Origin of the sequence: Pseudarthrobacter sp. W1I19 (genome assembly GCF_030817835.1) — a bacterium.
Lineage (GTDB): Bacteria > Actinomycetota > Actinomycetes > Actinomycetales > Micrococcaceae > Arthrobacter.
On record NZ_JAUSZR010000001.1, the window covers coordinates 4696237 to 4811579 of the forward strand.

Consider the following 115343-nt stretch of genomic DNA (forward strand, 5'->3'; position numbering starts at 1 on the left):
GTTGAAGCGCGCGACGTCGGCGTAGAGTTCCGCCTGCCAGTCATGGCTCTCGATTTGAGTGGTGAGCGGGTTCCAGGTCAGTCCCAGGGCCTCCACGAAGGACTTGGACACCTGCTGCCAGTCCGCGCCGGGAACGGACGCAACATGGGCTGCGTAGGTGCCGGTGGCTCCGTTGATCTTGCCCAGGTATTCAGTTTTGGCGATGCGGTCCAGCTGGCGGGTCAGGCGGTGCGCGATGACCGCCAGTTCCTTGCCGAGCGTGGTGGGGGTGGCGGGCTGGCCGTGGGTGCGCGACAGCATGGGGACGGCCCGGTTGTCCTGCGCCATCTTGCTGATCTGGGCCACCAGTGCCCGTGCCGCGGGGAGCCACACGTCCTCCACAGCACCCTTGACGCCCAGTGCGTAGGAGAGGTTGTTGATGTCCTCGGAGGTGCAGCCAAAGTGCACCATAGCGGTCAGGTTTTCGACGCCGATGGCGGGCAGTCGGCGGCCGATGTAGTACTCCACAGCCTTCACGTCATGGACAGTGACTGCCTCGATTTCGGCGAGTTCTGCCACGGAGGCGGCGTCGAATTCGGTGACGATCGCGCGAAGCTGCTCCTGCTGCTGCTCGGTCAGGGGACCGGCGCCCGGGAGGACGTTGTTGCTGGTCAGGTGGATGAGCCATTCAACTTCCACGGCCACGCGGTCGCGGTTGAGGGCTGCCTCGGACAAGTAGTCAACGAGGGGCGCGACGGCAGACTGGTAGCGGCCGTCCAGCGGGCCAAGCGCGATTTTTTCCGGGGACGCGGCGAGGGCCAGGCGTCCTGAGGGCGTACGGGTATCAGCTGTGGCGGCGGTTTCAGGCATGTGCTGATTCTTTCATGAACTGCCGCGGCGGCTTTAGCAGGTTACTTGTCCACATAGCCGCCGCCGGCGGTTGGGGACCCGCGTTGTCCTCCGTAGCGTTCATGCCAGGCGGATCAGCGTGGCCGCTTTGCGTAGAAAGGTGGTCGGTTGATGGGCAGCCAACCGGCGGAGGCAGACCTGCAACAGGAAATGCTGCGCGTCTCGCAGGTGAGGGCGTTGGCCGAACGGGTGGCCGTCTGCGTTGTCCGCGGTGAGGACGTTGTGGACAGCTTCAGGGATATCCAGCTGCTGCAGTGGGAGTCGCCGGCGGGCCGCGCATACCGGGATGCGGTCTTGCTTCAGTCGGCAGCCCTGCGCCGCGCGCTTGAAGCCTTGATTGAGGCCAGGGCTGCGGTGGAGCGGCACAGCCAGGAGACCTTCACTGCCGGCTGCACGTATCCGGGTGCGCGCTGATGTCTGAGGTGATGCCCTCAGGCACCGGCTCCATCCACCTGGCCGGACCTCCCGACGACGGATTCCTCACCATTCGAGGGGGTATCGGCGGCATCAGGTTCCAGCTGGAAGAGCTGACGGGCGGCGCGGAGAAGCTCGACGACCTCGCGGGCGAGCTCTCTGGACTGGAGGTTGAGATCCGCCGGGTCTGGGAGGACCTTGTCCCTTTCCAGGACTTGCCCCGGTGGTCGGGCAGCCTGGCCATGAACGCCGTCGGAGAGTCCGAGCGGAGCGTCCAAAAAGTACGGACTGAGCTGCAGCGCATCAGCAGCCACGTTCGGGCCTGCAAACAGGAGTACGAAGTGGCGGAAGCGGTGGCGGGGTCATACAGCAGCCCCGACCAGCCACTCATCGGCGCTGAGCTGGAGATGCAGGCAGACTTCTGGCGGACGGGTTTCCTGAATAGAAGGGCTGCTGAGAACCTGACTGCGCTGGCGGTACACGCTACTCCGCTCGCCAAGATGCTGGTGGAGGCTGCGTATCCAGGAATGAGGCCGCGGCCCATTGAAGTCCAGCCCCTGGAAAACATTCCCATTGATTTGGATCCTTCTCCCGCGGGTCTGCTGGAACGTATCCGGCTGATTGATGCGCGTGGAGCCGGCTATATAGAGGTGGTCGAGGTCGAGAACGCAGGACAAAAGGCATATGTGGTGGTAATTCCCGGTACGCAGTTGAACACACCGGACGAGAATCCATTCGGCTTGAACGGAATAGTTGAGGGCGTCGGAAACAGTTCTGAGAATGTCAGCGCGGCCGTTCTGGAGGCCTTGAAAGCGGCCGGGGCCCAGAGGGGCGCGACGGTGGTGGGAGTGGGCTACAGCCAGGGTGGAATCCATGCGATGAACCTCGCTGCGAACGAGGATTTCCTGAGCGAGTATGACCTCAAGTACGTATTGACAGCAGGATCACCTGTGGCCGGAATCCGGCCGGATCCCAGCGTCAACACCCTCCATCTTGAACATCGGACCGACTGGGTTCCTGGAACCGACGGCGCACCCAACAGGGACGCCAGGAACCAGGTAACAGCGACTATGAACAGTGATTTGTACGCTCAGACAGGGGAGCGGGTGGGTATTGGTCCGGGTCACCAGCTCAGCAGCTACCAGGACGGCGCACGGCTGGTGTCCGCCAGCAGTGATCCCTCGTTGGTGGCATCCACCGCGGCGCTCGGCGCTGCATTGGGATCGGGTGGAACGGCGACGGCCACACGGTTCGCCCTGTCCCGGACTAAGCCTCCCGCGGCAAATCTTCACGCGGCGGACAACCGAAGGCAGGAGCGCGGGTACGGCGGGCGGTAGCAGGGTGGCGCTGGCGCCCGGTTCAGCTATCGCCGGGTTCCGGTAATCCTGCCGGCCACGAGTGAGACCAGGGTAATGATGATCGCCGCTAAAACGGCGGTCCAGAAGAAGGAATCGATGGTGAAGTGCACGGGGGTATAACTGCTGATCCAGGAGGTCAGGTAGAGCATCGCAGCATTGATCACGATGGTGAACAGGCCGAGAGTCAGGATGGTGAGGGGCAGAGCGAGGAGGCTCACCAGGGGGCGGACCAAAGCATTCACCAGGCCGAAGATGAGGCCGATGAACAGGTAGGCGAGGACAATCCCGATGATGTCCGTCCCCTGTGTCACGCCGGTCTTGGCCACCGCATCGGCTGTGGCGTAGCTGGAGATCTCCAGCCCTGGCAGTATCCAGCCCGCCACCCAGAGGGCGAGGCCGTTGATCAGGACCCGGGCAATCAGTCTCATAGGCCCATCGTTTCACATAGCCCTGAAGGGTTGGCTCAAAGAGCGGCGGCAGGACACCCTGGCATCCAGCCGGCCCCGGCCTTGCGGCTCCCCCCGTTCGGCGGGGGCTATGACCACCAGCAGGAAAGCGGTGTCAAAAACCAACTCAGCCCTTGACAAGAAGAAAACGCTTTCCCATAGTTGAGAAATCGCTTTCTCAGACGCCTCCTCTTTCGGTGGCGTTGAAGCGTGGTTCATTCCAATGGAGGAAAAGAGATCATGCGCAAAAAGATGCCCAAAGCGCCAGTGTCCGTCGCGGCAGCCATCGCAATATCGCTGCTCGCATCGCCCGCCCAGTCATTCGCGTCGCCTGCGCCACCAGCAGATCCGACCGCCCAGACCGCCCGCCAGCCACTCGAACGCCAGGTACTCGCCGCGAACGACGGCTGGGCCTCCCTGGAGGCAGGCACCACCGGCGGATCAGCCGCAATGGAGGAGCGGATCTACGACGTCTCCAGCCGCACGGAGCTCCTCGTTGCCCTCGCTTCAGGGGCTGAGCCGAAAATCATCAGGGTCCATGGCGACATCGCTGCCAACACCACTCCCGACGGCCTGCCCATCAGCTGCGAGGACTACGCCGCCGGAACCGGCTTCTCCCTTTCCCAGTACCTCTACGACTTCGACCCCGCCCGGTACGGAACAGCCAAAGCACCGGCAGGCCCCCAGGAAAGCGCCCGGCGGCTCGCCGCAACCAGGCAGGCAGCCACCATCCGGTGGGATATCCCCAGCAACACCACCATTGTGGGAGCCGGCCCGGACAGCAGCATCACCGGCGCCGCGCTGAGGATCAACGCAGCCCGGAACGTCATTTTCCGGAACCTCACGGTCCGTGACGCGGCCGACTGCTTCCCCTCCTGGGATCCCACCGACGGAGCCACCGGCAACTGGAACAGCGAGTACGATCTGCTGCAGATCATCAATGGCTCCCAACACGTCTGGGTGGACCACTCCCATTTCACTGACGCTCCCAATCTGGACACCGCGCAGCCCAGCTACTTTGGCCGGCCCTACCAGGTCCACGACGGAGCGGTGGATGTCACAAACGGTTCGGACCTCGTGACCATGTCTTACAACCGGTTCTCCGATCACGACAAGCTCCTGCTGATCGGCTCCACGGACTCCACGAGCCGGGGTGACGCAGGCAAGCTCCGCGTCACCATTCATCACAATGTCTTCGAGAACGTGGGCCAGAGGGCACCGCGGGTCCGCTTCGGCCAGGTGGACGTCTACAACAACCACTTCATCACGAGTTCAACGTCCGCCGTCCCCTATGGCTACACGCTGGGAGCGGGCGTAGAGTCCCATCTCCACGCGGAGGCAAATGCGTTCACACTCCCCGCTGGCATTCCCCTCGGATCCCTGATCGGCTATTTCAAGGGGAAAGTCATCACCACCAGCGGTAACACCGTCAATGGGAAGATCGTCGATCTTCGCGCAGCCTACAACGCCGCCGCCCCGGTGGAGAAGCAATTGGAAGCCGACGATACCTGGGCGCCCGTGCTGCGGACCCAAGTGAACGCTGCCCAGGCCGTTCCGGCCCTCCTGGCCAATGCCACCGGACCGGTGTTCACGGCAGGGGACGCGCACTGATGCGCCGCTTCCAGCCCAGCCGCCGCTCCCTGCTGGCGGCCGTGGCGGCAGGAGCGGTCACCGCTGCCGCGGGACTCACCGGACCGGGCGCCGGGCACTCCCTGGCCGCCGTCGGGACAGCCAGCCCAACCGCAGGCCGCACGCGGCCGGTCATATTCGTCGTCGGCGATTCCACCTCCTCCGCGTACCAGCATTCGGAGCGTCCACGTGCCGGGTGGGGCCAGGCGCTCCCCTTGCTGCTGGGGCCGCAGGCCGGCGTTTTCGACTATGCCTGGTCCGGCGCCTCGTCCAAGAGCTTTGCCGACGCCGGCCTCCTGGACGAGGTGCTGGACATGATGCAGCCCGGCGATTACCTCCTCATCTCCTTCGGCCATAACGACGAAAAGGTAGGGGACCCCGCGAGGGGCACCGATCCCCAAACCACGTTCAAGGAGTACCTGCAGAAATACCTTGACGGTGCTGCCGGGCGCGGAGCACGGGCCGTCCTCGTAACACCGGTTGAACGCCGCAGGTTCAGTCCCCTTGGCATTGCACAGGACTCCCACGGCGCCTACCCGCAGGCCGTGCGGGAACTTGCTGCCGCCACCGGCACGCCATTAGTGGACCTCACCGCCTCCTCGAAGGCCCTGTGGCAAGAGCTCGGCGCCGAGGGAACCAAAACCCACTTCCTGCACACGGCACCGGGCCAATATCCGCAGTACCCGGACGGAGTCGCCGACAACACACACTTCCAGGCAGCGGGCGCCCTGGCCGTCGCCCGGCTGGTTGCCACCGAACTACAGGCACAACAGACGATCCCGCCGGGTTACTTTCAGCACGTGGACGCCGCATTGGATCCTCTTGCCGGCATCTACTGGCCCAGTGAACGCCCAGTGGACAAGCCCCTCGTGCTGGAGGTGGGCCAGGGCCAGGCCTTCCGCACAGTCCAGGCCGCCGTCGACTCCGTGGCCCCGGGAAGCACCAGACGTACCCTTATCCGGATCCAGCCCGGCATTTACCGGGAGGCGATCAGGGTGCCGGCGGATAAACCCAGAATCTCGTTCATCGGGCTGGGGGAGAAAGCCGAGGACGTTGTGCTGGTGTTCAACAATGCCTCCGGAACTCCCAAACCGGATGGCAGCGGACCTTTCGGCACGGGCGGAAGCGCCAGCATGAGGATCGACGGCCCGGATTTTGCGGCTGCCAACCTCACCTTCAGCAACGACTTCGACGAAGCCGCCAACCAGCACATCGCCAACCGCCAGGCGGTGGCACTCTTCCTGACAGGGGACCGCGCCGTCCTGGATAATGTCCGGTGCGTGGGCAACCAGGACACCCTTCTGGTTGACTCACCCGCCCGCGGGCAACAGGCGCGCTTCTTCTTCAACGACTGTTATGTCGAGGGTGATGTGGACTTTATCTTTGGCCGGGGAACCGCCGTCTTTTCCGGTTGTGGGATCCGTTCGCTGGACCGGGGCTCCGAAAGCAATAATGGCTACGTTTCCGCCGGCAGCCAAAACGCCAACATCAAGCACGGATACCTCTTTACCGGGTGCCGGTTCGTGTCCGATGCTGCGGCGGGATCGGTCCACCTGGGCCGGCCCTGGCACCCCGGCGGCGACGTGGACGCAATTGCCCAGGTCCTCATTCGGGATTCGTGGCTCGGCGCCCATGTCTCCGGCACACCCTGGACGGATATGAGCGGCTTCTCCTGGCGCGGCGCACGCTTCCATGAGTTCAACAACTACGGCCCGGGATCGCGCACAACTGCGGACCGGCCGCAGCTCGAGCCGGAACTTGCCGAAGACTTCACCCTGGAGACGTATCTTCGGGGAACGGACGGCTGGGCTCCGCAGCTGGCAGGCACCTGGGCGGACAGCACCCTGCCGGACGCTAACAGCTTGGCAGGATAGCGGGCATCGAAGACGGAACGGGTGGCCGGAGGGCTTTGTCAACAACCGGCGTCTCCGGCCACCCATCCCCGGCCAATCCAGCCTTCCCTCCGGCATCGGGAGAAGTAGGCTGGTCTCCATGACGTCATCAGACACCCTTGCCGGAGGTATCCAGCCGCGTCCTGTGGTGGCAAGGCTGCCACGCTACGCCGCCGGCAAACCTCCCGTCGCCGTGGAAGGACTGGCCAGCTATAAGCTGTCGTCGAACGAAAACCCGCTGCCTCCCCTTCCGGCAGTTGTCGAGGCCATCGCGAAGCAAACGGACTTCAACCGCTACCCCGACCCGCTGAGCAGCCGCCTGCGCACCGCGCTGGCCGGGTTCCTCGATGTTCCCGCGGAGGATATTGTCACCGGCGCCGGCAGCCTCGGCGCCCTGAACCAGCTGTTGGCCGCGTTCGCCGGGCGGAACGAAGACGGCAAGCCGGACGAAGTAGTCTACGCCTGGCGTTCCTTCGAGGCCTACCCCATCAGCGTAGGCCTCTCGGGGGCAGACGGTATTCCCGTCCCGCTGACCAACGAGGGCCGCCATGATCTCAAGGCAATGGCGGCGGCAGTCACAGCCCGAACCAAGGTGATCCTCCTCTGCACCCCGAACAATCCCACCGGTCCTGCCCTCCGTGCGGCCGAGACCGAAGCTTTCATCCGCTCTGTCCCGGCTGACGTGGTGGTGGTCATTGACGAGGCATACCAGGAGTTCGTACGCGAAGCGGATGCGGTGGACGGGATCAGCCTCTACCGCAAGTACCCAAACGTAGTGGTGCTGCGTACCTTCTCCAAGGCACACGGGCTGGCCGGCCTGCGCGTTGGCTACAGCATCTCCAATCCGGAGCTGACACAGCACCTGCGGGTCGCAGCCACACCCTTTGCCGTGTCGCAGATTGCGGAAACGGCAGCAATTGTTTCCCTCCAGAATTACCCCCAGGTTGTAGAAAGGGTACAAAGACTGGTGGATGAGCGGGAGCGCGTCACCGCAGGGCTGCGCAGCCTGGGCTGGACTGTTCCCGACGCCCAGGGCAACTTCGTCTGGCTGGATCTCCGTCCCGACAGCGTAGAGTTCGCCGAACTGGCAGGCGCGCAAGCACTGTCGGTGCGGGCATTCCCCGGTGAGGGCGTAAGGGTGAGCATCGGCGAGGAAGAGGCCAACAGCCGGTTTCTCGCGTTGTGTGCGAACTATACAAAGGCCCCGCGTGGTTCCTAGCACTTAACAAGTAGCTTTGCGCTTAGTTACTGAGGATAAAGTTAGGATCAGTAAGCCAACATATATGCCGTAAGGGGTATCTATTCCTTCTGAGGCATATATCCCAGCGACATTGCATTGCATCCGGATGCGGCAAGCAAGGAGACGGTATGGGCACACATCTGCCTTCCACCGAGTTCGACGGAACAGCTGTAGACGATCAGCGCGAGGCTGATGCTGAAGCAGTCATGGGTGAACCCCCGGCACAGATGGTCCAGCTCCTCGGCCCGGACGGGAAGCCGGGCTTCGACCCTGTGTTTACCGACTACGCCCGGAAGCTGACCCCGGAAGTGCTCCGCGGACTCTACGCTGACATGGCAGCCATCCGCCGGTTCGACGTCGAAGCGACTGCCCTGCAGCGCCAGGGCCAGTTGGCCCTCTGGGTTCCGCTGACAGGCCAGGAAGCCGCGCAGATAGGTTCCGGCCGCGCGAGCCAGCCGCAGGACTACATCTTCCCGACGTACCGCGAGCACGGTGTTGCGCTTACGCGCAACGTGGACTTGGCCGAGCTCCTGCGCCAGTTCCGGGGTGTTTCCAATGGCGGATGGAATCCCAAGGACACCAACTTCCATCTGTACACGCTTGTCCTGGCAGCACAGACACTTCATGCAGTGGGATATGCCATGGGTATCCAGCGGGACCAGAAACTGGCCGCCGCCAACGCCGCCGGATCCGGTAATCCGGCCGCTGAACCTGCCGCGGCGGTGATCGCCTACTTCGGTGACGGCGCCAGCTCCGAGGGCGACGTCCACGAGTCCATGGTGTTCGCCTCCTCTTACAACGCCCCCGTGGTGTTCTTCTGCCAGAACAACCACTGGGCAATCTCCGTCCCCACCGAAGTGCAGACCAAGGTACCGCTGTCCAACAGGGCCAAGGGGTACGGCTTCCCCGGCATCCGGGTTGACGGCAACGACGTCATCGCGGTCCACGCCGTCACGGAATGGGCCTTGGAGCACGCACGCCAGGGCAAGGGCCCCGTCCTGATTGAGGCCTTCACCTACCGCGTGGGTGCGCACACCACCGCGGACGATCCCACAAAATACCGGCAGGCAGCGGAAGAGGACGCCTGGAAGGCCAAGGATCCCCTGGCCCGCCTGGAGAAGTACCTGCGCTCCGAAGGCATGGCGGACCAAGAATTCTTCGCCAGGGTCAAAGCCGATGGGGATGAGCTCGCCGCCTACGTCCGCCGCACAACGCACGACCTCGAGACCCCGGACATCCGCACCGCCTTTGCCAACACCTACGCTGAAGCCCATCCACTGGTAGCCGAAGAACTCGCGTGGTTCGAGGAATACTCGGCCGGGTTCGCAGGTGAGGAGCCGGCAGAAGAGCCGGCCCGGCAGGCAGTAACAGCCCAGGCGTCCCCAAAGGCAGGCCACTGATGACCACCATGACCATCGCCAAGGCCATTAACGAAGGCCTCCGCACCGCCCTGACGGACCATCCCAAGTCCCTGCTGATGGGCGAAGACATCGGTGCCCTGGGCGGTGTCTACCGCGTGACGGACGGCCTGATCGGCGAGTTCGGTCCCGACCGCGTCGTGGACACCCCGCTGGCCGAATCCGGCATCATTGGAACGGCCATCGGCCTGGCTTTACGCGGCTACACCCCAGTATGCGAGATCCAGTTCGACGGCTTCGTATTCCCGGGCTTCAACCAGATCACCACACAGCTGGCAAAGATCCACTCCCGCAGCAACGGCAACCTCAGCGTCCCCGTGGTCATCCGCATCCCCTACGGCGGGGGCATCGGATCGATTGAGCACCACTCCGAATCGCCCGAGGCGCTCTTCGCCCATACCGCAGGGCTCCGGATCATCACCCCGTCCAACCCCCATGACGCCTACTGGATGATCCAGCAGGCAGTCCAGTGCCAGGACCCGGTGATCGTTTTCGAGCCGAAGCGCCGCTATTGGCTCAAGGGCGAGGTTGACGTTGAGGCGCCGGGCAGGGCCGGCGATCCCTTCGAGGCCCATGTTCTGCGCACCGGCACAGACGCCACCATTGTGGCCTACGGGCCGCTGGTTCCAGTGGCCCTCGCGGCAGCCAATGCCGCAGAGGAAGACGGGCACAGCCTGGAGGTCATCGACCTTCGCTCCATCTCGCCCATCGACTTCGATACCGTCACCGCCTCGGTCCAAAAGACCGGCAGGCTCATTGTTGCCCATGAAGCTCCAACCTTCGGCGGAATTGGCGGCGAGATAGCGGCCCGGATCAGTGAGCGCGCATTCCACTCCCTGGAGGCGCCCGTGATCCGCGTCGGCGGCTTCCACATGCCCTACCCCGTTGCCAAGGTGGAGGAAGACTACCTTCCGGACATCGACCGCATCCTCGAGGCGCTGGACCGCGCCCTCTCCTACTGAGGACACCATGACCCTGAACAAGTTCAACCTCCCTGACGTGGGCGAGGGCCTCACTGAGGCGGAAATCGTCTCCTGGAAAGTGAAGCCCGGTGACGCCGTAGCCATCAACGACGTCCTCTGCGAGATCGAGACCGCCAAGTCGATCGTGGAACTGCCCTCACCGTTTGCCGGCACCGTGAGCGAACTTCTGGTCCCCGAAGGCATCACCATCGACGTTGGTACCGCCATCATCAGCGTCAGCGACGAGGTTGCCGGCGACCCCACCCCGGCTCACGTGCGGGCCCCCGAAACCCCGGTGCAGCCGATGTACGGCAAGCTCCCCGCGGAGGGGCCGGAAGAAGCAACGGCCGACGGCGGCGGGCAGGGCAGTCCCCTGGCCGGCGGTCCGCTGGTGGGTTCCGGACCCAAGGCAGACGCCGTCAAGCGCCGTCCGCGGAAGACCGCGCCCGCCGACGCCCACACTCTGAACGCCCCGGAGGTGGAGCCCGTCCAGCCCCGCTCCTCCAACAGCGACGCGGCGAAACCGGAGACTGCGGCAGTCGCCGCAGCAGGCCCAACCAGCGAAGCCCTGGACCAGCGGCCCACGTTCGGCGGTGCCATCACCGGACTCGTCAACAAGGTCCTGGCCAAACCTCCGGTCCGCAAGATCGCCCGCGACCTGGGCATCGACCTGGCAGACGTCGTGGCAACAGGCTTGCGCGGCGAAGTGACCCGCGAGGACCTGGTCAGCTACCAGGCACAGCGGGATGCGGAACTGGACAAGGCGGACGGATTCTGGGGCAAGGCCGGAAAGCCCCAGGACCAGCGCATCGAGCAGATCCCTGTCAAGGGGGTCCGCAAGGCGACGGCCAAGGCGATGGTGGACTCGGCCTTCTCGGCACCGCATGTGAGCATCTTTGTGGACGTGGACGCCAGCCGCACCATGGAATTCGTCAAGCGGCTTAAGGCCTCCAGGGACTTCGAAGGCATCCGTGTCTCCCCCCTGCTCATCCTCGCCAAGGCCGTGATCTGGGCGGCTGCCCGGAACCCCAGCGTCAACGCCACGTGGGTGGACACCGCTGAAGGTGCCGCCGAAATCCATGTGAAGCACTACATGAACCTGGGTATCGCCGCGGCAACACCACGCGGCCTGATGGTGCCGAACATCAAGAATGCGCAGGACCTGTCGCTGAAGGAGCTGGCGCTGGCCCTGAACAACCTGGCCACCACGGCAAGGGCCGGGAAGACACAGCCCGCCGAAATGCAGGGCGGAACGCTGACCATCACCAACATCGGCGCGCTGGGCATCGATACCGGCACACCAATCATCAACCCCGGCGAAGTGGCCATCGTGGCTTTCGGAACCATCAAGCAGAAGCCCTGGGTGCTGGACGGGGAAGTGATCCCCCGCTGGATCACCACCCTGGGCGGCTCGTTCGACCACCGTGTGGTGGACGGTGACCTGTCCGCCCGCTTTATGGCCGACGTCGCCGCCATCCTGGAGGAGCCGGCGCTCCTGCTGGATTAGGAACATGGTCACCAACGCCGGCGGCATCCGTGCCAAGAACCGGGCTGCCCGCTGGATCACCGAGGTGTTCCAGCCGCCCGTGGTGGTGACTGTCCAGTTGTTGGTCAGCCCGCTCACCCAGCCCGGTTTTCCGGGCACCATGGCATACGGGGCGTTGGCGGCCTTGTTTGTCTGCGTGGTCCCGCTGATGCTGCTGCTGGTCCTGGTGCGGCTGGGAAAAGTCACCGATCATCACGTCAGTGACCGAAAGCAGCGCGCTCCCGTGCTGCTGATGGCATTGGGATCGATCGTGGCAGGGCTGCTGGTGCTGGAGGCTGCAGGGTCGCCGGAGAGCGTCGTTGCCATGGTTCTTGCAGTGGTGGCCGGGGTAGTGGTGCTGGCCGGCGTCAGCCCGTTCTGGAAAATCAGCGGGCATGCCGCCGCGATGTCCTCGTCCGCCGTGACCGCCGTCATGATGCTCAGCCCGGCCTGGCTTCCGTTGCTCCTGCTCATCCCCGCCGTGGGCTGGTCCCGTGTGGTGCTCCGGGCCCACACGGTGGCTCAGGTGATTGCCGGGTCACTGTTCGGGGGCGTGGTGATGGCCGGTATCTGGCGGCTGCTGCAAGGCTGGATGGTGCCTTAGTCCCGGAAACGAACCCGGGAAGCCTCAGAAAGTCGAGTAGGCGGTAAGCATTTCGATGGTGGTGGGATCGGCCATGGTTCCAAGGGAAACGGCTGCCGCGATCATCAGCCCGCCAAGCACGGCTCCTGCACTGCCCAGTGCGGTCAGGAGCTTCCAGTCTTCCCTCAGAACGCTGGCGACAGTGGCCGGCATGTCCAGGCCGGGAGCAATCAGGTTGGGCGCACTGTCCACGCTTCCGTCGTCCAGGAGTGCAACCACCGTGCCGTTGCCGCGGTCAACCCGCATAGAGCAGATGTGGTTACCGTGCCGGGCCAGGAGGATGTCGTGGCCGACGAGCTGGCGGCGCTGGAGAGTGAGCAATGGGGCCCCTTGATAATGGAGGAAGGTGGGTGTCCGCGCCGTTGGGGGCTTATCCAATTTTATCGTTGCGCTCACAGCATGAAGGGCGTAACGGGCGTGAGAACGGACACCCACCGGGGCGACTTCCGCCACCCCGGAGCGTGTCCGCGGTAACTGTCAGTCGGCGTCGTAGGTGTTCGCGATGTAAACGTCGCAGGGAGCGTTGTGGGCCACGCTGTTGGCAACGCTGCCCAGAACCCGGCCAATACCCTGCATCCGCCGGTTGCCTACCACGATGACCCGCGCTTCCATCCGCAGGGCCTCCTTGATGAGGGCGTCCGCCGGGCGCCCCCGGGCTGCGGAGTAGGTCACCTTGATGTCCCGGCCCAGGGATTCGGCAACGGTTCGGGCCACGTGTTCAGCGGCGTCGGCGTCGGAGACGATCCACTGGTCGCTGCCGCTGCCGAAGACTTCGGTGCGGTCGCTGTCGAAGGCCGAGACCACGTGAAGCGACGCGCCCAGCGCTGCGGCCAGGTCCCGGGCCGACTCCGCTGCCTTCTTTGCCGTACCGCTGCCGTCCACCCCTACAACGATGATTCCGCTCATGTAACGCTCCTTTGCTTGGTATGCGGGCTTAAGTCCGGTGAGCCCTACGCTACAGCCCGGCGATGGCTTCCCGCAGTACCGGCGCCAGCCGGCGCACACCCTCGGTGATCGCCTCCGGAGGCACGGCGCTGAAGGCGAGGCGCAGCTTGTTGGATGGCTCGTCCGACGGCGTGAAGGCGGCGCCGGGGATGAACACCACTCCGGCGTCGATCGCCTTGTGCAGCAGCGGGTAGGTGTCCACACCCTCGGGCAGTGTCACCCAGACGAAAAAGCCGCCTTCGGGAGTGGTCCAGCTGGTCCCCGCGGGCATGTGCTCCTCAAGGGCATCGAGCATCGCGCGGCAGCGCTCGGCGTACAGTCCGCGATAGGTCTCGACCTGGCCCTTCCAGTCGTACTCCCGCAGGTACGCGGAAACCATCATCTGGTTCAGCGCGGGCGGGCAGAGCGTGACCGATTCTGCAGCGAGGTAGTACCGGCGCTGGAGATGCTCCGGAACCAGGGCCCACCCTATGCGCAGGCCCGGGGCGAAGATCTTGGAGAAGGACCCCAGGTAGATAACGTCCCCCGGATTCTCCGCGCGGAGCGGTGGAAGCAGTTCGCCTTCGAAGCGCAGGAGCCCGTACGGGTTGTCTTCCAGGACCAGAATATTCGCCCTGCTGCATATATCTACGATCTGTTGCCGCCGGCTCCGGGCGAGGGTAATGCCGGAGGGGTTGTTGAAGTTGGGGATCGTGTACAGGAATTTGATGTTTTTGCCGGCCAGCTGCAGGGCGGCGATCCTGGCCTCCAGCAGGTCCGGGACCAGGCCGTCCTGGTCCATCTCCACCGTTTCCACCTGGACCTGGTACGCCTCGAAGGTGTTCAGGGCGCCAACGTAGGTGGGGTCTTCCACCAGCACCACATCTCCGGGGTTGCAGAAGACTTTGGTGGCCACATCCTGCGCGGACTGCGATCCTGCGGTGATGACCACGTTTTCCGGCCGGGCGTCGAGGATGCCTTCTGCCGCCATCACCTCGCAGATCTGCTCACGCAGTTCCTGGGTGCCTTGGCCGCTGCCGTACTGGAGGGCAGTCAGGCCGTCCGTGGCGATGATGGCGGCAGCGGTGGCGGCCAGCCGGTCGAGGGGAAGGGACTGCAGGTAGGGGCTTCCGCCGGCAAGCGAAACAAGTCCGGGGCGCAGGGAAATATCAAAGACATCCCGGACGGCGGACTGGCGTATGTTGGCGGCGCGCTCTGAGAACAGCTCCTCATGGCGGTGGGCGGACGTGGCCGCCCGCTCGATGGCATCAATGGCTTCGGCAGGCAGCGTCCGTGCTGCGGCGTCGAGTGTCTCGTGGCTCACAACCACAGGATACAGCCGCGAGTTGTCGACTAGGCAACATTCGTTTATTCCGGGGCGGATGGGCGGGATGGCTGTGGAGGAACAGCAGCGCTTGGCCCGGTCAGTCCAGCCGCAAGGCTTCGGCCAGGCCGCTGCCATTGACATAGATTTCGGCGCGGATGGCTCCCACGGCTGCCACCGCCGTTTGAGTCAGTTGCGCTTCCACCCGGGGAATGTCGCAAACCCCTCCCAGCCGGAGTGTTCCGGCCAGATACACCGTGACGGTGGTGCCATCGAAGCTGCCTGACAGGAACTTCAGGTCCGAGTTGGTCAGGGCGTTGTAGGTCTCACGTGCCGGCTTGGACAGCCCTGCTTCGGTTGGTGCTTCGAGCAGCGCCCCTACTGCGGCAGGCAGAGGCTCCTCTGCGGCGGGACTGGCGAGGGCCACCCCCACCAGGCTGTCATTGCAGCCGAAGCGCACGCCGTTGGTCCCGCCGTCGTCCAGCAACACGTAATAGGCCGTCACTGCCTGCACGGCCGCGGCCCTGCCTGAGGGGGGCGGCGCGGATGGCGCAGGACTTTGCGACGCCGTTACTTCCGGTGTGCCAGGGCCGGGCACGGATGTGCCGCCAGGCTCGGTCCCGGTTGACGTGGCAGGTGCCTGGGCCTGGGTTTCCAATGCCTCGGGGATGGCCGCACTTTGGGGCGGCGGGGGGTCCTGTGGCTGGGGCCGGGGAGCGGGGTCAGCAGGCACTGGCACGCCCACGGGGCCGGGGCCAGCTTCCACCAGTGGGGCTGGGGAGGACGGGGCAGGAGCGGGAGGCGTGGGGGCGCAGGAGCCGAGCCACAGCGGAAGAGCGAGGGCAGTTGCCGCCACCACAGCGCGGACCACCGCCACTCGTTGTCCATCACTGCGCCTGCCTGCCATGCCCGCACCGCAATCCCGTCCCGGTACTTTCCGTGGATTAACGTTACGGCGGGTGCACCTGGCAAAGAATGTCCGGGAGGTACCGGTTGGGACAAGAGTTGGTCACGGCAGTGCCGTTCCCGCCATCAGGAATCCGGTCGCCCCGGCCATACCTTGCCAGCCCACGGATCGTAGTCGGCGATGAGCTCCTCCTGCCTCGGCCGGTCTGCCTCGGGGATGTGCTGCAGGTTCACGCGGACGCGGTACCAGAGGGAGCTGGAACCGCGCATTCCATCAACCAGTACATCCGCCGGATGCAGGGCAGGAAGGAGGCCGGCATGCCGTGACTTCCACTCCTCGAGCGCGGCCAGTGCCTCGGGTTTGGTTTTGGTGCGCGCAACCTCGATCAGCGGCATTACCGACTTCCGGCGTCCAGAGCCGTCCCCGCTGCGCGGCGCCTTCTCCGCCGGGCCCAGTTCGGCCGCCAGCGCAAGAAGCCCCTCAAGCGAACCCGCAACGTCGTCTATCCCGGCGTGGGGGTCGCCCACATCCTCGAAACGTCCGGGAACGGTGACCACCGTGAACTGTTCGGGCCGCGCCGAACGCACTTCATCCCAGGCCAGCGGCGTGGAAACACGGGCATCCGGCAGGGGCCGGACCGAGTAGGCCGAGGCCACGGTACGGTCCTTCGCGTTCTGGTTGAAGTCAACGAAGACGCTCTCGCCGCGCTCCTCCTTCCACCAGCGGGCGGTTGCGAGGCCCGGGGCACGGTTCTCCACCTCGCGGGCGAGCGTTTCGGCGGCAAGCCGCACGTCGCGGTAGGACCACTGCGGCGCAATGCGCACCAGGATGTGCAGCCCGCGGGACCCGCTGGTCTTCGGCCATCCGGCCAGCCCGACGTCGTCGAGCACTTCCTGCGCCACGTAGGCGACGTCAACAATCTGCGACCAGTCCACCCCCGGCATGGGATCCAGGTCCACCCGCAGCTCGTCAGGGTGCTCAAGGTCCTCCGAGCGGACGGGGTGCGGGTTAAGGTCCAGGCAGCCAAGGTTCACCACCCAGGCCAGTCCTGCGGCATCGCGGATCACGGCTTCTTCGGCTGACGTTCCTGACGCGTAGTGCAGCGTTGCGGTGTCGATGAAGTCGGGGTGGTTTTCGGGTACGCGCTTTTGGAAGAACGGCTCGGCGTCGATGCCCTTGGGGAACCGCTTGAGCACCATGGGCCGGCCGCCGGCACCGCGCAGGGCTCCGTCCGCCACGGACAGGTAGTAGTTCACCAGGTCCAGCTTGGTCAGCCCGGGCCCGGGGAACACCACCTTGTCGGGGCTCGAGACGCGAACCTCGGCGCCGGCGATGTCAAGGATCCTGGCCGGGGCTTTCGAGGGGTTCATGGCGTCACGCTAGCAACGATCCCGTGCGTCAGCCAGAGTTGAGGGCCTGCCGGCTGAAACACGCTGCCGGCTTAAACACAGAGGTGCCCGGCGCGAAGTATCGCGCCGGGCACCCGCCAAGGCTGCTTAGGCAGCAGGCTGGACGGCTGCAAGGGCATCAAAGACGCCCTTGATCTGCTCCACAACCTCTGCGTCGTCCTTCGGGTGCAGTTCAGCGAAGCGCACCATGGAGCCCGGAACGGCGAGCTTGACGTCCTCGAGGACCTGGGCGCCGGCGATTCCTGCCGCCTTGCGTGCCTCGTCCTGGGCCCAGACCCCACCGTACTGGCCGAAGGCGGTGCCGACGACGGCGGTGGGCTTGCCGGCAAGGGCGCCCGCGCCGAAGGGGCGGGACAGCCAGTCGATGGCGTTCTTCAGCGCAGCAGGAACGGTGCCGTTGTGCTCGGGAGTGACCAGCAGGAGGGTGTCCGCCTCATTGGCCGCGGCGCGCAGCGCGGCAGCAGCAGCCGGGACCTGGCCTTCGACGTCGATGTCCTCGTTGTAGAAGGGGATGTTGCCCAGGCTTTCGTGGATGACAACCTCCACCTGCTCCGGTGCGTTCAGCTGGATGGCTTCAGCCAGCTTCTGGTTGGTGGACTCAGCGCGCAGGCTGCCGACGAGGGTAAGGACGGTGCTCTTGGTCATATGGACTCCTGGGGTTGGGGCGGCGGGAGGGGGACCGCCGGCCGGGTAAACAAGAGAGGCTTTATGCCTTCACCCGTCTAAACGGACTACGGTCCGGTTCTTATTCCCCAGGTCTAGAATGTGGGATGTGAGCTCCATCTCAATGCGCCCCGATCTTCCCTCGAAGGGTGCCGCGGAACGCAGCGACGCTGCCCGGAACCGGGAGCGGCTGCTCACGGCAGCCCGCGAATTGATCAGCGAATGCGGCGCGGCAGGGCTGACGATGGACCGGCTCGCCGAGCAGGCGGGGGTAGGCAAGGGCACCGTCTTCCGCCGTTTCGGCAGCCGGGCCGGACTTATGCTGACCCTGCTGAGCGAATCCGAGGCAGCTTTCCAGGAGCGCTTTATGTTCGGGCCGCCGCCGCTTGGCCCTGGAGCGCCGGGCCTGCAGCGGCTCATCGCGTTCGGGGTGGAACGCATCGCCTATACGGTGGAGTTCGGTGAGTTGGCGCTCGCAGCCCAAAACACTTCGCGCGGGGAGTTCGAGCCTCCGGCCGCGGCCCTGTGGCACTGGCACATCGAACTGCTGCTGCGTGGGGAGGGGCTCGACGCGGACCCTTGGCTCATGGCCCGCTCACTGGCCGCCACCCTCGCCCCGGACCGCCTCCTCAACCTCCTCAAGGTGCACGGCGTGAGTATGGAGCGACTGGCTGCTTCCTGGCAGGATCTTGTCACAAGGGTTGTCAGCGGCGCGTAGATTACGCCTTTTCACGGCCCCTCGTCCAGTCACACCAACTTCACAAACTTATTCATAACAATCTGATACGTGCAGTTATGTTTGCGCGCACGGGCCCGTATTTTGCGGCGTCGCTTGTGATAGTTTCCTCTTCGGATGTGACCCGCAACATAGTCCACAGGACTGGCCCATCAGCCAGCGGGTTGCCAGCCACCCGCTGGCAAAGGACCCGGCGAGGCAGCACAACCCCCGCTACCGCCGGGAAAACGGAAGGATCCAGCACGTGATTGTTGATTTGCCCGATACCCTGACCCACCTGCCGTCTCCCTGGTGCTCCGACGTCCGGCTGGCGGCGGCGAAACAGAACTAGGCCCATGCTCAGGTACCTCGCAAAGCGCGGCATCACGTACGTTTTTATGATCTTCCTGACCACCTCGGCGGGATACTTTCTGGCGGTCAGTTCCCTGAAGCCGGCCCTGCTGGAACAGGAACGCATTCCCCGCCCCACTCCCGAGCAGGTGGCCAACTCCATGCGCCTCAAAGGCCTGGACCCGGACCTCAGCCCGTGGGAGCGGTACGTGGAATGGCTCACGGCCATCGTCACCCGCTGGGACTGGGGCCGCAGCCCCAACGGAGCCTACATCAACGCCGAGTTTGGCGACCGCGTCTGGATCTCCACAAGGCTCTTCCTGGCCTCCATCATCCTGACGCTCGTCATCGGCGTGGCGCTTGGGGTCTATTCCGCGGCGCGGCAGTACAAGTTCCAGGACCGCGTCATCACCTCCTACAGCTACCTCGCCTACATCGTTCCCGCACCCATCGCCTACTTCCTGGTGCAGCTGGGTGCCATCAATATCAATGAAACTGTGGGGGAGCGGATCTTCTTCGTCACCGGCATCTCCACCCCCGGAACAGCGCCGGGGTGGGCGCAGTTCGTGGACATGCTGGCGCACTACGCCGTCCCCACCATCGCCATCACCCTGGTGGGCTGGGGCTCCTACCAGATAGCCCAGCGGCAGTACCTCCTGGACAACGTCAACGCCGACTTTGTCCGGACCGCCCGCGCGAAGGGCCTCACCCGCAACCAGGCAATCTCACGGCATGCGCTGCGGGTTTCGTTCATCCCCGTGGCCCAGAGCATCGCCTTCACCATCCCGGCCATCTTCGCCGGCGGGTTCTTCGCGGAGAAGATCTTCGCCTGGCCCGGTGTGGGCTCCTGGAGCATTGACGCCATCTCGCTGCAGGACGTCAACGCCGCCACCGCCACACTGGCCTACGGCTCCGTCATCTTTGCCCTCGGGGCCATCCTGGCGGACTTCGCCACTACCCTTGTTGACCCGAGAGTGCGGGTGCAGTAACCATGACCAACCTCAACGCCGTCGACCCGGCAGCCGTCGCCCAGGACGCGCACCTGGAAAACGCCGACGTCATTATCGGCAAAAACACCATTATCTTCCGCCGCTTCCTGCGCAACAGGACTGCTGTGGCCGGTCTGGTCATCTTCCTCGCCCTGACCCTTTTTTCGTTCGTCGGCGGGTACCTCACCCAGTGGGACAAGGAGACGATCGATCCCTTCAGCATCGGCATGCCGCCCTCAGCCGAGCACTACCTCGGTACATCCCAGGCAGGCATCGACCTCTACGCCATGACTGTCGAAGGCACCAGGATCTCCATCCTGATCGGCCTGGTGGTGGGGCTGGTGTCCGTCCTGATCGCCGCCGTGTACGGCTGCACCATGGCCTACTTCGGCGGCAAGGTGGACAAGGTGATGCTCTTCGTCCTTGAGGCGCTCATCATGATGCCCGCCCTGCTGGTGGTGGCTGTAGCCACCAGCGGCGGAGGTGCAGGGCTGAAAAGTGACCTGCCCTCCTGGCTGCTGCTGATCATCGTGCTGCTGGTTTTCAGCTGGATGGGCACCGCCCGCCTGATCCGGTCCCTGTCGATGTCGCTGATGCAGCGGGATTACGTCAAGGCTGCCCAGTACATGGGCGTCCCGCCGCGGCGCATCGTCTGGCGCCACCTGGTTCCCAACATCGGCTCGCTGCTGGTCCTGGACGTGACCCGCGGCGTCACCGGTGCCATCCTCGCCGAGGTGGCATTCTCCTTCATCGGTATCGGCATCAAGGTCCCGGATGTGAGCCTGGGTGTCCTCATCGGCGGAGCCACCTCACAGGTGCAGACCTTCCCGTGGATGTTCTGGGTCCCGCTCACAGTGATGTTCCTCCTCACCGGCTCACTGGCCATGATGAACGACGGGCTGCGCGATGCCTTTGATCCCAGCTCCAGCTCCAGCGGCAGCGCACGGAAGCGCAAGGCCTTGAATACCCGTGTGAAGGGGAATGCCTCATGAGCAGCGAAATCGCCGCCGGGCCCGCGGAACAGCCCCAGTCAGCAGTGGAACGGCTGCACGTTGCCGGACTGCACGGTCCCACCGACGCCGTCCTGTCCGTCCGGGACCTCAACGTCAGCTTCAACACCGAAAACGGCGTGGTGCACGCCGTCCGCGGTGTCGATTTTGACCTCCTGCCCGGAAAGACGCTCGGCATCGTGGGGGAATCCGGGTCCGGAAAATCCGTGACCTCGCTGGCGATCATGGGACTGTTGCCCGCCACGGCGGAAATCACCGGTTCAGTCCGCCTCCATGGCAAGGAGCTGCTGGGCCTCAGCGACAAGGCGATGTGCGCCTACCGTGGCAACGAGCTCGCCATGGTGTTCCAGGACCCGCTGTCCTCCCTGACGCCGGTCTACACCGTGGGCACCCAGATCATCGAAGCGCTCACCATCCACCATCCCGGCATGAGCAAACAGGCCAAAGAAGCCCGCGCCGTCGAACTTTTGGCCATGGTGGGCATTCCCAGCCCGAAGGACAGGCTGAAAGCCTTCCCTCACGAGTTCTCGGGCGGCATGCGCCAGCGGGTAATGATCGCCATCGCCATCGCGAACAACCCCCGCGTCCTGATCGCGGATGAGCCGACGACGGCCCTGGACGTCACCATCCAGGCGCAGGTGCTGGAGGTACTCCATAACGCACAGGAGGAGACGGGCGCCGCAGTGGTGATGATCACGCACGATCTCGGCGTGGTCGCAGGCATGGCGGACGACATCATGGTGATGTACGCCGGCAAGCCGGTGGAAACAGGGGCGGTGGAGGACATCTACTACAACCCCCGGATGCCGTACACGATGGGTCTGCTGGGCGCCGTGCCACGGGTGGACGTCGCGGAGAAGTCCTCACTGGTCCCCATCGAAGGCATCCCGCCCAACCTGATCCACACGCCCACCGGCTGCTCGTTCGCCCCCCGCTGCCCGCTTGCCTCCGAAGCGTGCCTGGACGGCGAACCCGCCCTCTTGCCGGTGGCAGGAAGCAGCCTGCACCGGGCCGCCTGCATCAAGTCCGGGTCACTCGGCGGCGAGGTTGACGTCCACGACATCTTCTCGGCCCCGCCTGTCCCGGTGTCCGAATTCGATTCCATCCCCCGCGGGGAGCGCACCACAGTCCTGCAACTCAAGGACGTACGCAAACACTTCCCGCTGACCAAGGGCGCCCTGCTCAAGCGGAAGATCGGCACGGTGAAAGCCGTGGACGGGCTCAGCTTCGACATCCGTGAGGGGGAATGCTTCTCCATCGTGGGCGAGTCAGGTTCAGGCAAGACCACCACGCTCCTGGAGATCATGGAGTTCCACAAAGACCAGGACGGCGAAGTGGTGATCGGCGGCCTAAGCAACAAACAGGCTGCCGATGCCCGGACCAAGAGTGCCATGCGGCGGGAACTCCAGATGGTGTTCCAGGACCCCACCGGCGCCCTGGACCCGCGCTTCACCGTCTACGAAGTCCTCGCCGAACCGCTCCAGAATGCGGGCATGGACCGGCAGTCCATCAAGAAGCGCATCATGGAACTGATGAAGCTGGTGGGCCTCCAGCCTGACCACGTCAACCGCTTCCCCAACCAGTTCTCGGGCGGACAGCGCCAGCGCATCGGCATAGCCCGGGCCCTGGCCGTGAATCCCAAACTGGTGGTCCTCGACGAGCCGGTTTCTGCCCTGGACGTTTCGGTCCAGGCCGGGGTGATCAACCTCCTGGACAAGCTCCGCGCCGAGCTGGGCCTCAGCTACCTCCTGGTGGCGCATGACCTTTCAGTGGTACGGCACATCTCCAACCGCGTTGCCGTGATGTACCTGGGCAAGATCGTGGAGATCGGTGAAGTGGACCGGGTGTTCGACAACCCGCGCCACCCCTACACCCGTGCCCTGCTCTCGGCCATCCCGGTGCCAGATCCCAGGGTGGAACGGACCAGGGAGCGGATTATCCTGCAGGGTGACCTGCCCTCGCCGCTGGATGCGCCCAAGGGCTGCAACTTCGCCACCCGCTGCCCCGTGTTCGCCGCCCTGCCGGCTGCGAAGAAGGAAAAGTGCCTTACCCTCGAACCCCCGCTGGAACCAGTGGCACCGTCCGCGGCAGCCCAGGCACTGGCGGCCAACCTGCTGCCCGTCGTCGACCAGCGCTTCGCCTGCTTCTTCCCGGACGGGGAATTGGACGAGGACATGCTTGTAGTCCATGACCCGGCGGACCACCATGCACCGTAGATTTGTTCCATCCAGCACCAGCGTCACCAGCATCACCACCGGCAACAACGAAGGGAACACCATGAGGAATCTGACCAAGATCGGCGGAGCGGCGGCTATCGCTGCGGCTCTGACCCTGACTGCCTGCGGCGGTGGCGGCGCCACCGGGCCGGAAACGGCCAAGGGCCAGGAGGCAGGAAGCGACCTGTCCAAGCTCATCAGCATCAACGAGAAGCCGGCAGCCGATCTTGAAAAGGGCGGGAAAGTCACCCTTCCGCTGGGCAGCATCGGACCGGATTTCAACGGCTTCTCCAACAACGGCAACACTTCTGACAACTCCGCGCTGATGGCGGCAATCAACCCCGTGGCGGTCACCGGTGGCGGCATCGGCGGATGCTGGAAACTGGACTTCGAGGGCAAGGCTTCACCCAACAAGGATTTCTGCGAATCCGTGGAGAGCGAGGTGAAGGACGGCAAACAGATCGTCACCATCAAGGTGAACGACAAAGCCGCCTTCAACGACGGCACTCCCATTGACATCAAGACTTTCCAGAACACCTGGAACATCCTGAAGAGCCCGGATGCCGGATACGACATCGTCTCCTCCGGGTCCTACGCCTTCGTCGAATCGGTGGAGGCGGGCAGCAGCGACAAGGAAATCATCACCACGCTGTCCCAGCCCACCTACCCCCTGGAAGACCTTTACTTTGGCCTCATCCACCCGGCCGTGAACACCCCGGAAATCTTTAACGAGGGATTCGCCGGCGAGATGCACCCGGAGTGGATGGCAGGACCGTTCAAGGTGGACCAGTATGACGCGGCCGGCAAGACCGTGAGCCTGGTGCCGAACGAGAAGTGGTGGGGCAACAAGCCTGTGCTGGAGAACGTGGTGTTCCGCCAGCTTGAAACCAGCGCCCAGATCGCCGCCTTCAAAAACGGCGAAATCGACGCCATGTCCGCCAACACCATTGCCCTCTACAAGCAGCTTGAGGGCACCAAGAACTCCGAGGTCCGGCGCGGCCAGCGGCTCTTCGCCGGCGGCATGAACATCAATGCCCAGAAGATCACCGACGTGGCAGTCCGTAAGGCAATCTTCGCCGCCGTGGACCGTGAAGCCATCCGCAAGGTGCGCTTCAACGGGTTGAACTGGGAGGAGCCCAGCTCCGGTTCCATGATGCTCCTGCCGTTCTCTGAGTACTACCAGGACAATTACCCGGTCAAGGAAACCGGCCCCGATGCCGCCAAGAAGGTCCTCACCGACGCCGGCTACAGCGCGAATGCCAACGGCATCATGGAAAAGGACGGCAAGCCCGCCGCCTTCAAGATCAGCAACTTCGGCGACGACCAGACCACATTGGCAGTTGCGCAGACCCTGCAGAAGCAGCTTCAGGCCGGCGGCATGGACGTGGGCATCGACCAGCGTGCTTCCGCCGACTTCGGCAAGGTGATCGGCGGCCGCGACTTTGACTTGAGCATCTCCGGCTACACCGTCGGCGCCGACGCCACGTCCGCCGTCAAGCAGTACTACGACTCCCAGACCAACGAAAACGGCCTGGGCGACGCCGAACTGGACAAAAAGATTGCAGATCTGACCTCCATCGCGGACAACGCCGAGCGGAACAAGGCTGCCATGGATGTGGAGAAGGAGCACATGGCCAAGTACTACTCCATGGGCGTGGTGTTTAACGGCCCGCAGATCTCCTTCGTCCGCACCGGCCTGGCCAACTACGGACCGTCCCTGTTCCAGAGCCTGTCCCAGGTTCCGGACTGGACCACCCTCGGCTGGGAAAAGAAGTAGCCCCGCCCCCGGGACGCTCTCTCACTTAACGTGGCTTTTCCCGCAACGCTCTCTCACTTTCTCTAAGGAAGTGAGAGAGCGTTGGCGGTTAAGGGGCATTAAGTGAGAGAGCGTGCGGGAGTAGCGTAGTCCCCATGACCGGAACTGAAGCTGAACGAACCATCCGCACCGCCGTCGTCGGCTATGGACTTTCGGGCAGCATCTTCCATGCCCCTTTGATCGGGGCGGATCCGCGCTATTCGCTGGATGTCATCGCCACCTCCAATGCAGAGCGGCAAAAGTCAGCCACTGCCCGCTACCCCGGCGTGCGGACAGTGCACGACGGCGATGCGGTCCTCACGCACGCCGCCCACCTTGACCTTGTGGTGCTGGGCACGCCGCCCGCCACGCACTATCCGCTCGCCAAGGCTGCCCTGGAAGCCGGGCTGGACGTGGTGGTGGACAAGCCCTTCGCAGTGACCAGCGAAGAAGGGCAGGAGTTGGTGGAGCTGGCCCGGGAGCTCGGCCGCGTGCTGACGGTGTTCCAGAACCGGCGCTGGGACGGCGATTTCCTGACGCTTCGCAAGCTTGTGGCAGCGGAGGCCGTCGGAAAGGTGGCGCGCTTCGAATCGCGGTTCGAGCGGTGGTCGCCCACCATTGCCAAGGCCTGGAAGGCACGTGCCACGGCGGCCGACGGCGGCGGTGTTTTGTACGACCTCGGGAGCCACCTGATCGACCAGGCCCTCCTGCTGTTTGGCCCGGCCACCGTGGTCCACGCCGAGCTGAAAGCCCGCCGGGCGGACGAGCGGGCGGACGACGACGTTTTCCTGGTGCTGCGGCACGAGTCCGGGGTGCTCAGCCACCTCACCATGAACATGCTGTGCGCACAGCAGGGCGCCCGCTTCCGCGTCCTGGGTTCCGTGGGGGCCTTCACCAAGAATGGGGTTGACCCTCAGGAGCCCTACATCGTGGCCGGCGGCAGCCCCCTGGATGCAGAGTACGGCGAGGAGGCTCCGGAGTGGGCAGGGCTCCTTGGCCGGGACGGCCACCTGGACGCCCTGCCCACCGAACGCGGCGCCTACCCGGAGTTCTACCGGATCCTGGCAGAGAAGATCCTCGACGGCGGCCCAAAATCAGGCCTGCCCCTCCCAGTAAACCCGGAAGACGCCGTCGAGGCCTTAAAACTTATAGAACAAGCACGCGAACTGGCTTAAAAGAAGAACGGTGGTTGAGCTTGTCGAAACCAGGTCCGACGAGCTCAACCACCGATTGCTTAGGCCGAGACCAGTTCGTGCCAATCCTTTACGAGCGGCAGGTTGTGCGCCTCGGAGACGGAGTGGTGTGCCACGTGGCCGGCGGCGATGTTGAGGCCGGCGGCGAGGGCGGGGTCGCGGTCGAAGGCGGCCTTGACGCCCAGGTTGGCCAGGGACACGGCGTAGCGCAGGGTCACGTTGGTCAGCGCGTAGGTGGAGGTGTTCGGTACGGCGCCGGGCATGTTGGCCACGCAGTAGAAGATGGTGTTGTGGACCTTGTACGTGGGTTCCTGGTGTGTGGTGGGGTGGGTGTCTTCGAAGCAGCCGCCCTGGTCCACGGCGATGTCCACCAGCACTGAGCCGGGCTTCATGCGTGCCACGAGTTCGTTGGTGACCAGTTTGGGGGCCTTGGCGCCCGGGATCAGGACTGAGCCGATCACCAGGTCGGCGTCCACCACGGACTTTTCGATCTCGTACTTGTTCGACGCCACCGTCTTGAGCCGGCCCTGGTACTGGGCGTCCAGTTCGCGCAGGCGGTTGATGTTGATGTCCAGGATGGTCACGTCGGCGCCCAGGCCCAGTGCCATCGCTGCGGCGTTGGTACCCGCAACACCTGCACCCAGAACCACAACCTTGGCAGGCCGGACGCCCGGTACGCCGCCGAGCAGCACGCCCTTGCCGCCGGCGGGAGCCATGAGGGATGCGGCACCTACCTGGACCGAGAGCCGGCCGGCCACCTCGGACATGGGGGCCAGCAGCGGCAGGGTGCGGCCTTCCTGGACGGTTTCGTAGGCAATGGCGGTGACGCCGGAGTTGATGAGTTCGCGGGTGAGCTCGGGCTCGGCCGCGAGGTGGAGGTAGGTGAAGAGGATCAGGCCCTTGCGGAAACGGTGGTATTCGGCCTTGATGGGTTCCTTGACCTTCATGACCATGTCCGCGCGGGCCCAGACGTCGTCAGCCTCGTTGACGATTTCGGCGCCGGCGATGGCGTATTCCTCGTCCGTAATGCCTGAGCCCAGCCCTGCGCCGCGTTCCACCAGCACGGTGTGGCCGTGGGTGCCGAACTCGTGGACGCCGGCGGCGGTGATGGCCACCCGGAATTCGTTGTTCTTGATTTCTTTGGGGACGCCGATGATCATCGCGGGCTCCATGTTCTGGGGCTGGTAAGCCGGAAAAGTGGGAAAGGATTTCGTGTTTCCACGATAAATCCCGTTGTGAGCCAGCCGACATCACGTGGAGGAGGCCGCGACCGACGAACGCCGGAAATACAAGGATTTTGCCGAAGCAGACTCGACGTTTGTTCAGCTGCCAAGCGTCAAGTGTCGCCTCATGTCCGTTCGTGCCGACTGCTTTGCAAGCAGTAGTGTTGCCCCATGCAGCAACAGGGTGTGGAGCAACTGGTGGAGCTGGTGGCACAGAAGCTGGGCCGCGGCCTTTCCCTGGAGGATCTGGACGGTGTGCTCCTCGCGTACAGCTCCAACCAATCCCATGCAGACCGCGTCCGTGTGAACTTCCTGCTCAGCAAAAAAGTGCCGGCGGATGTCAGCGCCTGGCAGCTTTCGCACGGTATCGCCACCGCCGTCCGGCCGGTGGCGGTTCCTGCCAATCCGCACCTGGGCATGCTGGGCCGGGTCTGCGTCCCGCTGATGGTCCGCGGCTTCCGCGTGGGTTACCTGTGGGTGCAGCAGGACTCGGTGGAGGAAAATCCGACGGCGATTCTCACCCAGCTGCCGGCTGTCACCAGCGAACTCGAAACGCTCTCAGCACTGTTGCTGGATTCCAACACTGCTGAATCCGAATTCCGGCGCGGGCGTGAACGGGAATTCCTGGCCGCCTGTGCGGGGGAAACCAACGCCGTGGCGGCGGTGGCAGGCTGGAAGGAAGTCCAAGGCCGCGGGCCGTGGCAAATGGTGACGGTGCTGGACGCCGATGGCTGGGCCGAAGGGCCGGATCCCATTGCCGCCACCCTGATCCACCGCTCCGCCGCGCTGCAGGCGACGGTGGGTGTGGACGCCGCCCTCTTCAGTGCCGGAGCTGAAACGCACTCCGTGGTGCTGTTCCGCGAGTCGTCAGGCAGGGCGAACCATGCGCAGGTCCTGGTGCATTATCAGCTGGAGCTGGCCAAGCGCTCAGGCCGCCCCGTGCAACGGATCATCCTGGGCATCAGCGAAGGATTTACCAGGCCGCGGGAACTGGCCGAGGCCTACCGGCAATCCAAGCTGGCTGCTCAGGCCGCCGCAGTGGATCCGCAGCTCGGGGAGCTCGTGGACTGCCGGTCCACCGGCGTCTACCAGCTCCTGGCTTCCGCCGGGGGAGGGGCAGGCGCCTGGGTTGACCCTGGATCGGTCTACTTCCGGATGCTCGAGGACCACGACCGCAACGGCGAACTTATCCCCGTCCTGGAACTCCTCTACGACAACGACGGTTCCGTCCAGGACGTGGCCGCAAAACTCCATCTGCACCGGAGCAGCATCTACAACCGGCTGGGCCGGATCCGGCAACTGCTGGGCGTGGATCCGCTCAAGGGGATGCCTCGGCTGGAACTCCACGCTGCGCTCAAGATGCGTCGCTGGGCGGCGCGTCCCCGGATCTAAAGCTGGGTTCCGGCGTCGGCTTCAGTCCCTTGCTCTCCAGCAGCCTTGTGCCGGTCCTTCTTCTGCTCCTCGAGCCACGCCATGATGGCGGTCCGCGGAATGCGCCGGTGGCTGCCGCGGTACTCTACGGGGATCTCGCCGCGGTCGGTCATGTTGCGAAGGTAGGTGTGGGAGATGCCGGCCAGCTCCGCTGCCTTGGAGGTGGTCAGCATGTCCTCCACACTGCTCACCGTCACGGCCTCGCCGCGGCTGAACCGCTGCAGGAGGTCGACGACGGCGTCCCTCGCCAAGGGCGGAAGGCGGTGGACAGTGCCGTCCACAAAAACGGTGATGTCCTCGCTGCCGGCGAGGGCCCGTTCCAACTTCCGGGCCTCCTCGGGCGGGAGCGCGGCGGCCATCCTGGGAGCAATCAGTGCCATGGCCACAGCCTATCGGGCCAGTCGGCGGCCGGGGGCGCGCCGGGCGCAAACCGGCTATATTGCTCCGGCGGTATGCTCGGTTGATGGCATTGAATGGCGGCAGGAATGTGAAATCCGGTGGTTTGCAGGGAATGCTGTATTCCTCAGTCCAGCCCCCAAGGGCCGGTGCAAAGGGAATGCAGGATGCCGGTGCCCGCCCCACCTACGTCCTGCTGCACGGCATTGGCGTTTCCCACCGCTACCTGGCGCGGCTGCATCAGGAGCTGGCCAAGGCAGCGGACGTCTACTCCTTCGACCTCCCCGGCTTTGGAAAGTCGTCACGGCCCGGACGGCAGCTGCAGGTTGAAGATTTTGCGGCGTTTGTCAGCGATGTGCTGACCGACGCGGGCGTCTCCAGCTACGTGCCCGTGGGACATTCCATGGGCACCCAGTTTGCGGTGGAACTGGCCCTGCGTGAGCCCTGGCGGGTGGCCGGAGCCGTGCTGATGGGCCCCGTGGTCGAACCCAGCCGGAAATCGGTGGCACAACAGGCCCTGGCGCTCGCCCGGGACGCCATGTTCAACGAGTCCCCGACCTCCAACGCGGTTGTGTTCAGCGACTACTTCCGCGCAGGTCCGCGCTGGTATCTCACAGAATTGCCGGTGATGATGAGGTACCCGCTGGAGGAGCGGCTGGCCGGCGTCAGCCAGCCGGTGCTGGTGCTCCGCGGCACCAGGGACCCCATTGCTCGGCGTCCCTGGTGCGTCAAGCTCTCCGCTGCCGCCCCGCAGGGCAGCATGGGCGAGATTTTGGGGCAGGGCCACGTCTTCCAGCACACCGCTCCGGCTCCCGCCGCCCAGGCCATCAACGGCTGGGTGCGCGCCCTTAACGGATTCGACGTCACGGCCTGACGTTCCCAGGCCTTGCGGCCCCCGCGGCTAGAGCCCCAGCTCCTCCAGTACAGGCAGCTTCTCCCGGACCCACGCCCGCGCCTCGGTGGCACTCGGGGCTGACAGCGCCAGCTTGGCCAGCTGCTGCGCCTCCTCCAGGGTCACTGTTTTGAGCACCGCAGCCACGGCGGCCAGGGAACGCGCCGTCATGGACAGGGTGCTCACGCCCAGTCCGGTCAGTACGACGGCGAGGGCCGGGTCAGCGGCCGCCTCACCGCAGACGCCAACGGGTTTGTTGTTGCCCTCGGCGCGTGAGCCTTCCACTGTCAGCCCCACCAGGCGCAGGACGGCCGGCTGCCAGGGCGTGTTGAGGTTGGCCAGCGGGCCCAGCTGCCGGTCGGCGGCCATGGCGTACTGGGTGAGGTCGTTGGTGCCAAGGCTTGCGAAGCCCACTTCCCTCAGGATGGCTTCGGCCGTCAGTGCCGCGGAGGGAACCTCCACCATCACGCCGGGCGTATTGATGCCGGCGTCTGCGCACATGGAGGCAAAGCGGGCAGCCTCTTCCGCCGTGGAGATCATCGGGGCCATAACCCACACGTCGGCGTCGGACTGGTTTGCTGCGAGCGCGATGGCTTCGAGCTGCCGGTCCAGCACGCCGGGAGTAGTGAAGTCGGTGCGGTAGCCGCGGACACCGAGGGCGGGGTTGGGCTCAGTGGAATCGGTCAGGAAGGGCAGCGGCTTGTCGGCGCCCGCGTCCAAGGTGCGCAGGACAACCTTCTTGCCGGGGAAGGCATCAAAAACGCTCTTGTAGGCTGCAGCCTGCTCTTCGACGGAAGGTTCGGTATCACGTTCCAGGAAGCAGAACTCGGTACGGAACAATCCCACTCCCTGGGCGCCCAGCTTGGCTGCCGCCACAGCATCCTTGCCGCCGCCCACGTTGGCGAGCAACGGCACCTGGTGCCCGTCCGCCGTCGTACCCGTCCCGGTGAACTCGGACAGCAGGGAAGCCGTTGCTGCCCAGGCCTCCGCAGCGGCACGCAGGGATTCGTCGGGCTCGGCGACGACGGTTCCGGCAGCGCCGTCCACAAACACTTCCGTGCCGTCTGGAACCTCGTCCACCCCTACCGCGGCAACCACCGCGGGCAGGCCCAGGGACCTGGCGATGATGGCGGTGTGCGACTGGGGGCCGCCGCCCGCCGTCACAAGTGCCAGGACCTGGTTCGGATCCAGGGTGGCGGTGTCTGCAGGGGCGAGGTCGTCGGCCACCAGGATGAAGGGTGTGGCGGAGGCGGGGATACCCGGCGCGGGAACACCGCGGAGCTCGGCGACGATCCGGGCGCGTACGTCAAGGACGTCCGTGGCGCGTTCGGCCATGTAGCCGCCCAGGTTGTGCAGCATTTCTGAGACGGACGAGCCGGACTCCCAGATTGCGCGCTCGCCGGAGGTGCCGCGGGCAATGAGCTTCGAAGCGCCCTTGATCAACATGGTGTCCTTGGCCATCAGTGCCGTGGCTTCAAGGACAGCCTTGCCGTCACCGGTGGCATGGGCTGCGCGGGACTTAAGTTCGTCATGCACGGCCTGGGCGGCTGCCTTCAGGGCTGCGGTGGCTTCCTCTGCGGTGGTGTCCGGTGCCAGCTGCTCGCCGGCCGGAGGCTCACTGATGGGTTTGGGCATCTGCCTGACGGTGCCGATAACGCGGCCTGGACTGACGCCTACTCCTGGGAAGTTCTGCACTGAAGGTCCTCATTCTCTGCCGGTTTGCCAGGCCCGCCAATATGTCCGGCGCCATGCCGGTCCACCCGTGGACTGCTACGTCCGTCAGCGGGAAACGTGCCTGAAAAAATTGTATGTGATTCAGTTCATATAGCATTGCTATAGGTGCTAGGGTAGCGGTTATGAGTTTGGATGGCCAGCTTCCCCCCAAAATGCGACTGCTTCGTGCGGCGGCGGAGTTGTTGGCGAAATCCGCGGGAGCTCCTGTCTCCACCCGCCAGATCACGCAGCTGGCGGGGGTCTCGGCTCCCACGCTTTACCACCACTTCGGTGACAAGGAAGGCCTTTTCGACGCCGTCGTCGCCGCAGGGTTTGAAGAGTATGTAGCGGGCGAAAGGGATTTTGCCCCCTCCGGACACCCGCTCGAGGATATCCGGAGAATGTGGGACAACCACGTGCAGTTCGGGCTTAACCAGCCGGAGCTGTACCTGGTGATGTTCGGCAATATCCGCCCGGAGAACCGCCCGGCCATCGTTGCAGATGCTGAGGCGCTGATGGAGGAGATGCTGAACAAGGCAGCGGCGGCGGGCCAGCTGAACGTCCAGCCCAGGGAAGCAGCCAGGTCCATCCTGGCCGCCAACGTGGGCGTGACGCTGATGCTGATTGCGGAGCCCGCCTCCGAACGGAACCTCGAACTGTCCACCATGACCCGGGATGCCATGATTTTCGCGGTGTCAGCCGAGCCCGCCAGCGGGGCGGCGCCGGAGGACACCGGAAAATCCTCGGTGGTGGTGGCCGCGATCGCCCTGAACGCCGCACTTCAGGCCTCGCACTCGGACCAGCTCTCCAGCTCGGAACTCAAACTCTTCCTCGAATGGCTTCACCGCATCTCGGCCAGCCCGGCAGGCTGAAAAACGCCAGAACGTCCAGCAGTACGTCGTCGTAAATATCGGACCATCCTGCGCAGCCGCAGGAATGACGGTTAGGAAATCACATGGCAACAGAGACAGTTGCAAAACCCCGCACCAGCGCGCGCGTGCACGTCCAAAAGTTCGGGACTTTCCTGTCCGGAATGATCATGCCCAACATCGGCGCCTTTATTGCCTGGGGCCTGATTACCGCCCTCTTCATCGAAAAGGGCTGGATCCCCGTCCCCGAACTGGGCGGCTTCGGCACCAACGCCGCGGGTGTAAAGAACCTTGGCCTTGTTGACCCCATGATCAAATACCTGCTGCCACTCCTGATCGCCTACACCGGCGGCCGGATGGTCTATGACGTCCGTGGCGGCGTGGTGGGCGCGATCGGCACCATGGGTGTGATCGTGGGTGCCGGCATCCCCATGTTCATCGGTGCCATGATCATGGGCCCGCTGGGCGGCTGGACCATGAAGAAGCTCGACTCCCTCTGGGACGGCAAAATCCGCCCCGGCTTCGAAATGCTCGTTAACAACTTCTCCGCGGGCATCTGGGGTGCTTTATTGGCCATGCTGGGCTTCTACGGCATCTCGCCGCTGGTTACCGCCTTCAGTACCGGCGCCGGCAACGTGGTGCAGTTCCTGGTCAACAACGGCCTGCTGCCACTGACGAGCATTTTCATTGAGCCTGCCAAGGTGTTGTTCCTGAACAACGCCATCAACCACGGCGTGCTCACTCCGCTGGGCATCCAGCAGTCGCTGGACCAGGGCAAGTCCATCCTGTTCCTGCTCGAAGCCAACCCCGGCCCGGGACTTGGACTTCTGCTCGCCTACATGTTCTTCGGAAAAGGGGCGGCCAAGGCCTCCGCACCCGGTGCGGCCATCATCCATTTCCTGGGCGGCATCCACGAGATCTACTTCCCGTATGTCCTCATGCGCCCGCTGCTGATCCTGGCCACCATTGCCGGCGGCATGACGGGCATCGCCACCCTGGCCATCACCAATTCCGGCCTGGTGGCGCCGTCCGCTCCGGGATCCATTATCGCCGTCCTCGCCCAGACCTCACGTGACAGCTACGTCGGGGTGGTCCTGGCGGTGCTCCTGGCCACGGCGGTCTCCTTCCTGGTTGCCTCGGTCATCCTGAAGACCACCAAGCACAGCGATGAGGTCGACTTGAACGACGCCACCTCCCGCATGGAGCAGATGAAGGGCAAGAAGAGCTCTGTGGCTTCCACCCTCACCGGTACCGGCGCAGCTGCCGGGGCAGGCGGAGTGGGCGTCCTCGCCGGCCCGGTGCGCAACATCGTGTTCGCGTGCGACGCCGGTATGGGCTCCAGTGCCATGGGCGCCTCCGTGCTGCGGAACAAGATCAAGGCTGCCGGGTTCCCGGAGGTCAAGGTCACCAATGCCTCCATCGCCAACCTCAGCGACACCTACGACGTTGTGGTCACCCACCAGGACCTCACCGAACGGGCAAAGCCGGCAACGTCCAGTGCAGTCCACTATTCCGTGGACAACTTCATGAACAGCCCCCGGTATGACGAAATCGTTGAGCTGGTCCGGGATAGCAACACCGAGGGCAGCACGGCAACCGAGGGCCCCGACGCCGGTGCGGGGACCCCCGGCGGAGCGTCAGCCTCAGGATCTGCAAGGGGTCCTGCGGCCGGAGCAGCAGCCGCGGGTACCGCCGTCGGAAGTTCCGAAACCGAAGCCTCAGGGGCGGGCACGGGCGAGATCCTGGCCCGGGAGAGCGTGGTGCTCAACGGTTCGGCCACTACCCGTGACGCCGCCATCGACGAAGCCGGCCGGCTCCTGCTGGCCCGCGGCGCCGTGGATGAGGACTACGTCCGGGCCATGCACGAGCGCGAACAGTCCGTATCCACCTACATGGGCAGCTTCCTGGCCATCCCGCACGGAACCAACGCCGCCAAGGACCACATCCGCAAGTCCGCGGTGTCCGTGATCCGCTACCCGCAAGGCATCGACTGGAACGGCAAGCAGGTCAAGTTCGTGGTGGGCGTTGCCGGCATCAACAACGAGCACCTGCACATCCTGTCCTCCATCGCGAAGGTCTTCACCAACAAGGAGCAGGTGGCCCGGCTGGAGGCGGCAACGTCCGAGGACGAGATCCTGGAACTCTTCGGAAAGGTCAACGCATAGTGAAGGCAGTACATTTCGGGGCCGGAAACATCGGGCGCGGCTTTGTGGGCCTGCTCCTGCACGACGCCGGCTATGAGCTGGTGTTCGCCGACGTCGCCGAGGAGCTGATCAACCAGCTCTCGGCGGCGGACAGCTACGCCGTGCACGAGGTGGGCGAAAACCCGGCCGTGCGGACCGTGGACAACTTCCGGGCGTTGAACTCCACCACCCAGGAAGCTGAGCTCGTCGAGGAAATCGCGACGGCGGATATCGTCACCACCGCCGTGGGGCCGCACATCCTCAAGTTTGTGGCTCCGGTGATCGCCAAGGGCATCGTTTCCAGGGCTCCCGGCCTGGCACCGCTGCAGGTGATGGCCTGCGAGAACGCGATCAACGCTACGGACATCCTGGCCAAGGATGTGGCCTCCCAGCCGGGGGCCGCAGCAGGCACGCTGGACGGGAAGGCAGTTTTCGCGAACACGGCGGTGGACCGGATCGTGCCCAACCAGGAAGCCGGCCAGGGCCTCGACGTCACTGTTGAAACCTTCTATGAATGGGTCATTGACCGCACAGCCTTCGGTGATTCCGCGCCGGTAATTCCGGGGGCCACGTTTGTGGATGAGCTCTCGCCATACATTGAGCGGAAGCTGTTTACGGTGAACACGGGCCACGCCTCTGCCGCCTACCTTGGGTTCGAAGCGGGCCTGGAGAAAATTTCTGATGCCATGGCGGACCAGGACGTTGCCGAGGACGTGCGGGCCGTGCTGGAGGAGACCAAGCAGCTCCTGGTCAGCAAGCACGGCTTCAGCAACGACGAGCAGGAGGCCTACGTCCAGAAGATCCTGGTCCGGTTCTCCAACCCGTACCTGCCGGACACGGTGAACCGGGTGGGCCGCGCACCACTGCGGAAGCTGAGCCGGCACGAGCGGTTCATCGGCCCGGCCGCCGAACTCGCCGAACGGGGTGTGGTTCCGGAGGCGCTGCTTGGCGCCATCGCGGCAGCCCTGCGCTTCAACGACCCCGCCGACACCGAGGCAACCGAACTGGCTGACATCCTGGCAGCCGGCAACCCCGCCGACGCCACGGCCAAAATTACGGGCCTGGAGCCGGAGCACCCGCTGTTCAACGCCGTGGCCACGCTGGTGGAGGAACGCCAGGCGGAGATGACCCGCACACCTGCCTGACCACAGTCCCCAATCACGACGCCGGCACTCTCCTGGGTGCCGGCGTCGTTCTGTGTGCTCTCTCCCACTTAGCCCCGAATGCGGCCCCTTCCTCCCCGACCCCCGCTCACTTGTGGCCGCCTTTTTCACCGACGCCCGCTCACTCCTGTGCAAGGCTGGGCTGGTGACCAATAGCCAAGCTGCCTTGCCCTTTCTCCTGACGGTCGACGTCGACGGCCGGACCTTCCGCCTGCGCCACGCCTCGCCCTCCGACCTGCCGGCCATCGTGAGCCTGCTCGCGGACGATTCCTTGGGCTCCGGGCGCGAACGTACCGAGGACCTGGCACCCTACGAACACGCCTTCGAGGCGATCGACGCCGACCCCTCCCACTTGCTCATCGTGGGGGAGCTGCTCCCAGGCGGAGGAGGGGAAACGGCTGTTGTTGCGACTTTCCAGCTCAGCTTCCTGCCCGGCATTTCGCGGCGGGGAGCCTGGCGCTCGCAGATTGAGGCGGTGCGGGTGGCGGACAGCCTCCGCGGCAATGGCATCGGCAACGTGATGGTGCAGTGGGCCATCGATGAGTCCCGCCGCCGCGGCTGTGCGCTGATGCAGCTGACCACGCACAAAACGCGCCTTGCCGCACACCGGTTCTACGAGCGGCTCGGTTTCGAAGCCAGCCACGAAGGCATGAAGCTGACACTCTGAGCCTTGCCCCTTAGGCAGCCTAACTGTTAGGCTGCCTAACGATGAATAAAAAAACCGATGATGAGGAGCTGCACGCGCTTGCCGGAGACTTCCGCGAGGCCCTCCGCCACAGCGTGTACCTGGTGCGCAGGCTCGATGCCGAAGGTCAACTCAGCGCAGCCCAGCTCAGCACCCTGAAGATGCTGCTGGACGACGCCGTGCGGGTGGGGGAGATCGCACGGAACCTTGGCGTCCGCGTGCCCAGCGCCACCGAGCAGATCATCAAGCTGGAGCGGGCAGGACTTGCCCGGCGCGAACCCGACCCGGACGACTCGCGTGCCGTCCGGGTGGTGCTCACCGCGGAGGGCCGCGCCGCCGTCGACTCCGCCAATGCCCGCCGCAATGCCGTCATGGCCGGCATCCTCAGCTCCCTGACCGAGCAGGACCGGCAGGCCCTGGCGGCCGCCCTACCCGTCATCGGAAAAATCAACGCGTCACTGCAGCAATGACGCACGCATCCCTTTAGGAGCAAACCTTCATGAACGCCCCAGCAGACACACTGCCGGCAGCAGAAGCAACCCTGAAGGCCGAAAAGGCCTCATTCCTCAGGAAACCAAAGGCGGTATGGGCCACAGCCCTGGCCGCCGTTTTTGCGTTTATGGGCATCGGACTGGTGGACCCCATCCTGCCCGCCATCGCCACCAACCTTGATGCCAGCCCCAGCGAGGTGTCCTTGCTCTTCACCAGCTACTTCCTGGTGACAGCCGTGGCAATGCTGATTACGGGCTTCGTTTCCTCCCGCATCGGCGGCAAGAAGACCCTGCTGATCGGGCTCGCCGTCATCGTGGTGTTTTCCTCACTCTCCGGCCTGTCCGGCAGTGTGGGGGAGCTGGTGGGCTTCCGGGCCGGCTGGGGGCTGGGCAACGCCCTGTTTGTTGCCACGGCACTGGCCGTGATCGTCGGCGTGGCCAGCGGCGGGGCCGGTACGGCGATCATCCTCTACGAGGCCGCGCTGGGACTTGGCATTTCGCTGGGCCCGCTCCTGGGGGCCCTGCTGGGCGGCTGGCAGTGGCGCGCGCCGTTCTTCGGCACTGCGGCCCTGATGGCTGCCGCCTTTGTGGCCCTGATGGTGCTGCTCCCCAGGACTCCGCTGCCCGAGCGGAAAGTCCGCCTGCGCGATCCCCTGCTGGCACTGGGTCATAAGGGACTGCGCGCCACCGCCTTCAGCGGTCTGTTCTACAACTACGGCTTCTTCACCATCCTCGCGTTCACACCGTTCATCCTGGGCATGGACGCCTACGGGATCGGCGGGGTGTTTTTCGGCTGGGGTGTGGCCGTGGCCGTCTTTTCCGTGTTCGTGGCGCCCGTGCTGCAGAACCGCTTCGGGGCCACCAAGGTCCTGGCCGGAACCCTCCTGGCCCTGATGCTCACCCTTGTTGGGCTGGGACTGGCCGCCGGGCACTCGGTGCCTGCCGTCGTCGTCCTGGTAGTGCTCTCCGGGGCCCTGCTGGGCATCAACAACACGATTTACACCGAGCTGGCCATGGGTGTTTCCGATTCGCCCCGCCCGGTGGCGTCCTCCGGCTACAACTTCGTGCGCTGGATGGGCGGTGCCCTGGCTCCCTTCGCCGCAGCCCAGCTGGGTGAGCACTTCGGTCCGCAGGTCCCGTTCTTAGCCGGCGCAGTGGCCATGGTGGTGGCCATTGGTGTTGCCCTCACCGGCCGGAAGTACCTGGCAGCGCACGAGCCGCACGTCGTCTAACCGCTACCCGCCCCGTAAAACAGCGAAACCCTCCGTCACGCCATGTGATGGAGGGTTTGCTGTTTAGCGGCGGAAGGTGATGGGGCGTTGCTAGGCCTTTTTGGAGCCCTTTGCCACGAACAGCGTCTCCGCCTGCTCCAGTGACATCCCGTTGGTCTCCGGCACCTTGAACATCACAAAGAAGAACGACGCCGCCGCGAACAGTGCATACATGGCGTACGTGAGCGGCAGCGAACCGGCAGCCATCACCGGGAAGCTCAGGGTGATGGCAAAGTTTGCCACCCACTGCGCGGCCGCGGCCAGGCCCAGTGCCCGGGCGCGGATCCGTGACGGGAAGATCTCGCCCAGCAGCACCCACACCAGCGGGCCCCAGGACGCGCCAAAGCTGACCACAAAAACGTTGGCGGCAACCAGGGCCACCGGGCCCCAGGCGCCCGGCAGGGAGATGTTCTCGCCGGAACCCACTGCCGAGGAAAACGCCAGCGCCATGGCGCCCAAGGACACGGCCATGCCTACTGAGCCTGCCAGCAGGATGGGCCGACGGCCGATCCGGTCCACCAGGGCGATCGCCACTAGGGTGACCAGGATGTTCGTGATGGAGGTGGCCACCGAGATGGCGAGCGAGTCCTTTTCCTGGAAGCCCACCGCCTTCCACAGGGTGGTGGAGTAGTAGAAGATCACGTTGATGCCCACGAACTGCTGCAGGACGGACAGGATGATGCCCACCCAGACCACTGCCTGCAGGCCGAACGCCTTGCCGCGCAGTGAGCCCTTCTGGCCGGCGAGCTTGTCCTCCTCAATGGCTTCTCGGATCTCCCGGATGTGCCGGTCGGTGTCCTCCGCCGGGGCGATCGAATCAAACACCGTCCGCGCCTCGTCCTCCTTGCCCAGGAACACCAGGAACCGCGGGGATTCGGGCAGGGTGTAGGCAACCCAGCCGTACACCACGGCGGGCACTGCGGCGGCCAGGAACATCCAGCGCCAGGCCTCGATCCCCAGCCAGAAGGACTGGTCGGCGCCGCCGGCGGTGGTGGCGAACAGCGCGTCGGAGAGCAGCGCGGCGAAGATGCCTGTGGTGATGGCGAGCTGCTGCAGAGAGGCCAGGCGGCCGCGGACCTTGCGGGGCGAGATCTCCGAGATGTAGGCGGGCGCGATCACCGAGGCCAGGCCAATGCCCAGCCCGCCCACCAGGCGCCAGAAGATCAGGTCCCAGACGCTGAAGGCAAAGCCGGTGCCGATGGCGCTGACCAGGAACAGCAGCGCTCCCAGCTTCATGGCGGGGATGCGGCCATACCGGTCGGCTACCTTTCCAGCCAGGTAGGCGCCGGCTGCGCAACCCAGCAGGGCTATGGCCACGGCAAAGCCCGTCACGGCCTCGGACAGCGCGAACTCATCCTTCATGGCATCCACGGCGCCGTTGACCACGGACGAGTCGAAGCCGAACAGGAATCCGCCCACCGCGCCTGCAAGCGCCAGCCAGATCACCCGCCGCGGTATCTGGGCGGTTGTCTGCTCCTGGGCAGTGGGCATGGTTCTCCCTTGGTCTGGGGTTGGGTGGATGCGGTGCGGACGTCGTCGGCTGCCGAACCGGCCACCTGGCCGGCGCACTCGCGCTGTACAGTGTTCCACGCCACCGCGAACTCTTCCAGTCAGCAGGGTTCCAGTTGAGTGTCCCGCAACCACCCAAGGAGCGAGGACGACGGCGGGCCGGGCCGCCGTCGTCCTCGCTCCATAGGCAGGGCGCACCTGGGGCAGGAACGCAGAAACCCTCCTGCGCAAAGGCAGTAGGGTTTCTGCGGAAGCGGCCCCAAGTGAGCGGGCATATGGATGAGAAGCTAGTGCACTGCGGCCGGCTCCTGCGGGGCAACCTTCGGGTCCGAGAGCTTCTTGTTCGGCAGCGCGAAGCTGATGAGGAAGGCGATTCCAGTCAGCACGGCTGCCGTGAGCATCACGGCGTCGATCGCGTAGGCGAAGCCCTCCGTGATGGGGCGGGTCAAGGTGCTGTTGGCGGTGTGGAGCCAGCTGGTGTCGTTGAGGGAGTCGTTGGACGCTCCGTTCTGGAAGAACTCGTAGAGCTTGGCATTGGCGGGATCGGCTGCCACGGCGGGGTCCCGCAAGACGGCCTGGTAGTCCGCGCTGGCCATGGCCGACTTCATGCTGTCCGCGATCCGGCTGGCCGCCAAACTGAAGAGCATGGAGATGAACACGGCGGTGCCCACGGCGCCGCCCATGGAGCGGAAGAACGCCGCCGAGGACGTGCCCACACCCATGTCGCGGCGCGGCACGGATACCTGCATGGCCAGGGTGAGCGGCTGCATGCAGAAGCCCAGTCCCATGCCGAAGAACACTGCGATCACGCCGGGAACCCACAGGCCCGTGTCCACGCCCAGGGACAGTCCCATCACGGCGGCGGCGGCGGTGAGGATGGCCGTGCCCATGACGGGGAAGATCCGGTAGGTGCCGGAGGATGAAATGGTGCGCCCGGCGGTGATGGAGCCGGTGAGGATGCCCACCGTGAACGTGATCATCATCAGGCCGGCCTCGGTGGGAGTGAGGCCCTTGACCAGCTGCAGGTACATCGGGACCATGGCGATGGCACCGAACATGCCGATACCGATGATGAAGTTCAGCAGCGACGACAGGCCGAAGGTGGCGTTCCGGAAGAGCCGCAGCGGGATCAGGGCGTAGTCGCCGGCGCGCTTCTCGGCGAGCAGGAACCAGGCGATGCCCACCACGCCCAGGCCGTAGCACAGGAACGAGTTCAGGGAAGCCCAGCCCCAGGTACGGCCCTGCTCGGCCACCAGCAGGAGCGGCACGATGGCCAGGGTGATGGCGGCCGCGCCCCAGTAGTCGATTTTCTGCTTCACGTGCTTGGCCGGCAGGTGCAGGAACAGGAACACCACCGCCAGTGCTGCCAAGCCGATGGGCAGGTTGATAAAGAACACCCAGCGCCAGCCGTCAAAGCCCAGGATGTTGGCCGAACCGGCGAACGCGCCGCCCACTACCGGGCCAAGCACCGAGGAGATGCCGAAGACGGACATGAAGTAGCCCTGGTACTTGGCCCGGTCCTTCAGGGACACAATGTCACCGATGATGGTCAGTGCGAGTGCAAGCAGGCCGCCGGCGCCCAGGCCTTGGACGCCGCGGGCAATGGCGAGTTCGGTCATGGAGTGGACCGAGCCGGCATACAGGGAGCCTGCCAGGAAGATGATGATGGCTGCCAGGTACAGCGGGCGGCGGCCGAAGATGTCGCTCAGCTTGCCGTACAGCGGGGTGCTTACAGTGGACGTGATGAGGTACGCCGTGGTGGCCCAGGCCTGGAGCGAGAGCCCGTCCAGGTCGTTGGCGATGGTGTAGATGGACGTGGACACAATGGTCTGGTCCAGCGAGGCCAGGAACATGCCCAGCATCAGGCCCACCATTACGGTGACGATTTGGCGCTGCGTGAGGGTTTCTCCGGCGGCGCGCGCGGCAGGGGGTTGGGACATAGGTGCTCCAGGGAAGAATTTCGCTTTGATAGTTGCTTTCAGTAACTATCTTACGCCGGGACCTATTCCCTGGAACCGGAAGTTGTTTTCGTGGGCCTTAGCGCTCCACGAGGATCCCGTCCGGATCGCACCAGATGGCGGCACCCGAACGGATGGTCACGCCGTCAATCTCCACGTCGACATCAACCTCGCCCGCCCCGGCTTTCGCGCTCTTGCGGGGGTTGCTGCCCAGGGCTTTGACGCCCAGATCCAGGGCCGCAATCGCCTCGCGGTCCCGGATGGCTCCATTAATCACGACGCCGGCCCAGCCGTTGGCCACGGCACTCTCAGCGATCATGTCCCCCATCAGCGCCGTGCCCAGCGAGCCGCCGCCGTCCACCACCAGCACATTGCCGTTGCCCGGGGTGGCCAAGGTGGACTTCACCAGGGCGTTGTCCTGGAAGCAGCGGATGGTCCTTACCGTACCGCTGAAGTGCGAGCGGCCGCCCAGTGACTGGAACTGCAAGGACACCGAGGCCAGCTCGTCCCCGCGTTCGTCGTACAGGTCTGCGGTGTTGACCGCGGTACCGGCCGTTCCGGGGGTGGACGCTGTGCTCATGTGGTTCTCCTTGATGCTCCGGCCGTAGTTAATGTCTTCCGCCCGCTATCAAAACCCCGGCGGCAGGGTTACGCCCACGATAGTCTGATTCCCTAGCCAACCAGCCGTATGGGGGAAAACGCCATGAGCCTGTCCAATACTCCAGCTCCCCCTGACCACGGCACCGGACCGGACGGTCCGCCTGCGGCATTCGCCGAGCCCACACGCATGGTCAAGCCCCGCTGGGTCACCGGACTCGTCCTGGTCAACGTGGGGATCAACTGCGCCTTTTTCGGCCCCATCAACATCTTTATTGGCCAGCAGGCCATCAGTATCGACGAGCCCAGCAAGGAAGCGGTTCTTTCCCTTGCCACCGCCTGCGGCGCGGCAGTCTCACTGGTGGCGAATCCGCTGTTCGGAGCGCTTTCGGACCGCACCACGTCCGGTTTCGGCCGCCGGGCGCCCTGGGTGCTGGCCGGTGCGGTGCTGGCTGCCATCGCGCTTCTGGCAATGTCAGGCGCCACTACGGTGGCTCTCATGGTGGCCTTCTGGTGCGTGGTCCAGCTCGGGGCGAACGCGGCCTACGCAGCCATCACTGCCGCGGTTCCGGACCGGGTGCCGGTGCTCCAGCGCGGCAAGGTAGGCGGGCTCGCCGCCATGGGCCAGACGCTGGGTATCCTCACGGGCGCCGTGTTTGGAGCCGTGGTGTCCGGCAACTTCATGGTGGGCTACTGGCTGTGCGCCGCCGCCCTGCTGCTTTCCGTCATCCCATATCTGATACACCGCGATGATCCTGTGCTGCGCAAGGGTGCCCTGCCCCGGTTCCCGCTGGTTGCTTTCCTCCGGGGGTTTTGGATCAGCCCCCGGCTGTACCCGGATTTTGCCTGGGCCGGGCTGACCCGTTTCCTGGTCAATGTGGGCAACCAGCTCACCATCGTCTACCTGCTCTTTTTCCTGCGCGACGTCCTGAAGCATGAGGACCCCGCGGCCGGAGTGCTGGTCCTCACCGGCATTTACGCGCTGATGGTGATGATTACTGCCGTGGTGGCGGGCCCCTGGAGCGACCGGGTGGGCCGCCGAAAGCCGTTTGTGATCGGGTCTTCCGCCATCATTGCCTTGGCCGGCCTGATCCTGGCCTTCTTTCCTGTCTGGCCCGGGGCCTTGGCCGGCGCTGCCGTATTGGGCGTCGGCTTCGGGGCCTACGTCGCGGTGGACTACGCGCTGCTGACGCAGGTCCTGCCCGTGGCGCTGGACCGGGGAAAGGATATGGGCATCATCAATGTGGCCAACTCCCTGCCCCAAGTGGTGGCGCCCGCACTGGCTTTGGCTGCTGTTACCTCCTGGGGCGGCTACCGCTCACTGTTCCTCGCTGCGGCGGTCATCGGCCTGCTCGGGGCTGTTTTCGTGGTGATGATCAAGGGTGTCCGCTGACCTGCCGGGCCACCGGAAGTAAGCCGCCTGACTAAATACGCCACATGGCTGTGCCGTATAGTTGAGCCGGATCGCAGGCGGTCCGGGATGGGGGACGCTCCTGGCTGCTGCCCGTCAAAACACAACCCGGAATACAGATGCCTGAGACTCTTCCAGACCATCCGCCCATGGCCGCCATGCCCTCTGCCCCGCGCCAGCGGCTGCGCTATTCACGCATGCTTGAAGCGGCCGGCAGTTTTGCCCGCAAGGGCCTGGACTCTGTGGACCTGGCTGAGGTGGCGGCCAAGGCCGACGTTCCCCTGGGTACGGTCTACCGCTACTTCCCCACCCCAACGCACCTGATGCTCGCGCTCTACCGGCACCAGCTCGGCGAGCTGCAGGCTGCAGGGCGTGCCACTGCAGCCAGGTTCCGTGGGCGCGCGCTGGGCGGCCTGGTGATGGAGATCTTCCACATGCGGGTGATGCAGCCGGCCGTGGAGCAGTGCCTGAGCCGCGGCGTGTATCTTCCGGACCGGGACACCACCACCCTGCTGCGCGAGATCGACGCGCTGGGCGAAAAAGTGGTGGCCACAGCCTGCGGCGACGCCATTGTGGCCCGGGTGCTCCTGCTGACAGTCACTGGTCTGGTCCAGTCCGTCCGGAACCGCCGGCTGTCCCTCTTTGAAGCCGAAGAAGACCTCAAAAAGGCCTGTGCACGGCTCGCTCCGGCCGCCGAGGGCAGCTACACACTCCACCAAAGCGCGTAACAGGTCTAGACCAATTGCCCATTAAATCGGGCTTATTGCCGTGGCGTGGGTCACAAAGGGCCGTGAAGAAACGTTTTAGCATAACCAGCTTCCGTCAAATCGCCCCCGGGTGACCTTTTCCGCTGTCTACCATGGGGAACGGAGCAGCAGGGAGCATCCCCGACGCTCCCACGGACCCGCCACCCCTGGGTAATCCGCCGCACCTCTTCCAATGCCTCAGGTCCATTCGGGCCTGAGCCCCATGTGCCGTGTGACCACGGCGAGCACCAGGAGACAACGACGTGTCCATTGACGCAATTGCAGCCATTGACAACTCCGCAGCCACCGCGCTGACCGAAGCCGAGATCTTCGACGCACACCAGGGCGGCAAGCTCTCCATCGCCAGCACGGTCCCGCTGTCCAACAAGCGCGACCTGTCCATCGCCTACACTCCCGGGGTGGCCGAGGTCAGCCGTGCCATCCACGCCAAGCCGGAACTGGCCCGCACCCTCACCTGGGCCGAGCGCCTGGTGGTAGTGGTCAGCGACGGCACCGCCGTCCTGGGCCTGGGCAACATCGGCGCCAGCGCCTCGCTGCCCGTGATGGAGGGCAAGTCCGCCCTGTTCAAGACCTTCGGTGACCTCGATTCCATTCCGCTGGTCCTCAACACCACCGACGTGGACGAAATCGTGGAGACCCTGGTCCGCCTGCGCCCCAGCTTCGGCGCCGTCAACCTCGAGGACATCTCCGCACCCCGCTGCTTCGAGCTGGAGGAAAAGCTCATCGAGGCCCTGGACTGCCCGGTGATGCACGATGACCAGCACGGTACCGCCGTGGTTGCCCTCGCCGCGCTGACCAACGCCGCCAAGGTGACCGGCCGCGAACTGGACAGCCTGCGCGTGGTGGTCTCCGGCGCAGGCGCGGCTGGAATTGCCGTCGCGGAAATCCTGCTGGCCGCCGGCATCACCGATGTGGTCCTGCTGGACTCCCGCGGGATCATCAACTCCGGCCGCAAGGACCTCGCCGCGGACCCGGCCAGCAAGAAGGCTGACATCGCCGGCCGCAGCAACCCCCGCGGAGTGGAAGGCGGACCGGCCGAGGCCCTCGCCGGAGCCGACGTCTTCATCGGAGTCTCCTCCTCCAAGCTGGCCGAAGAGCACCTCGCCCTGATGAACCAGGACGCCATCGTCTTCGCGCTCTCCAACCCGGACCCCGAGGTCCTGCCCGAGGTCGCCGTGAAGTACGCCGCCGTGGTGGCCACCGGCCGCAGCGACTTCCCCAACCAGATCAACAACGTGCTGGCCTTCCCGGGCATCTTCCGCGGCGCCCTGGACGCCGGTGCCCGCCGCATCACCCCGGCCATGAAGCTCGCCGCGGCTTACGCCATCGCCGACCTTGCCGCGGAAGACCTTTCCGCGGACTACATCGTGCCCAGCCCGCTCGATCCGAGGGTCGCCCCCGCTGTCACGGCAGCCGTTGCCGCCGCGGTGGAAGCAAAGTAGCGCACATTCCCCTAACGGAATGTACGACGGCGGTGCCTCCCCTGCGCGGGAGGCGCCGCCGTCGGGGTTAAAGGGGTGCGAACCATAGACTGGGATCCATGAACTCCGAAACCACGGTGACCATCCTGTGCGGCCTTGCAATTCTGGTCGGCGTGGCCGGCACTGTCATCCCCGTGCTCCCGGGCAGCATCCTGATCGGCGCCAGCCTCCTCGCCTGGGCCATCTGGGGCGGTGCCGGCACGGCAGGCTGGGTGGTGTTCGCCGTTGCCATGGTGTTTGTGGTGGCAGGAATGGCTGCCAGTGCCGTGCTCACGGGCCGGAAGCTGAAGGAACACGCCATTCCCAGCCGGAGCATCGCTGCCGCGCTGGTAGCCGGTGTGGTGGGAATGTTCATCATCCCCGTGGTGGGATTGTTCGTTGGCTTCGCCGCCGGCCTCCTGCTCGGCGAACTCCTCCGGACCCGGAATCTGGGACGCGCGGCGACCTCCAGTTGGGCCGCCCTGAAGGCCACGGGTTTGGGCATGCTCGCCGAGTTCGGCCTGGCCTGCCTGGCGGCCAGCACCTGGGTGATAGGCGTATGGGTTGCGGCCGCCAACGGCTGAAATGCTTGCGGCGCGGATGTGCAGGGCGTAGAACGGCTGCATGACAGAGCCTACTTCAGCACGCGAACACGTACAGGCCTGGATGGACAAGTACCAGGCGGCGTGGACCACCAACCGGCCAGAGGACATCCGCGCCCTCTTCACGGAAGACGCTGTGTACGAAACACGGCCTAATGATCCGCACGCCTGGAAGGGGCAGGACGGCATCGTTGAGGCCTGGCTCGCCGCCCGGGATGAACCGGACGACTGGGAGTTCAGCTGGGAGCTGCTGGGCACCGACGGTGATACCGCCTTTGTCCAGGGTGTCACTACCTATTCGGGTGGCCGGCCCACGTACGACAACCTCTGGGTCATCAGGCTGGACCCGGGTGGCCGCGCCTCAGCCTTCACGGAATGGTTCATGGAGCGGGGCTGAGTCAGAGGCCCAGGCCTCCGAGCTTGTCCCCGAGACCGCCAGGAAGTTTTGCCAGCAGCTCGGCCGGGCTGATTCCCAGCTTGGACAGCAGGTCTGCGTGCTGGTCGGTGTCCACCCGGTCCGGCAGTTCCGACTCCGCTTGTGTGGCCTTGTCGTTGTTTCCCTGTTTCCGGAGGAGCTCGAGGATCTGGGACTTGTCGATCTGCATGACGTTCTCCTTTGCTGATGGCGGAACTACTAAGGGTGCTTACCACCCTTCCGGAAAACGGCCGCCGGGACAAGGGGCCTGTGCCAGTGAGCCTGTTTCCGCGGGAGTTGGCGGAGCTGCCCGTCCAGGCGGACGTCGCGGTTAGCATGGAAAGATGACTGCCGGGGACCCTGCACCGATCTACTGGGACAGCCGCGACCTCACGCCGTTCGGCGAGCCCCAGTTGCGCACACCAGTCCACGACCTTGCCGGGGGAGTAGGCGGCCTGCTCACCGGCGTCCTCGGCGGACGCCACCCGGCGCTGCTCACCGTGGATGGGGAGATTCCGCGGCTCAAGCGGATGCTGCCCAAGCCTGCCAAGGCCGTGCACGAGGCCGTCTTCACCAGCCGCGAGCCTGAGCGCCTCATCACCCTGGCCCGCTCCTACCCCGGCTGGGCCGGACTCTGCTACCTCATGTCCGGGCTGCTCGTGTACAAGCACGGCGGCTACCTGCGTGCCTCGGAACTGCTGCAGCGCGGGCTCACCACCAGGAACGACGACGAAGCGAACCGCTACTCGTCCACGTACCTCACCAGGATCGTCACCCGGATCGAACTCGCAGAGCGCGTGGAGATCCCCGTCCTGTTCAGTGAGGAGTCAGTGTTCCTGGCGCTCGCACACTCGTTCCGCGAGACGGGACGTACGGAGGCCGCGGTGGACGCCCTGGCCGGGCTGCCGCCGTCGCTCCCCATGGCTTTGGCGCGCTGCTCGCTGGCGCTGACCCTGGGCCGTAGCCGGACCGTCATTGACTGGACCGAAGGCCTGCTCAACGCCGACGATCTGTCCGCCGCGCTGCTGCTGGTGCGGGCGCGGGCCCTGCGGCGGGAGGGCCGGTTCGAGGCTGCGCACCAGGCGCTTGCCGAGGTTCTGCGCCGGCGCAAGACACACCTGACCCTGCGCAATGACGCCCTCACGGACCGGGCACTGCTGGTGCTGGACTCCAGCAGGCGCTCGCTCAACCCCCGCGACTGGGGACGGCGCCGCGAGGACCCAGTCCCGCAGAAGGAGATCGCCGCGCCCGTGCCCATCCGCAAGGACGAGGAGATGCGGCGGATCTGGGAACAGGACTGGAAGAAGCTCAGCGACGAGTAAGGCCCCTACGCCGCGGCGAAGGCCGGCAGCAGCTGCTCGCCGAGCAGTACCGCGCCCAGCAGCACCATGATCACGCCGCTGGCGAGGGTCACCAGGCGGGCCGCTCCCGGGCGGCTTTGCAGCAGCGTGCGGGACAGCAGGGCAACGGCCGTGTAAACAAGCCCCGCCAGCAGCACAAACGTCATCCCCAGCAGGCCCGACTGCACCGGCACGGGAAGTGAGGCATCGGCGCTCACGAACTGGGGGACCAGCGCCACGTAGAAGAGCAGGCCCTTGGGGTTGATCCCGCTGGTTCCCATACCTTGGAGGAACGTCCGGAGCGGGCTGGTGCCGTCGCTGCCTCCGCGCCCGGCGCCCGCCGTAAAGCTGGCCCCGCGCCAGGAACGAAGCGTGGTGATACCGAGCCACACCAGGTAGGCCGCGCCAGCCAGGGTGATCCAGCCCAGGACCCCGGGCAGCCCCGTGAGCAGGGCAGCCAGGCCCGCCACCAGCAGCACCGTGTGCAGGATATAGCCGCCGCAGAGCCCTGCCACCGCCGGCACAAAACTCCGCTGCCTGAGCCCGGCCGCAATAGAGTACGCCCAGTCCACGCCGGGTGTGCACGCCAGGGCGGCGGCCACCAGCACAAAGGCCAAAAACAGCTCGGGATTCATTCTTTCTCCTGCCACGTGGTGCGTCAGGACAAACCCTAGATAGTTTCAGCGCAGAAGTGCTCTCCTTTTTCGCTGCACAGTAGGGCCCCGCGGTAAGGTTCTTGCGTGATTGACCATATTGACAGAAATATCTTGCGTCACCTGAAGGACGATGGCCGGATGACCGCCACCGCGCTCGCGGCGAAGGTGGGTTTGACGGTGGCACCGTGCCACCGGCGGCTGCGCGACCTGGAGCAATCGGGTGTGATCCGCGGCTACCGGGCGGACATAGATCCCTCCGCCGTGGGGCTGGGCTTCGAGGCAATCGTGTTTGTCACCCTGCGCCAGGTGGACCGGGCCACCATGGAGGTCTTCGAAAACCGGGTGGCGGAGAATCCGAACGTGGTGGAGGCTCAGCGGCTCTTTGGCTCACCGGACTACCTGCTGAAGGTCATCGCGGAAGACCTGCCCGCCTACCAGCGCTTCTACGACGCCCAGCTCACGTCGCTGCCCGGCGTGGAACGGTTGACGTCCACCCTGGTGATGAAGAACCTGAAGTCCAACGCCGGCCCGCCGGTGTAGGGCGTTGCCTAGCTGACCGGCCGGACGTGGACGATGATCACCTGGGTGTCCTTGCCGCCGTCGTACCGCAGGTCGTAGTTGACATCAAGCCCTGTTGACCTGCCGGAGGTGATGGAGAAGTCGCTTTTGGAGGCCGGGTCCGCCTGGGTGCTGCTGATCCAGTCCTCGGCCGAGTCCGCTGAGATGCCGTACCGGTTAACGCCGTCCCGAATGAGCTCGAAGTACTCTTCGGGCGTGTCCGCCGTGAGGAAGTATGTGACTTCGGTGAAATCGCTGCGTTTGTCCGTGGTGTTGAAGCGGATGCGGTCCGTCTCGCCGCTGATCTCTCCCGTTGGGGCGGTGATGGTCAGGCTGATTTTGCCCGAGTCCCGGGTGTTGATTTCGGGCCCGTAGCTGTCCTGCGTCACCCGGACCGCTTCCTTGCTGAGCCGTCCCGACGTCATGTCCAGCTTGGCGGTTTTTGAGTCGCGGATCGCCGCCACGCCGGCCGCGTCCAGAGTGGAGTATTCGGAGGTGTTCACGGTGCTCCCTTGAGTGGTTGGTTCGGTGGCCGGCGTACTGTTCTGGCATCCAGCCAAGGCGCAGCCTGCGGCGAGGGTAAGGAGGACGACGGCGGCCTGCCGCCTGACGCGGCCGGTTGCACTGTCCAGGGATGGGGTCACTGGTGGACCTCCGCGTCGAAGCCGTCCAGGAAGCGGTCCATGATGCCGGGGATGTTGTTGGTGGGCCGGTACTGTTCCACCCTGTCATCAAAATCCGAGGCAATAATTTGCTGCGCGCGGTCAGGATCGGTGGCCAGCAGGTCTTGGTAAGCCGGCAGGGTGTCCTGCTGGATGAGTGCCCAGCGCTGGTCCGCATCGGAGATGTTGCCGGCGGGAAAGCCCGTGGTGAAATCGGTGCGGAACTGCGTGGGGTTGTCCCAGTTGGTGAAGGGCACGTTTTCCGGCCCCGGACTTTCCACGCTGAAGGTGAAGGGGAACACTTCCGCATAGCTCTTCGCACCGGGTATGGAGGGCTCGCCGGCCAGTGTCACCATGTAGGTCACGGCCTCGCCGCCCGGGTGGTTGCGCATGGTGTCGTAGTCGTCGGCGATGATCTCGTTCTGCTCCCGGTGAAGCAGGGCTATGTTGCCCTCCCGGACAAGTTCCGGGTCGCCCGTATCGATCTTTGCCCACTCTTCCGCGGTACCGGGATCTATGGCGCCGGAGTCACGCAACCTGTTGATCTCGTCCAGGCCCCCGTCCATATACGCCTGGTGCTGGCGGGCCTGGTCCAGGAAAATCTCCTTGTTCATGTCCAGCATGCTGGTTTCGTAGAAGCGGATTTCCTGGTCCGTCATCCCTGCAAGCTGCTCGATCTGGTCCAGGACGGGGAGTGGAATGTTCGACGCGGGGTTGTCCGCGATCTGCTGGGCGAGGTCCCGGAGCATGGCCATATCCCTGAAGCCGCCGGCGAAGGACGGCCCAATCATGTTCGCCATGCCGGCCCACTGCAGATCCGGGTTGGCAAGGTAGGCCTGGCCGTAGAAGTCGTAAACCTTCTTGATGGTTTCCCAGTTGTATTCGGTGCCCTTTGACGTGTCCCAGTCCTGCAGGTCAATGCCCATGTCCAGCATGGCCAGCTGGTTCCAGTAGGAACTGAGGAAGTCCCTGTATGCCTTGGAGTTCGTGGTGATCAGGCCCGAATCTGCCGCAGCGTCCATGGCAGCCTTGGCAGCGTCCGGGTTCGCCAGGGCCCACTGTTTGAATTCGTCGCTCTGGAGGTATTCGCGGCGTTCCTCCGGCGTCATGGCATTCAGCGTGTCTGTCAGGTCCTGGGCTGTACCGGTGCCGCCGCCGGAACTGCCGCCCAGCCCCCCGCTGGAACTGCCGCCCGGCCCCCCGCCGGAACTGCCGGAGCCGCCGCTGGTGCTGGCCTTTTCCTGCTCGTCGGCGTTGGCCAGCAGCGCTTTCGATGCCGATTCCAGCCCTGCCGTTGCGGACCGGAGCAGCTTCTGGTGGGCGGAGGTCCACTCGCTGCGGAAGCGGTCGCCGTCGTGCCCTCTCCACGCCGTAGAGGTGATGCTGCTGCCGAGCTGCTGGCTTAGGGCGTTCAGCCGGTTGGCGCCGCCGGCAAGGTCCTTGGCCAGCTGCCGGAGCTGCGCCACGTCAGCGCCGTAAAAATTCCCCGCCATGTTTCCCCCCGTTTGGACTCCCGTGCCAGCCTAACCGCCGCCCGCTCAAGTGGCGATGGGGAGGGCTCCCCGCCCGTGGCTAGTCCGCCAGCAAGCCGGTGGTCCGGTAGGGGATGACTTCGCGGAGGAACATGCTGGTGGAGGTCCGGACGATGCCGGGGCACAGCCTGATTTCCTCGGAAACCCGGTAAAGGTCATCCGGGCTGGTGGCCACCACGCGGATCAGCAGGTCGGTGTCGCCTGCCGGCGCATGGCATTCGAGGACTTCGGGAATCTTCCGGAGCGCCGCGATGGCCTCGTTGAGGTGGCTCTGGTCCAGCTCCGCGCTGACCGCGGCTGCCACGCCCCTTCCGAGGGCAGCCGGAAGCACCCTGCTGCTGTTGGGCCGCAGGGCTCCCGAGGCCGTCATCCGCTCCAGCCTGCTCTGGACCGTGCCCCGCGCCAGGCCCAGTCGCTGTGCCAGCACCATGATGGGAACGCGGGGATCTTCGTCCAGGGCATTCAGGATCCGCTTGTCCGTAGCATCCAGTTCCTGCAATCTGATCATTTCCTGTCGGTGGGAACCTCGAAGGTTAGTCAGACTGATCAATCGAAGTTCGGGTGGTTGCCCCAACCGTAGGGTGTCTGCTCAAATTGTGGCAACAAGGGCAAAAGCTACCGCTGATTCCCCGTAGGCTACAGGTTCTCCGGTACACCACCCGGCAACTGCACACCGCTTCCCGCAAGGAGGCCGCCGCTGATTGACGCTTGTTCACACCATGGTCATTGAAGCAACCACGGCAAGAGCCCCTGAGTTACCGACGTTCGGATCCTGCGAAGTCATCGGTAGCTGAGGGGCTCTTGTGTTTGTTGGCGCACGCCGGGAGCCAGCCCCGCCTGCCTCCCGCATAGGGTGGATCCATGACCTCTGCCGGCCGTTTTGCCCCCAGTCCCTCCGGTGAACTCCACGTAGGAAATCTTCGGACGGCCATCCTCGCATGGCTGTTTGCGCGCTCATCCTGCCGGAACTTCCTGCTCCGCGTGGAGGACCTGGACCGGGCACGGTCCGGTGCGGAAGCGGAGCAGTTGCGGGACCTGGCGGCCATTGGCGTGACGTGGGACGGCGATGTGGTGCGCCAGACTGCGCGGGGGCCCCTTTACTCCGCCGCAATTTCCCGGCTCCAGGCCGCGGGCCTCACCTACGAATGCTTTTGCACCCGGCGCGAAATCCAGGAGGCACCTTCTGCGCCGCATGCCCCCCAGGGTGCCTACCCGGGGACCTGCCGGAACCTGGACCCGGCCGAGCTGGAGTTCAAGCGCTCCACCCGGCCCGCTGCCGTGCGGCTCAGGGCCGGTGTTGCGGAGTACAGCGTTCACGATGTGCTCCATGGAGCCTATACGGGGGTGGTGGATGACTTTGTGCTCCGCCGGAACGACGGCGTCACCGCGTACAACCTGGCGGTGGTGGTGGACGACGCCGAGCAGGGCATCGACCAGGTGGTCCGCGGCGATGACCTGCTCCCGTCCACCCCCAGGCAGGCATATCTCGCCTCACTCCTCAATATTCCTGAACCGGAATATGCGCATGTTCCGCTGGTGGTGAATTCCGGCGGCGCCCGGTTGGCAAAGCGGGACGGTGCGGTCACGCTGCGTGACCTTGCCTTGGCGGAGATTCCCTCCGATGCGGTGCGGGATCGGCTCCTGGAGTCGCTGGGGCTTCCGGCCGGGAGGCTGGAGCGTGCGCTGGACGCCTTCAGCCCGGCTGCCCTTCCTCGGGAGCCCTGGGTGTGGGCAGGCATCGGTGCTGCGGGTGTTAGCTGATGGGAGCCTCAGCCCGCCACGTCAACTTTTGTTGACGCTGACAGTCACGTCAACTAATGTTGACGGCATGGAGGTGGAGCGGATGAAAACGCTGGTGGGATCAATGGACGGCATGGGGCCCGCGGAGGCACTGCACGCTGTGGCGGAATTGCAGAAGGAAGTCAGCCGCACTGAGTCGGCGCTCGTCCGCGGCGCACGGCAGGCGGGACTGTCCTGGGAGGCCATTGCGCTGTGCCTGGGTGTCAGCAAACAGGCAGTCCACCGCAAGTACGGCAAACAGTAGGCACCGGGCCAGCCTAGGCTTGGGACATGTCAGAAGAGCAAATGCCGGACCAGAGTCCTGCGCCCAGATTCACCGTTGAGACTGCCAAGGTCCTGGCCGAAGTGGCCCACAACCGGCAGAAGGACAAGCTGAAGCGGCCCTACAAGGATCACGTCCTCGCCGTTGGCGACGCCCTGGCGGACTTCGACGACGACATCAGGATCGCGGGGTACCTGCACGATATCGCCGAGGACACGCCGATAACACGGCAGGCACTGCTGGACATGGGTGTGTCCGAGCGGGCAGTGGAAATTATCGAACGCGTCACCAACCGGCTGCACGAGAACCCGGACGACTACCAGTCCGGGATCCGCGAGATTGCCGAGAATCATGACGCAGCCTTGGTCAAGATCGCGGACAACGCCCACAACTCACTGCCGGAACGGGTCCAGGCGCTGGCGGAGAAATGGCCGGACAAGCCGCCGGTCACCAAGTACCGTGACGCCCGGCCGGTGTTGTATGCCGCCGTCGAGGTGGAAGAAGTCCGGAAGATCCTGGCCCGGGTGAATCCGTGGCTGCTGGAAGAGCTGGACGACCGGCTGGATGAGGAAGACACCACCGACTACGAGAACCTGTCCTACGAGGGAACGGACGCCGCTGGTGCGGCCGGACCTGACGCTAGGACTGCTGAGGAGCTGTAGTTTCCGCTTCCAGCTTCTCAAGGGCGTGGTGGAGCCGTTCAGAACCCCGGCGCTCATCGATGACGATGGACGCGCCAAGCGCCAGCACAATCACCAGCAGGCACACCGGGACGGAGACGCCCATCCCGGCCAGGCCCACTGAAGCGGCCAGCGCAAGCAGCACCCCCACCGCTACGGTAATAACGGTCCGGTCCGGACCAAGCATGACGCTGTACAGCCATGTCAGTGAGGCCTTGAACAGTGCCACCGGAACCGCAATGGCGGCCACCGCCGCTGCTGCGCTGATGTGCGCCTCGTGGTCGATGTAATAGGCGGCCACATGCAGCCCGGCGCCGGTGGCAGCGATCGCGGCGAAGATCGGAATATGGCCGTAGCCGAAGAGGAAGGACCGGTGCCGGCGCAGGTGGAGTGCGCGGCCGGCAGGCAGCAGGAAGTAGATCCACCACATGCCGAAGGCCAGGGCCGTTCCGCCGAAGCCCACCAGCGCTGCGTCCACGCTCCAGCCATGGCTGGCCACGATGGCCCGCAGCGTTTCGATGGCACCGATGAGGCACTCACCCAGCGCGATGATCGCCAGGAGTCCGTACCGCTCGGCAATGTGGTGGGCGTGCCACGGGGTCCGCGTCTTGCGCTCTGCCGCATAAGGGGTGGCCATCTCCAGCACGATCAGGGGGATGATCATGAAGAGAGTGGTGGCAACGTCGGCCTCGATGAACAGCACCGCGATCCAGCCGAGCTGGACCACCACGAGGTACTTGGCGTAGCGGAGGCAGGTGTCGCGGCCGGCCGGGTCCTGCCGTGCTGCCCGCAGCCACTGGGCCACGAGCGCCAGCCGCATGATCACGTAGCCGCCCACAATGACCGCATTGTTTACGTGCTTGCCCTCCACCAATGAGTGGAACATCGGCTCAATGCCCATGGCGAGGATCAGGACACCCACGATCTGGATCATGGTGACCACCCGGAAGATCCAGTCGTCGGTGTCGTAGGCGCTGGCGAACCAGGTGAAGTTGATCCATGCCCAGATCACGGCGAACATCGCGAAGGAAAACCCCAGCAGGCCCGGGATGAAGTGCGCTTCCGCAATTTCGTGGGCAAACTGGCTGCCGGCCACACCAAACGCGATCACAAAGGTCAGGTCGAAAAAGAGCTCAAGCGGTGTGGCAGCCCGGTGTTTCTCGTGCGGGTCGCGTCCGCCCATGCGCGCCATGGCGTGCTGGAGGGGATTGGAGGACATAAGTAAAAGCTACACGCGGCCCAGGGCGTCGATGTCCTCGAGGAAGTCCTGGTGGACTTCCGCGCTGACGGTGGTCCGGGTTTCGGCGATGGCATCGAGGTAATCCTGCGTGGAGGGCCCTTTCCGCACCGCCTCCCGGACGGACACCGTCCCGCCGGAAGCCAGCCCGCCGTCGCTGTTTTTGCCGTAAACAACGTTTTCCAGCGCGCGCTGGGAAGCACTCCTCGCCGCATACTCAATGTCCGCAGGGGAGAATCCCTCGGTGCGTTCCACGAGCAGCTCCACATCCACCGCGTCCACCACGGGGGCGGGGATGAAGCGCTGCCACATGGCTTCGCGCGCCTGCCGGTCGGGCAAGCCGATGGGGATGACGTAGTCGAAGCGGCCGTGGCGCAGGAAGGCGGTGTCCAGGGCGCGGATGAAGTTGGTGGCGCAGACCAGCAGGCGGCCGGGTTGTTCGCGGAAGGCCGGGATGATCTTGAGGAGTTCGTTGGTGACGCCCTGCAGCGGCGACGGTGGTTCGCCGGAGCGCTGTGAGGCGATCTCTTCCACCTCGTCGATGAACACCACGGCGTGCTCCAGGTCGGCGATTTCCAGGAACGTTTCGCGCAGCGCTCCCGCCAGGCCCTGCGGATCTGCGGCGAGCCGGGAGGGGAAGACTTCGACGAAGGGCCATTCCAGGCGGGAGGCGATTGCTTTGGCAAACGTGGTTTTGCCGGTGCCGGGCGGGCCGAAGAGGACCACGGCGCGTGGCGGAACCACGCCGAATTCGTCGGCGAGGTCGGCCTCGGCGAGGGGCAGGACCAGGCGGCGTTCGAGCAGTTCCTTTTCCTTGCGCATGCCGGCCACGTTTTCCCAGAGGTCGCGGGCCAGGACCCGGCCGCCGAGCTGGCCGAGCGCGCCGAGTTCCTGGCGCTGGACGGGGATGGTGCGTTCGAAGTAGCGCAGGTTCTTCTTGAGTGCGAAGCCGCGGCCCAGGAATGCCTCCACCCTGGTTTCGGATTCGGGCATCAGTGCCGAGAGTTTATTCAGCCCGTGCGGAGCCATGCGGTTTTCGACGGCGGCCAGCAGCGAGGTGCCGATGCCGCGGCCACGGTATTCAGGCAGGGTGGCGAGGAAGACGATCCAACCCTGGTCGTGGGCGGCGCGTCCGACGGCGGCACCCACCACCTGGTCGCCCTGCACGGCCACCACGGCGTGGTCCTTTTCGCAGGATGCCAGGACCTCGGAGAGGGCGTAGACCGGCTCCACGTTGTGGGACTTGAGGGTTTCCCAAAGATGCAGGATCCCGTCCAGGTCTGATGAGTGGAAGTCCCTGATCCGCCAGTTGGTCATGCCGTCTCCCGGTCTGTTCGTCGTTGAACGCACGTGCCGCGCGCCGCGGTGATTGAGCTGCACAGGAAGCATATGCGATTCGCCCCCGCAGGGACGTTGCCGGGCGGTTGCATGACGCTTTTGGGGTACCCGGTTGGGTAGCTCATTCCGTTGAGGGTCCCCTGCCCGAGGAGTAGCGTGACTGACATCACTCAAAACCCGTTCAGGAGCCATCATGCCAATTCTGGGACGCCGGTTAGCCGCAATAACGGCTGCGCTGGCAATGAGCGTAACCACCGGAGCGTTAGTAAGTCCTGCTTCTGCCCACTCCGGGTCCAGCGATGAGACCAAAAAAATGCCGACCGCCACCGGCTACGGGGGCGCCGTCAGCACTGTTGACGAGGACGCCTCTGCGGCGGCCATCGAAGTCCTCCGCAAAGGCGGCAACGCCATCGACGCCGCAGTCGCTGCGGCTGCCACCCTGGGAGTAACCGAGCCGTACTCTGCCGGTATCGGCGGGGGCGGCTACTTCGTCTATTACGACGCAAAGAGCAAGAAAGTCCACACCATCGACGGGCGCGAGACTGCACCGGCGGCGATGCCAACGGATGCTTTCATCGATCCTGTCACCGGCAAACCGTACAACTTCACCCCCGAACTGGTCACCAGCGGGGTCTCCGTAGGCGTTCCGGGCACCCCCGCTACCTGGGAACGGGCGCTGAAACGGTGGGGGAGCATGAGCCTTGCGGAAACTTTGGAGCCGGCCATCGATGTGGCGGAGGATGGGTTTAAGGTTGATGCCACGTTCAAGCTTCAAACCGACGAAAACAAAGTGCGGTTTGAAGCCTTTCCCTCAACCAGCGAGCTTTACCTCCCCGGGGGTAAGGCGCCCGAGGTCGGGTCAGTGCTGAAGAACCGCGACCTGGCGGACACCTACCGACTCCTGGCCAATAAGGGCACAGATGCCTTCTACACAGGGCCGCTTGCGGAGGACATCGTGGAGGCAGTGCAGAACCCGCCAAAATCCGCCAAAACGGAGTTGCCCGTGCCCGCCGGGTCCATGACCACCAAGGATCTTGCGAAGTACCGCGCGCTGGAGCAGAAGCCGACCCATGTGAACTACCGCGGCTACGACGTTTATGGAATGGCTCCCTCCAGCAGCGGCGGCACAACCGTGGGCGAGGCACTGAATATCCTTGAGACGTTCGACCTGCCCGCACTGAAAGATGACAAGGCCAAGGTACTCCACCACTACCTTGAAGCGTCGGCCCTCGCCTTCGCCGACCGGGCAAAGTACCTGGGTGATCCCGCCTTTGTGGACGTTCCAGTCAAAGAACTGCTGGACCCGGTGTTCGGCAAGGAACGGGCCTGTGAAATCGACCCGCTCAAGGCGGCAGTGAAGCCGGTGCCGGCAGGTGACGTGGCCGACTACAACGGCGCCTGCGACGTTGAGCCTGCTGCGCTTTCGGACGAAAAGGACACCGAGAACATCAACACCACCAACCTCACCGTGTCCGACAAGTGGGGCAACGTGGTGGAGTACACGCTCACCATCGAGCAGACCGGCGGGTCCGGGATTGTGGTCCCCGGCCGTGGATTCATCCTAAACAATGAGCTCACCGACTTCTCGACCGTCTTCAGCGAAACCGACCCCAACCGGATCCAGCCCGGTAAGCGTCCCCGATCCTCGATGTCGCCCACCATCGTGCTTAAGGATGACGAGCCATTCCTGGCGCTTGGGTCTCCAGGCGGTTCGACGATCATCACCACGGTGCTGCAGACACTCGTCAACCGGATCGACTTCGACATGAGTATTGAGAAGGCTCTGGCAGCCCCGCGTGCTACACAGCGCAACACCGCCAACGTAACGGCTGAGCAGGCGTTTATCGATTCGCCGTATGGTCAGGAACTTGGCTCTCGATACGGGCACACCTTTGCTGCCGCAGGAGCAGCCGGCACCTCTGCGGCCGAAATTGGCGCAGCCACTGCCATCGAGTTCCTCGATGACAACAAGGTCAGGGCGGTAGCCGAACCCGTCCGGCGCGGCGGAGGGTCGGCGATGGTGGTGAAGCCATCGCACTAAACCGGGGGCTGAACGACAACTAACGACGGCGGCACCCCAGGTCCTCGAATCCGAGAACCTGGGGTGCCGCCGTCGTGCGCTGGAGGTACTACTTCTTGAAGGTCTCCGCGGGTGGGTTGGCGATGACGGGGGAGAGGCCGGTGTGGCCTTCGCGGGTTTCGGCGATTTCGTGGATGCGTTGGCGGCAGGCGTACCAGCCGATGACCATGAGGATGGAGGCGATGGCGGTGACGAGCATGGTCAGGGGTGAGTCGATGAAGACCATGATGAGGACGCCGACCAGGAAGAGCAGGGAGAGGTAGCCGGTGTAGGGGGCGCCGAACATGCGGAAGGTGGGGCGTTCGAGCCAGCCTTTGTCGGCCCAGCGTTTGAGTTGGATCTGGCACAGGACGATGGTGGCCCAGGTCATGATGATGCCGACGGAGGCGACGTTGAGGACGATTTCGAAGGCCTGGGCGGGGACGAGGTAATTCAGCGGGACGCCCAGGAGGGAGACGGCGGCGGTGATGGCGATGCCGCCGTAGGGGACGCCTGCTTTGTTCATCCGGGAGGCGAATTTGGGGGCGGAGCCGTTGACGGACATGGAGCGCAGGATCCGGCCGGTGGAGTAGAGCCCGGCGTTCAGGGAGGACAGGGCGGCGGTGAGGACTACGAGGTTCATGATGACGTCCACGCCTTGGATGCCGATGGAGCCGAAGAACGTTACGAAGGGGCTGACGCCTTTTTCGTAGGAGGTGTAGGGCAGGAGCAGGGCCAGGAGGATCACGGAGCCGACGTAGAACACGGCGATGCGGAAGACCACGGAGTTGATGGCCTTGGGCATGATTTTTTCGGGGTTTTCGGTTTCGCCGGCGGCGGTGCCGACGAGTTCGATGGAGGCGTAGGCGAACAGGACGCCCTGCATGAGGATGATCATGGGCAGCAGGCCGTTGGGGAAGATCCCGCCGTTGTCACTCAGGAGGCTGAGGCCGACCTGCTGGCCGTCCACGGGGGTGCCGAAGATGACGAAGTAGGTGCCGACGATGAGGAAGATGACCAGGGCGGCGACTTTGATCAGGGCGAACCAGAATTCCATTTCGCCGAAGACCTTGACCGAGACCAGGTTCAGGGCCAGGACGACGATGAGGGCGGTCAGGGCCCAGGCCCACTGCGGGACGTCGGCCATCCACGGGATGTAGTTGCCGAAGAAGTGCATGTACAGGGCGGCGGCGGTGATGTCCACGATGGTGGTGGTGGCCCAGTTGATCCAGTAGAACCAGCCGGAGACGAACGCGGCTTTTTCGCCGAAGAATTCCCGGGCGTAGGACACGAACGAGCCCGATGAGGGCCGGTGCAGGACCAGTTCGCCCAGCGCGCGCAGGATCAGGAACGCGAAGAACCCGCACACGGCGTAGGCGATCACCAGGGACGGGCCCGCCGCGTTCAGCCGGCCGCCGGCGCCCAGGAACAGGCCGGTACCGATCGCACCGCCGATCGCGATCATCTGGATCTGCCGCGGCTTCAAATTCTTGTGATAGCCCTTATCCTCCGCGTGCAGGGCGCTCTCGGAGGCATGCGCATGCCCACCGTCTATCAGGTGGTCGGGTATGGGGGTATTAGTCATGGGAGTGTCCTTCTGCAGACCGGTGGTTGAGCTTGTCGAAACCGGGTTTCGGGTTTGCTCAACTGCCGGTGGTTATTTGCTGAGGTTGGCGAGGCGTTCGGGGCTGAGGAGTTCCTGGAGCTGGGTGTGGGTGAGGAGCCCGTGTTCGAGGACGAGCTCGGCCACGCCCTTGCCGGTGGCGAGTGCTTCCTGGGCGATGGCGGTGGCGGTGGTGTAGCCGAGGTGGGGGTTGAGGGCGGTGACCAGGCCGATGGACTGTTCGACTGTTTGGCGGAGGTGTTCGGTGTTTGCGGTGATGCCCTGGATGCAGCGTGCGGTGAGGGTGTGGCAGGCTGCTTCGAGGTGGGAGATGCTCTTGTGGAGGCTGTGGACGATGATGGGTTCGAAGGCGTTGAGTTGGAGTTGCCCGGCTTCGGCGGCCATGGTGATGGTCACGTCGTTGCCGATCACTTCGTAAGCGACCTGGGAGACGACTTCGGGGATGACCGGGTTGATCTTGCCGGGCATGATGGAGGAGCCGGACTGCACGGCGGGGAGGTTGATCTCGCCGAACCCGGCGCGGGGGCCGGAGGAGAGCAGGCGCAGGTCGTTGCAGATTTTGGAGAGTTTCACGGCGACGCGTTTGAGCACGCCGGAGAGGTGGACGAACGCGCCGACGTCCTGGGTGGCTTCGATCAGGTCCGGGGCGGTGACCAGCGGCAGGCCGGTGATGGTGGCGAGGTGCCGGCAGGCGGTTTTGGCGTAGCCGGCGGGGGCGTTCAGGCCGGTGCCGATGGCGGTGGCGCCGAGGTTGATTTCGTGGATGAGCAGTTCGGCTTCGGCGAGGCGGAGCCGGTCTTCGCCGATGGTGATGGCGTAGGTGCCGAATTCCTGGCCCAGGGTCATGGGCACGGCGTCCTGGAGCTGGGTGCGGCCCATTTTCACCACGGTGCGGAATTCCAGGGCTTTGGCGGCGCAGGCTTCTTCGAGTTCGGCCAGCGCGTCGAGCAGCTCCCGGGCGGCGAAGATGGTGCCCAGTTTCACGGCGGTGGGGTAGACGTCGTTGGTGGACTGGGAGAGGTTGACGTGGTCGTTGGGGTGCAGCCGGGCGTAGTCGCCCTTGGGGTGGCCCAGGATTTCCAGGGCGCGGTTGGCGATGACTTCGTTGGCGTTCATGTTCGAGGACGTTCCGGCGCCGCCCTGGATGACGTCCACCACGAACTGGTCGGCGAGGCGGCCGTTCATCACCTCGGTGCAGGCCTGCTCGATGGCGTCGGCGCGTTCGGCATCCAGGAGCCCGAGCTCGCGGTTGGTGCGGGCCGCGGCGAGTTTCACCGCGGCCAGGCCCCGGACCAAGTGCATGTTCGAGGACAGCTTCTGCCCGGTAATGGGAAAGTTCTCCACGGCCCGGAGCGTATGCACACCCCAGTACGCCCCGGCCGGGACGTCCCGGTCCCCCAACAAATCATGCTCAGACCGGACACCGGTTGCTGCGGTGTCTACGGCGGTTTCGATGGTAGTCATGTGTCCTTACAGGGCTTCGTTGACGGGTACGGACGGTTGGTTCAGGAAGTCGGTCGCCTGCAGCAGGCCCACTTGACGGCCACCGCCGACAACCGGGATGGATGCGATTCTTGAGAGCGGTTCAACGTCCACACCGCTGGCCTCAAGCAGCTTTACGGTGGCTGGCATGCGGGCACGGTCGCCGCCGTCGGAAATCTTCACGGCAACGGCGCTGCCATCGGCCAGGCCCACCAGCTGCACGCCTTCAAAGCCGTCCTTGGCCACGGAGCCCGGGAGCAGGCGCATCAGTTCGGTGACGTCGCGGCCTTCCCCAGCCACCATGTCAGGGTGGCGCTGCATGGCGAGTCCGACGGCGGCTTCCGCACTTTGGAGGGCTGGCCCGCCGTCGTCGTTCGTCCTCGCAGAACCAGCAGCGGCGTGGGCGATGCGGCCGAAGGCGCGGGCCATACCGTGCAGCGTCAGGGCAAAGAGCGGCGTGCCGCAGCCGTCGGTGCTGAGCGCGAAGGGCTCCTCGCCCGTGAGCTCCCTGACCGTTCCGGCTACCAGCTGCTGCAGCGGGTGGGACGGGTCCAGGTAGCCCTGGACCGGCCAGCCGTTGATCACGCAGGTGGCGGCCATGGCGGCGTGCTTGCCCGAGCAGTTCTGGGTGAGTTGGGTGGCGCCGCCGCCGTTACGCAACCATTCTTCGCGTTCGGTCACGCCGTACGGCAGGTCCGAGCTGTTCTCAAAGTCATTGACGCTCAGGCCATGCAGCTCGAGGATGCGCAGCGCTCCATCGCGGTGCTCTGCCGCGCCGGAATGGCTGGCCGCGGCCAGGGCCAGGAGGTCGGCCGGCAGGTCGAGCCTGGCGCGTACCATGGCGACGGCCTGAAGTGGCTTGAGCGAGGACCGGGGATAGAACGGCACGTGGGGATCGCCCGCGGAGGCCACTGTTGAACCGTCCGCCGCAACAGCGATCGCCGAGCCGTAGTGCACGCTTTCCACGAGGCCGTCACGGACGGCTGCGACCAGGGGCTCGTGCGTGGGAAGCAAAACGGCAGTGTGGGCAGCGGAAAACACGGGGGAGGGCATGGGGTCCTTGGATGTTTGTTGCGGTAGTTAGTTGCTGAGGATGGATTCGAGGGCAAGGCCCACGGCCTGGAGGTGGCGGGCCATGGCGGCACGCGCTTTTTCGGCGGAACCGGCTTCGATGGCGGCCAGGATCTCCTGGTGTTCCACATCTGAGGCGTGCTGCCGGTCTGCCACCATGTTCAGTGTCTCGGACTGGTGGGCCAGGGCGTCGCGGATGTCAGCCACCACGCTGGCGAATACCTTGTTGCCGCTGGCGCGGGCAATCGCGGCGTGGAAGCTCGAGTCCAGGGCCACCCAGGACTCGGGATCGGTTTCGGTGGCCATTGCCGCAACGATGTGGCGTAGCGTTTCCAGTTCATCATCGCTGCGGCGCTCGGCGGCCAGCCCGGCTGCGGGAACTTCGATATGCGGGCGTGCCTCGGTCAAGTCCCGGGCCGAATACTGGCCCAGCGTGAGATCGTTGGCCACCTTGTTGGACACCACGAATGTTCCCTTGCCCGTTTTGGTCACCGTGAGGCCCAGCGCGGTACAGGAGCGGAGCGCTTCCCGGATCACCGAGCGGCTTACGGCGTACTGCTGGGAAAGCGTGGCTTCGGAACTGAGCTTGCTGCCCACTGCCAGCCGTCCGGACTCGACGTCCTGACGGATAGCGTTGAACACTGCTTCGGCAGCACTAAGCCGTGCGAGCGGAAGAGATGCAGGCTGTCCTGCTGTCCGGCTGTCTGACAGGTTCACGCCTTAAATATGGCAGGGGTCACAGCTACTGTCAAGACTGGTCCCTGATAGCGGGTTCGGGCTACTGCGACCTGTCGGCACGTTCGTGCCGGAAGGCTCTGTCCATCCGGCCCTCGGCGGCGGTAAAGTTTTGAAAGAGGATAAATCGGAACGGTCGTACCTATAGGAGGCTGCCATCAAAGCGTCCTTTGCCGATCGCCTCGCCGCTGAGGTACGGGCCCGTCGTGCCGTCCTCAGGTTGACGCAGCACGATCTCGCCCAGCTGGCCGGGGTATCGGAGCGCTTCGTGCGGTTCGTGGAGCAAGGCAAACAAAGCGTCCAGCTGGACTCACTCCTGGCGCTCCTCGATACGCTCGGTTTGGAACTCCAGCTCGGTACACGCCGTACTGCCCCTTCGGCCGCGGTGGTGCCAGGTTCTGAAGAGGCCAGGCCGTGAGGCACCGCATCGCGGACATCTATAAAGCGGGAGTCCTTGCCGCACGGCTCGAGCGGCACGACGGCGGAACCAAGTTCAGCTATCTGCCCGGCTACCTGCAAAACGGTGGTCTCGCCGTCGCCACCTCCCTGCCGCTCACCACCGATCCTGTCCTCTCAGGCGCCGGGGCCGCCCCACCGTATTTCACCGGCCTGCTGCCGGAGGGCCGCCGCCTCAACGCGCTGCGGCGTTCCATCAAAACCAGTGCGGACGATGACCTGTCCCTGCTGATTGCAGCCGGCGGCAATCCAGTGGGAGATGTCCAGATCGTAGGGCATGGGGAATCCTTGAACCGGGACGAACATGCGGTCCAGCTGGATCCGCAGCGCGTTTTGGACTTCGATCAACTGCTCGGCGATCCGGACCTCATAGATCCCGTGGCCCTGGCGGGGGTGCAGGACAAGTTGTCCGCCGGGATGATTTCGGTTCCTGTGGCGAGTACGGGACGCCAATACATCCTCAAACTCAACGCGCCCGAGTTCCCGCATGTGGTGGAGAACGAGTTCGTGATGTTCCGCTACGCCGCGAAGCTTCGGATCCCGCTCAGCCCCGTCCAACTGATCCGCGATGTTGCCGGCCGGCCAGGACTGCTGGTGGAGCGCTTTGACCGCGTCCCCGGACCTGCGATACCTCCGGATAACGGGCCCGGCGACGTGCGGCGTCTCGCGGTGGAGGACGGGGCCCAGGTGCTGAAGCTCTACCCGGCGGATAAGTACAACGTGGGGTACGGCCAGGTTTGCCACGCCCTCGCGGACCACTGCTCGGCGCCGCTTCCTGCGCTCCGGAACCTGGCAATCCAAGGGGCCTACGCCTGGCTGACCGGCAACGGTGACCTGCACGCAAAGAACGTATCGATGGTCCAGCAGCCACACGGCGAGTGGACCATCGCGCCGGTCTACGACATTCCCTCCACCGTGGTTTACGGCGATAAAACCCTTGCCTTGACCGTCGGCGGAAAGCGGACCGGGATTTCACGCCGCCAGTTCCTGGGCTGGGGTACCGAGCTGGGACTGACCGACCGCGCAGCGGCCCAGGTTGTGGAGATCGCGCTCAAGGCGTCGGCCCCTCTGATCGCAGATCTGGAATCAGGGACGGCTTTCCGTTTCTTGAGGGGAGCCGGGACAAAATCCAACGACGACGGCGGCTCGCCCTTTCCTGACCTGGTCACCAGGGCATGGGTCAAGGAGTTGAAGCACCGCCGCAGGCTGATGGAAGGCTGAGCGGCCTCAGCCGGATTCGGACCACCGAAGCACGCGCAAGGCGCGGAGGGTGTTCCACCGGCTTGGTTGTCCATCTCCGTCTTCCAGCTCGAAGTGGACCTTTCCGGGGTGGGTGTTCTCCAGCAGCCACCGGCCGTCCGGCTGCTCCTTGGATCTCACGGCTTCGACGGCCTCGTCAACCCGTTTGTCGGGGGTGCCACCGGCGGCCCGGAAGTAGTCAAGCCCGCGGAGCACGTCGTAGAACCAGCGGGTGGGGTAGGAAAACTGCAGCCAGTCACTGCTGATAAGTTCACGGCTGGATCTGCGCCGCAGCAACCCACGCTCCAGCAGGTATTCTTCCCCGCCGCGCCGGGCCTTGCGGGATTCAGGTGTTCCCCCAGTGGCCCGCTCATATTCAAGAAGCCCCTCAAGGACGCAGATGGTGGTGTGGAAGGACGAACGGGTGGACCCTCGTTCGGCTTCGCAGTTCCAGCCGCCGTCGGGCAGCTGTTCGCGGGTCAGCCGCTCCACCACCGTGTCCACGTTCTGTCCGAAGTAGGCGCCCAGTGCCACCGTCATGCCGTTGATGCAGGGTTCAACTTCGCCGGCGAAGAAGAGCTGGTTGCCTTCCTCCCAGCGGCTGTTCTCGCGGACCAGTTTGATGGCGTGCCGGGCTTCCCGGCTCGCGGGATCCAGGCCCAAATCCCTCAGCAGCAACAGGCTGTAAGTGGTCGCCGTCCAGGGCTGGCTGTCGGGATCGTCGTCGGTGGCCGGCCAGTACGTGCCGCCCGCCCATTGACCGTCCATGTCCTGAAGGGCCAAAAGTCTGGCTCCCCAGCCTTCGGTGGCAATGCGCTCCCGCTCAGCTTGAACGTCATTAACCGAAGCATCCGTCAGGTCGCGCAGGGCCTGCCACCTGATGGCGGGATCACCGTCGAGCAGCCAATCGAGCACGTCCATTGGCATCACCGCTCAGAGGTGCTGGATGCCTGCCCGCTGCATGGCGTCCTTATAGATCTCCACGTTCTTGGCCAGCAGCTCTTCCTGTTTGGCTTCGGAGACAGCAAAGGCCCGGCCCCCGAGGGCCGTGGCCTTGTACACCTTGATGCCGCTGTTCTTCAGCGATGAGTGGTAGGTCTTTTCGAACAGGGTCAGGAAGGTGGCGGCGTCCGTGCCGTGGGCGATGATGGCCGACACCCGGGAGTTGATCTTAAGGAACTGGCGGAAGGGCCGCAGGCCGTCTGTCTTTTCCTGCACGCTCAGTGCCGATGGCATCCCTGGGTCACGGACCCACGGGTAGGCGTTCCAAGGCATAACGTAGCGGGAGTCCAGCTCGGCAAGCTCGTAGATCTGGGTGGCGCGGCGCGCCGCTTCGTCGTCGTTGTAGTGCGAGACGAAGCCGGACTCGGTGCCCTTTCCCGGGCTTACCTGCAGGCTGACTATCCGGCATTCATCCTCGTCGTGAACCGGGTCGATGTAGGGGACGGTTGAGCCCGGCTTCTTTTCCATTAGTTCGTCGCAAAGCTGGGTTACCTTCGCGATGTTCGGTTCCTGTAGCAGGGCTTTCTTTTCGTCCCAATCAATCGTCACGATTTCTCCCTCAGCAGCAAGGCGTCCAGAAACAGGCGTCTTATGCCACTCTACGCTTCTGGGCTTGAGGGTGGGCAGGGGAAGTTCTGTCTCCCTTCTGCCGCGGATGGTGTGCTCACATCAGGAGCTTGGCTTTGCGGGCCCGTTTGAGCGCCTTCATTCGGTGCCTCAACGTCCGGCGACGGCGGGACGGCGGCGGTTTAGGAGGTACAGCCACAGCCAGGGCTGTGCCGGGCAGGGGTGGTGCAGTCGAGAGGCATGTGTAACCGGTTGGTGTTCGAGTTTCCACCGAGTGCCGCCGCTCAGGCCCAGTGACAGTTCGGGCTGTCCACCCGTGCGCTTCTTTCGCGTGGTTGCAGGCTTCGCAGAGGCCGTGGCCGTTGGTGCTGGCAGTTGGTCCGCCATTGTGCCAGGGGATGATGTGGTCGTGATGGCGGATGGGCGCGTCGCAGTAGGGGGTGCGGCAGGTGTCGTCGCGTACTTGGATGAACCGGCGGAGCCCGGACGGAAACAGCCGGGCTTTGGAGTCCATCGCGACCAGCTCCCCATTCATCGGGGCCGTGTAAGCCGGCGAAGCCAGACGTTGAGTCGGGGGCTCTCCGTGAGTCCCAGGCCTGCTGGTGCTGGGCCAGCCGGTCTGGGTCCCGCAGATCCTGAGTCGACTGCTTCAACGACAGTGGATTTCGCATCTGCCATCAGCTCACCCCGGATGGCTTTCCTGGCCCATTCGCCGGGGACGATGCCGTAGCCGGTGAGGCGGGCGGGTTCGCTGTCCCCTTGGAAGAGGGTGCGGTCGGTCATGACGAGCTGGAGATCGATGCCGGTGTAGCCGCCCGGGGTGCCGGTGACGCATTCGACGAGCTGGTCGGCCATGGTGTTTCCCTTGGAACGCTCATCCCCGGAGGACTTCAGAGTTTCGGCGTGGCGGGTCAGCGCCGCGTAGGCAGCCACGCCTTGGGCGGCCGGGAGGAGGGCGGTCAGGCGGGTCATGGTGTCCGGCGCCGGACGCAGCGTCACGGTCCGCTCATTAACAGCGTGGCTGGCCCGTTTGGCGACCGAGTGTGGGTCCCGCCGGTACGCCGCAGCCCGGACGGCGGCGATGACGGTCCGGTCCCCGCAGCCGGCCAGGGACCCGGTGTCCGCGGCGATCTCTTCATCCACAGCGGCCCGGTCCTCAACCGACAGGCAGGCTGTTTCCTTCACCACCAGGGTGGCCCGCCACTCATTCAACTGCCCGGACTCAAGGGCTGCGAACGTGTGGGGCATCTCGATCACCAAGGCTTTTCCCAAACCCAGCAACCGGGCGCCACGGGACGGTGACTCCCGACGCGCCAGAGCGATTTCCGCTCCCACCCCGGCACCGAGTTCATCCGCCGGAACACCCGCGGCGGCCTGTTCCTGCCGGGCGGCAAGATCGTAGGCCGCGGCGATCCGTGCCTGCTTAGCCGCGGCAGCGGACTTCACATCCTCCAGCTCCCGCATCTGGTCAATCATTCTTTGCCTGTCAGCAGCGGGACGCACCGATGACAAGACGCGCAGGACATCCGCAACAACAGGCCCAGGAAGGCCAACCACCTCCCGCTGCCCCGCCGTCGTGACCGCTTCCATAAACAAAGTCTGCCAGCAGGGTGAGACATAACCCGGTTACCGACCTTACTATGTGGATAAACCACCAACTGCCTCGACGCCATGCTGTTCAATGTAGGGATGCAGTTCACCAGGAAGGGCCTGAAAGACGACGGTTTTACAGGCTTCAGGCCGTTCAAGGACCTCGACGCCATGCGGGTGCCGCAGGGGACGGGCGTCTTCGCCGTCCTCCGGCCGGAGGGGTTTCAACCGGATTTTCTCAAGAACAGCACAGCCGGGGTCTTCAAGAAGAAGGACCCGTCGCTGCCGGAGCCGGAGCTGAAAGCCGCATGGGTGGAGGGCGCCGTCGTTCTATACGTGGGCAAGGCCGGCCCGGGCAGCAAGGGCAACCGCGGGCTGAGACGGCAGGTCCAGGAGTTCCTGGACTTCGGGCAGGGCAAACCGCCGGGCCATTGGGACGGCCGCCTGGTCTGGCAACTCAAGAACGCAGCGCAACTGCTGATGGCCTGGAAGGAACTGCCCGCCGAAGCGCTCAACATGGCAGAAGCGGAGTATCACACAGCCTTCGTCGAGGAGTACGGGAAACTGCCCTTCGCAAACCTCGTGAGGGCCCGCATCAAAAACTGAACCGGACCAAAAGCCAAAAAGGGGGTTACGCCGACCCGCGCAGGCGTTCCATTTCGCGCCGGTCCTTCTTGGTGGGCCGGCCGGCGCCGCGGTCGCGCTGCGGCAGGCCCAGGGCAGGGGCAACAGGCCGCGGCGGTGTGTGGTCCGTGAAACAGTGGGATGCGGCCTCCGCGCCGACGCGTTTGTTAATCAGCCGGCGCACCTCAAGGATCCGCTCGTAGCCGGACATCCGCACAGTCACGGTGTCGCCGTTGACCAGCGTCGCGGACGCCTTTGCCGGGCTGCCGTTCAAGCGGACGTGTCCTGCACGGCAGGCAGCAGTCGCTGCTGAGCGGGTCTTGTAGGCGCGGATGGCCCACAGCCACGCATCAATGCGGACGCTGGCGGGGGAGGAAGGAAGGCTGGTCATGGCTGGCACCGAGTATAGCCCCGCCCGCTGAGCTCAGGGGACCAGCGGCCCCGGCCCGTACCGGGCAGGGCACTACTCCACCTTTACGCTGACCCGCTGCACCATATTGTTTCCCAGCCCCTGGTAGTTCCAGTTCTGCTCCAGGGGCTGGCTGGCACCGCTGGCGTCCGTTGCCCGGCATGCGAGCTCATGTTCGCCGGGATCCGCCACCCAGGGCAGCGTCCACTTCCGCCACGCGAAACCACCGGCGGGTTCCTCCAGATGCGCCGGCAGCCATGTGCCGTCGATCCCTACCTCAACAGCAGTAACAGCCGCGTGCCCGGACCATGCCCTGCCCTGCAGCATCACGGGACCCGGCGGCAGCACCCGCTTGCGCGTGAAAAAGTCCGGGATGCCCGGCGGAACCATCAGTGAACGGACCCTGATCCGCGAAACGGGTGTGCCGTCGTCGTCCGCTGATTGCTGGTAGCGGTACGCGACCTGCTGCTGGTACCCGGCAAAGGGCGCGGTAACCACCTCGATCGATTCCAGCCACTTTACGCTTGCCATGCCGTACCAGCCCGGGACCACCAGGCGGAGCGGGTAGCCGTGCTGGGGCGGCAGCTCGCTGCCGTTCATTTTGTAAGCCAGGACGACGTCGGCACGCATCGCCTCACGGATCGGCAGGCTCCGCGCGTACCGCTGGGTGACGCCACCCTGGATCCCGGCATCGGCGCCCGTGAATACCACCTCCACTGCGTGCGGCAGGATGCCAGCCTTCCCGAGGAGATAGGCGAGCGGAACGCCGGTCCATGCCGCCGTGCCCACGCCCTCCATGATCCAGGGCTGGCTGAGCGGCCGTGGCTTGAGGAGCGAGCGACCGTTGCCCGCACACTCCAGGGTGACCGGCACTGTGATGGCGGGGTCCTTGCGCAGGGCTGGCATGCTCAGCTCGAGCGCACGTTCCACCGCGCCGCTGACCCGCAGGTGCCACGAGGCGGAATCGATGTCCGGGATGTCGAAATGCGTGAGCACATAGTGCAGCCCCGGGGGAGTGATATCCCGGCGGAGGGCCTCCAAGGGCATCGAGTGGTTGCGGGCGCCCAACTGGAGTTCCTCGGGCGTGAGGGGTCCGGTGGTTGGTCCTGCGGCGGCGCCGGCAGGGACCTGCGGCTGTTGTTCCGGGCTCGAGGCGGGGCGGGTGGATTGTGGGTTTGGCTGGATCTGGGTCATGGCGCTGCGATTCTGCTGGGCTGCGGTTCCGGCGGCTTGGGGCTCACTTAAGGCAGAGCACCCATTGCCTCAGGTTTACGCCGGCCCCGCGAGCCAGTCAACGAAGTTTCCGCCGAGTGTGGAAAATGCGGGGGGAAGTCTCCTGTGCAGCTAAAAGAGGGCTACAGTACGGGCTGCTTCAGGAAGTCAGCCACGGTCAGCGGATCCTGCCCTGTCAGCCCGTGGATGTCCGGGGAAACTCCGGCCATCTCCCCGGCAGCCATTGCCGTGTAGGTGCTTACCCAGGCGTCCACCTGCCAGGGCGGCGCCCCGTATGACGCACGGGATGCGTAGGCTTCCTCCACGGTTTCGTTGTGGAAGGTGATGGTCCGTCCGGTTCCTTCCGTAAGGATCCGGGCGGCCTGGGCCATGGTGACCTCCTCAGGCCCCGTCAGGTTGTAGGTCCTGCCCTTGTGGATGGCGGGATCCCGCAGCACCGCTACAGCACAGCGGGCAATGTCCTCCCGGGCAACGGCGGAAAACAGGCCGTCCCCTGCGGGCCCGCGGATGACGCCGTCCTCGGCGGCCAGGAGCGGCAGGAAGTCCATAAAGAAGTTGTTCCGCAGGAAGGTGTAGTCCATCCCGGAACCCTGGATGCGCTGCTCGGTGGCGTAATGGTCCCGGGCCAGTGTGAAGGTGGCGTCCGGGGCTGCGCCGTAGAACGAGGTGTACACCACATGCTGCACGCCCGCTTCGGCGGCGGCATCCACAAAGGCGTAGTGCTGGTGCACCCGGTCCTCGGTTTCCGCGGCGGAGACCATAAACAGGACCTTCACACCTTCCAGGGCCTGCCGCGCAGCGGCGGAATCCCCATAGCTGCACACCACGGGCGGTGCGTTCTCCAGCTCCGGCGCGCGGCCGGCGTCGCGGACCAGCAGCCGCTGGGCGGAACCGGCCGCGGCAAGCTGGCGTGCCACCATTCCGCCCAGGCCGCCGGTGGAACCGGTGACAGCAAGGTCCGGCAGGTCCAGGGCGTCAGCCACCAGGAGTCCTAGGCTTCGCGCGCGGCAGGGGACTTGGTCTGCGCAGGGTCGCGCTCGGCCAGGGACCCGATGGCGTCATCGATCTTCTTCAGGACGTCAGGTTCCAACCTCACCCCTGCTGCCTCAACAGTGTCGGCGATCTGCTCGGGCCGGGACGCGCCGATGATGGCGGAGGCCACGTTGGGGTTCTGCAGCACCCAGGCGACGGCGAGCTGCGGCATGGACAGCCCGGCTTCGTCGGCGATGGGCTTCAGCTCCTGCACGGCGGCCAGGACGTCGTCGCGCATCCAGCGCTGGATCATCTTGGCTCCGCCCTTCTCATCGGTGGCGCGGCTGCCCTCAGGAGCCGGCTGGTCCGGCAGGTACTTGCCGCTGAGGACGCCCTGGGCCATGGGGGACCAGACGATCTGCGAGACACCCAGCTCCTCCGACGCCGGCACAACCTCGGCTTCGATGACACGCCACAGCATGGAGTACTGCGGCTGGTTGGAAATGAGCTGGAAGCCGAGTTCCTTGGACAGCGCGTGGCCTGCGCGCAGCTGCTCCGCGGTCCACTCGCTGACGCCGATGTAGAGGGCCTTGCCCTGCCGGACGATGTCGGCGAACGCCTGCATGGTCTCTTCGAGCGGCGTTTCAAAGTCATAGCGGTGGGCCTGGTAGAGGTCCACGTAGTCCGTCTGAAGCCTGCGCAGCGAGCCGTTGATCGACTCCATGATGTGCTTGCGGGACAGCCCCAGATCGTTTTTGCCCTTGGGGCCGGTGGGGCCGTAGACCTTGGTGAAGATCTCCAGGGATTCGCGGCGCTCGCCTTTCAGCGCTTCGCCAAGGACGGTTTCGGCGGCGGTGTTGGCGTAGACGTCTGCCGTGTCGAAGGTGCTGATGCCTGCGTCGAGGGCGGCGCGCACACATTGGGTCGCGACATCGTTCTCTACCTGGGAGCCGTGCGTGAGCCAGTTGCCGAAGGTAATTTCCGAGACTTTGAAACCGCTGTTTCCGAGGTATCTGAATTCCATGGGTTTCACGCTAACTCAGATGGTTGCTCAGGGTAAGGGTTTGCCGTTGCCGGTTCTGTCCTTGAGGACCTGCGCCGGGCCGGACAGGGACACCAATGATCCGGTATCCAGCGGCGCCAACGGGTGCGGAGCCTGCGGTTTCTTGAACGAGCGGGGGACGGAAGCATGCCGGTGGTCATCGAGTTTGGACTCGACGAGCGGGGCGACCTCCACCACCTTCTCGGCAGGAACATGGGGGTCCGGCAGGTCCCGTACGGAAAGTTTGATTTCCGGTGCAGCTGCCCGCGCCCGCGCGATGGCCCGGGCGTCCGCCTCAGCAACGGCGGAGGCCCAGTCCTCGGCCAGGACGGGAGGTTCACGGCGTGCGGCCGCCAGGGCCGGGTGGCGTACGACGGCGGTGCGGAGCGCCTTTCGCAGGCGTGCCGGGTTCAGCCGCGCACGCCAGTCGCGGGCGGGGCGGCTGGGGTTGGAGATTTCTGCTTCAGCTGGCCCGCCAAAGCGGATGAGGGGCAGGTTGTCCCTGCGGGAGCGCCTGCCGAACACTGCCATCAGGGTGACGGCGGCTAGCCGGCCGATCCCGGCAAGGACGAGGGTGATGACGCCCAGCAGGAAGAGGACCAGAAACATCAGGAAGGCCATTCCCACGGTGCCCAAAAAGGTCAGGTTGAGGATGAGCGTATCCGGATTTTCCATGTCATCTCTCCTCTCTGCCCCCAGTGGTGCGCGTGCGGGCACCCCTCTGCAGGGGCACCGGCTCCTTCTCCACCATACGGATTTTTGCCGCGCCGTGCCGCCGGACGCGGGCTCCCGTCCGTGGTTGTTTCAAAGCTGTTATCCGATATGACAAGGGCCCGGGGCCTATAGTCGGACGGGGAGACCTGGGTTGCGGCGCGCGGCCTGGAGCGGGAGGCAGGAGCGCTGATGGCGGAGGACACGGAAAGCAGGAACTGCATGTGCCTGTCCGGTGAGCAGTACGGGATGTGCTGTGGCAGGTTCCACTCCGGAACGGCAGAAGCAGCCACCGCTGAGCAGCTGATGCGGTCCCGCTACAGTGCATTTGTGCTCCTTGACGAAAGGTATCTGCTGCATACCTGGCACCCCGCGGAAGCCCCGAAGAAACTGGACCTGGACCCCGGCATGCAGTGGCGGCGCCTGGACATTGCGGCCACGGAGCGCGGAGGGCCCCTGGATGTCGAGGGAACGGTGGAATTCAAGGCCTACTTCCGGCACGGCGGTGACCGCGGCGTCCTACACGAGGTGAGCCGGTTCGTGCGGGAAAACGGCCGCTGGTTCTACCTGGACGGAAAGATCCTGGCCTGACTACTCGTCGTCGTAATCCTCATCTGGCGTGAAGCCCGCTTTGTCCACCCGGCGGTGGAAGCGCATGCCCGCAAGCCCGCCCAGCACCGCCCCCAGAAGGGCCACCAGGGCCACCACCACGGCGGCGACAATGCTCATGGTGTTCAGCTGGCCTTCGTTGATGGGGATCCGCGGGAAGCTGTTGAGGTTGGCCAGCACGTTGAACTGCTGTCCGAATACAAGCCCCAGGATGGATACCAGGACCGCAACGATCAGGGCCCAGATCCACACCATCAGGCCCTGCTTGGCTCCGTTGAACCGCGCCATGCGTCCGGCCACGTAACCGCCGCAGTAGTAGGAGAGGAACAGGATGACCAGCAGCACAATGATGCCCACCAGGCCAACGGTGCCGCTGTTCGAGGCGGCCTGGTTGACCGCTTCATTGACGTCCGTATTGGTGGCAAGGCCCACGGCTGTTCCGGCCGCTGCCACCAGGGCTGTCAGGAGCACGGCCATGCCAGTGGCGGTCAGCCAGCCAAAAAACGCCGAGCCCGCCTTGATGCCGCCGAACTGCTCCTTTTCGCGGGCCACGGCCGTCTGCCGGTCAGCCAGGTTGGGATCAACGGCAGGGGCCGGTGCCGCAGGAACATAGTCCCGCTCGGCATAGGCGGAACGGTCATGGCGTGTCGCAGGCACCTGTTCGTGGGTGGAGGTGGTTCCCGCTTCATTGGCGGGCACTTGGTCGAAGGCGCGCGTGGAATCGTCGCCGGCCGAGGCGGCGCGATAGCTTCCGTTTCGGTCGGCGTCCTCACGTCCCCGCCTCGGAGACAGGTTCTCTGGGTCTGTTGAGCTGCTCATGGCTCCACTCAACCATCGGCCCGCAGAGATAGCAAGGATGCTTACTATTTCGTGACCCGCAGGTCAGCGGTAGTTGCGGTGCAGGTTTTCCCGCTGGGACGGGCCGGGGGAGGCATCCGCAATCCATGGGCCCGTGCCTTCAGACTGGTCCAGCACTCCTGCCTCCAGCCAGGTGTAATCTCCGGCGAGGACCTTTCGGGTAAGCCGGTGGTCGCCGTCGTCCGTGTTCCGCCAGAGCTGGTCAAAGTACTCCTCCACCCGCACCCGGGCCTGCTCGCAGTATGCCTCCGCAAGCTCGTACGCGCTCGCGGCCTTTTCAGGGGCGGTGTGGAGCAGCATCTCTGCACGTGAGCAGCATGCGGTCATGGCGAACAGTTCCGCGCCGATATCCACCAATCGTCCAAGGAATGCCTGCTTGCGTTCCAGCTTCGCCTGCCAGCGGCCCATCCCGTAAAACGTCTGCCGCGCCAGGCGCCGGGACGAACGCTCAACGAAGCGCAGGTGTTTGGCCAGGCGCCCGAACTCGCTGTACGAGCGCGGGTCCATGCCCGCCCCGGCCACCAGCTTGGGCAGCCAGCGGGCGTAGAACCCGGAAGCGCCGACGGCGGCCTTCGCTTTATCGGAAAGGCTCGCGTCCAGGGAGGCCAGGTCTCCCGCGGCGGCCAGGTGCGCATCCACCGCTTCCCGGGCAATGAGGAGCCGCATGATTTCGGAGGATCCCTCAAAAATCCTGTTGATGCGAAGGTCCCTCAGCTGCTGCTCGGCCGGCACGGCACGCTCCCCGCGCGCGGCCAGCGATTCGGCCGTCTCGAAACCCCGCCCGCCGCGGATCTGTACCAGTTCGTCGGCGATCCGGCAGCTGATCTCAGTGGACCAGAGCTTGGCGAGGGCGGCCTCGATCCGGACGTCCTTCTGGCCGGCGTCGGCAAGCTCCGCGGAGAGCTCGAAGACGGCGTCGAGGGCAAAGGCGGACGCGGCGATAAACGCTATCTTTTTGCCCACGGCCTCATGTTCACCCACCGGCCGGCCCCACTGCGTTCGGGCGTTGGACCATTCACGCGCAATTTTCAGGCTCCACCGGCCGGACGCAACGCAGAGGGCAGGGATTGAAAGCCTGCCCGTGTTCAGGGTGGTGAGCGCGATCTTCAGGCCCTGGCCCTCCCGGCCCAGGCGGTTTGCGGCCGGGACACGTACCTGGTGGAACCGGGTAACACCGTTTTCGATCCCGCGCAGTCCCATAAAGACGTTCCGGTTTTCCACAGTGATGCCCGGCGAATTCATGTCAACCACAAAAGCGCTGATGCCGCCCTTATGCCTGGTGCCGTCCACGTCCGTGTGGGCGGGCACCACTGCCATCACCACCACCAGCTCGGCAATCACACCGTTGGTGGTCCACAGCTTGACGCCGTCCAGAAGGTACGCCTCGCCGTTGTCCGTTGGCGTTGCGGTGCTGCCCATCCGGGCGGGATCGCTGCCCACGTCAGGTTCGGTCAGCAGGAATGCGGTCACGGCGCCGCCGGCACAGCGCGGCAGGAACTCCTGCTTCTGCGCGGCAGTGCCGAAGACCTTAACCGGCTCGGGCACCCCGATGGACTGATGTGCGGAAAGGAGGGCGCCGAGGCTTGGATGGACGCTGCCCAGCAGCGCCAGCGCCCGGCCGTAGTACACGAGTGACAGGCCCAGGCCGCCGTACTCCGCCGGGATCTTCATTCCAAACACCCCGAGTTCCGCCAGATCCTTAAGGTATTCGTCCGGAATCCTGGCCCCCCGCTCGATCACCCGGCCGTCCATGGTGCGCGCGTAGTCGGTCAGCCGGGCCATAAACGCCTCGCCCCGTTCCACATCCCCAGGATCCGGTGTGGGCCACGGGTGGACCAGGGTGAGATCAAAGCTGCCAAGGTAGAGGCCCTTGGCGAAGCTGGGACGTTCCCAGCCGGTTTCCCGGGCAGCCTCTGCAACGGCGCGTGCTTCATCCGCGGTGACGCCGGCTCCGATTTTCCCGGCCGGGACCGGGGTGTCCTCAGCCGGGGCATCCGTTGGTGGTATAGATCCCGCCGGGGCAGGACTGGTCTTTGAGGGGCTGTCAGTGGCGGAGCTCATGGGTTATCTCCTTGGCCGGATGGCTGTCGTAGCCACGGGATCCGCCGGGTTGGAGAACCCTTTAGCTGTCTCTCAAGATTACCCGCGGGTAGGTTCCGGTGCTAGGGGCGGTTTGCCCCTGGAAGTCCCCGCCGGCATCCAGTGCGGCCGCGTGGTGCACCAGCCGGTCCCAGCCGGCGTTGATGCCGTGGACCACGGCCAGGAGCGTCCTGGAAACCACTGTCCAGCTGAGCTTCCCGGCACCCAGCAGCACCAGCGCCACCAGCCCTGCCGCCAGGACGAAAGCGGCCAGGACAAGGCCGAATACGAGCGTTCCAATGAATACCAAGGTTGCGGTTTCCACCGAGCTTAGATCGAACTGCATTAATCCCCCTGCTGCGACGTTGCTTGGCCTGAAGTCAGTAGCACGAGCGTAGGGGGGAAGGGCCTGCCGGGCCAGAGCCGCGGCGGGGTCCGGAGGGTCTTGATATGGGATCGAAATACTACGGCGAAGTAGGTCACGAGGCGGTTTCGAGCGCCTGGGTTAACCTTGTAGTTGGCACTTTTCCCTCCGTGCCCATGCCCCAGCCCCCCATAAACAGTCCAAGGAGAGTGCGTGCCCCGCTCCGCCAGGTCATCCGCTGACGCCATCAGCGCCCGGCTCCGGGACCTCGAACTCCTCACCAAAGGACCTGCCTGGGCCTTGACGCGCTCGGCACCCTGGGTCATCGCGGTGCTGCAGGCTTCCTTCACGCGCACCCGGCCGCAACTGCCGCTCGAGGAGTTCCATGCCGACGTCGACTCCTTCCTTGAGGAGCTCCGCCGGCAGGAGCCCGGGCTGGGCGGCGGAGCCAACGGGAAGGCCTTCGGCGACGAATGGACGCGGCGGCAGTTCCTGACGCGGCGGAACCAGTCCGGCCAGATCGTGTACGAGGTCACCGAGCCGGCGGCCCGCGTGCTCGCGTTCCTGGACAGCTTGTCCAGTGAGCGGTCCACGCTTAACGGTTCCCGGCTGGGAACCCTGCTCGGGGACGTGGAGAAGCTCGCGAACGAGACCAACCCGGACCAGAGCGCGCGCCTTGAGGCCCTGGAAGAGGAAATCGAGGAGCGCCAGCAGCTGATCCAGGACATCAGTACCGGCGAGTTCGACGGCCTCCTCGATGACGACGAAGCCGTGGAAGCTGCCGGGAACATCCTCGACCTCGCCGCCAGCCTGCCGGCTGACTACAAGAAAATGCGTGACCGGATCGAGGAACTGGTGGGCGGACTGCGCAACCAGATCATCGAGGAATCACTGACCAAGGGCGCCACCATGGCCCAGGTCCTGGAAGCAGACAAGCGGCTCCGCCAAAGCCCGGAGGGGCGCACCTTCCGTTCCTTCACCGCGTTTTTGGAGGACCCGCAGCAGCAGGTGCGCTTCCGGTCCGCCATTGGGGAGGTCCTCAGCCGGCAGTTCGCGGACGACCTTTCGCCGGAGGACCGGGAAACCCTGAAGAACCTGGTGGCCGAACTCCGGCAGCAGCACAGCCAGATCCAGCAGATTTACGGCAAGCTCAGCGAGAGCCTCAACACGTACATCCAGAGCGATGACTTCCGCCAATCAGTCCGGCTCCGCCAGGTCCTGCGGGAAGCGGAGCAGGCCATCCGGTCACTTCCCTACGAAAGGGAACGTCCTGCCCTGGTGCGCGGGCCTGTCCTCTTTAACGCGGGATTCGAGTCGCTGTCCATGGTGAAGCTCTTTGACCCTGACGAGTTCGCGGCTCCGCCCAAACTGGCCGTCCCCATCGCCTTCAGCGATTCCGACCGCGTGCGCTCGCCGAGGACCGGCAAGGCCAAGCCCGAAGTGGTGCGGTCCGCCATGGCCGGCGCGTCCACCCTTTCCGAGGCATGGCAGCAGCTGCCGCCGGAGGAGCAGCACATCAACACCATCCGGGCGCTTCTCTCGCATGCCCTGCACGACGGCGCCGCCTTCAACACCCAAGCGGTGGACGCCCTGGACTTCGAACAGATTGACGGCACCACGCGCAGGGCCTACCTGCCGCTGGTCACCCTCCCGAAGGATTGACGATGACTGAAGAGATTACGACGACGGCCGCCCCGGTGGTTGAGCCCGTCACCGAACCGGTGGTTGAGCCTGTCGAAACCCGGCCGGACCCCTTCTCTGTAACCCCCCGCGACACTTTCGTGGACGGTGCCGCGCTGTTCCCCGGCGACACGGGGGTGCTCTCCATGAAGGTGCGGCAGGCGCTGGTGAAACTCCTCAAGGGCCCCTACGTGGACGGCGGCCGCGACGAGAAGCTGTGGACGGTCCTGCTGGATCACCAGGTCATCCTTCGCAGCCGGCTCTCCGAGCTGTTCCTCACCCTGCAGCTGGACCACGAACGGAAGATCGCCGTGCTGCGCCCCGTTGATCCGGACGCTATCGGCGGAAGTACCCGCTCCAGTATCCTCCGGCAGCAGCGGGCGCTCAGCCGGGTCGAGACCATCGTGCTGCTACGGATGCGCCTGCTCCTGGACCGGCACGTCACGGCCCAGACGGATCCCACCGTCACCCGCGAAGAAATCGCGGACCTGGTCACGCACTACCAACCCGCCGGCCAACAGGACGCACTCCGCGACTCCGACGTGGTCAACCGGGCCATCACCAAGCTCCTCGCCCGCCAGCTCCTCCTCCCCACGGGCCTGGACGACGTCTACACCATCTCCAACGCCCTGCCCCTGGCCCTCCCGTTCGAAAACATCGGCGACATCCCCGCCCAAATCGAAGCCCTCGCAGCAGCAACCACCGACCCTACCGGCACTGAAGCGTTCATTGAGCTGGATGCCGATCCGGTGGTTGAGCCTGTCGAAACCGACGACGACGACGCCGAAGGTGCGGAGCCGGACGGAACCACCACGCAGGAGGCAGCCAAGTGAGCATCGCGAGCATGTTGCCGATCGGCGACGTGGTGAACCCCGGCCAGATGCGCCTTGCCTTGGTGCAGGTGGTCAACTGGGGCACGTTCCATGGTGCTCACACAATGCACGTGGACCGGAACGGGACGCTCCTGACGGGCAACTCGGGTGTGGGCAAGTCGACGCTCTTCGATGCCATGCTGCGTGTCTTCGATGCCCGGCCGAGGTCCAACGAGGCGGCCGCCCAGCGATCAGGCGGGGCGGTGGAGGACAAGCGAACCACGTTTACGTACATGCGCGGCAAGGTGGGCGACAAAGCCGTGGGTGAGGGCTCGGCGAGTGCGTTCCAGCGGCCCGGCGCCACGTGGTCCGCCGTCGCGCTGACCTTTGACAACGCCGTCGGCACCCGCGTGACCATCTCGGCGCTGTTCGACCTGCCGAAGAACGGTACGGAATCGAGCGTGGGCCGGTTCTACGTGATCGACCATGCTCCGCTGGATCTCGAAGCGCTGGAAGGGATCGCGGACAAACGGTTCACGAAGGCCGCGCTGGAGACGATCTTCCCGGACGCCCAGGTCTTCGACGTTCACAAGGCCTTCGCGGAGCGCTTCCGCCGCCTGCTGGGCATCAACTCGGACCAGGCCCTGCCGCTCCTGCGGGTGATCCAGGCGGGCAAGGGCCTGGGCGGCAGCGTAAACACCTTCTTCCGGGACCAGGTCCTGGACGCTCCCGCGACGCTCGCGGCCGCGGACGACGTGGTGGAGGAGTTCAGCAACCTGATGTCCATCCGGCAGCGGCTGGAGGACGTCCGGCAGCAGCGCGACCAGCTGGCCCCGGTGCCGGGCCTGAACCGGGAGTATGCGCAGTCGCTGCTGGATGCAAACCGGTTGCGGGACCTGGCGGGCGAGGAATTCGAGGCCTACAAGCAGAAACTGGCTGTCACGGTCCATCAGAAAACCTTGGCGCGCTTCAAGGAGCTGGCGCAGGCGAAGGCCAAGGAGCTCGGTGCCGAGCGAAGCGTCCGGGACGGCCTGGCCAAGGAACTGCGCCAGCTGGAGGCGGATTACAACAACCAGGGCGGCAACGCCATCTCCGCCATCGAGCAGTCGCTTGAAAACGCGCGGGTGGGCCTGAAGCTTCGCCAGCAGGTGGAGGAAGCCGCCCGCCAGGCACTGGCCGACGCCGGACTGCAGCTTGAGTGGACGGAGGAAGGCTGGGAGCAGGCGCATGAGCAGGCAGCCGTCCGGTCCGCGGAGCTCAAGGATGATTCCCAGGCCCTGCAGGAGCTCCGCTTTGAAGCCTTCGACGCCCACGCAACCAAGAAGCGGGAGCTGGCCGCGGCTGAGCAGGAGCTCGTGTCGCTGAAGACGCGCAAATCCCTGCTGCCGCCGTCGAGCATTGAGAACCGCGCGGCCATCGCGGCCGCTACCGGCATTCCGGAGGACCGGATGCCGTTCGCCGGGGAATTGATGGACCTCGCCGAGGGGCAGGAGAAATGGCGTGCCGCCGCCGAGCGGGCCCTCCGGAACCTCGCCACCACCCTGCTGGTACCCGGCGAACACTTCGGCGCCGTGACCCGGTACCTGAATGACCACACCGTCCGCGGCGCGTTGCGTGCGGTGGATGTTTCCAAGCCGCTCGCCGGCGGTGCGCTGGCCCTGGAGGAAGTGCACGACGGCGACCTGCTGACCAAGCTGGACATCCTCACCACGGGCGTGGCCGCCGAAGCCGGGGCATGGATCCGCGAGCGCATCGCCCTGGACTTCGCCTACCCCTGCGTGGAAGATCCGGACGAACTTGCGCGGCTGGACCGAGGCCTGAGCCTGGGCGGGGTGGTGAAGCGCAACCGCCACACCGTGGAGAAGGACGACCGGTTCACCAGCCGGCAGGATTACGTCCTCGGGTTCGACAACGCCGCCAAGCTGGAACTCGTGGCCGGGCAGGTGGAGGACCTGCGCCAGGAAGTGGCTAAAGCGGCAGAGCTCGCCCAAAGCCGTGAGGATTCGCACCAGGGCATGAGCCGGCAGCTCGATGCATTGCGCCGGATCGCGGAGGACCACCGCCCCTGGGAACAGGTTTCCGCCGCCGTGGCAGCCGATGAGCTGGCCCGGATCGAGCAGCGGCTGAAAGATGCCCTGGCCGCGCAGGCCGACCTGGAGCCGCTTCGCGCCACCATCGAGGGCGTGCGTCAGAAGCACCAGTCCAGCACGGAGGCAGCTGCCGTCCTGCAGAGCGAATACAAGGCACTGGACCGCCAACTCACAGCTGCCGATACCCTGCTGGAAGCCGCCCGCGCCCGCCTCACCCAGGCGCCGCCGTCGGACACTACAGTCACCGCGCTGGAACCGTACTTTGCCGATTTCGGCGACGTCAGCGAAATGCACGAGCTGGACAACCTCGCCAACCGGGTCCGGACGGCGCTCCTCGGCGAGCTGCACACCGCGGAGTCCCGCGGGCAGGCCACCGCCGAGCGGCTTACCCGGATTTTCGAGGGCTTTGTGCGCGAGTGGGGCAGCGCGATTTCTGCGGACCACGGAACCACCATCGGTGCCGCCAGCGAGTTCGAGACGCGCTACCACGCCATTGTCAGCGACGGCCTGCCGGCCCAGGAGGCCGAATTCCGCCAGTTCTTCAACCAGAGAACCCATGAATCGTTCAGCACGCTGCTGCACCTGCTCGATGAGGAACGCCGGTCCATCACCAGCCGCATCCTTCCCCTGAACGGAATCCTGTCCCAGGTCAACTTCCACGAGGGCAGCTTCCTGGAGCTGGACATCAAGCAGACCCTGCCGCCCACGGCCAAGCAGTTCAAGGACGCCATCCAGAATGCACTCAAGGTCCGCCATACCCGGCCAGCCAGGGCTGAAGGCTCCCGGACGGACGGCGGCAGTGGGGCAGGGGATGACGACGCCGAGCTCACCGCCCGCTACAAGTCCCTGGAAACCCTGGTTAAACGGCTCGGTTCGCAGGCGCCGGAGGACAGGCGCTGGCGCGCCGAGGTGCTGGACGTCCGCGGCCACCTGTTTATCCAGTGCAAGGAACACCGCGAGGTGGCCGGGCCGTCGTCAGGCAAAAAGGGCAAGACCGAGGTCTTTATGCACGCGGACACCGGATCCATGTCCGGCGGCGAGCGTCAGCGCTTCACGGCCTTCATCATGGCCGCCGCGCTGAGCTACCAGCTGGGCATCGCCGAGCAGGGCTTCACCACGTACGGCACCGTGATGATGGACGAGGCTTTTGTGCTGGCATCCGAGGAGTTTGCAGGCGCCGGAATCAAGGCGTTGCACGAATTCGGGTTCCAGCTGCTGCTGGCCGCCCCGGAGAACGTGATTGACCTGTCCCGGCACCTGGGCTCAGTAACTGAGATCCTTCGCGACAGGCGCACCAACCGCTCCGGAGTGCTGACGGCGCCCGTCATCAAGCCGCGGTCAGGAGAAGAAGGAACCTGGCGCTCAGAAGCGAATTCGGTCGACATCATTTTGCGCTAGCCCACCAGGGATCCCCTTATAACAAATCGATGGATATATTGGCTGAAGGCTGTTGATGGCCGCTGTCCTGGTGCATGCTGGTCGGCACCAACACTCGCCTGCATCCTCCTGTCGGGTACTTGTGGAACGCTGGGTCCTGCATCTGACGCCCATGGAGTGTGACGGCCTTCCCTTGAAAGGCAGCACACATGCGCCCAGCACATCGCGCCACCACCCGTATGGCGCTCACTGTCGTTGCAGTCCTGGCCCTCGCCGGTTGTGCGGATGGCACTTCATTGGGAAGCGCCGGTGCGCAGGCTCCCGCGGCGACAGCCCCCGCACCCCCTGCTCTGGGCACTGACAGCCTGGTCACCTTCACTTTTCCGGATGGCCGGCTTTCGTTCCAGTACCCGAAGGGCTGGCATGCGGAGCTCTTCGAGGCATCTGCCTCGCCGTTCGTGGGCACTGCAACGGTGTCCGATCCCGCCGGCTCGATGCAGGTCAGCATCTACACCGGCGAAATTGCCGATGTGGTGGCCGGCTCCGGCAACCGGACCGTGCTCGAAACGGACCCGGTACCAGGGCTGATCGGACATTCTGTTCCGACGCCCCATTCGTCGTTCTTTGTTGACCGCAACGATGGCACTGCTACTTACCGTATGGGGGCTTACGCCGGGATTGCCTGTCTCCCCGGACGGAAAGGTGCAAAACGGGCTCATCATGCTCGGCGGCCGCATTTTGACCGCAGACGTGGTGTTCGCGGGTGCGCCGTTCGCGAATGATGAGGCGGCGAAAGAATGGTACTGGGGTGCTGAAGGCCGAACCTTGAAGGCTTTGTTGATGAGCTTCTCCTACCGCTGACGCCCGGCAAGGGGAACCCTCCCCCCGGGGAGGGTTCCCCTTGCTGCTATTTGGCCTGCACCCGTGACAGGAACTGGGCGGTGCGTTCCTTCAGTCCTTCAATCTGCCGAAGGACGACGGCGGCAGGGTCCGGGTTGATCTCGTTGGCCGGCGGTTCCTTGCGCACATTGCCGCAGCACAGGAAGTCTGCGCAGATCAGTGTTCCGACGGTGTTTCCATTCCGGCCGGACTGGCCGGCGCGCCTCGCCACCCACAGGAGGACGTCCTCCTTGGAGAAGACGTCCCGGCAGAGCTCACACAGTACTGAGCGGTTTTTCCGGGCACCGCCCTCTGGCGCGCGAAGCATAATGCCCGTGAGGCCTTTGCTGTCCGGTACTACCAGGTAACCGCGGAGTGGCATTTTTCCGTCCCGCCACCCAAGGAAGTCGAGGCTGTCCCAGTCGAGCTCGTCAAAGTCCTTGGGCAGGGTGAGTTTGGCCGCTTCCGAGCGGCTGGCATTAACGAAGGACGAGCGGATTTGCTGAGGCGTGATTGATTGCATGGCTGAGCTTTCGAAAGATAGGAGCCCCGGGATGCGGGGAATGGGTGTAAAGGGTCAGCAGGTCCCCGCGGTGCAGGCCAAAGTGGCCACCCCGCTTCCCATGGCAGCAATGGCCGCGCCGGCCGCCTGCATGCACATCGTTCCTGGTGTCCTATCTCGAAAGCGTTGGGCTTGGGTGCAGTGGTTCAGATGCAATGGCCGGTGCCCAATCACCGGCAGTGCCATCCTGCCAAAAGCGGCGGACGGTGTCCAAGGGGCGGCCGCGTGCAGGAAGTGTGCCCTTCATCACGGGGAGGAATAAGTGACGTAAACGTTGCGTAATGGCCTGGAGGGTAGGCTAGCCTTACTTAAGTTCGCTTCAGCCACTTAAGGAGTTCTGTGACTTCCCCCCTTTTCCCCGGGCCCAGCACCACACGGCGCACGCTGTTCAAATCAGCCGGTAAGGCGACGGCCGTTCTGGCCGCAGCGGCGCTCACCCTCTCCGCCTGTTCCACAGGTCCCGCAACGTCCGGCCCGGACTCCACCGCCTCCAGCTCCAGCAGCTCGCAGTTCCCGGTCACTATTGAGCACGTCTATGGCAAGACAATCATCGAGAAGCAGCCCAAACGTGTTGCCACCGTCTCCTGGGTCAATGACGACGTATCCATTGCACTCGGGGTTGTTCCCGTGGGTGTCCCCAAAAACGAGTGGGGCGGCAACGACCAGGGCTCCACCCCTTGGAAGGACGAAGCACTCAAGGAACTCGGCGCGGGCTTCGGCTCCGACGAGGCCCCGGTCCAGTACTCCGAAGCTGATGGCATCAACTTCACCGAGATCGCCAAGCTCACCCCGGACGTCATCCTCGCCGCCTACTCCGGCCTCACCGAAGAGGACTACAAGAAGCTCAGCGAGATCGCCCCCGTGGTAGCCCACCCTGAGCTGGCCTACGGAACCTCCTGGCAGGACGCCACCACCATCATCGGCAAGGCCCTCGGCAAGGATGCCGAGGCCGCCAAGCTCGTCTCCGAGACAGAAGCGACCGTGAAGGAGGAAGCAGCCAAGTACCCGCAGATCGCCGGCAAGACGTTCATCTACGGCTACGCCCTTCCCTCGGACCCCACCCAGACCGGTATCTACACGGCCAATGACAACCGGCCGAAATTCCTGTCCTCCATCGGGATGAAGCTCGCCCCGGTCGCCGAGCAGGCCTCCGCCGGCTCGAAGGAATTCTTCGTGCCATGGTCTGCCGAGAAGGTTAACGAGCTGGAGTCGGACATCTTCCTCAGCTCAGTGGAGGTAGCCAGCGATGCGGACGCCATCAAGAGCGATCCCCTGCTCGGCCAGATCCCGGCCGTCAAGAAGGGCGCCTTCGTCGCGGACGCGAACAAGAGCCTGGTCCTGGCAATCTCCGCGTCCTCCCCGTTGAGCCTTCCTTGGGCGCTCGACACGTTCCTGCCCGAGCTGGCCACGGCTGCGGACGCAGCGAAGTAGCAGCAGTTTCGTGACGCAAAGTACGATGACGGCGGCCCACCAGGCGCGGATTCCCGGCACTTCCGTGCCGGGAGGGGGAGCCCGTGCCCTGTTCCGCGGTGGCGCTTCCAGTGGAAAGCGGGCCGCCTGGCTGCTGGCCGCCGTCGTTGTGCTCGCCATGCTTGCCGGGGCCTCCCTGGCCATCGGAGCCCGCGGCCTGCCCCTGGAAACAGTGTGGCAAGCCCTCATCGCCTTCGATCCTGCCAATGGCGACCATGCCGTCGTCCACGCGCGCATCCCGCGGACCGTCCTGGGCCTGCTGGCCGGCGCGGCGCTCGGCCTGGCAGGCGCCGCCATGCAGGGTGTGGCCCGGAACCCCCTTGCCGATCCGGGCATCATGGGTGTTAACGCGGGCGCCGCCCTCGCCGTAGTGACGGGCATCTACGTCTTCGGCGTCGGCTCACTCTCCGGGTACATCTGGTTCGCCTTCCTCGGAGCCGGCGCCGCCGCCGTCGTGGTCTACCTCATCGCATCGCTGGGCAGGGACGGTGCCACCCCCGTGAAACTCGCCCTGGCCGGGGCGGCACTGAACGCGGGCCTGTACTCCCTGATGAACGTCATCCTGGTCTCCAGCCAGGACACCCTGGACCGCTTCCGCTTCTGGCAGGTGGGCGGGATCGCCGGGCGCGACTGGTCCATGCTGTTGTCCGGACTCCCGTTCCTGACCGCCGGAGCACTCACCGTGCTGCTGACCGGACGGATCCTCAACAGCCTGGCCCTCGGTGATGACATCGCCCGCGGCCTCGGCCAGCGGGTGGGGCTGGTCCGCGCCATCACCGCCCTCGGCATCGTGCTGCTCTGCGGTTCGGCCACGGCCCTTGCCGGGCCCATCGCCTTTGTAGGCCTGATCATTCCGCACGCCGTCCGGTTCCTCACCGGGCCCGACTACCGCTGGATCCTCCCCTTCTCCATGGTCCTGGCGCCGGTGCTGCTCCTGGGTGGAGACATCATCGGCCGCGTGGTGCTGCTGCCCGGCGAAGTGCCGGCCGGGATCATGACCGCCCTGGTCGGTGCCCCCGTGTTCGTCTGGCTGATCCGCCGCGGCAAGGGGGCCGGACTGTGAGCGTCACCCAGACTCCGCGCGAGATGACACTTAACAGCAATCCCGCGCCCAAACATTGGGGTTTTCTGCCATCTCGCGGTTTGAACCGGACCGCCATCCTGGCCGCTGCCGTCGTGGTCCTCTTTGCAGTGTCCGTCCTGCTGGGCAGCTACACCGTGACCATCCCGGACTTCTTCAAGATCCTTTTCGCGCACCTGAGCGGCGGTGAGAAGATTCCCGGCGCCAGCTTTATCGTGATGGAGAACAAGCTGCCCCGGGCGGTGATCGGCGCCATGATCGGCCTCGCGTTTGGCCTGGCCGGCGCCCTTTTCCAGACCATGCTCCGCAACCCGCTGGCCAGCCCGGACGTCATCGGCATCAGCTACGGCGCCAGCGCAGCCGCCGTCATGGCCATCGTGGTGTTCGGCGCTTCCGGTGCCGCCGTGTCCGGTGCTGCCCTGGCCGGCGCACTCGTCGTCGCGGCCATCATCTACGCCATCTCCAGCGGCGGCCTGCGCGGAACCAGCCGCGGCGATGCTGCCGGCAACCGGCTCATCCTCGCCGGCGTGGGAATCGCGGCCGCACTTCAGGCAGTGGTCAACTTCCTGATGACCCGCGCTGATATCCGGACTGCGGCCGACGCCCTTGTCTGGCTCAACGGATCCCTGAACTCCGCCAACTGGGACCGCGCCGTCGTCCTGGCCATCTCCCTCGCGGTCCTCATCCCGGCGGTAGCCGCCATTTCAGGCCCCCTGCGCATCCTGGAGCTCGGCCCCGACGCCGCGGCCGGCCTGGGCATCAAAGTAGGTGCCACCCGGCTCGCGCTGGTGGTCATCGCCGTCGCGCTGGCGGCAGTGGCGACGGCGGCAGCCGGGCCTGTCTCGTTCGTCGCCTTCCTGTCCGGGCCCATCGCGCGGCGCTTCACCGGAAAAGCCAGCCTCCCGGCGTCGGCCCTGGTGGGTGCCCTCATTGTCCTCGCGGCCGATTACGCCGCCGCCAACCTCGCCCCCCTGCTGCTGGACGGCACCGTCTTGCCGGTCGGTGTGATCACAGGCGCGCTCGGTGCCCCGTTCCTGCTGTGGCTCCTGGTCACGGCCAACCGAAAGGACGCCTGACGTGGCTGTACTCAACGCCAAGGACCTGACGCTGAAATACGATCAGCGCTGCGTGGCGGACGGACTCAGTGTCGAAATCCCCGAGGGCAAGGTGACCATGATCGTGGGCGCCAACGCCTGCGGGAAGTCCACCCTCCTGCGCGGCCTGTCCCGGCTCCTCAAACCGGCGTCCGGTGCTGTGACCCTGGACGGCAAGGACATCCACTCCCGCCCCGCCCGCGAACTTGCCCGCACCCTCGGCCTGCTCCCGCAGCACCCCACTGCGCCGGACGGCATCAAAGTCCGTGACCTCGTGGGACGCGGGCGCTACCCGCACCAAGGCCTCTTCCGCAGCTGGAGCGAAAAGGACGACGCCGCTGTGCAGCGGGCGCTGGAAGCCACCGAAACGCTGGCCCTCGCCGAGCGGAACGTGGACGAACTGTCCGGCGGGCAGCGCCAGCGGGTATGGATTGCCATGGCCTTGGCCCAGGAAACGGAGGTGCTGCTCCTGGACGAGCCCACCACCTACCTTGACCTCGCGCACCAGGTGGAGGTCCTGGACCTTGTCACGGATTTGAACCGCCAGCGCAGCACCACCGTGGCCATCGTCCTGCACGACCTCAACCTTGCCGCCCGTTACGCGGACAACGTGATCGCCATGAAGGGCGGCGCGGTGGTGGCGGTCGGTGCGCCGCAGGACGTGGTGACGGAGGGGCTGGTCCGCAGCGTCTTCGGCCTCGAATCCCGTGTTATCCCGGACCCCGTGTCCAGAACCCCCTTGATCATTCCCATCGGCCGACACCACGTCCCTGCCCACGAACTGGAGCTCGTTTCATGAAGACCCGCGATATCGCCGCCACCGAGCCCATGACCCTGGCCTTCGAGGTCACCGTCTCCTCCGTGCAGGAACTGAGCCCCAACTTCCGCAGGATCACCTTCGGCGGGTACTCGCTGCGGGACTTCGGCGTCCACGGCGACACCCTTGACCTCCGGATCAAGCTGATGATCCCGTCGCTGGCCGAGGACGGTACGCCACTTCCCCTGCCGGTCTTCGAGATGGCCGAGGCCGGCTGGTACCGCGAATGGCTGGCCATGGACCCGGCAGTGCGCGGCTCCATGCGCACGTACACGGTCCGGCAGGCCCGCTTGGACGCTGTGTACCCCGAGATCGACGTGGACTTCGTGATGCACTTCGACGCTCCTGGGCCTGCCCAGACACATCCGGGACCCGCCGCTAACTGGGCCCTCAATGCCAAGCCCGGCGACGCGATCACCATCATCGGACCCAACAACCGCGCCGCGCACTGCGTCACGGCCGAAATCTACTCCGGCATCGAATGGCGCCCCGGACTGGCGCAGCGCATCCTGCTCGCCGGTGACGAAACCGCCATCCCGGCCATCTCCGCCATCCTGGCAAGCCTGCCCGAGTACATGACCGGGCACGCCTTCCTGGAAGTCCCCGAAGCCGGCGACTTCCTCGAACTGACCTCACCCGCCGACGTCGAAATCACCTGGCTCGCCCGCGGCGCCTCCATCGGGCGGTCCCGCCCCCACGGCCAACTGCTCCAGGAGGCCGTGCGCAAGGCAGTGCCTGTGCCCGGCTGGGTTGGCATCAAAGCGGCCGACGGCGGCGCAGGTCCCGAGCCCGAGGACGTCAACGTGGACGAGGACATCCTCTGGGAGACCCCCGCCCGGATGGAAACCGCCGAAATCCAGGCCACCAAGAACCCCGACATGCCCGCCGGGGCCATGCCCTTCTACGCTTGGATCGCCGGCGAAGCCGGGGTCATCAAGGACATGCGGCGGTACCTTGTGCGCGACGTCGGGATCGACCGGAAGCAGGTTGCCTTCATGGGTTACTGGCGCCAGGGCAAAGCCGAGGGCTAGATCTCGGCCGGCGGGAGGCACATCCTCTGCGTGCTCGCTCGTTCCTCGCTTAGACGCACGCTGCCGGATGTCCCTCCCGCCGCCCCTCCTGTGACGCCCGCTCGCTTTTCACCGTACGCAAGCCGCCAGTAACGGTTTATCTGCACGTCACCTTTCCGGCTGCTTGATGACGCTCCATCAGATACTGCTGCCTAATCCCGAACGCTCCATCAGATACTGCCGCCTAATTCCCAACGCTCCATCAGATCCTGCTCCTTTTTCTCAGACGCTCGCTCACTTTGACCGGATTCAGGCAGACGCCCGCTCACTTTTGACTGCCTGAATGCAGACGCCCGCTCACTTGCTGTTCATTCCGGCGTCGTTCTTGCTGTTCTTTGGCCCGCTTGCCAAGGCACAGCTGGGGTGAAGTACGGCACGTGGCGATGAGGAGCAAGCTGCTGCGGCATGTCACCTACCAGCACGCCGGTTAACACACATTCTCAAGAATCGCCAGACCGGCAAGTGCTATGTCACAGGGTGTGACAAGCGTATGCTTCGGATATTTCAACTGGAACATTAAGGTCTCATTCCATGAAAACTATCCTGCGGCCGGCTATTTCCGTCCTGACACTTTTAGTCATGCTCGTTTCCTTTGCCGTCGTGGGCAGCGTGGCGAACGCGGTCGGAGCGCTAACCTTCGCGCCGACCGCCGACAGTTACGTTCAGGCCGACCGGCCAACGGAAAACTTCGGGACCAGCGTCCGGTGGTCCACGGAGGGCCGGACCAGCATCTCGCGCAACAGTCTGCTGCGGTTCAACGTCCAGGTCCCCGCCGGGGAACACGTCGTCTCGGCAAAGCTGCGGGCATACTCGGAGGCCGCAGCAACATCGACTGAGTTTGTGGACGTTTACACCACGGGCGGCACATGGACCGAAACGGGCGTCACCTGGAACAACGCACCAGCGCGCGGGACCTGGCTGGGCAAGACCGGCGGATTCGCCACGGGCGCCTGGGTGGAATGGGACGTTACAAAGGGAGTCACGGCGACTGGCGGTCTGCAGAACTTCAGGCTGGAATCCAGCGCGCAGAAGTGGCTGGGCTTCAAATCGAACCAGGCCTTGGACGCGGCACTCCGCCCAAAGCTGGTGGTCACCACTGCGGCTGACACAGCGGCCCCGACCCCCACCCCGACGCCAACCCCCGCACCCACTGATCCGGGCGGGGTCCAGGCTGCTACCACGCAGAACTGGGGCGCACCCGTCGCCGGGGACGAGTTCAACTACACCGGAGTCCCGGACACAACCAAATGGAGCGTGTACAACAGCGCAGGGCACGCCGGCAAAGGCATCCGCAGTCCGGGGCAGGTAAAAGTGGACGGCTCCAAAATGGTTATGAACGGAACACCGGACGGGACCACCGCCGGCATGTCGGCGAAGTTCGCCCGGCAGAAGTACGGGAGGTGGGAGGTCCGCGCCGCCGGGTCGGGCGACAATGAGTACCACATGGTTTCGATCCTGTGGCCGGACAGCGGGAACTGGCCTTGCGACGGCGAAGTGGATTTCGCGGAGACAACGGGTGACTGGAACATGATCAAGTTCTTCCAGCACTTCTCCTGCAGTAACTCCCAGACCATGGCCAGCAAGACGCTGGACGTTTCCCAGTTCCACAACTACGCAGTGGACTGGTCCCCCGCCGGGATGGTCGGTTACGTGGATGGCGTGAAGTGGTTCGAGGACAACGATCCGACCCATCAGCCTCCAGGCAGCATGCATCAGACGCTGCAGCTGGATTGGTTCCCGGATTCCACTGCTGACGGTGCCGGGGAAATGCGCGTGGACTGGGTACGTGTCTACCGGGCAGCAGGCGCGACTAGTCCCAGCCCGACGCCGACCCCGACGCCGGCCCCGACCACTCCGCCGTCGGGTGATTCTTTCGAGTTCGCCGCCGTTGGCGACATGAACCCTTCAGGAAATACGTCGACGAGCTCGGCGTCCGGTAAGAACGCTGCCAGCATCATTGGCGGCCTCAACGATGGTTCGTTGGATAATTTCCTCGCCATCGGCGACTTCCAGTACGACAAGGGGACCTGCTCGTCGCTCGGGGCGTGGAACACGCTGTGGGGCGGGTTGAAGGCCAAGACGTACTGGACCGCGGGCCCGAACCACGATCTGGAGCCAGGTGTGAATGATGACGTGGACCGGTTCATGGACGGCCAATGCGTCAACACCACCAAGTCGGCTACCAGCACCACTTTGGGCCGGTTCCAGGATGGGCTGGAGTGGTATTCGTTCGATAAGGGGAACTGGCATATTTTGGTGGCGCCCACGGCGACGTGGCGGTACAACGCGTCCCGGGCACAGGCTATGACCGCGGAAATGGACGCCGACTTGAAGGCGGCTAAGACGGCGGGGAAGCATCTGGCCGTCCTCTACCATGACCCCTATTTCACGTCCAACACGTCCAGCCACACGCGATTCACCCAGGCGAAGCCTTGGATCGACATGTTCTGGAACAACCGGGTGAAAGTGTTGCTGTCCGGCTCCCAGCACAACTATGAGCGGACCTGCCCGGTCAACAACGCGGACCAATGCGTACCGGACGGCATGCAGCAGTTCCAGGTCTCCACTGGCGGCATTGGTCTGCGCTCGTTCACCAGCGACCCGGCCTACATCCAGCGGAAGTTCAGCGACACCTGGGGCCACCTGAGGATGAGCTTGAAAGCGGATGGCTCCTACACCTGGGAATTCCGTCCGGTCCACGGAGGTATGCAGACGGACAGCGGGTCCCGGACACCATGATGACGAGCCGTTCCCGACGGCAGGGGTGACGGATTCGAGCCGAGCTGGCGCCGCCTAAAAGGCGGCGCCAGCTTTCTAACTGTTCATCCCGGCGTCGCCCTTGCTTTCCTTTGTGCAGTTAGGTTGGAGCGGTGGCGCGTGAATCCTTGCTTCCTGAATCCGGGCGGCGGGTGTTTGTAGCCCTGGGTGACTCCTTCACCGAAGGGGTAGGCGACCGGGATGAGCGGTTGCCCAATGGCGTCCGCGGCTGGGCCGACAGGGTGGCCGAGAAGCTTGCGAAAGCGCAGCCTGGGTGGCGGTACGCCAACCTGGCAATCAGGAGCAGGCGGCTCCGGCACGTTATCGGTGAACAACTGGAGCCGGCGCTGCGGATGCGGCCTGCCTTGGTGACGCTTTACGCCGGCGGCAATGACATCCTGGACCTGAAGACCGGCATGGCAGCGCTCATGGCGGACTACGAACAGCTTGTTGCCCAACTCGCCGGCACCGGCGCCACGGTGGTCCTCTTCACCGGATTCGACGTCAAGGTTTCAGCACTGCTCGAGCCGCTGAAGAAGCGCAACACGTTCTACAACGAACGGGTCCGGGCCATCGCCGAAAAATACAACGCGGTCCTCGTGGACTACTGGTGCCTGGACGCCTTCCACGACCGCAGGATGTGGGACTCGGACCGGCTCCACATGTCCAAGGCCGGGCACAAATACCTGGCCGGCCAGGTGCTGGACCAGCTGGACGTGCCGCACAAGATCAAACCCCGGGACTGGGAGCCGCCGCCCAGGCTGGGCCTGCGCGAGTGGGAACTCCGCCAGCGGCGCTGGGTCCACGACTGGGTCCTCCCGCTGTTCAGCCGCAAACTGCGGGGCGTCACGCTGGGTGATACCCTCACTCCGCGCTGGCCGGAACCGGTCAAGGTACCCCGGAAAGGCGGCCTGAAGAAACTGGTGCGGGAGCAGGTTGGGGCCGTGCAGGAGTCTTAGCTGTCCAGCAGGTTCTCAAAACCGGGGGCCACTCTGCCGGCGTGGAACTCCACTACTTCGAACTCGGCAACGCCGTTCGTGTAGAACGGGTCCTGAGCCAGGCTGGCGTCAAGGGTTTCGCGGTCGGCCCGGGAGAGCAGCAAGCCGCCGGTCCGCGGTACCTTGCGCCCGGCGGCGATGAAAACACCGTCGTCAAAGGCTTTCTGTAGCCAGGCGATATGCGCATCGTTGTGGAAGTCCACGATGTCCTGCGGAACCCGGTAGCTCAGGGAGACAACATACATGGGCCCAGCCTACCGGCCGCGGTGTCGCTACTTGAAGGATCAACCCACCGTAGAATGGACACATGACCGAACCCCGCTGGCTTAACGCCGACGAACGCCGTGCCTGGCTGGCCCTGGTAAGCATCAACACGCTGCTGCCGGCGGCCCTCGATACGAAGCTCCATGCAGCGGGAAAACTGTCCCTCTTCGATTACACCGTCCTGGCCATGCTCTCCGAGGCGGAGGAGCGTTTCCTGCCAATGAGCGAGCTGGCCGCCCGCAGCAGCGCTTCCCTGTCGAGGCTTTCGCACGTGGTGACCAAGCTGCAGAAGCGGGGGTGGGTGGAACGCCGGCCGCACCCGCACGATGCCCGCGTGACAACAGCGCACCTCACTGAGGAAGGCATGGCGACCATCGTGGGACTCGCACCCGGGCATGTTGAGACTGTGCGGGATTTGTTCCTTGACGCCCTCACGGAGCAGGACGTCCAGGATCTGGCGCGGATCGGCGAGAAGGTAGTGGGCCGGCTGGACTCGGACCACTGGATTTTGCGCGAAACCCCGGGCGCGTAGCCAGCCAAGCCGGGAACCACAGGGAACTTGGTTGCCCCCAGCAACGGATGGCAAACTGGCGGGATGGATGTCACAACCCGCTTCGTAGCCCTTGGTGACTCCTTCACCGAAGGCGTGGGCGACGAGGATCCCACCCGCCCCAACGGCGTCCGCGGCTGGGCAGACCGCGTAGCTGAGCAACTCGGCGCCCCGGACCCGGGCTTCGGGTATGCCAACCTCGCCATCCGCGGCAGAAAACTCCGCCAGATCCTGGCTGAGCAGGTGGACGCCGCCGTCGAACTTAATCCCACCCTGGTGAGCATTTACGCGGGTGCCAACGATATCCTCCGGCCCCGGATCGACATTGACGACCTCCTGGTGGAGTACGACGACGCCATCGCCAAACTGCGCGCTACCGGCGCCACTGTGGTGATGTTTACCGGCTTCGACGCGCGGGGTTCCAAGGTGTTCAGCACCATGCGCGGGCGGACAGCCATCTACAACGAACTGGTCCGCGGCATCGCCGGAGACCATGGCGCCCTGCTGGTGGATTACTGGCGCTTCAGCGAGTACTACGACTGGGGCATGTGGGCGCAGGACCGCATGCACATGTCGGCTGCCGGGCACGCGAACATGGCCAAGCGTGTGTTGGACGTCCTCGAACATGACCACTCCATCGACGTCCCGCCCATGACCCCTGTTCCCGAGCTGAGCGGCCTGGACGCCATCCGCGCGAATGCCCGCTGGTTCCGCGAGTACGCCGGTCCTTGGGTTGTCCGCAGGGTTACCGGAAAGTCCTCCGGCGACGGCCTGCAGCCCAGGTATCCGCAGCTGACACGGCTCTAACGGAAGCGGCCTCTTATACACCCTCAGGCGCCGGATTGGTCTTTAATTGCGTGAACTCGTAGACTTGGTAGGCGCTAAGTGCGCGGAGCGTGCGCAATTGCTCCGGTTGCCCGGTAAATTCTCCAGGGTGGCCGGTAGTTAGGGGCTCAAGTTGCGTGACTAACCGTTGCCCTTCTTCACTTTTGGGTCGCCCTTAGCAGCATGGTCCAGCAGCAGATATGCGGATCATTACTTTCAATTCTTGAGGAGAAGTCATGGCAGCACACTGCCAAGTGACCGGGGCCGAGCCGGGCTTTGGGCACAGCATTTCGCACTCGCACCGCCGCAACAAGCGTCGGTTCGATCCGAACATTCAGAAGAAGCGCTACTGGGTTCCGTCCCTGCGCCGTAATGTCACGCTGCAGGTATCTGCAAAGGGCATCAAGACCATCGACGTACGCGGCATCGACGTTGTCGTCGCCGACATTCTCGCTCGTGGGGTGAAGCTCTAGTGGCTAAGGACAAGGACGTACGTCCGATCATCAAGCTCAAGTCGACCGCGGGCACGGGTTACACCTACGTAACCCGCAAGAACCGTCGTAACGATCCGGACCGCATGGTTCTGAAGAAGTACGACCCCAAGATCCGCCAGCACGTCGAATTCCGAGAGGAGCGCTAAACATGGCTAAGAAGTCCAAGATTGCTCGCAACGAGCAGCGCAAGGTCATCGTTGAGCGTTACGCTGCAAAGCGCCTCGAGCTGAAGAAGACCCTGGTTGACGAAAACGCAACCGACGAAGCACGCGAAGCAGCCCGCCTGGGCTTGCAGAAGCTGCCCCGCAACGCGTCCCCGATCCGTCTGCGTAACCGCGACATCATCGACGGCCGCCCCCGCGGTACCTTCCAGAAGTTCGGTATCTCCCGTGTCCGCTTCCGCGACATGGCCCACAAGGGCGAACTCCCGGGCATCACCAAGTCTTCCTGGTAATCCAGCCCTGCTGATACCAGCTGCTTGAGAAGGGCCGGCAACCTTACGGTTGCCGGCCCTTCTGCTGTTTAAGTCGCCTGGTGTTGCGGCTTCCCGCCACGCCCGGTGATTGAGCCTGTCGAAATCCGGGCAGTGGTGCAGCACACAGAAAAGAAGTACGACGGCGCGTGGCTGCTGAGGTGCCGTCATCCGGCTTTTGGCGCGGAATCCCGGGGCCTGCGACCCCTTCAGGAGGGGATTTGCGGTGGTGCCGGAGGAGGTGTATTGTTTTCTAAGTCGCCGCGGGGGAGACAGCGAAGAGCTGGTTACCGCGGGCGGCCAAAACCCCCAAAATAAAGACCAAATCTGGCAGGGCCTTTGAGGACCGCAGAAGAGGTGGGGACGATCTTCCCGCCGATGAAAATCCTGGAACATGGATTTGCATTGGGGTGGCGGGTCGGGTAAGTTTGAAAAGTTGCTCCGGAGCGATCCGCGACTGTGAAGTTGTGGTGGTGCCGGGTGTGTCTGTTGTTTGAGAACTCAATAGTGTGCCAAGTTTGTTGATACCAATTGTTTTAGTGATTGGTTGAATTGACCGGGCTTGTCCGCCCCTGTGGGTGGGTCTGGTTTTTACAGCTGGTTTCAAATTTTGCAGCCTGGTTTCCGCGTTTTCCCGTGGTTTCTTGGTTGTGTTCGTTTTTGTTTTACTTCAACGGAGAGTTTGATCCTGGCTCAGGATGAACGCTGGCGGCGTGCTTAACACATGCAAGTCGAACGATGATCCGGTGCTTGCACCGGGGATTAGTGGCGAACGGGTGAGTAACACGTGAGTAACCTGCCCTTAACTCTGGGATAAGCCTGGGAAACTGGGTCTAATACCGGATATGACTGATCATCGCATGGTGGTTGGTGGAAAGCTTTTTGTGGTTTTGGATGGACTCGCGGCCTATCAGCTTGTTGGTGAGGTAATGGCTTACCAAGGCGACGACGGGTAGCCGGCCTGAGAGGGTGACCGGCCACACTGGGACTGAGACACGGCCCAGACTCCTACGGGAGGCAGCAGTGGGGAATATTGCACAATGGGCGAAAGCCTGATGCAGCGACGCCGCGTGAGGGATGACGGCCTTCGGGTTGTAAACCTCTTTCAGTAGGGAAGAAGCGAAAGTGACGGTACCTGCAGAAGAAGCGCCGGCTAACTACGTGCCAGCAGCCGCGGTAATACGTAGGGCGCAAGCGTTATCCGGAATTATTGGGCGTAAAGAGCTCGTAGGCGGTTTGTCGCGTCTGCCGTGAAAGTCCGGGGCTCAACTCCGGATCTGCGGTGGGTACGGGCAGACTAGAGTGATGTAGGGGAGACTGGAATTCCTGGTGTAGCGGTGAAATGCGCAGATATCAGGAGGAACACCGATGGCGAAGGCAGGTCTCTGGGCATTAACTGACGCTGAGGAGCGAAAGCATGGGGAGCGAACAGGATTAGATACCCTGGTAGTCCATGCCGTAAACGTTGGGCACTAGGTGTGGGGGACATTCCACGTTTTCCGCGCCGTAGCTAACGCATTAAGTGCCCCGCCTGGGGAGTACGGCCGCAAGGCTAAAACTCAAAGGAATTGACGGGGGCCCGCACAAGCGGCGGAGCATGCGGATTAATTCGATGCAACGCGAAGAACCTTACCAAGGCTTGACATGAACCGGTAACGCCTGGAAACAGGTGCCCCGCTTGCGGTCGGTTTACAGGTGGTGCATGGTTGTCGTCAGCTCGTGTCGTGAGATGTTGGGTTAAGTCCCGCAACGAGCGCAACCCTCGTTCTATGTTGCCAGCACGTGATGGTGGGGACTCATAGGAGACTGCCGGGGTCAACTCGGAGGAAGGTGGGGACGACGTCAAATCATCATGCCCCTTATGTCTTGGGCTTCACGCATGCTACAATGGCCGGTACAAAGGGTTGCGATACTGTGAGGTGGAGCTAATCCCAAAAAGCCGGTCTCAGTTCGGATTGGGGTCTGCAACTCGACCCCATGAAGTCGGAGTCGCTAGTAATCGCAGATCAGCAACGCTGCGGTGAATACGTTCCCGGGCCTTGTACACACCGCCCGTCAAGTCACGAAAGTTGGTAACACCCGAAGCCGGTGGCCTAACCCCTTGTGGGAGGGAGCTGTCGAAGGTGGGACTGGCGATTGGGACTAAGTCGTAACAAGGTAGCCGTACCGGAAGGTGCGGCTGGATCACCTCCTTTCTAAGGAGCACCTACAGATCATTTGCTGCCGCGTATGTGGTGGTGGGGGTTTGTCAGGAGTATATGCCCGTTGCGCAGACGCAAGTTCTGCGGCGGGTGCTCAAGGGTGGAATATCAACAAATAGCGGCTGCTTGTTCTTCTCCTTGTCTAGTACGGATGCCTTTGGGTGTCCTGGAACGGTGCGGGAGCGGGGTTGGGTGGTTTAGTGTTTGGCACACTGTTGGGTCCTGAGGCAACAGGGCCGGGGGTTGCTGCGGTTTTGGTCGTGGTGGTTTTCCGGGTTTGTTTGTTTCTGGTTTTCCTGGCTGCACCGGTCATGCATGTTGTGTGTGTGGGGTGTGTGGTTTGGGGTTGTTGTTTGAGAACTACATAGTGGACGCGAGCATCTTTTATAAGAAGCAATTTCCAAGAATATGAACCTGGATCTGGCTGCGCGTGATGGTTACTGGCCCTCTTTTTTGGGGTTGGTGGTGTTGTGTGTGGTTGGTTTTCGTGGTTCTCTCGTGAATTAGTTTTTTGATCTTTTGTGGTCAAGTTTTTAAGAGCACACGGTGGATGCCTTGGCATTAGGAGCCGAAGAAGGACGTAGGAATCTGCGATAAGCCTGGGGGAGTCGATAACCGGACTGTGATCCCAGGGTGTCCGAATGGGGAAACCCCGCCAGGGGCGCGAGTTGCCTGGTGACCCGCATCTGAACACATAGGGTGCGTGGAGGGAACGCGGGGAAGTGAAACATCTCAGTACCCGCAGGAAGAGAAAACAATAGTGATTCCGTTAGTAGTGGCGAGCGAACGCGGATCAGGCTAAACCGTTCCATGTGTGATAGCCGGCGGGCGTTGCATGGTCGGGGTTGTGGGACTTTCCGTTCTGTCTCTGCCGGGACAGTGGGGTGTGATGTGCAGGCATAGGTGAACGGTCTTGAAAGGCCGGCCAGAGAGGGTGTGAGCCCCGTAACCGTAATGTTGTGTACCGCCTGGAGAGTATCCCAAGTAGCACGGGGCCCGAGAAATCCCGTGTGAATCTGTCAGGACCACCTGATAAGCCTAAATACTCCCTAATGACCGATAGCGGACCAGTACCGTGAGGGAAAGGTGAAAAGTACCCCGGGAGGGGAGTGAAACAGTACCTGAAACCGTGTGCTTACAATCCGTCGGAGCAACCTTAGTAGTTGTGACGGCGTGCCTTTTGAAGAATGAGCCTGCGAGTTAGTGTTACGTCGCGAGGTTAACCCGTGTGGGGAAGCCGTAGCGAAAGCGAGTCTGAATAGGGCGTTGCAGTGGCGTGATCTAGACCCGAAGCGAAGTGATCTACCCATGGCCAGGTTGAAGCGACGGTAAGACGTCGTGGAGGACCGAACCCACTTCAGTTGAAAATGGAGGGGATGAGCTGTGGGTAGGGGTGAAAGGCCAATCAAACTTCGTGATAGCTGGTTCTCCCCGAAATGCATTTAGGTGCAGCGTTGCGTGTTTCTTGCTGGAGGTAGAGCTACTGGATGGCTAATGGGCCCTACAAGGTTACTGACGTCAGCCAAACTCCGAATGCCGGTAAGTGAGAGCGCAGCAGTGAGACTGTGGGGGATAAGCTTCATAGTCGAGAGGGAAACAGCCCAGACCACCAACTAAGGCCCCTAAGCGTGTGCTAAGTGGGAAAGGATGTGGAGTTGCTCAGACAACCAGGAGGTTGGCTTAGAAGCAGCCATCCTTAAAAGAGTGCGTAATAGCTCACTGGTCAAGTGATTCCGCGCCGACAATGTAGCGGGGCTCAAGTACACCGCCGAAGTTGTGGCATTCAAATATTAGCTAAGCCCTTGTGGTTCAGGCGTTTGGATGGGTAGGGGAGCGTCGTGTGGGCAGTGAAGTCGCGGTGTAAACCAGCGGTGGAGCCTACACGAGTGAGAATGCAGGCATGAGTAGCGAAAGACGGGTGAGAAACCCGTCCGCCGAATGATCAAGGGTTCCAGGGTCAAGCTAATCTGCCCTGGGTAAGTCGGGACCTAAGGCGAGGCCGACAGGCGTAGTCGATGGACAACGGGTTGATATTCCCGTACCGGCGAAAAACCGCCCATGCTGAACAGGGGATACTAACTGCCCGAGACCTGCCCGACACCCCTTGTGGGTGAAGGGTTTTGGTGGAGCGCAGGACCTGATCCTGGGAGGCAAGCGTATTAACAGGTGTGACGCAGGAAGGTAGCCGAGCCGGGCGATGGTTGTCCCGGTCTAAGGATGTAGGGCGAACGGTAGGCAAATCCGCTGTTCATGATGCCTGAGATCTGATGGGACCCCCGTTTGGGGGGATTTGGTGATCCTATGCTGCCGAGAAAAGCATCGACGCGAGGTTTTAGCCGCCCGTACCCCAAACCGACACAGGTGATCAGGTAGAGAATACTAAGGCGATCGAGAGAATTATGGTTAAGGAACTCGGCAAAATGCCCCCGTAACTTCGGGAGAAGGGGGGCCCCAACCTTGAACGGACTACGCGTCCGGGAGGGGATCGGGGCCGCAGAGACCAGGGGGAAGCGACTGTTTACTAAAAACACAGGTCCGTGCGAAGTCGCAAGACGATGTATACGGACTGACTCCTGCCCGGTGCTGGAAGGTTAAGAGGACCGGTTAGCCTCACGGCGAAGCTGAGAATTTAAGCCCCAGTAAACGGCGGTGGTAACTATAACCATCCTAAGGTAGCGAAATTCCTTGTCGGGTAAGTTCCGACCTGCACGAATGGAGTAACGACTTCCCCGCTGTCTCAACCATAAACTCGGCGAAATTGCAGTACGAGTAAAGATGCTCGTTACGCGCAGCAGGACGGAAAGACCCCGAGACCTTTACTATAGTTTGGTATTGGTGTTCGGAGTGGCTTGTGTAGGATAGGTGGGAGACGTTGAAGCCCGGACGCCAGTTCGGGTGGAGTCATCGTTGAAATACCACTCTGGTCACTTTGGACATCTAACTTCGGCCCGTAATCCGGGTCAGGGACAGTGCCTGATGGGTAGTTTAACTGGGGCGGTTGCCTCCTAAAAAGTAACGGAGGCGCCCAAAGGTTCCCTCAGCCTGGTTGGCAATCAGGTGTCGAGTGTAAGTGCACAAGGGAGCTTGACTGTGAGAGAGACATCTCGAGCAGGGACGAAAGTCGGGACTAGTGATCCGGCGGTACATTGTGGAATGGCCGTCGCTCAACGGATAAAAGGTACCTCGGGGATAACAGGCTGATCTTGCCCAAGAGTCCATATCGACGGCATGGTTTGGCACCTCGATGTCGGCTCGTCGCATCCTGGGGCTGGAGTAGGTCCCAAGGGTTGGGCTGTTCGCCCATTAAAGCGGTACGCGAGCTGGGTTTAGAACGTCGTGAGACAGTTCGGTCCCTATCCGCTGCGCGCGCAGGAAATTTGAGAAGGGCTGTCCTTAGTACGAGAGGACCGGGACGGACGAACCTCTGGTGTGTCAGTTGTACTGCCAAGTGCACCGCTGATTAGCTACGTTCGGATGGGATAACCGCTGAAAGCATCTAAGCGGGAAGCTCGCTTCAAGATGAGATTTCCATACACCTTGTGTGTGAGAGGCCCCCAGCCAGACCACTGGGTTGATAGGCCGGATGTGGAAGCGAGGACTAACGACTCGTGAAGCTGACCGGTACTAATAGGCCGATAACTTACACCACACACCCACCCCGCAAACGGATTCAAAAGCGTTTGCACCCGGGGCGGGTAAAAAGATAAACAAGACTGCTTGCGTCCACTATGTGGTTCCCAAACAACAAACCAAACACGTTTGTTGCCGGGGAACAAAAACACAAAACTACATAACAACACCACAGCTCTGCCTAACAAGGAGAGCATGTTGTAACCACAAAGATTTCCCACCCACCACGGCGCAAGCCCTGGGGGAACGGGTAGAAGGGTTACGGCGGTCATAGCGTGGGGGAAACGCCCGGTCCCATTCCGAACCCGGAAGCTAAGACCCACAGCGCCGATGGTACTGCACCCGGGAGGGTGTGGGAGAGTAGGTCACCGCCGGACAACCATTAGGTCGAGGCCCCAACCAATCACTGGTTGGGGCCTCCCACATTTAACACACAAAACCATTTCACGCTGAGAACAGGCGCCACGGAAGAGGCCGGACGTAGGGCCACTGTCGCCCGCCTAGACTACCGTCATGGCCTCCAGCTCCCGCGAACCCCGTACCCGAAGAGCAACTATCCTCGACGTTGCGGCAGCTGCGGGGGTTTCACGCCAAACCGTGACCCGCGCAATGAACGATATGCCGGGGATCAGTCCGGCCACGCGCGAACGCGTCCAGCAACTGGCAGCCGATCTCGGGTACACCCCCAGCCGGTTCGCGAAGGGCCTGGTGCAGGGAGCCAGGATCTCCCTGGGGCTTGCCATCCCGGACCTCACCAATCCGTACTTCCCCGCTTTCGCTTCCAGCGTGGTGGAAGAAGCCACCCAGCGCGGCTGGAATGTGGTGGTTGATGATTTTGGCCACGGCAGCGGGAGCGCCCTGGACGCAGTAGCCCGGCTGGCGCCGCAGGTGGATGCCGTTGATCGGATATCTGGGAGCCTGTTCCAGCGATGCTCAGGCCATGATGGGCAGGCGCCCTGTGGTGGTGCTTGACTACCCGGCGGGACAGGCTGCGGGCGGCATCTCCTTCGACTATTCGTATGGGGCAGGACTGGCACTCCAGCGCTTCCAGTCGGAAGACCGCCGGCGGATTGCCTACCTTGATTCAAACCAGGAGGGCGTTGCCACCACCCGTGGCGCTGCTGTCGCCGCAGCGGCGGCTGGGGCCGGCGTTGAACTCATCGTCGGAGCGTGCCTCGATTCCGCTCCCGCCGCCCGCCAGGCCGTCCGGGAATTGCTTGAAGAACACGGCAGGATTGACGGGCTCCTGGTGTTCAATGACCTGATGGCGGCGGGAGCCATGAAAGGCCTGCACGACGCCGGGAGGGCCGTTCCAGAGGATTGTGCCGTGATAGGGATGGACGGCGTACCCCTTGGCGAACTCGTGACGCCGGAGCTGACCACGCTGGCACTGGACTTGAGGGCGGTGGGCCGCTCCGCCGTCGACCTCGCGGACAACCTCCTCAGCGGAGCTATCCAGGCGGCGAGTGATGAGGCGAGCCTGATCCTCAAACATCAGCTGGTACTGCGCCAATCTGCCTAAGCCCTACTCAAAACTGGCATCTACCGGTAGGCTGAACCGGTGCCGTGAACGTTCACGTAGACCGCTCGCCCAGCGCCTGCCGCCCCGGACAAACCCATGAAGCAAGGAAGCCCATGTCAGTTCAATCCCCCTCCGTTCCCGCCGGCGACTCCCTTGGAAGCACCGGAGGGCAATCCCGCAACCTGGAGGTTGGTGCCGAAGCCGTGGCGGATTTGGCTTCCTTCCAACCTGGAAAAGGAACCCTCCCGGCACGGGCCTACCTGCACAGTGACGCTCCCCGGCTAGCACTGAATGGGGAATGGCAGTTCCGGATGAGCCCGGGAGTCCGCGTGGCCCCGGACGACGGCTGGCAGCTCGGGGAGGACCTTACGGGCTTTGCCAGCCTGCCCGTGCCATCCAGCTGGCCAATGCACGGACACGGCGCCCCGGCATACACCAACGTCCAGTTCCCGTTCGCCGTGGAGCCGCCGCACGTCCCGGAGGCCAACCCCATCGGCGACCACGTCGTGGTCTTTGAAGCTGGGCATGAATTCCTTTCGCACGCGCTGCTGCGGTTCGACGGCGTCGAGTCTGCCGGCACGGTGTGGCTGAACGGCGTGGAACTCGGCACCACGCGCGGAAGCCGGCTGGCCCACGAATTCGACGTGACCGGAATCCTTAAGCAGGGCCAAAACACCCTGGCCGTGCGGGTGGCGCAGTTCTCGGCCGCCAGTTATGTGGAGGACCAGGACATGTGGTGGCTCCCAGGCATCTTCCGTGACGTTACGCTGCAGGCCCGGCCTGCCGACGGCATCGACGATGCTTTTGTCCGCGCCGGCTACGATCACCGCACCGGCGAAGGCACCCTCAAAGTGGAGGCGACCCGGGGCGGGCAGGTGATTGACGCCGTCGTCCGCGTTCCGGAGCTCGGCCTGGAACTGGCCGCCGGCGCTGAAGTGAGTATCCCCGCCGTCGAACCCTGGTCCGCCGAAGTGCCCCGCCTTTATGACGCAACCATCAGCGCCCCTGGCGAGACCGTAACGCTGCAGGTCGGCTTCCGGAGTGTTGCCATCGAAGACGCGCAGTTCAAGGTCAACGGGCGGCGGATCCTGCTGCGCGGCGTCAACCGCCATGAGCATCACCCGCTTCTTGGCCGGGTGGTGCCGCAGGACGTGGTGGAGGCCGAACTGCGGCTGATGAAGCAGCACAATATCAATGCAATCCGGACGTCCCATTACCCGCCGCACCCCGACTTCCTGGCCCTTGCAGACCGCCTCGGCTTCTACGTGGTGCTGGAGTGCGACCTCGAGACCCATGGCTTTGAGAGCGCAGGCTGGGCGCAGAACCCGAGCGATGACCCGCAGTGGGAAGAGGCGCTGGTTGACCGGATGCGCCGCACGGTGGAACGGGACAAGAACCATCCGGCGGTGATCATGTGGTCGCTCGGCAACGAGGCTGGCACAGGCAGGAACCTCGCGGCGATGTCGCGCTGGGCCAAGGACCGGGATCCGTCCCGCCCCCTCCACTACGAGGGCGACTGGTCCTCGGAACACGTCGACGTCTACTCGCGCATGTACGCCAGCCAGGCTGAAACGGCCCTGATCGGACAAGGAATTGAGCCGCCGTTGGACGATGCCGCGCTGGATACCCGACGCCGGGCAATGCCTTTTGTGCTCTGCGAATATGTGCACGCGATGGGTAACGGCCCCGGCGGCATGTCGGAATACCAGGAGCTTTTCGAGAAGTATCCGCGCCTTATGGGCGGCTTCGTGTGGGAATGGCTCGAACACGGCATCACCATCACGTCCCCTGACGGGCGCCAGCACTATGGCTACGGCGGCGACTTCGGTGAGGAAGTTCACGACGGTAACTTCGTCACCGATGGCCTGGTGGACGCCGACCGCAACCCGAGGCCCGGCCTGCTCGATTTCAAGAAGGTCATCGAGCCCCTCCACATCACGGTGGCGGACGACTGGTCCGGCTTCACAGTCCGCAACGGCCAGGACTTCGCGGACACCTCCGCGTTCAGCTTCCGGTACAAGGTGGAGGCCGACGGCGGCACGCACGACGGCGGCTGGGTGGAGGTTGCGTCGGTGTCGCCTCAGCATGAGGCCACTGTGCCGCTTCCGGCCAGCCTGGCGGCTTTGGCTTCGGGGCTTAAGGATCGCGCTGCAGTCCTGACCGTGAGTGCGGTCCTCGCCGCTGAAACGGCCTGGGCTCCCGCCGGGCACGAAGTTGCGTGGGGGCAGTCAGTCCATCAGGCTGGCCGCCCTGCTGCGCCGTCGGTGGTCGAAGTGGTGAACGTTCAGGACACAGAGCTTCAGCTGGGGCCCGTGCTCTTCAGCCGGATTACCGGAATGCCCACGTCCATTGGCGGCGTACCCGTGGAGAAGCTCGCGCTGACATTGTGGTGGCCGCCCACGGATAACGACCTGGGCAGGGAATGGGGCGGCGCTGACGGGCGGCCGCTTGCCACGCAGTGGAAGGACGCAAGGCTGAACCTGCTCCATGCCCGGCTGCTCGGGATCAACGCGGAGGCTCGCGCCGAAGGCGGGGAAGCGTTAACCGTCCGCACGCGCGTGAGCGCAGCGGATAAGCAGTACGGCGTGTTTGTGGACTACACCTGGACCAGCGATGGCGACGCTGTCGCGCTCCGAACGCAGGTCCGGCCTGACGGCGCTTGGCTTAACGGGGGCTTTGAGGTCGAATGGGCGCGGATCGGACTGGAACTTGTCCTGGCTGATCCGGCCACGTCCGTGAGCTGGTTCGGCAAGGGACCGCACCAGAGCTACCCGGACACGGGGCAGGGAGCGCGGACCGGGTGGTTCACACTGCCGGCGGCGGAGATGGATGTTGACTACGTCCGGCCCCAGGAATCGGGGGCGCGGTCCGGAGTGCGGTGGGCTGCAGTCCAGCTCCGCGAGAGGACGCTTGAGGTTCAAGCTGAACCCTTTGCCTTCACTGTCCGGCCCTATAGCCAGGAGGTTTTGGATGTGGCGGCGCACAGGCCGGACCTGAAGCCCGACGGGAAGACCTACCTCTACCTGGACCATGTCCTCCGGGGAGTGGGAACCGCCGCCTGCGGGCCCGGCGTGCTGGAGCAATACCGCCTTAAGCCCCGGGAAGCCGACTTCACGCTGGTGCTCACCGTGCGGTAGCTGGCCGGCGGCGCACCAGTGTGAGGCAGTACATATCTGCAAAAACGGTGACGCGGCCAAGCCAGGCGCCGTTATCACCTCCAAAATCCTTGTTGTTGTGGGGTTTTTGGGGGTGTGGGGTGTGTGTTGTGGTGGATTTGCGGGTTGGTGTGTGGGCGTGTATTGTTTTCTGAGTCGCCGCCGCTGAAGCGGAGAGAGTGCGGCCAACCCCCTGACAAACAGCCTGTAAATGGTTCGCCTGTTGGCGCGCCGGTTCTTGGGTAGGGACGGTTGAGGGAAGCGCAGATCGCTGAAACGCTGATTTGCAAAGCTTCTCGAGGTCGGGTAAGTTTGAAAAGTTGCTCCGGAGCGATCCGCGACTGTTTAGTTGTGGTGGTGCCGGGTGTGTCTGTTGTTTGAGAACTCAATAGTGTGCCAAGTTTGTTGATACCAATTGTTTTAGTGATTGGTTGAATTGACCGGGCTTGTCCGCCCCTGTGGGTGGGTCTGGTTTTTACAGCTGGTTTCAAATTTTGCAGCCTGGTTTCCGCGTTTTCCCGTGGTTTCTTGGTTGTGTTCGTTTTTGTTTTACTTCAACGGAGAGTTTGATCCTGGCTCAGGATGAACGCTGGCGGCGTGCTTAACACATGCAAGTCGAACGATGATCCGGTGCTTGCGCCGGGGATTAGTGGCGAACGGGTGAGTAACACGTGAGTAACCTGCCCTTAACTCTGGGATAAGCCTGGGAAACTGGGTCTAATACCGGATATGACTGATCATCGCATGGTGGTTGGTGGAAAGCTTTTTGTGGTTTTGGATGGACTCGCGGCCTATCAGCTTGTTGGTGAGGTAATGGCTTACCAAGGCGACGACGGGTAGCCGGCCTGAGAGGGTGACCGGCCACACTGGGACTGAGACACGGCCCAGACTCCTACGGGAGGCAGCAGTGGGGAATATTGCACAATGGGCGAAAGCCTGATGCAGCGACGCCGCGTGAGGGATGACGGCCTTCGGGTTGTAAACCTCTTTCAGTAGGGAAGAAGCGAAAGTGACGGTACCTGCAGAAGAAGCGCCGGCTAACTACGTGCCAGCAGCCGCGGTAATACGTAGGGCGCAAGCGTTATCCGGAATTATTGGGCGTAAAGAGCTCGTAGGCGGTTTGTCGCGTCTGCCGTGAAAGTCCGGGGCTCAACTCCGGATCTGCGGTGGGTACGGGCAGACTAGAGTGATGTAGGGGAGACTGGAATTCCTGGTGTAGCGGTGAAATGCGCAGATATCAGGAGGAACACCGATGGCGAAGGCAGGTCTCTGGGCATTAACTGACGCTGAGGAGCGAAAGCATGGGGAGCGAACAGGATTAGATACCCTGGTAGTCCATGCCGTAAACGTTGGGCACTAGGTGTGGGGGACATTCCACGTTTTCCGCGCCGTAGCTAACGCATTAAGTGCCCCGCCTGGGGAGTACGGCCGCAAGGCTAAAACTCAAAGGAATTGACGGGGGCCCGCACAAGCGGCGGAGCATGCGGATTAATTCGATGCAACGCGAAGAACCTTACCAAGGCTTGACATGAACCGGTAACGCCTGGAAACAGGTGCCCCGCTTGCGGTCGGTTTACAGGTGGTGCATGGTTGTCGTCAGCTCGTGTCGTGAGATGTTGGGTTAAGTCCCGCAACGAGCGCAACCCTCGTTCTATGTTGCCAGCACGTGATGGTGGGGACTCATAGGAGACTGCCGGGGTCAACTCGGAGGAAGGTGGGGACGACGTCAAATCATCATGCCCCTTATGTCTTGGGCTTCACGCATGCTACAATGGCCGGTACAAAGGGTTGCGATACTGTGAGGTGGAGCTAATCCCAAAAAGCCGGTCTCAGTTCGGATTGGGGTCTGCAACTCGACCCCATGAAGTCGGAGTCGCTAGTAATCGCAGATCAGCAACGCTGCGGTGAATACGTTCCCGGGCCTTGTACACACCGCCCGTCAAGTCACGAAAGTTGGTAACACCCGAAGCCGGTGGCCTAACCCCTTGTGGGAGGGAGCTGTCGAAGGTGGGACTGGCGATTGGGACTAAGTCGTAACAAGGTAGCCGTACCGGAAGGTGCGGCTGGATCACCTCCTTTCTAAGGAGCACCTACAGATCATTTGCTGCCGCGTATGTGGTGGTGGGGGTTTGTCAGGAGTATATGCCCGTTGCGCAGACGCAAGTTCTGCGGCGGGTGCTCAAGGGTGGAATATCAACAAATAGCGGCTGCTTGTTCTTCTCCTTGTCTAGTACGGATGCCTTTGGGTGTCCTGGAACGGTGCGGGAGCGGGGTGGGTGGTTTAGTGTTTGGCACACTGTTGGGTCCTGAGGCAACAGGGCCGGGGGTTGCTGCGGTTTTGGTCGTGGTGGTTTTCCGGGTTTGTTTGTTTCTGGTTTTCCTGGCTGCACCGGTCATGCATGTTGTGTGTGTGGGGTGTGTGGTTTGGGGTTGTTGTTTGAGAACTACATAGTGGACGCGAGCATCTTTTATAAGAAGCAATTTCCAAGAATATGAACCTGGATCTGGCTGCGCTGTTGGCACCTCTTTTTGGGGTGTTGGGGTGTGGTTGGTTTTCGTGGTTCTCTCGTGAATTAGTTTTTTGATCTTTTGTGGTCAAGTTTTTAAGAGCACACGGTGGATGCCTTGGCATTAGGAGCCGAAGAAGGACGTAGGAATCTGCGATAAGCCTGGGGGAGTCGATAACCGGACTGTGATCCCAGGGTGTCCGAATGGGGAAACCCCGCCAGGGGCGCGAGTTGCCTGGTGACCCGCATCTGAACACATAGGGTGCGTGGAGGGAACGCGGGGAAGTGAAACATCTCAGTACCCGCAGGAAGAGAAAACAATAGTGATTCCGTTAGTAGTGGCGAGCGAACGCGGATCAGGCTAAACCGTTCCATGTGTGATAGCCGGCGGGCGTTGCATGGTCGGGGTTGTGGGACTTTCCGTTCTGTCTCTGCCGGGACAGTGGGGTGTGATGTGCAGGCATAGGTGAACGGTCTTGAAAGGCCGGCCAGAGAGGGTGTGAGCCCCGTAACCGTAATGTTGTGTACCGCCTGGAGAGTATCCCAAGTAGCACGGGGCCCGAGAAATCCCGTGTGAATCTGTCAGGACCACCTGATAAGCCTAAATACTCCCTAATGACCGATAGCGGACCAGTACCGTGAGGGAAAGGTGAAAAGTACCCCGGGAGGGGAGTGAAACAGTACCTGAAACCGTGTGCTTACAATCCGTCGGAGCAACCTTAGTAGTTGTGACGGCGTGCCTTTTGAAGAATGAGCCTGCGAGTTAGTGTTACGTCGCGAGGTTAACCCGTGTGGGGAAGCCGTAGCGAAAGCGAGTCTGAATAGGGCGTTGCAGTGGCGTGATCTAGACCCGAAGCGAAGTGATCTACCCATGGCCAGGTTGAAGCGACGGTAAGACGTCGTGGAGGACCGAACCCACTTCAGTTGAAAATGGAGGGGATGAGCTGTGGGTAGGGGTGAAAGGCCAATCAAACTTCGTGATAGCTGGTTCTCCCCGAAATGCATTTAGGTGCAGCGTTGCGTGTTTCTTGCTGGAGGTAGAGCTACTGGATGGCTAATGGGCCCTACAAGGTTACTGACGTCAGCCAAACTCCGAATGCCGGTAAGTGAGAGCGCAGCAGTGAGACTGTGGGGGATAAGCTTCATAGTCGAGAGGGAAACAGCCCAGACCACCAACTAAGGCCCCTAAGCGTGTGCTAAGTGGGAAAGGATGTGGAGTTGCTCAGACAACCAGGAGGTTGGCTTAGAAGCAGCCATCCTTAAAAGAGTGCGTAATAGCTCACTGGTCAAGTGATTCCGCGCCGACAATGTAGCGGGGCTCAAGTACACCGCCGAAGTTGTGGCATTCAAATATTAGCTAAGCCCTTGTGGTTCAGGCGTTTGGATGGGTAGGGGAGCGTCGTGTGGGCAGTGAAGTCGCGGTGTAAACCAGCGGTGGAGCCTACACGAGTGAGAATGCAGGCATGAGTAGCGAAAGACGGGTGAGAAACCCGTCCGCCGAATGATCAAGGGTTCCAGGGTCAAGCTAATCTGCCCTGGGTAAGTCGGGACCTAAGGCGAGGCCGACAGGCGTAGTCGATGGACAACGGGTTGATATTCCCGTACCGGCGAAAAACCGCCCATGCTGAACAGGGGATACTAACTGCCCGAGACCTGCCCGACACCCCTTGTGGGTGAAGGGTTTTGGTGGAGCGCAGGACCTGATCCTGGGAGGCAAGCGTATTAACAGGTGTGACGCAGGAAGGTAGCCGAGCCGGGCGATGGTTGTCCCGGTCTAAGGATGTAGGGCGAACGGTAGGCAAATCCGCTGTTCATGATGCCTGAGATCTGATGGGACCCCCGTTTGGGGGGATTTGGTGATCCTATGCTGCCGAGAAAAGCATCGACGCGAGGTTTTAGCCGCCCGTACCCCAAACCGACACAGGTGATCAGGTAGAGAATACTAAGGCGATCGAGAGAATTATGGTTAAGGAACTCGGCAAAATGCCCCCGTAACTTCGGGAGAAGGGGGGCCCCAACCTTGAACGGACTACGCGTCCGGGAGGGGATCGGGGCCGCAGAGACCAGGGGGAAGCGACTGTTTACTAAAAACACAGGTCCGTGCGAAGTCGCAAGACGATGTATACGGACTGACTCCTGCCCGGTGCTGGAAGGTTAAGAGGACCGGTTAGCCTCACGGCGAAGCTGAGAATTTAAGCCCCAGTAAACGGCGGTGGTAACTATAACCATCCTAAGGTAGCGAAATTCCTTGTCGGGTAAGTTCCGACCTGCACGAATGGAGTAACGACTTCCCCGCTGTCTCAACCATAAACTCGGCGAAATTGCAGTACGAGTAAAGATGCTCGTTACGCGCAGCAGGACGGAAAGACCCCGAGACCTTTACTATAGTTTGGTATTGGTGTTCGGAGTGGCTTGTGTAGGATAGGTGGGAGACGTTGAAGCCCGGACGCCAGTTCGGGTGGAGTCATCGTTGAAATACCACTCTGGTCACTTTGGACATCTAACTTCGGCCCGTAATCCGGGTCAGGGACAGTGCCTGATGGGTAGTTTAACTGGGGCGGTTGCCTCCTAAAAAGTAACGGAGGCGCCCAAAGGTTCCCTCAGCCTGGTTGGCAATCAGGTGTCGAGTGTAAGTGCACAAGGGAGCTTGACTGTGAGAGAGACATCTCGAGCAGGGACGAAAGTCGGGACTAGTGATCCGGCGGTACATTGTGGAATGGCCGTCGCTCAACGGATAAAAGGTACCTCGGGGATAACAGGCTGATCTTGCCCAAGAGTCCATATCGACGGCATGGTTTGGCACCTCGATGTCGGCTCGTCGCATCCTGGGGCTGGAGTAGGTCCCAAGGGTTGGGCTGTTCGCCCATTAAAGCGGTACGCGAGCTGGGTTTAGAACGTCGTGAGACAGTTCGGTCCCTATCCGCTGCGCGCGCAGGAAATTTGAGAAGGGCTGTCCTTAGTACGAGAGGACCGGGACGGACGAACCTCTGGTGTGTCAGTTGTACTGCCAAGTGCACCGCTGATTAGCTACGTTCGGATGGGATAACCGCTGAAAGCATCTAAGCGGGAAGCTCGCTTCAAGATGAGATTTCCATACACCTTGTGTGTGAGAGGCCCCCAGCCAGACCACTGGGTTGATAGGCCGGATGTGGAAGCGAGGACTAACGACTCGTGAAGCTGACCGGTACTAATAGGCCGATAACTTACACCACACACCCACCCCGCAAACGGATTCAAAAGCGTTTGCACCCGGGGCGGGTAAAAAGATAAACAAGACTGCTTGCGTCCACTATGTGGTTCCCAAACAACAAACCAAACACGTTTGTTGCCAGGGAACAAAAACACAAAACTACATAACAACACCACAGCTCTGCCTAACAAGGAGAGCATGTTGTAACCACAAAGATTTCCCACCCACCACGGCGCAAACCCCTGGGGGAACGGGTAGAAGGGTTACGGCGGTCATAGCGTGGGGGAAACGCCCGGTCCCATTCCGAACCCGGAAGCTAAGACCCACAGCGCCGATGGTACTGCACCCGGGAGGGTGTGGGAGAGTAGGTCACCGCCGGACAACCATTAGGTCGAGGCCCCAACCAGTCACTGGTTGGGGCCTCCCACATTTAAAGCGGTTGTCGCACCGGTGGCAATGAGCACTTCGATGTCTTTCCGCCAGCGGCAGACCGTCCGCCAGAGCCGGTTTGTTTCGGGATGCGCGGCTTTGACCACCAATGCCTGACGCTGGTTTTTCGCGGCGGCAGCATCGGCGCGGGAGCCGATGGCGAGCAGGGCCCGGAGCTTTTCTTGGACGAGCCACGTGGCCCGCAGGTTTGCCGTGACGTCGTCGGTGTCGAACAGGTTGCTGAGCCTTTCCCGGGCCCGGCGCGAGAGTGTGTCATCGGCGCGGAAGAGCAGTTTGCGGTTGGCCCAGACCGGGTCGCCGGAGCGTCCCCGCCCGCCATGCACCTGCTGGGTGAGGTGCTGCCGGACTTCGGTCAGCGTGTCGTTGCCGAGCTTGGCCAAGTGGAACGCATCCATCGAGGACCGCGGTGCGTGGCAGCCACATCGGCAGGGCCTTGCGGAACGCCGCAGAGTGGTTGATCGCAACGACTTGTATGCCCCAGGCGCCACTCCAGCGGAGGGCGAACAGCCAGAATCTGACCAGAACCCCTCGCCGTCACTGTCGCGGTCGTCCACGATCCCCAGGACTTGTCCGGTGTCCAGATCGACGATGGTGGTCACCCATGGTTCGTAGTCTTTCCAGGCCTGGGTTGCCGGCTCACGGAAGAAGCGCACGGCCCAGTAGCGTTGTTCATCGATGCCGAGCATCCGCGGTGCCAGGCGTCGACATCGGGAGGCATCAGCACCGCTGCGTCCAGGGCCCGCTGCACGAGCCACCATAAACACGGAACGAAGCGGCAAACACGGAATGAAGCGGCGGCCTCCGCGGCCGCCCTGCCGGAGCCGATCACGGCGGCCACGAGGGCGTCGAAGAGCCGACGGGTGGACCCTGCCAGGCGTACCTGGGCTATTTCCTCGGCGAATGTCTGGCGCGTGCACAGGGAGGCATCGCAGAAGAATCTTCGCTTGGCCCGGAGCACTTCGATCGGACCGGCGACTGGGTTGTCGTGCAGGCGTTGTGGCCGCCTGGAACGCACGCGGCTGCTGATGACGCCGCATGATGGGCAGCCGGCCTCGGCGGTGGCATCGACACTGCTCCGGCACTGCCCGAAGGCGACTTCAAGCGTGCTTTTATCGGCACAGACAGGCGGGCTTCCGACACCAGTGAAGTAGCGGCCCGCGTCAACTGGCCCGGTCAAGAATGGTGTAGCCGCCGTCCGGCACCCTGTTGACATGAATACATGCCCTCATCACGGTGCCGCTTCCGGACAAGCCTTGGCCTCCTCAATATCGGCATGCGAGGGTTCGACAAGCGCCTCGAAGTCCACGGCGACGTACACCATAGCCTTACCGCGGAATAAGCTCAGTTAGTTCGTCATTCGATGCCTCCTTTCCGGTGCACCAGCCGTCGCCTTCTCTCCAGCACCGTCCGGCGCTGAGTCCGGCTATGGGCCAGGCCCCCGACGTTGGTCAAACCACTTCCTTACCTGGCAGGGAACGTTAGGAGTCACTTCTACAGGCACCAGGAGAGCCGGCCCCGCCTCTCGCAGCAGCATCGTCAGCTCAGCCCAGTGCAACTATCCCTGTGGCTCGACGTGCTGAGGCGGGAGACATGGGGGAGGCTTGTCGCCGTACTGCTGTCGACTGCTGGGGATGAGGTGACACCGCGCAGTCACCGCA

General features: G+C 64.1%; 96 protein-coding genes, 6 rRNA genes and 1 pseudogene (1 of these 103 running past the window's edge). 63 read left to right on the plus strand and 40 right to left on the minus strand.

Annotation, left to right across the window (positions count from 1 at the left end; genetic code table 11):
• Window positions 1-849, minus strand: partial view of an adenylosuccinate lyase gene (gene purB, locus QF038_RS21745; protein ID WP_307613248.1) — the 5' portion only. 594 nt of this gene lie to the left of the window's left edge; only the first 849 of its 1443 coding nucleotides appear in the window; it begins with the start codon at window positions 847-849; the stop codon falls past the left edge of the window.
• Between the two features lie 150 nt (window positions 850-999).
• On the opposite strand from purB, the gene QF038_RS21750 reads away from it, so the two are divergent.
• Together QF038_RS21750 and QF038_RS21755 are read left to right on the plus strand one after the other, a co-directional pair.
• On the plus strand, window positions 1000-1302 hold the full coding sequence (locus tag QF038_RS21750; RefSeq protein WP_307613249.1) for a hypothetical protein: 303 nt from the start codon (window positions 1000-1002) through the stop codon (window positions 1300-1302).
• A complete protein-coding gene (locus QF038_RS21755) occupies window positions 1302-2639 on the plus strand; it encodes a hypothetical protein (RefSeq protein WP_307613251.1) in 1338 nt (445 codons plus the stop codon). The genes QF038_RS21750 and QF038_RS21755 overlap by 1 nt, the downstream gene beginning before the upstream one ends.
• A 26-nt stretch (window positions 2640-2665) precedes the next feature.
• On the opposite strand, the gene QF038_RS21760 is transcribed toward QF038_RS21755, so the two are convergent.
• Window positions 2666-3088 (minus strand): phage holin family protein, encoded by a 423-nt coding sequence (locus QF038_RS21760; RefSeq protein WP_307613253.1) that lies wholly within the window; start codon window positions 3086-3088, stop codon window positions 2666-2668.
• A gap of 258 nt (window positions 3089-3346) precedes the next feature.
• Between QF038_RS21760 and QF038_RS21765 the strand changes: the two genes are divergently transcribed.
• The 7 genes from QF038_RS21765 (at window position 3347) to QF038_RS21795 (ending at window position 12376) form a co-directional block, all read left to right on the plus strand.
• Window positions 3347-4717, plus strand: coding sequence for a polysaccharide lyase family 1 protein (locus tag QF038_RS21765; protein ID WP_307613255.1), 1371 nt, complete (start codon window positions 3347-3349; stop codon window positions 4715-4717).
• Entirely contained in the window at window positions 4717-6609 is a 1893-nt protein-coding gene (locus QF038_RS21770) for a pectinesterase family protein (RefSeq protein WP_307613257.1), read from the plus strand. The genes QF038_RS21765 and QF038_RS21770 overlap by 1 nt, the downstream gene beginning before the upstream one ends.
• A 118-nt stretch (window positions 6610-6727) precedes the next feature.
• Complete coding sequence (locus tag QF038_RS21775) at window positions 6728-7846, plus strand: histidinol-phosphate transaminase (protein ID WP_307613258.1); 1119 nt, start codon at window positions 6728-6730, stop codon at window positions 7844-7846.
• A gap of 149 nt (window positions 7847-7995) precedes the next feature.
• Window positions 7996-9267, plus strand: coding sequence for a pyruvate dehydrogenase (acetyl-transferring) E1 component subunit alpha (gene pdhA, locus QF038_RS21780; protein ID WP_307613260.1), 1272 nt, complete (start codon window positions 7996-7998; stop codon window positions 9265-9267).
• Entirely contained in the window at window positions 9267-10247 is a 981-nt protein-coding gene (locus QF038_RS21785) for an alpha-ketoacid dehydrogenase subunit beta (protein WP_307613262.1), read from the plus strand. Before pdhA ends, QF038_RS21785 begins: the two co-directional genes overlap by 1 nt.
• A gap of 7 nt (window positions 10248-10254) precedes the next feature.
• Window positions 10255-11754, plus strand: a complete 1500-nt coding sequence (locus QF038_RS21790) for a dihydrolipoamide acetyltransferase family protein (protein WP_307613263.1) — start codon at window positions 10255-10257, stop codon at window positions 11752-11754.
• Between the two features lie 4 nt (window positions 11755-11758).
• Window positions 11759-12376, plus strand: a complete 618-nt coding sequence (locus QF038_RS21795; RefSeq protein ID WP_307613265.1) for a phosphatase PAP2 family protein — start codon at window positions 11759-11761, stop codon at window positions 12374-12376.
• A gap of 24 nt (window positions 12377-12400) precedes the next feature.
• Here the strand turns inward: QF038_RS21795 and QF038_RS21800 are convergent, their stop codons facing one another.
• From QF038_RS21800 to QF038_RS21825, 6 genes are all read right to left on the minus strand, one after another.
• Window positions 12401-12736 carry a hypothetical protein gene (locus tag QF038_RS21800; protein ID WP_307613267.1) on the minus strand — a complete coding sequence of 112 codons (336 nt, stop codon included), beginning with the start codon at window positions 12734-12736 and terminating at the stop codon, window positions 12401-12403.
• Between the two features lie 156 nt (window positions 12737-12892).
• Window positions 12893-13321: a universal stress protein gene (locus QF038_RS21805; RefSeq protein ID WP_307613269.1), complete on the minus strand. Its 429-nt coding sequence runs from the start codon at window positions 13319-13321 to the stop codon at window positions 12893-12895.
• Between the two features lie 49 nt (window positions 13322-13370).
• The gene (locus QF038_RS21810) at window positions 13371-14663 is read right to left on the minus strand and encodes a PLP-dependent aminotransferase family protein (protein WP_307613271.1); all 1293 of its coding nucleotides are present in this window, start codon (window positions 14661-14663) and stop codon (window positions 13371-13373) included.
• A 100-nt stretch (window positions 14664-14763) separates the two neighbouring features.
• Window positions 14764-15570 carry a hypothetical protein gene (locus tag QF038_RS21815; protein ID WP_307613273.1) on the minus strand — a complete coding sequence of 269 codons (807 nt, stop codon included), beginning with the start codon at window positions 15568-15570 and terminating at the stop codon, window positions 14764-14766.
• A 125-nt stretch (window positions 15571-15695) separates the two neighbouring features.
• Window positions 15696-16940 (minus strand): non-homologous end-joining DNA ligase, encoded by a 1245-nt coding sequence (ligD, locus tag QF038_RS21820; RefSeq protein WP_307613275.1) that lies wholly within the window; start codon window positions 16938-16940, stop codon window positions 15696-15698.
• Window positions 16941-17066: 126 nt separating this feature from the next.
• Window positions 17067-17624, minus strand: a complete 558-nt coding sequence (locus QF038_RS21825; protein WP_307613277.1) for an NAD(P)H-dependent oxidoreductase — start codon at window positions 17622-17624, stop codon at window positions 17067-17069.
• 127 nt (window positions 17625-17751) lie between these two features.
• Between QF038_RS21825 and QF038_RS21830 the strand changes: the two genes are divergently transcribed.
• From QF038_RS21830 to QF038_RS21855, 6 genes are all read left to right on the plus strand, one after another.
• Window positions 17752-18360 (plus strand): TetR/AcrR family transcriptional regulator, encoded by a 609-nt coding sequence (locus QF038_RS21830; RefSeq protein ID WP_373461608.1) that lies wholly within the window; start codon window positions 17752-17754, stop codon window positions 18358-18360.
• 353 nt (window positions 18361-18713) lie between these two features.
• A complete protein-coding gene (locus QF038_RS21835; protein ID WP_091419553.1) occupies window positions 18714-19697 on the plus strand; it encodes an ABC transporter permease in 984 nt (327 codons plus the stop codon).
• Between the two features lie 2 nt (window positions 19698-19699).
• Window positions 19700-20689 (plus strand): ABC transporter permease, encoded by a 990-nt coding sequence (locus QF038_RS21840; RefSeq protein ID WP_307613281.1) that lies wholly within the window; start codon window positions 19700-19702, stop codon window positions 20687-20689.
• Entirely contained in the window at window positions 20686-22923 is a 2238-nt protein-coding gene (locus tag QF038_RS21845) for an ABC transporter ATP-binding protein (RefSeq protein WP_307613284.1), read from the plus strand. Before QF038_RS21840 ends, QF038_RS21845 begins: the two co-directional genes overlap by 4 nt.
• Before the next feature lie 61 nt (window positions 22924-22984).
• Entirely contained in the window at window positions 22985-24700 is a 1716-nt protein-coding gene (locus QF038_RS21850) for an ABC transporter family substrate-binding protein (RefSeq protein ID WP_307613556.1), read from the plus strand.
• A gap of 134 nt (window positions 24701-24834) precedes the next feature.
• On the plus strand, window positions 24835-25893 hold the full coding sequence (locus QF038_RS21855; RefSeq protein ID WP_307613286.1) for a Gfo/Idh/MocA family oxidoreductase: 1059 nt from the start codon (window positions 24835-24837) through the stop codon (window positions 25891-25893).
• 59 nt (window positions 25894-25952) lie between these two features.
• Here QF038_RS21855 and ald read toward each other — a convergent pair whose 3' ends face one another.
• The gene (gene ald / locus QF038_RS21860) at window positions 25953-27071 is read right to left on the minus strand and encodes an alanine dehydrogenase (protein WP_307613288.1); all 1119 of its coding nucleotides are present in this window, start codon (window positions 27069-27071) and stop codon (window positions 25953-25955) included.
• Between the two features lie 234 nt (window positions 27072-27305).
• Between ald and QF038_RS21865 the strand changes: the two genes are divergently transcribed.
• Complete coding sequence (locus tag QF038_RS21865) at window positions 27306-28526, plus strand: CdaR family transcriptional regulator (protein ID WP_307613290.1); 1221 nt, start codon at window positions 27306-27308, stop codon at window positions 28524-28526.
• On the opposite strand, the gene QF038_RS21870 is transcribed toward QF038_RS21865, so the two are convergent.
• Window positions 28523-28945, minus strand: a complete 423-nt coding sequence (locus tag QF038_RS21870) for a helix-turn-helix domain-containing protein (RefSeq protein WP_307613292.1) — start codon at window positions 28943-28945, stop codon at window positions 28523-28525. The genes QF038_RS21865 and QF038_RS21870 overlap by 4 nt on opposite strands.
• An 83-nt stretch (window positions 28946-29028) precedes the next feature.
• Here QF038_RS21870 and QF038_RS21875 point away from each other — a divergent pair, with 83 nt between their 5' ends.
• Entirely contained in the window at window positions 29029-29835 is an 807-nt protein-coding gene (locus QF038_RS21875) for an alpha/beta fold hydrolase (protein ID WP_307613294.1), read from the plus strand.
• A gap of 27 nt (window positions 29836-29862) precedes the next feature.
• Here QF038_RS21875 and ptsP read toward each other — a convergent pair whose 3' ends face one another.
• Window positions 29863-31548: a phosphoenolpyruvate--protein phosphotransferase gene (gene ptsP, locus QF038_RS21880; protein ID WP_307613296.1), complete on the minus strand. Its 1686-nt coding sequence runs from the start codon at window positions 31546-31548 to the stop codon at window positions 29863-29865.
• Window positions 31549-31709: 161 nt separating this feature from the next.
• Between ptsP and QF038_RS21885 the strand changes: the two genes are divergently transcribed.
• The 6 genes from QF038_RS21885 (at window position 31710) to QF038_RS21910 (ending at window position 38189) form a co-directional block, all read left to right on the plus strand.
• Window positions 31710-32438, plus strand: a complete 729-nt coding sequence (locus tag QF038_RS21885) for a TetR/AcrR family transcriptional regulator (RefSeq protein WP_307613298.1) — start codon at window positions 31710-31712, stop codon at window positions 32436-32438.
• 83 nt (window positions 32439-32521) lie between these two features.
• Entirely contained in the window at window positions 32522-34600 is a 2079-nt protein-coding gene (locus QF038_RS21890) for a PTS mannitol transporter subunit IICBA (RefSeq protein WP_307613300.1), read from the plus strand.
• Entirely contained in the window at window positions 34600-35763 is a 1164-nt protein-coding gene (locus QF038_RS21895; protein WP_307613301.1) for a mannitol-1-phosphate 5-dehydrogenase, read from the plus strand. Before QF038_RS21890 ends, QF038_RS21895 begins: the two co-directional genes overlap by 1 nt.
• A gap of 160 nt (window positions 35764-35923) precedes the next feature.
• The gene (locus QF038_RS21900; protein WP_373461666.1) at window positions 35924-36448 is read left to right on the plus strand and encodes an N-acetyltransferase family protein; all 525 of its coding nucleotides are present in this window, start codon (window positions 35924-35926) and stop codon (window positions 36446-36448) included.
• Between the two features lie 41 nt (window positions 36449-36489).
• Window positions 36490-36936 (plus strand): MarR family winged helix-turn-helix transcriptional regulator, encoded by a 447-nt coding sequence (locus QF038_RS21905; protein ID WP_307613303.1) that lies wholly within the window; start codon window positions 36490-36492, stop codon window positions 36934-36936.
• A 29-nt stretch (window positions 36937-36965) separates the two neighbouring features.
• Window positions 36966-38189, plus strand: coding sequence for an MFS transporter (locus tag QF038_RS21910; RefSeq protein WP_307613304.1), 1224 nt, complete (start codon window positions 36966-36968; stop codon window positions 38187-38189).
• 90 nt (window positions 38190-38279) lie between these two features.
• On the opposite strand, the gene QF038_RS21915 is transcribed toward QF038_RS21910, so the two are convergent.
• From QF038_RS21915 to rraA, 3 genes are all read right to left on the minus strand, one after another.
• Window positions 38280-39719 (minus strand): sugar porter family MFS transporter, encoded by a 1440-nt coding sequence (locus QF038_RS21915; RefSeq protein WP_307613305.1) that lies wholly within the window; start codon window positions 39717-39719, stop codon window positions 38280-38282.
• Window positions 39720-40024: 305 nt separating this feature from the next.
• Window positions 40025-41677, minus strand: coding sequence for an MDR family MFS transporter (locus tag QF038_RS21920; RefSeq protein WP_307613306.1), 1653 nt, complete (start codon window positions 41675-41677; stop codon window positions 40025-40027).
• 97 nt (window positions 41678-41774) lie between these two features.
• Window positions 41775-42275, minus strand: a complete 501-nt coding sequence (gene rraA, locus QF038_RS21925; RefSeq protein ID WP_307613308.1) for a ribonuclease E activity regulator RraA — start codon at window positions 42273-42275, stop codon at window positions 41775-41777.
• A gap of 123 nt (window positions 42276-42398) precedes the next feature.
• Between rraA and QF038_RS21930 the strand changes: the two genes are divergently transcribed.
• The 5 genes from QF038_RS21930 to QF038_RS21950 all read left to right on the plus strand — a co-directional run bounded on the left by QF038_RS21930 (window position 42399) and on the right by QF038_RS21950 (window position 46929).
• Window positions 42399-43685 (plus strand): MFS transporter, encoded by a 1287-nt coding sequence (locus QF038_RS21930; RefSeq protein WP_307613309.1) that lies wholly within the window; start codon window positions 42399-42401, stop codon window positions 43683-43685.
• 137 nt (window positions 43686-43822) lie between these two features.
• Complete coding sequence (locus tag QF038_RS21935) at window positions 43823-44431, plus strand: TetR/AcrR family transcriptional regulator (protein ID WP_307613310.1); 609 nt, start codon at window positions 43823-43825, stop codon at window positions 44429-44431.
• 281 nt (window positions 44432-44712) lie between these two features.
• Window positions 44713-45912: an NADP-dependent malic enzyme gene (locus QF038_RS21940; protein WP_307613311.1), complete on the plus strand. Its 1200-nt coding sequence runs from the start codon at window positions 44713-44715 to the stop codon at window positions 45910-45912.
• A gap of 98 nt (window positions 45913-46010) precedes the next feature.
• Window positions 46011-46514, plus strand: coding sequence for a DUF456 domain-containing protein (locus tag QF038_RS21945; protein ID WP_307613312.1), 504 nt, complete (start codon window positions 46011-46013; stop codon window positions 46512-46514).
• 40 nt (window positions 46515-46554) lie between these two features.
• Entirely contained in the window at window positions 46555-46929 is a 375-nt protein-coding gene (locus QF038_RS21950; RefSeq protein ID WP_307613313.1) for a nuclear transport factor 2 family protein, read from the plus strand.
• Window position 46930: 1 nt separating this feature from the next.
• Here the strand turns inward: QF038_RS21950 and QF038_RS21955 are convergent, their stop codons facing one another.
• A complete protein-coding gene (locus tag QF038_RS21955; protein WP_307613314.1) occupies window positions 46931-47137 on the minus strand; it encodes a hypothetical protein in 207 nt (68 codons plus the stop codon).
• Between the two features lie 154 nt (window positions 47138-47291).
• Between QF038_RS21955 and QF038_RS21960 the strand changes: the two genes are divergently transcribed.
• Complete coding sequence (locus QF038_RS21960; RefSeq protein WP_307613316.1) at window positions 47292-48269, plus strand: hypothetical protein; 978 nt, start codon at window positions 47292-47294, stop codon at window positions 48267-48269.
• A gap of 5 nt (window positions 48270-48274) precedes the next feature.
• On the opposite strand, the gene QF038_RS21965 is transcribed toward QF038_RS21960, so the two are convergent.
• Window positions 48275-48922 carry a LysE family translocator gene (locus QF038_RS21965; protein ID WP_307613317.1) on the minus strand — a complete coding sequence of 216 codons (648 nt, stop codon included), beginning with the start codon at window positions 48920-48922 and terminating at the stop codon, window positions 48275-48277.
• A 105-nt stretch (window positions 48923-49027) separates the two neighbouring features.
• On the opposite strand from QF038_RS21965, the gene QF038_RS21970 reads away from it, so the two are divergent.
• Entirely contained in the window at window positions 49028-49483 is a 456-nt protein-coding gene (locus tag QF038_RS21970; RefSeq protein ID WP_307613318.1) for an Lrp/AsnC family transcriptional regulator, read from the plus strand.
• A gap of 8 nt (window positions 49484-49491) precedes the next feature.
• Here QF038_RS21970 and QF038_RS21975 read toward each other — a convergent pair whose 3' ends face one another.
• From QF038_RS21975 to QF038_RS21985, 3 genes are all read right to left on the minus strand, one after another.
• A complete protein-coding gene (locus QF038_RS21975) occupies window positions 49492-50145 on the minus strand; it encodes a hypothetical protein (RefSeq protein WP_307613319.1) in 654 nt (217 codons plus the stop codon).
• Complete coding sequence (locus tag QF038_RS21980; RefSeq protein WP_307613320.1) at window positions 50142-51656, minus strand: WXG100 family type VII secretion target; 1515 nt, start codon at window positions 51654-51656, stop codon at window positions 50142-50144. Before QF038_RS21980 ends, QF038_RS21975 begins: the two co-directional genes overlap by 4 nt.
• Window positions 51657-51735: 79 nt before the next feature.
• Complete coding sequence (locus QF038_RS21985; RefSeq protein WP_091419606.1) at window positions 51736-52203, minus strand: Lrp/AsnC family transcriptional regulator; 468 nt, start codon at window positions 52201-52203, stop codon at window positions 51736-51738.
• A 353-nt stretch (window positions 52204-52556) separates the two neighbouring features.
• On the opposite strand from QF038_RS21985, the gene gluQRS reads away from it, so the two are divergent.
• The 3 genes from gluQRS to QF038_RS22000 all read left to right on the plus strand — a co-directional run bounded on the left by gluQRS (window position 52557) and on the right by QF038_RS22000 (window position 54419).
• Window positions 52557-53456 (plus strand): tRNA glutamyl-Q(34) synthetase GluQRS, encoded by a 900-nt coding sequence (gene gluQRS / locus QF038_RS21990; RefSeq protein WP_307613321.1) that lies wholly within the window; start codon window positions 52557-52559, stop codon window positions 53454-53456.
• Window positions 53457-53523: 67 nt separating this feature from the next.
• Window positions 53524-53739: an AsnC family protein gene (locus tag QF038_RS21995; RefSeq protein ID WP_142059774.1), complete on the plus strand. Its 216-nt coding sequence runs from the start codon at window positions 53524-53526 to the stop codon at window positions 53737-53739.
• Window positions 53740-53765: 26 nt separating this feature from the next.
• The gene (locus QF038_RS22000) at window positions 53766-54419 is read left to right on the plus strand and encodes an HD domain-containing protein (protein WP_307613322.1); all 654 of its coding nucleotides are present in this window, start codon (window positions 53766-53768) and stop codon (window positions 54417-54419) included.
• Here the strand turns inward: QF038_RS22000 and QF038_RS22005 are convergent.
• Together QF038_RS22005 and QF038_RS22010 are read right to left on the minus strand one after the other, a co-directional pair.
• Window positions 54397-55656 carry a low temperature requirement protein A gene (locus tag QF038_RS22005; RefSeq protein WP_307613323.1) on the minus strand — a complete coding sequence of 420 codons (1260 nt, stop codon included), beginning with the start codon at window positions 55654-55656 and terminating at the stop codon, window positions 54397-54399. The genes QF038_RS22000 and QF038_RS22005 overlap by 23 nt on opposite strands.
• Window positions 55657-55665: 9 nt before the next feature.
• On the minus strand, window positions 55666-56991 hold the full coding sequence (locus tag QF038_RS22010; protein WP_307613324.1) for an ATP-binding protein: 1326 nt from the start codon (window positions 56989-56991) through the stop codon (window positions 55666-55668).
• 214 nt (window positions 56992-57205) lie between these two features.
• Between QF038_RS22010 and ggt the strand changes: the two genes are divergently transcribed.
• Window positions 57206-59053: a gamma-glutamyltransferase gene (gene ggt, locus QF038_RS22015; protein ID WP_307613325.1), complete on the plus strand. Its 1848-nt coding sequence runs from the start codon at window positions 57206-57208 to the stop codon at window positions 59051-59053.
• Between the two features lie 88 nt (window positions 59054-59141).
• Here the strand turns inward: ggt and QF038_RS22020 are convergent, their stop codons facing one another.
• The 4 genes from QF038_RS22020 to QF038_RS22035 form a co-directional block, all read right to left on the minus strand.
• A complete protein-coding gene (locus QF038_RS22020) occupies window positions 59142-60656 on the minus strand; it encodes an amino acid permease (RefSeq protein ID WP_307613326.1) in 1515 nt (504 codons plus the stop codon).
• A 72-nt stretch (window positions 60657-60728) separates the two neighbouring features.
• Complete coding sequence (locus tag QF038_RS22025) at window positions 60729-62159, minus strand: aspartate ammonia-lyase (protein WP_307613327.1); 1431 nt, start codon at window positions 62157-62159, stop codon at window positions 60729-60731.
• Window positions 62160-62165: 6 nt separating this feature from the next.
• Window positions 62166-63230 (minus strand): asparaginase, encoded by a 1065-nt coding sequence (locus tag QF038_RS22030; protein WP_307613328.1) that lies wholly within the window; start codon window positions 63228-63230, stop codon window positions 62166-62168.
• A gap of 27 nt (window positions 63231-63257) precedes the next feature.
• Entirely contained in the window at window positions 63258-63965 is a 708-nt protein-coding gene (locus QF038_RS22035; RefSeq protein ID WP_307613329.1) for a FadR/GntR family transcriptional regulator, read from the minus strand.
• 175 nt (window positions 63966-64140) lie between these two features.
• Between QF038_RS22035 and QF038_RS22040 the strand changes: the two genes are divergently transcribed.
• Both QF038_RS22040 and QF038_RS22045 read left to right on the plus strand, forming a co-directional pair.
• On the plus strand, window positions 64141-64401 hold the full coding sequence (locus tag QF038_RS22040; RefSeq protein WP_307613557.1) for a type II toxin-antitoxin system Y4mF family antitoxin: 261 nt from the start codon (window positions 64141-64143) through the stop codon (window positions 64399-64401).
• A complete protein-coding gene (locus QF038_RS22045) occupies window positions 64398-65660 on the plus strand; it encodes a type II toxin-antitoxin system HipA family toxin (RefSeq protein ID WP_307613330.1) in 1263 nt (420 codons plus the stop codon). The genes QF038_RS22040 and QF038_RS22045 overlap by 4 nt, the downstream gene beginning before the upstream one ends.
• A gap of 6 nt (window positions 65661-65666) precedes the next feature.
• Here QF038_RS22045 and QF038_RS22050 read toward each other — a convergent pair whose 3' ends face one another.
• From QF038_RS22050 to QF038_RS22060, 3 genes and pseudogenes are all read right to left on the minus strand, one after another.
• Window positions 65667-66599 carry a hypothetical protein gene (locus QF038_RS22050; protein WP_307613331.1) on the minus strand — a complete coding sequence of 311 codons (933 nt, stop codon included), beginning with the start codon at window positions 66597-66599 and terminating at the stop codon, window positions 65667-65669.
• A 12-nt stretch (window positions 66600-66611) separates the two neighbouring features.
• Window positions 66612-67229, minus strand: a complete 618-nt coding sequence (locus QF038_RS22055; protein ID WP_050057302.1) for a uracil-DNA glycosylase — start codon at window positions 67227-67229, stop codon at window positions 66612-66614.
• A gap of 115 nt (window positions 67230-67344) precedes the next feature.
• A pseudogene (locus tag QF038_RS22060) lies at window positions 67345-68837 on the minus strand (HNH endonuclease).
• A 99-nt stretch (window positions 68838-68936) separates the two neighbouring features.
• Here QF038_RS22060 and QF038_RS22065 point away from each other — a divergent pair.
• Window positions 68937-69443 carry a hypothetical protein gene (locus tag QF038_RS22065; protein WP_307613332.1) on the plus strand — a complete coding sequence of 169 codons (507 nt, stop codon included), beginning with the start codon at window positions 68937-68939 and terminating at the stop codon, window positions 69441-69443.
• Window positions 69444-69468: 25 nt separating this feature from the next.
• Here the strand turns inward: QF038_RS22065 and QF038_RS22070 are convergent, their stop codons facing one another.
• The 5 genes from QF038_RS22070 to QF038_RS22090 form a co-directional block, all read right to left on the minus strand.
• Window positions 69469-69852: an RNA-binding S4 domain-containing protein gene (locus QF038_RS22070; RefSeq protein ID WP_307613333.1), complete on the minus strand. Its 384-nt coding sequence runs from the start codon at window positions 69850-69852 to the stop codon at window positions 69469-69471.
• A 72-nt stretch (window positions 69853-69924) separates the two neighbouring features.
• Window positions 69925-71064, minus strand: coding sequence for a sulfite oxidase (locus QF038_RS22075; RefSeq protein WP_307613334.1), 1140 nt, complete (start codon window positions 71062-71064; stop codon window positions 69925-69927).
• Between the two features lie 161 nt (window positions 71065-71225).
• Complete coding sequence (locus QF038_RS22080) at window positions 71226-72086, minus strand: SDR family oxidoreductase (RefSeq protein WP_307613335.1); 861 nt, start codon at window positions 72084-72086, stop codon at window positions 71226-71228.
• Window positions 72087-72094: 8 nt separating this feature from the next.
• On the minus strand, window positions 72095-73099 hold the full coding sequence (locus QF038_RS22085) for an aldo/keto reductase family protein (protein ID WP_307613336.1): 1005 nt from the start codon (window positions 73097-73099) through the stop codon (window positions 72095-72097).
• A gap of 27 nt (window positions 73100-73126) precedes the next feature.
• Window positions 73127-73792, minus strand: coding sequence for a hypothetical protein (locus tag QF038_RS22090; RefSeq protein WP_307613337.1), 666 nt, complete (start codon window positions 73790-73792; stop codon window positions 73127-73129).
• A gap of 228 nt (window positions 73793-74020) precedes the next feature.
• Between QF038_RS22090 and QF038_RS22095 the strand changes: the two genes are divergently transcribed.
• On the plus strand, window positions 74021-74419 hold the full coding sequence (locus QF038_RS22095) for a YchJ family protein (RefSeq protein WP_307613338.1): 399 nt from the start codon (window positions 74021-74023) through the stop codon (window positions 74417-74419).
• Here the strand turns inward: QF038_RS22095 and QF038_RS22100 are convergent, their stop codons facing one another.
• The 3 genes from QF038_RS22100 to QF038_RS22110 form a co-directional block, all read right to left on the minus strand.
• Window positions 74420-75256, minus strand: a complete 837-nt coding sequence (locus QF038_RS22100; protein ID WP_307613339.1) for a TIGR04086 family membrane protein — start codon at window positions 75254-75256, stop codon at window positions 74420-74422.
• Between the two features lie 63 nt (window positions 75257-75319).
• Window positions 75320-77356: an acyl-CoA dehydrogenase family protein gene (locus QF038_RS22105; RefSeq protein ID WP_307613340.1), complete on the minus strand. Its 2037-nt coding sequence runs from the start codon at window positions 77354-77356 to the stop codon at window positions 75320-75322.
• A gap of 61 nt (window positions 77357-77417) precedes the next feature.
• Entirely contained in the window at window positions 77418-77720 is a 303-nt protein-coding gene (locus QF038_RS22110; RefSeq protein WP_307613341.1) for a hypothetical protein, read from the minus strand.
• A gap of 231 nt (window positions 77721-77951) precedes the next feature.
• Between QF038_RS22110 and QF038_RS22115 the strand changes: the two genes are divergently transcribed.
• The 4 genes from QF038_RS22115 (at window position 77952) to QF038_RS22130 (ending at window position 84479) form a co-directional block, all read left to right on the plus strand.
• Entirely contained in the window at window positions 77952-79400 is a 1449-nt protein-coding gene (locus QF038_RS22115) for a DUF3375 family protein (RefSeq protein ID WP_307613342.1), read from the plus strand.
• Between the two features lie 2 nt (window positions 79401-79402).
• A complete protein-coding gene (locus tag QF038_RS22120; protein WP_307613343.1) occupies window positions 79403-80251 on the plus strand; it encodes a DUF4194 domain-containing protein in 849 nt (282 codons plus the stop codon).
• A complete protein-coding gene (locus tag QF038_RS22125) occupies window positions 80248-83718 on the plus strand; it encodes an ATP-binding protein (RefSeq protein WP_307613344.1) in 3471 nt (1156 codons plus the stop codon). Before QF038_RS22120 ends, QF038_RS22125 begins: the two co-directional genes overlap by 4 nt.
• A 188-nt stretch (window positions 83719-83906) precedes the next feature.
• A complete protein-coding gene (locus tag QF038_RS22130) occupies window positions 83907-84479 on the plus strand; it encodes a hypothetical protein (RefSeq protein WP_307613345.1) in 573 nt (190 codons plus the stop codon).
• Window positions 84480-84604: 125 nt separating this feature from the next.
• Here the strand turns inward: QF038_RS22130 and QF038_RS22135 are convergent, their stop codons facing one another.
• The gene (locus QF038_RS22135; RefSeq protein WP_307613346.1) at window positions 84605-85099 is read right to left on the minus strand and encodes an FBP domain-containing protein; all 495 of its coding nucleotides are present in this window, start codon (window positions 85097-85099) and stop codon (window positions 84605-84607) included.
• A gap of 378 nt (window positions 85100-85477) precedes the next feature.
• On the opposite strand from QF038_RS22135, the gene QF038_RS22140 reads away from it, so the two are divergent.
• The 7 genes from QF038_RS22140 (at window position 85478) to QF038_RS22170 (ending at window position 94386) form a co-directional block, all read left to right on the plus strand.
• Window positions 85478-86569: an iron-siderophore ABC transporter substrate-binding protein gene (locus QF038_RS22140; RefSeq protein WP_307613347.1), complete on the plus strand. Its 1092-nt coding sequence runs from the start codon at window positions 85478-85480 to the stop codon at window positions 86567-86569.
• Between the two features lie 25 nt (window positions 86570-86594).
• A complete protein-coding gene (locus QF038_RS22145; RefSeq protein ID WP_373461668.1) occupies window positions 86595-87671 on the plus strand; it encodes a FecCD family ABC transporter permease in 1077 nt (358 codons plus the stop codon).
• 23 nt (window positions 87672-87694) lie between these two features.
• Window positions 87695-88765, plus strand: coding sequence for an iron chelate uptake ABC transporter family permease subunit (locus tag QF038_RS22150; RefSeq protein WP_307613558.1), 1071 nt, complete (start codon window positions 87695-87697; stop codon window positions 88763-88765).
• Window position 88766: 1 nt separating this feature from the next.
• A complete protein-coding gene (locus QF038_RS22155) occupies window positions 88767-89582 on the plus strand; it encodes an ABC transporter ATP-binding protein (RefSeq protein ID WP_307613349.1) in 816 nt (271 codons plus the stop codon).
• Window positions 89579-90631: a siderophore-interacting protein gene (locus QF038_RS22160; RefSeq protein WP_307613350.1), complete on the plus strand. Its 1053-nt coding sequence runs from the start codon at window positions 89579-89581 to the stop codon at window positions 90629-90631. The genes QF038_RS22155 and QF038_RS22160 overlap by 4 nt, the downstream gene beginning before the upstream one ends.
• A gap of 570 nt (window positions 90632-91201) precedes the next feature.
• Window positions 91202-93409: a DNRLRE domain-containing protein gene (locus tag QF038_RS22165; RefSeq protein WP_307613351.1), complete on the plus strand. Its 2208-nt coding sequence runs from the start codon at window positions 91202-91204 to the stop codon at window positions 93407-93409.
• A gap of 131 nt (window positions 93410-93540) precedes the next feature.
• Entirely contained in the window at window positions 93541-94386 is an 846-nt protein-coding gene (locus QF038_RS22170; protein WP_307613352.1) for an SGNH/GDSL hydrolase family protein, read from the plus strand.
• Here QF038_RS22170 and QF038_RS22175 read toward each other — a convergent pair.
• A complete protein-coding gene (locus QF038_RS22175) occupies window positions 94383-94670 on the minus strand; it encodes a YciI family protein (protein WP_307613353.1) in 288 nt (95 codons plus the stop codon). The two genes, QF038_RS22170 and QF038_RS22175, sit on opposite strands and share 4 nt — an antisense overlap.
• Window positions 94671-94732: 62 nt before the next feature.
• Between QF038_RS22175 and QF038_RS22180 the strand changes: the two genes are divergently transcribed.
• The 14 genes from QF038_RS22180 to rrf (QF038_RS22245) all read left to right on the plus strand — a co-directional run bounded on the left by QF038_RS22180 (window position 94733) and on the right by rrf (QF038_RS22245) (window position 113616).
• Window positions 94733-95221: a MarR family winged helix-turn-helix transcriptional regulator gene (locus QF038_RS22180; protein ID WP_091424190.1), complete on the plus strand. Its 489-nt coding sequence runs from the start codon at window positions 94733-94735 to the stop codon at window positions 95219-95221.
• A gap of 63 nt (window positions 95222-95284) precedes the next feature.
• Window positions 95285-96046: an SGNH/GDSL hydrolase family protein gene (locus tag QF038_RS22185; RefSeq protein WP_307613354.1), complete on the plus strand. Its 762-nt coding sequence runs from the start codon at window positions 95285-95287 to the stop codon at window positions 96044-96046.
• A gap of 254 nt (window positions 96047-96300) precedes the next feature.
• Window positions 96301-96537 (plus strand): 50S ribosomal protein L28, encoded by a 237-nt coding sequence (gene rpmB / locus QF038_RS22190; RefSeq protein ID WP_003798559.1) that lies wholly within the window; start codon window positions 96301-96303, stop codon window positions 96535-96537.
• Window positions 96537-96704, plus strand: coding sequence for a 50S ribosomal protein L33 (rpmG, locus tag QF038_RS22195; protein ID WP_013602737.1), 168 nt, complete (start codon window positions 96537-96539; stop codon window positions 96702-96704). Before rpmB ends, rpmG begins: the two co-directional genes overlap by 1 nt.
• Window positions 96705-96706: 2 nt before the next feature.
• Window positions 96707-97012, plus strand: a complete 306-nt coding sequence (rpsN, locus tag QF038_RS22200; RefSeq protein ID WP_009358853.1) for a 30S ribosomal protein S14 — start codon at window positions 96707-96709, stop codon at window positions 97010-97012.
• Window positions 97013-97700: 688 nt separating this feature from the next.
• Window positions 97701-99225, plus strand: a 16S ribosomal RNA gene (locus QF038_RS22205).
• A gap of 529 nt (window positions 99226-99754) precedes the next feature.
• A 23S ribosomal RNA gene (locus QF038_RS22210) occupies window positions 99755-102880 on the plus strand.
• Window positions 102881-103121: 241 nt separating this feature from the next.
• Window positions 103122-103238: ribosomal RNA gene (gene rrf, locus QF038_RS22215) — 5S ribosomal RNA — on the plus strand.
• The 16S, 23S and 5S rRNA genes sit together here, the layout of an rRNA operon.
• Before the next feature lie 136 nt (window positions 103239-103374).
• Window positions 103375-103833, plus strand: a complete 459-nt coding sequence (locus tag QF038_RS22220; RefSeq protein WP_307613355.1) for a LacI family DNA-binding transcriptional regulator — start codon at window positions 103375-103377, stop codon at window positions 103831-103833.
• Window positions 103802-104383, plus strand: a complete 582-nt coding sequence (locus QF038_RS22225) for a LacI family DNA-binding transcriptional regulator (protein ID WP_307613356.1) — start codon at window positions 103802-103804, stop codon at window positions 104381-104383. The genes QF038_RS22220 and QF038_RS22225 overlap by 32 nt, the downstream gene beginning before the upstream one ends.
• 113 nt (window positions 104384-104496) lie before the next feature.
• On the plus strand, window positions 104497-107520 hold the full coding sequence (locus QF038_RS22230) for a glycoside hydrolase family 2 TIM barrel-domain containing protein (RefSeq protein ID WP_307613357.1): 3024 nt from the start codon (window positions 104497-104499) through the stop codon (window positions 107518-107520).
• Between the two features lie 572 nt (window positions 107521-108092).
• Window positions 108093-109617 (plus strand): 16S ribosomal RNA (locus QF038_RS22235).
• A gap of 514 nt (window positions 109618-110131) precedes the next feature.
• Window positions 110132-113257: ribosomal RNA gene (locus QF038_RS22240) — 23S ribosomal RNA — on the plus strand.
• 242 nt (window positions 113258-113499) lie between these two features.
• A 5S ribosomal RNA gene (gene rrf / locus QF038_RS22245) occupies window positions 113500-113616 on the plus strand.
• Window positions 113617-113642: 26 nt separating this feature from the next.
• On the opposite strand, the gene QF038_RS22250 is transcribed toward rrf (QF038_RS22245), so the two are convergent.
• Together QF038_RS22250 and QF038_RS22380 are read right to left on the minus strand one after the other, a co-directional pair.
• Entirely contained in the window at window positions 113643-114371 is a 729-nt protein-coding gene (locus tag QF038_RS22250; RefSeq protein ID WP_307613358.1) for a transposase, read from the minus strand.
• Complete coding sequence (locus tag QF038_RS22380; protein ID WP_373461610.1) at window positions 114281-114898, minus strand: transposase family protein; 618 nt, start codon at window positions 114896-114898, stop codon at window positions 114281-114283. Before QF038_RS22380 ends, QF038_RS22250 begins: the two co-directional genes overlap by 91 nt.
• Window positions 114899-115343: the final 445 nt, after the last annotated feature.

Coding starts and splice junctions, on each gene's coding strand:
- QF038_RS21815 (WP_307613273.1), bottom strand. CDS start 15,570: ATGGCAGGCAGGCGCAGTGATGGACAACGAGTGGCGGTGGTCCGCGCT.
- QF038_RS21755 (WP_307613251.1), top strand. CDS start 1,302: ATGTCTGAGGTGATGCCCTCAGGCACCGGCTCCATCCACCTGGCCGGA.
- QF038_RS21955 (WP_307613314.1), bottom strand. CDS start 47,137: ATGCAGATCGACAAGTCCCAGATCCTCGAGCTCCTCCGGAAACAGGGA.
- QF038_RS22105 (WP_307613340.1), bottom strand. CDS start 77,356: ATGAGCTCCGCCACTGACAGCCCCTCAAAGACCAGTCCTGCCCCGGCG.
- QF038_RS21770 (WP_307613257.1), top strand. CDS start 4,717: ATGCGCCGCTTCCAGCCCAGCCGCCGCTCCCTGCTGGCGGCCGTGGCG.
- ligD (WP_307613275.1), bottom strand. CDS start 16,940: ATGAACCCCTCGAAAGCCCCGGCCAGGATCCTTGACATCGCCGGCGCC.
- QF038_RS21890 (WP_307613300.1), top strand. CDS start 32,522: ATGGCAACAGAGACAGTTGCAAAACCCCGCACCAGCGCGCGCGTGCAC.
- QF038_RS22135 (WP_307613346.1), bottom strand. CDS start 85,099: ATGCAATCAATCACGCCTCAGCAAATCCGCTCGTCCTTCGTTAATGCC.
- QF038_RS21950 (WP_307613313.1), top strand. CDS start 46,555: ATGACAGAGCCTACTTCAGCACGCGAACACGTACAGGCCTGGATGGAC.
- QF038_RS22160 (WP_307613350.1), top strand. CDS start 89,579: ATGAAGACCCGCGATATCGCCGCCACCGAGCCCATGACCCTGGCCTTC.
- QF038_RS22250 (WP_307613358.1), bottom strand. CDS start 114,371: ATGCTCGGCATCGATGAACAACGCTACTGGGCCGTGCGCTTCTTCCGT.
- ald (WP_307613288.1), bottom strand. CDS start 27,071: ATGATCATCGGCGTCCCCAAAGAAATCAAGAACAACGAATTCCGGGTG.
- QF038_RS22380 (WP_373461610.1), bottom strand. CDS start 114,898: ATGTCAACAGGGTGCCGGACGGCGGCTACACCATTCTTGACCGGGCCA.
- QF038_RS21765 (WP_307613255.1), top strand. CDS start 3,347: ATGCGCAAAAAGATGCCCAAAGCGCCAGTGTCCGTCGCGGCAGCCATC.
- QF038_RS22025 (WP_307613327.1), bottom strand. CDS start 62,159: ATGACTACCATCGAAACCGCCGTAGACACCGCAGCAACCGGTGTCCGG.
- QF038_RS21920 (WP_307613306.1), bottom strand. CDS start 41,677: ATGTCCCAACCCCCTGCCGCGCGCGCCGCCGGAGAAACCCTCACGCAG.
- QF038_RS22020 (WP_307613326.1), bottom strand. CDS start 60,656: ATGACTAATACCCCCATACCCGACCACCTGATAGACGGTGGGCATGCG.
- QF038_RS22085 (WP_307613336.1), bottom strand. CDS start 73,099: ATGGAATTCAGATACCTCGGAAACAGCGGTTTCAAAGTCTCGGAAATT.
- QF038_RS22090 (WP_307613337.1), bottom strand. CDS start 73,792: ATGGAAAATCCGGATACGCTCATCCTCAACCTGACCTTTTTGGGCACC.
- QF038_RS22050 (WP_307613331.1), bottom strand. CDS start 66,599: ATGGACGTGCTCGATTGGCTGCTCGACGGTGATCCCGCCATCAGGTGG.
- QF038_RS21905 (WP_307613303.1), top strand. CDS start 36,490: ATGAATAAAAAAACCGATGATGAGGAGCTGCACGCGCTTGCCGGAGAC.
- QF038_RS22075 (WP_307613334.1), bottom strand. CDS start 71,064: ATGACCCAGATCCAGCCAAACCCACAATCCACCCGCCCCGCCTCGAGC.
- QF038_RS21855 (WP_307613286.1), top strand. CDS start 24,835: ATGACCGGAACTGAAGCTGAACGAACCATCCGCACCGCCGTCGTCGGC.
- QF038_RS22010 (WP_307613324.1), bottom strand. CDS start 56,991: ATGACCAACTGGCGGATCAGGGACTTCCACTCATCAGACCTGGACGGG.
- QF038_RS22145 (WP_373461668.1), top strand. CDS start 86,595: ATGACGGCGGCCCACCAGGCGCGGATTCCCGGCACTTCCGTGCCGGGA.
- QF038_RS21870 (WP_307613292.1), bottom strand. CDS start 28,945: ATGGCACTGATTGCTCCCAGGATGGCCGCCGCGCTCCCGCCCGAGGAG.
- QF038_RS21850 (WP_307613556.1), top strand. CDS start 22,985: ATGAGGAATCTGACCAAGATCGGCGGAGCGGCGGCTATCGCTGCGGCT.
- QF038_RS21885 (WP_307613298.1), top strand. CDS start 31,710: ATGAGTTTGGATGGCCAGCTTCCCCCCAAAATGCGACTGCTTCGTGCG.
- QF038_RS21995 (WP_142059774.1), top strand. CDS start 53,524: ATGGAGGTGGAGCGGATGAAAACGCTGGTGGGATCAATGGACGGCATG.
- QF038_RS21835 (WP_091419553.1), top strand. CDS start 18,714: ATGCTCAGGTACCTCGCAAAGCGCGGCATCACGTACGTTTTTATGATC.
- QF038_RS22005 (WP_307613323.1), bottom strand. CDS start 55,656: ATGTCCTCCAATCCCCTCCAGCACGCCATGGCGCGCATGGGCGGACGC.
- QF038_RS22130 (WP_307613345.1), top strand. CDS start 83,907: ATGCGCCCAGCACATCGCGCCACCACCCGTATGGCGCTCACTGTCGTT.
- QF038_RS21840 (WP_307613281.1), top strand. CDS start 19,700: ATGACCAACCTCAACGCCGTCGACCCGGCAGCCGTCGCCCAGGACGCG.
- QF038_RS21960 (WP_307613316.1), top strand. CDS start 47,292: ATGACTGCCGGGGACCCTGCACCGATCTACTGGGACAGCCGCGACCTC.
- pdhA (WP_307613260.1), top strand. CDS start 7,996: ATGGGCACACATCTGCCTTCCACCGAGTTCGACGGAACAGCTGTAGAC.
- ggt (WP_307613325.1), top strand. CDS start 57,206: ATGCCAATTCTGGGACGCCGGTTAGCCGCAATAACGGCTGCGCTGGCA.
- QF038_RS21790 (WP_307613263.1), top strand. CDS start 10,255: ATGACCCTGAACAAGTTCAACCTCCCTGACGTGGGCGAGGGCCTCACT.
- QF038_RS22165 (WP_307613351.1), top strand. CDS start 91,202: ATGAAAACTATCCTGCGGCCGGCTATTTCCGTCCTGACACTTTTAGTC.
- QF038_RS22095 (WP_307613338.1), top strand. CDS start 74,021: ATGGCGGAGGACACGGAAAGCAGGAACTGCATGTGCCTGTCCGGTGAG.
- QF038_RS22175 (WP_307613353.1), bottom strand. CDS start 94,670: ATGTATGTTGTCTCCCTGAGCTACCGGGTTCCGCAGGACATCGTGGAC.
- rpsN (WP_009358853.1), top strand. CDS start 96,707: ATGGCTAAGAAGTCCAAGATTGCTCGCAACGAGCAGCGCAAGGTCATC.
- QF038_RS22100 (WP_307613339.1), bottom strand. CDS start 75,256: ATGAGCAGCTCAACAGACCCAGAGAACCTGTCTCCGAGGCGGGGACGT.
- rraA (WP_307613308.1), bottom strand. CDS start 42,275: ATGAGCACAGCGTCCACCCCCGGAACGGCCGGTACCGCGGTCAACACC.
- QF038_RS21930 (WP_307613309.1), top strand. CDS start 42,399: ATGAGCCTGTCCAATACTCCAGCTCCCCCTGACCACGGCACCGGACCG.
- gluQRS (WP_307613321.1), top strand. CDS start 52,557: ATGACCTCTGCCGGCCGTTTTGCCCCCAGTCCCTCCGGTGAACTCCAC.
- rpmB (WP_003798559.1), top strand. CDS start 96,301: ATGGCAGCACACTGCCAAGTGACCGGGGCCGAGCCGGGCTTTGGGCAC.
- QF038_RS21875 (WP_307613294.1), top strand. CDS start 29,029: ATGGCATTGAATGGCGGCAGGAATGTGAAATCCGGTGGTTTGCAGGGA.
- QF038_RS22225 (WP_307613356.1), top strand. CDS start 103,802: ATGATGGGCAGGCGCCCTGTGGTGGTGCTTGACTACCCGGCGGGACAG.
- QF038_RS21945 (WP_307613312.1), top strand. CDS start 46,011: ATGAACTCCGAAACCACGGTGACCATCCTGTGCGGCCTTGCAATTCTG.
- QF038_RS21980 (WP_307613320.1), bottom strand. CDS start 51,656: ATGGCGGGGAATTTTTACGGCGCTGACGTGGCGCAGCTCCGGCAGCTG.
- QF038_RS22110 (WP_307613341.1), bottom strand. CDS start 77,720: ATGCAGTTCGATCTAAGCTCGGTGGAAACCGCAACCTTGGTATTCATT.
- QF038_RS21910 (WP_307613304.1), top strand. CDS start 36,966: ATGAACGCCCCAGCAGACACACTGCCGGCAGCAGAAGCAACCCTGAAG.
- QF038_RS22120 (WP_307613343.1), top strand. CDS start 79,403: ATGACTGAAGAGATTACGACGACGGCCGCCCCGGTGGTTGAGCCCGTC.
- QF038_RS21795 (WP_307613265.1), top strand. CDS start 11,759: ATGGTCACCAACGCCGGCGGCATCCGTGCCAAGAACCGGGCTGCCCGC.
- QF038_RS21805 (WP_307613269.1), bottom strand. CDS start 13,321: ATGAGCGGAATCATCGTTGTAGGGGTGGACGGCAGCGGTACGGCAAAG.
- QF038_RS22150 (WP_307613558.1), top strand. CDS start 87,695: ATGACACTTAACAGCAATCCCGCGCCCAAACATTGGGGTTTTCTGCCA.
- QF038_RS21825 (WP_307613277.1), bottom strand. CDS start 17,624: ATGACCAAGAGCACCGTCCTTACCCTCGTCGGCAGCCTGCGCGCTGAG.
- QF038_RS21865 (WP_307613290.1), top strand. CDS start 27,306: ATGCAGCAACAGGGTGTGGAGCAACTGGTGGAGCTGGTGGCACAGAAG.
- QF038_RS21965 (WP_307613317.1), bottom strand. CDS start 48,922: ATGAATCCCGAGCTGTTTTTGGCCTTTGTGCTGGTGGCCGCCGCCCTG.
- QF038_RS21845 (WP_307613284.1), top strand. CDS start 20,686: ATGAGCAGCGAAATCGCCGCCGGGCCCGCGGAACAGCCCCAGTCAGCA.
- QF038_RS21985 (WP_091419606.1), bottom strand. CDS start 52,203: ATGATCAGATTGCAGGAACTGGATGCTACGGACAAGCGGATCCTGAAT.
- QF038_RS22220 (WP_307613355.1), top strand. CDS start 103,375: ATGGCCTCCAGCTCCCGCGAACCCCGTACCCGAAGAGCAACTATCCTC.
- QF038_RS21760 (WP_307613253.1), bottom strand. CDS start 3,088: ATGAGACTGATTGCCCGGGTCCTGATCAACGGCCTCGCCCTCTGGGTG.
- QF038_RS21785 (WP_307613262.1), top strand. CDS start 9,267: ATGACCACCATGACCATCGCCAAGGCCATTAACGAAGGCCTCCGCACC.
- QF038_RS21915 (WP_307613305.1), bottom strand. CDS start 39,719: ATGCCCACTGCCCAGGAGCAGACAACCGCCCAGATACCGCGGCGGGTG.
- QF038_RS21750 (WP_307613249.1), top strand. CDS start 1,000: ATGGGCAGCCAACCGGCGGAGGCAGACCTGCAACAGGAAATGCTGCGC.
- QF038_RS22000 (WP_307613322.1), top strand. CDS start 53,766: ATGTCAGAAGAGCAAATGCCGGACCAGAGTCCTGCGCCCAGATTCACC.
- QF038_RS22180 (WP_091424190.1), top strand. CDS start 94,733: ATGACCGAACCCCGCTGGCTTAACGCCGACGAACGCCGTGCCTGGCTG.
- QF038_RS22230 (WP_307613357.1), top strand. CDS start 104,497: ATGTCAGTTCAATCCCCCTCCGTTCCCGCCGGCGACTCCCTTGGAAGC.
- QF038_RS22065 (WP_307613332.1), top strand. CDS start 68,937: ATGCAGTTCACCAGGAAGGGCCTGAAAGACGACGGTTTTACAGGCTTC.
- QF038_RS22185 (WP_307613354.1), top strand. CDS start 95,285: ATGGATGTCACAACCCGCTTCGTAGCCCTTGGTGACTCCTTCACCGAA.
- QF038_RS21935 (WP_307613310.1), top strand. CDS start 43,823: ATGCCTGAGACTCTTCCAGACCATCCGCCCATGGCCGCCATGCCCTCT.
- QF038_RS22070 (WP_307613333.1), bottom strand. CDS start 69,852: ATGACCAGCCTTCCTTCCTCCCCCGCCAGCGTCCGCATTGATGCGTGG.
- QF038_RS22030 (WP_307613328.1), bottom strand. CDS start 63,230: ATGCCCTCCCCCGTGTTTTCCGCTGCCCACACTGCCGTTTTGCTTCCC.
- QF038_RS21775 (WP_307613258.1), top strand. CDS start 6,728: ATGACGTCATCAGACACCCTTGCCGGAGGTATCCAGCCGCGTCCTGTG.